The sequence below is a fragment of the Phenylobacterium sp. genome (assembly GCF_013822795.1).
Classification (GTDB): domain Bacteria; phylum Pseudomonadota; class Alphaproteobacteria; order Caulobacterales; family Caulobacteraceae; genus Phenylobacterium.
In genome coordinates, this window is sequence record NZ_PNLB01000013.1 from 54,735 (window position 1) to 144,204 (window position 89,470).

The 89,470-nt window shown below is 69.4% G+C and carries 100 protein-coding genes (1 of these 100 running past the window's edge); 58 read left to right on the forward strand and 42 right to left on the reverse strand.

Annotated features, from left to right (window positions below; genetic code table 11):
* Window positions 1–600 carry the 5' portion of a VIT family protein gene (locus C0481_RS12825; protein WP_293404300.1) on the reverse strand. The gene continues 90 nt to the left of window position 1, outside the view, so the window shows 600 of its 690 coding nt (coding positions 1–600); the start codon lies at window positions 598–600; its stop codon lies beyond the left edge, outside the window.
* Window positions 601–749: 149 nt separating this feature from the next.
* Here C0481_RS12825 and C0481_RS12830 point away from each other — a divergent pair, with 149 nt between their 5' ends.
* Both C0481_RS12830 and C0481_RS12835 read left to right on the forward strand, forming a co-directional pair.
* Entirely contained in the window at window positions 750–1,547 is a 798-nt protein-coding gene (locus C0481_RS12830) for an alpha/beta fold hydrolase (protein WP_293404301.1), read from the forward strand.
* 119 nt (window positions 1,548–1,666) lie between these two features.
* Entirely contained in the window at window positions 1,667–2,641 is a 975-nt protein-coding gene (locus tag C0481_RS12835; protein WP_293404302.1) for a hypothetical protein, read from the forward strand.
* On the opposite strand, the gene C0481_RS12840 is transcribed toward C0481_RS12835, so the two are convergent.
* The gene (locus tag C0481_RS12840; RefSeq protein WP_293404303.1) at window positions 2,638–4,047 is read right to left on the reverse strand and encodes an HWE histidine kinase domain-containing protein; all 1,410 of its coding nucleotides are present in this window, start codon (window positions 4,045–4,047) and stop codon (window positions 2,638–2,640) included. The two genes, C0481_RS12835 and C0481_RS12840, sit on opposite strands and share 4 nt — an antisense overlap.
* Before the next feature lie 173 nt (window positions 4,048–4,220).
* Between C0481_RS12840 and C0481_RS12845 the strand changes: the two genes are divergently transcribed.
* The 4 genes from C0481_RS12845 (at window position 4,221) to C0481_RS12860 (ending at window position 5,873) form a co-directional block, all read left to right on the forward strand.
* Window positions 4,221–4,544 carry a hypothetical protein gene (locus C0481_RS12845; RefSeq protein WP_293404304.1) on the forward strand — a complete coding sequence of 108 codons (324 nt, stop codon included), beginning with the start codon at window positions 4,221–4,223 and terminating at the stop codon, window positions 4,542–4,544.
* Complete coding sequence (locus C0481_RS12850) at window positions 4,541–4,933, forward strand: hypothetical protein (RefSeq protein ID WP_293404305.1); 393 nt, start codon at window positions 4,541–4,543, stop codon at window positions 4,931–4,933. Before C0481_RS12845 ends, C0481_RS12850 begins: the two co-directional genes overlap by 4 nt.
* Before the next feature lie 76 nt (window positions 4,934–5,009).
* On the forward strand, window positions 5,010–5,636 hold the full coding sequence (locus tag C0481_RS12855; protein ID WP_293404306.1) for a superoxide dismutase: 627 nt from the start codon (window positions 5,010–5,012) through the stop codon (window positions 5,634–5,636).
* Between the two features lie 63 nt (window positions 5,637–5,699).
* Complete coding sequence (locus tag C0481_RS12860; protein WP_183771352.1) at window positions 5,700–5,873, forward strand: DUF1328 domain-containing protein; 174 nt, start codon at window positions 5,700–5,702, stop codon at window positions 5,871–5,873.
* Between the two features lie 31 nt (window positions 5,874–5,904).
* Here the strand turns inward: C0481_RS12860 and C0481_RS12865 are convergent, their stop codons facing one another.
* Window positions 5,905–6,705, reverse strand: a complete 801-nt coding sequence (locus C0481_RS12865; RefSeq protein ID WP_363223545.1) for a metallophosphoesterase — start codon at window positions 6,703–6,705, stop codon at window positions 5,905–5,907.
* On the reverse strand, window positions 6,702–7,580 hold the full coding sequence (locus C0481_RS12870) for a diacylglycerol kinase family protein (RefSeq protein WP_293404307.1): 879 nt from the start codon (window positions 7,578–7,580) through the stop codon (window positions 6,702–6,704). The genes C0481_RS12865 and C0481_RS12870 overlap by 4 nt, the downstream gene beginning before the upstream one ends.
* Window positions 7,581–7,722: 142 nt before the next feature.
* Here C0481_RS12870 and C0481_RS12875 point away from each other — a divergent pair, with 142 nt between their 5' ends.
* A complete protein-coding gene (locus C0481_RS12875; protein ID WP_293404485.1) occupies window positions 7,723–8,058 on the forward strand; it encodes a YMGG-like glycine zipper-containing protein in 336 nt (111 codons plus the stop codon).
* Window positions 8,059–8,153: 95 nt separating this feature from the next.
* A complete protein-coding gene (locus tag C0481_RS12880; RefSeq protein WP_293404308.1) occupies window positions 8,154–8,606 on the forward strand; it encodes an OmpA family protein in 453 nt (150 codons plus the stop codon).
* A 202-nt stretch (window positions 8,607–8,808) separates the two neighbouring features.
* On the opposite strand, the gene C0481_RS12885 is transcribed toward C0481_RS12880, so the two are convergent.
* Entirely contained in the window at window positions 8,809–9,132 is a 324-nt protein-coding gene (locus C0481_RS12885; RefSeq protein WP_293404309.1) for a hypothetical protein, read from the reverse strand.
* 132 nt (window positions 9,133–9,264) lie between these two features.
* On the opposite strand from C0481_RS12885, the gene C0481_RS12890 reads away from it, so the two are divergent.
* Together C0481_RS12890 and C0481_RS12895 are read left to right on the forward strand one after the other, a co-directional pair.
* Window positions 9,265–9,465: a hypothetical protein gene (locus tag C0481_RS12890; protein ID WP_293404311.1), complete on the forward strand. Its 201-nt coding sequence runs from the start codon at window positions 9,265–9,267 to the stop codon at window positions 9,463–9,465.
* 18 nt (window positions 9,466–9,483) lie between these two features.
* Window positions 9,484–9,762, forward strand: coding sequence for a hypothetical protein (locus tag C0481_RS12895; RefSeq protein ID WP_293404313.1), 279 nt, complete (start codon window positions 9,484–9,486; stop codon window positions 9,760–9,762).
* A gap of 73 nt (window positions 9,763–9,835) precedes the next feature.
* Here C0481_RS12895 and C0481_RS12900 read toward each other — a convergent pair whose 3' ends face one another.
* Window positions 9,836–10,627, reverse strand: a complete 792-nt coding sequence (locus C0481_RS12900; RefSeq protein ID WP_293404315.1) for a response regulator — start codon at window positions 10,625–10,627, stop codon at window positions 9,836–9,838.
* A 223-nt stretch (window positions 10,628–10,850) separates the two neighbouring features.
* On the opposite strand from C0481_RS12900, the gene C0481_RS12905 reads away from it, so the two are divergent.
* From C0481_RS12905 to C0481_RS12920, 4 genes are read left to right on the forward strand one after another with little or no spacing between them, the layout of a single operon-like run.
* Complete coding sequence (locus tag C0481_RS12905; protein ID WP_269629426.1) at window positions 10,851–11,039, forward strand: NepR family anti-sigma factor; 189 nt, start codon at window positions 10,851–10,853, stop codon at window positions 11,037–11,039.
* The gene (locus tag C0481_RS12910) at window positions 11,036–11,638 is read left to right on the forward strand and encodes a sigma-70 family RNA polymerase sigma factor (RefSeq protein WP_293404490.1); all 603 of its coding nucleotides are present in this window, start codon (window positions 11,036–11,038) and stop codon (window positions 11,636–11,638) included. Before C0481_RS12905 ends, C0481_RS12910 begins: the two co-directional genes overlap by 4 nt.
* Window positions 11,639–11,650: 12 nt before the next feature.
* Window positions 11,651–13,375, forward strand: a complete 1,725-nt coding sequence (locus tag C0481_RS12915) for a sensor histidine kinase (RefSeq protein ID WP_293404317.1) — start codon at window positions 11,651–11,653, stop codon at window positions 13,373–13,375.
* Between the two features lie 46 nt (window positions 13,376–13,421).
* The gene (locus C0481_RS12920) at window positions 13,422–13,559 is read left to right on the forward strand and encodes an entericidin A/B family lipoprotein (RefSeq protein ID WP_056017788.1); all 138 of its coding nucleotides are present in this window, start codon (window positions 13,422–13,424) and stop codon (window positions 13,557–13,559) included.
* Between the two features lie 127 nt (window positions 13,560–13,686).
* Here the strand turns inward: C0481_RS12920 and C0481_RS12925 are convergent, their stop codons facing one another.
* Together C0481_RS12925 and C0481_RS12930 are read right to left on the reverse strand one after the other, a co-directional pair.
* Entirely contained in the window at window positions 13,687–14,514 is an 828-nt protein-coding gene (locus tag C0481_RS12925) for a protein-glutamate O-methyltransferase CheR (protein WP_293404321.1), read from the reverse strand.
* Window positions 14,511–14,876: a response regulator gene (locus C0481_RS12930; protein ID WP_293404323.1), complete on the reverse strand. Its 366-nt coding sequence runs from the start codon at window positions 14,874–14,876 to the stop codon at window positions 14,511–14,513. Before C0481_RS12930 ends, C0481_RS12925 begins: the two co-directional genes overlap by 4 nt.
* A gap of 180 nt (window positions 14,877–15,056) precedes the next feature.
* Between C0481_RS12930 and C0481_RS12935 the strand changes: the two genes are divergently transcribed.
* On the forward strand, window positions 15,057–15,782 hold the full coding sequence (locus C0481_RS12935; protein ID WP_293404325.1) for a glutathione S-transferase N-terminal domain-containing protein: 726 nt from the start codon (window positions 15,057–15,059) through the stop codon (window positions 15,780–15,782).
* Between the two features lie 61 nt (window positions 15,783–15,843).
* Here the strand turns inward: C0481_RS12935 and C0481_RS12940 are convergent, their stop codons facing one another.
* From C0481_RS12940 to C0481_RS12950, 3 genes are all read right to left on the reverse strand, one after another.
* Window positions 15,844–16,656, reverse strand: coding sequence for an SDR family NAD(P)-dependent oxidoreductase (locus C0481_RS12940; RefSeq protein WP_293404327.1), 813 nt, complete (start codon window positions 16,654–16,656; stop codon window positions 15,844–15,846).
* A 65-nt stretch (window positions 16,657–16,721) separates the two neighbouring features.
* Entirely contained in the window at window positions 16,722–17,600 is an 879-nt protein-coding gene (locus tag C0481_RS12945; RefSeq protein WP_293404329.1) for a TauD/TfdA family dioxygenase, read from the reverse strand.
* A 67-nt stretch (window positions 17,601–17,667) separates the two neighbouring features.
* Window positions 17,668–18,054: a VOC family protein gene (locus tag C0481_RS12950; protein WP_293404331.1), complete on the reverse strand. Its 387-nt coding sequence runs from the start codon at window positions 18,052–18,054 to the stop codon at window positions 17,668–17,670.
* A 75-nt stretch (window positions 18,055–18,129) separates the two neighbouring features.
* Here C0481_RS12950 and C0481_RS12955 point away from each other — a divergent pair, with 75 nt between their 5' ends.
* Window positions 18,130–19,482, forward strand: coding sequence for an amidohydrolase family protein (locus C0481_RS12955; protein ID WP_293404333.1), 1,353 nt, complete (start codon window positions 18,130–18,132; stop codon window positions 19,480–19,482).
* Window positions 19,483–19,575: 93 nt separating this feature from the next.
* On the forward strand, window positions 19,576–19,992 hold the full coding sequence (locus C0481_RS12960) for a DUF805 domain-containing protein (protein ID WP_293404335.1): 417 nt from the start codon (window positions 19,576–19,578) through the stop codon (window positions 19,990–19,992).
* A gap of 45 nt (window positions 19,993–20,037) precedes the next feature.
* Here the strand turns inward: C0481_RS12960 and C0481_RS12965 are convergent, their stop codons facing one another.
* Window positions 20,038–20,415 carry a VOC family protein gene (locus C0481_RS12965; protein ID WP_293404337.1) on the reverse strand — a complete coding sequence of 126 codons (378 nt, stop codon included), beginning with the start codon at window positions 20,413–20,415 and terminating at the stop codon, window positions 20,038–20,040.
* Window positions 20,416–20,478: 63 nt separating this feature from the next.
* Window positions 20,479–21,165, reverse strand: a complete 687-nt coding sequence (chpT, locus tag C0481_RS12970) for a histidine phosphotransferase ChpT (RefSeq protein ID WP_293404339.1) — start codon at window positions 21,163–21,165, stop codon at window positions 20,479–20,481.
* A gap of 70 nt (window positions 21,166–21,235) precedes the next feature.
* On the opposite strand from chpT, the gene C0481_RS12975 reads away from it, so the two are divergent.
* Together C0481_RS12975 and cysQ are read left to right on the forward strand one after the other, a co-directional pair.
* Complete coding sequence (locus C0481_RS12975; protein ID WP_293404342.1) at window positions 21,236–21,433, forward strand: DUF3553 domain-containing protein; 198 nt, start codon at window positions 21,236–21,238, stop codon at window positions 21,431–21,433.
* Window positions 21,430–22,194, forward strand: a complete 765-nt coding sequence (gene cysQ / locus C0481_RS12980) for a 3'(2'),5'-bisphosphate nucleotidase CysQ (RefSeq protein WP_293404344.1) — start codon at window positions 21,430–21,432, stop codon at window positions 22,192–22,194. Before C0481_RS12975 ends, cysQ begins: the two co-directional genes overlap by 4 nt.
* On the opposite strand, the gene C0481_RS12985 is transcribed toward cysQ, so the two are convergent.
* Entirely contained in the window at window positions 22,191–22,355 is a 165-nt protein-coding gene (locus C0481_RS12985) for a hypothetical protein (RefSeq protein ID WP_293404346.1), read from the reverse strand. The two genes, cysQ and C0481_RS12985, sit on opposite strands and share 4 nt — an antisense overlap.
* A 227-nt stretch (window positions 22,356–22,582) precedes the next feature.
* Between C0481_RS12985 and C0481_RS12990 the strand changes: the two genes are divergently transcribed.
* From C0481_RS12990 to C0481_RS13015, 6 genes are all read left to right on the forward strand, one after another.
* Window positions 22,583–24,883 (forward strand): TonB-dependent siderophore receptor, encoded by a 2,301-nt coding sequence (locus C0481_RS12990; protein WP_293404348.1) that lies wholly within the window; start codon window positions 22,583–22,585, stop codon window positions 24,881–24,883.
* 95 nt (window positions 24,884–24,978) lie between these two features.
* Window positions 24,979–25,662 (forward strand): Fe2+-dependent dioxygenase, encoded by a 684-nt coding sequence (locus tag C0481_RS12995; protein WP_293404350.1) that lies wholly within the window; start codon window positions 24,979–24,981, stop codon window positions 25,660–25,662.
* 44 nt (window positions 25,663–25,706) lie between these two features.
* Complete coding sequence (locus C0481_RS13000; protein WP_293404352.1) at window positions 25,707–26,504, forward strand: enoyl-CoA hydratase-related protein; 798 nt, start codon at window positions 25,707–25,709, stop codon at window positions 26,502–26,504.
* Between the two features lie 42 nt (window positions 26,505–26,546).
* The gene (locus tag C0481_RS13005) at window positions 26,547–27,737 is read left to right on the forward strand and encodes an acyl-CoA dehydrogenase (protein ID WP_293404354.1); all 1,191 of its coding nucleotides are present in this window, start codon (window positions 26,547–26,549) and stop codon (window positions 27,735–27,737) included.
* A gap of 111 nt (window positions 27,738–27,848) precedes the next feature.
* Window positions 27,849–30,545, forward strand: coding sequence for a PAS domain S-box protein (locus C0481_RS13010; RefSeq protein ID WP_293404356.1), 2,697 nt, complete (start codon window positions 27,849–27,851; stop codon window positions 30,543–30,545).
* Between the two features lie 449 nt (window positions 30,546–30,994).
* On the forward strand, window positions 30,995–32,662 hold the full coding sequence (locus C0481_RS13015) for an MFS transporter (protein WP_293404358.1): 1,668 nt from the start codon (window positions 30,995–30,997) through the stop codon (window positions 32,660–32,662).
* Window positions 32,663–32,852: 190 nt separating this feature from the next.
* Here the strand turns inward: C0481_RS13015 and C0481_RS13020 are convergent, their stop codons facing one another.
* The 4 genes from C0481_RS13020 to C0481_RS13035 all read right to left on the reverse strand — a co-directional run bounded on the left by C0481_RS13020 (window position 32,853) and on the right by C0481_RS13035 (window position 35,806).
* Entirely contained in the window at window positions 32,853–33,848 is a 996-nt protein-coding gene (locus C0481_RS13020) for a phosphotransferase (protein ID WP_293404360.1), read from the reverse strand.
* 67 nt (window positions 33,849–33,915) lie between these two features.
* Window positions 33,916–34,614: a molybdate ABC transporter permease subunit gene (gene modB / locus C0481_RS13025; protein ID WP_293404362.1), complete on the reverse strand. Its 699-nt coding sequence runs from the start codon at window positions 34,612–34,614 to the stop codon at window positions 33,916–33,918.
* Window positions 34,611–35,495 (reverse strand): NAD(P)-dependent oxidoreductase, encoded by an 885-nt coding sequence (locus C0481_RS13030; protein WP_293404364.1) that lies wholly within the window; start codon window positions 35,493–35,495, stop codon window positions 34,611–34,613. Before C0481_RS13030 ends, modB begins: the two co-directional genes overlap by 4 nt.
* Window positions 35,495–35,806 (reverse strand): MliC family protein, encoded by a 312-nt coding sequence (locus C0481_RS13035; protein WP_293404366.1) that lies wholly within the window; start codon window positions 35,804–35,806, stop codon window positions 35,495–35,497. Before C0481_RS13035 ends, C0481_RS13030 begins: the two co-directional genes overlap by 1 nt.
* Before the next feature lie 120 nt (window positions 35,807–35,926).
* Between C0481_RS13035 and C0481_RS13040 the strand changes: the two genes are divergently transcribed.
* On the forward strand, window positions 35,927–36,415 hold the full coding sequence (locus C0481_RS13040) for a (2Fe-2S)-binding protein (RefSeq protein WP_293404368.1): 489 nt from the start codon (window positions 35,927–35,929) through the stop codon (window positions 36,413–36,415).
* A gap of 14 nt (window positions 36,416–36,429) precedes the next feature.
* Entirely contained in the window at window positions 36,430–38,613 is a 2,184-nt protein-coding gene (locus tag C0481_RS13045; RefSeq protein WP_293404370.1) for a xanthine dehydrogenase family protein molybdopterin-binding subunit, read from the forward strand.
* Here the strand turns inward: C0481_RS13045 and C0481_RS13050 are convergent.
* Entirely contained in the window at window positions 38,610–39,218 is a 609-nt protein-coding gene (locus tag C0481_RS13050; RefSeq protein WP_293404372.1) for an NTP transferase domain-containing protein, read from the reverse strand. The two genes, C0481_RS13045 and C0481_RS13050, sit on opposite strands and share 4 nt — an antisense overlap.
* A 20-nt stretch (window positions 39,219–39,238) precedes the next feature.
* Here C0481_RS13050 and moaA point away from each other — a divergent pair, with 20 nt between their 5' ends.
* From moaA to glp, 6 genes are read left to right on the forward strand one after another with little or no spacing between them, the layout of a single operon-like run.
* Window positions 39,239–40,282, forward strand: a complete 1,044-nt coding sequence (moaA, locus tag C0481_RS13055) for a GTP 3',8-cyclase MoaA (protein WP_293404374.1) — start codon at window positions 39,239–39,241, stop codon at window positions 40,280–40,282.
* A gap of 4 nt (window positions 40,283–40,286) precedes the next feature.
* Window positions 40,287–40,526 carry a MoaD/ThiS family protein gene (locus tag C0481_RS13060; protein WP_293404376.1) on the forward strand — a complete coding sequence of 80 codons (240 nt, stop codon included), beginning with the start codon at window positions 40,287–40,289 and terminating at the stop codon, window positions 40,524–40,526.
* On the forward strand, window positions 40,523–40,975 hold the full coding sequence (locus tag C0481_RS13065; protein WP_293404378.1) for a molybdenum cofactor biosynthesis protein MoaE: 453 nt from the start codon (window positions 40,523–40,525) through the stop codon (window positions 40,973–40,975). Before C0481_RS13060 ends, C0481_RS13065 begins: the two co-directional genes overlap by 4 nt.
* Window positions 40,972–41,520 carry a molybdenum cofactor biosynthesis protein B gene (moaB, locus tag C0481_RS13070; protein ID WP_293404380.1) on the forward strand — a complete coding sequence of 183 codons (549 nt, stop codon included), beginning with the start codon at window positions 40,972–40,974 and terminating at the stop codon, window positions 41,518–41,520. The genes C0481_RS13065 and moaB overlap by 4 nt, the downstream gene beginning before the upstream one ends.
* A complete protein-coding gene (gene moaC / locus C0481_RS13075; RefSeq protein ID WP_293404382.1) occupies window positions 41,521–41,991 on the forward strand; it encodes a cyclic pyranopterin monophosphate synthase MoaC in 471 nt (156 codons plus the stop codon). It begins immediately after the preceding gene.
* Window positions 41,988–43,178, forward strand: coding sequence for a gephyrin-like molybdotransferase Glp (gene glp / locus C0481_RS13080; protein ID WP_293404384.1), 1,191 nt, complete (start codon window positions 41,988–41,990; stop codon window positions 43,176–43,178). Before moaC ends, glp begins: the two co-directional genes overlap by 4 nt.
* Window positions 43,179–43,307: 129 nt before the next feature.
* Here glp and C0481_RS13085 read toward each other — a convergent pair whose 3' ends face one another.
* On the reverse strand, window positions 43,308–44,291 hold the full coding sequence (locus C0481_RS13085; protein WP_293404386.1) for an XdhC family protein: 984 nt from the start codon (window positions 44,289–44,291) through the stop codon (window positions 43,308–43,310).
* A 101-nt stretch (window positions 44,292–44,392) separates the two neighbouring features.
* Between C0481_RS13085 and C0481_RS13090 the strand changes: the two genes are divergently transcribed.
* Complete coding sequence (locus C0481_RS13090; protein WP_293404388.1) at window positions 44,393–45,268, forward strand: bifunctional regulator KidO; 876 nt, start codon at window positions 44,393–44,395, stop codon at window positions 45,266–45,268.
* Here the strand turns inward: C0481_RS13090 and ald are convergent.
* Both ald and mtgA read right to left on the reverse strand, forming a co-directional pair.
* Window positions 45,265–46,383, reverse strand: coding sequence for an alanine dehydrogenase (ald, locus tag C0481_RS13095; protein WP_293404390.1), 1,119 nt, complete (start codon window positions 46,381–46,383; stop codon window positions 45,265–45,267). The genes C0481_RS13090 and ald overlap by 4 nt on opposite strands.
* Window positions 46,384–46,444: 61 nt before the next feature.
* A complete protein-coding gene (gene mtgA, locus C0481_RS13100) occupies window positions 46,445–47,149 on the reverse strand; it encodes a monofunctional biosynthetic peptidoglycan transglycosylase (protein ID WP_293404392.1) in 705 nt (234 codons plus the stop codon).
* An 83-nt stretch (window positions 47,150–47,232) separates the two neighbouring features.
* Here mtgA and C0481_RS13105 point away from each other — a divergent pair, with 83 nt between their 5' ends.
* Window positions 47,233–47,898, forward strand: coding sequence for a nitroreductase (locus tag C0481_RS13105; RefSeq protein WP_293404394.1), 666 nt, complete (start codon window positions 47,233–47,235; stop codon window positions 47,896–47,898).
* On the opposite strand, the gene C0481_RS13110 is transcribed toward C0481_RS13105, so the two are convergent.
* A complete protein-coding gene (locus tag C0481_RS13110; RefSeq protein ID WP_293404396.1) occupies window positions 47,895–48,860 on the reverse strand; it encodes a WD40 repeat domain-containing protein in 966 nt (321 codons plus the stop codon). The two genes, C0481_RS13105 and C0481_RS13110, sit on opposite strands and share 4 nt — an antisense overlap.
* A 205-nt stretch (window positions 48,861–49,065) precedes the next feature.
* Between C0481_RS13110 and C0481_RS13115 the strand changes: the two genes are divergently transcribed.
* A complete protein-coding gene (locus C0481_RS13115; protein ID WP_267232763.1) occupies window positions 49,066–49,497 on the forward strand; it encodes a biopolymer transporter ExbD in 432 nt (143 codons plus the stop codon).
* A gap of 204 nt (window positions 49,498–49,701) precedes the next feature.
* Here C0481_RS13115 and C0481_RS13120 read toward each other — a convergent pair whose 3' ends face one another.
* Window positions 49,702–50,769, reverse strand: a complete 1,068-nt coding sequence (locus C0481_RS13120; protein ID WP_293404401.1) for a GTP-binding protein — start codon at window positions 50,767–50,769, stop codon at window positions 49,702–49,704.
* Window positions 50,770–50,893: 124 nt separating this feature from the next.
* On the opposite strand from C0481_RS13120, the gene dmeF reads away from it, so the two are divergent.
* The 15 genes from dmeF to C0481_RS13195 all read left to right on the forward strand — a co-directional run bounded on the left by dmeF (window position 50,894) and on the right by C0481_RS13195 (window position 64,039).
* Window positions 50,894–51,811 (forward strand): CDF family Co(II)/Ni(II) efflux transporter DmeF, encoded by a 918-nt coding sequence (gene dmeF / locus C0481_RS13125; protein ID WP_293404404.1) that lies wholly within the window; start codon window positions 50,894–50,896, stop codon window positions 51,809–51,811.
* A gap of 92 nt (window positions 51,812–51,903) precedes the next feature.
* Entirely contained in the window at window positions 51,904–52,413 is a 510-nt protein-coding gene (rplU, locus tag C0481_RS13130) for a 50S ribosomal protein L21 (protein ID WP_293404406.1), read from the forward strand.
* A gap of 28 nt (window positions 52,414–52,441) precedes the next feature.
* Window positions 52,442–52,708, forward strand: coding sequence for a 50S ribosomal protein L27 (rpmA, locus tag C0481_RS13135; RefSeq protein WP_183771267.1), 267 nt, complete (start codon window positions 52,442–52,444; stop codon window positions 52,706–52,708).
* A 131-nt stretch (window positions 52,709–52,839) separates the two neighbouring features.
* Window positions 52,840–53,376 (forward strand): GNAT family N-acetyltransferase, encoded by a 537-nt coding sequence (locus C0481_RS13140; RefSeq protein WP_293404408.1) that lies wholly within the window; start codon window positions 52,840–52,842, stop codon window positions 53,374–53,376.
* A gap of 78 nt (window positions 53,377–53,454) precedes the next feature.
* Complete coding sequence (gene obgE, locus C0481_RS13145) at window positions 53,455–54,504, forward strand: GTPase ObgE (protein WP_293404492.1); 1,050 nt, start codon at window positions 53,455–53,457, stop codon at window positions 54,502–54,504.
* Window positions 54,492–55,625 carry a glutamate 5-kinase gene (gene proB / locus C0481_RS13150; RefSeq protein ID WP_293404494.1) on the forward strand — a complete coding sequence of 378 codons (1,134 nt, stop codon included), beginning with the start codon at window positions 54,492–54,494 and terminating at the stop codon, window positions 55,623–55,625. Before obgE ends, proB begins: the two co-directional genes overlap by 13 nt.
* Before the next feature lie 71 nt (window positions 55,626–55,696).
* Window positions 55,697–57,262, forward strand: a complete 1,566-nt coding sequence (locus tag C0481_RS13155) for an aldehyde dehydrogenase family protein (protein ID WP_293404410.1) — start codon at window positions 55,697–55,699, stop codon at window positions 57,260–57,262.
* 15 nt (window positions 57,263–57,277) lie between these two features.
* On the forward strand, window positions 57,278–57,928 hold the full coding sequence (locus C0481_RS13160) for a nicotinate-nucleotide adenylyltransferase (protein WP_293404412.1): 651 nt from the start codon (window positions 57,278–57,280) through the stop codon (window positions 57,926–57,928).
* Window positions 57,929–58,060: 132 nt separating this feature from the next.
* Window positions 58,061–58,474 carry a ribosome silencing factor gene (rsfS, locus tag C0481_RS13165; protein WP_293404496.1) on the forward strand — a complete coding sequence of 138 codons (414 nt, stop codon included), beginning with the start codon at window positions 58,061–58,063 and terminating at the stop codon, window positions 58,472–58,474.
* Between the two features lie 160 nt (window positions 58,475–58,634).
* Window positions 58,635–59,099 (forward strand): 23S rRNA (pseudouridine(1915)-N(3))-methyltransferase RlmH, encoded by a 465-nt coding sequence (rlmH, locus tag C0481_RS13170; protein WP_293404414.1) that lies wholly within the window; start codon window positions 58,635–58,637, stop codon window positions 59,097–59,099.
* Between the two features lie 35 nt (window positions 59,100–59,134).
* Window positions 59,135–59,983 carry a peptidoglycan DD-metalloendopeptidase family protein gene (locus C0481_RS13175; protein WP_293404416.1) on the forward strand — a complete coding sequence of 283 codons (849 nt, stop codon included), beginning with the start codon at window positions 59,135–59,137 and terminating at the stop codon, window positions 59,981–59,983.
* Window positions 59,984–60,081: 98 nt separating this feature from the next.
* Window positions 60,082–61,479 (forward strand): S41 family peptidase, encoded by a 1,398-nt coding sequence (locus C0481_RS13180; protein WP_293404418.1) that lies wholly within the window; start codon window positions 60,082–60,084, stop codon window positions 61,477–61,479.
* Between the two features lie 128 nt (window positions 61,480–61,607).
* Window positions 61,608–62,756: a divergent polysaccharide deacetylase family protein gene (locus C0481_RS13185; protein WP_293404420.1), complete on the forward strand. Its 1,149-nt coding sequence runs from the start codon at window positions 61,608–61,610 to the stop codon at window positions 62,754–62,756.
* 10 nt (window positions 62,757–62,766) lie between these two features.
* Entirely contained in the window at window positions 62,767–63,258 is a 492-nt protein-coding gene (locus C0481_RS13190; protein ID WP_293404422.1) for an RNA pyrophosphohydrolase, read from the forward strand.
* Between the two features lie 7 nt (window positions 63,259–63,265).
* A complete protein-coding gene (locus tag C0481_RS13195) occupies window positions 63,266–64,039 on the forward strand; it encodes an alpha/beta hydrolase (protein WP_293404424.1) in 774 nt (257 codons plus the stop codon).
* 3 nt (window positions 64,040–64,042) lie between these two features.
* On the opposite strand, the gene C0481_RS13200 is transcribed toward C0481_RS13195, so the two are convergent.
* The 10 genes from C0481_RS13200 to C0481_RS13245 form a co-directional block, all read right to left on the reverse strand.
* A complete protein-coding gene (locus C0481_RS13200) occupies window positions 64,043–65,974 on the reverse strand; it encodes an alpha/beta fold hydrolase (protein WP_293404426.1) in 1,932 nt (643 codons plus the stop codon).
* Window positions 65,975–66,143: 169 nt separating this feature from the next.
* Window positions 66,144–66,776, reverse strand: a complete 633-nt coding sequence (locus C0481_RS13205) for a hypothetical protein (protein ID WP_293404428.1) — start codon at window positions 66,774–66,776, stop codon at window positions 66,144–66,146.
* Between the two features lie 201 nt (window positions 66,777–66,977).
* Window positions 66,978–67,244 carry an ATP synthase F1 subunit epsilon gene (locus C0481_RS13210; protein ID WP_293404430.1) on the reverse strand — a complete coding sequence of 89 codons (267 nt, stop codon included), beginning with the start codon at window positions 67,242–67,244 and terminating at the stop codon, window positions 66,978–66,980.
* Window positions 67,245–67,249: 5 nt separating this feature from the next.
* Window positions 67,250–68,857: a F0F1 ATP synthase subunit beta gene (atpD, locus tag C0481_RS13215; RefSeq protein WP_293404433.1), complete on the reverse strand. Its 1,608-nt coding sequence runs from the start codon at window positions 68,855–68,857 to the stop codon at window positions 67,250–67,252.
* Between the two features lie 19 nt (window positions 68,858–68,876).
* Window positions 68,877–69,746, reverse strand: a complete 870-nt coding sequence (locus C0481_RS13220) for a F0F1 ATP synthase subunit gamma (RefSeq protein WP_293404435.1) — start codon at window positions 69,744–69,746, stop codon at window positions 68,877–68,879.
* A 19-nt stretch (window positions 69,747–69,765) separates the two neighbouring features.
* Window positions 69,766–71,301 carry a F0F1 ATP synthase subunit alpha gene (gene atpA, locus C0481_RS13225; protein ID WP_293404437.1) on the reverse strand — a complete coding sequence of 512 codons (1,536 nt, stop codon included), beginning with the start codon at window positions 71,299–71,301 and terminating at the stop codon, window positions 69,766–69,768.
* 4 nt (window positions 71,302–71,305) lie between these two features.
* Window positions 71,306–71,860: a F0F1 ATP synthase subunit delta gene (locus C0481_RS13230; protein WP_293404439.1), complete on the reverse strand. Its 555-nt coding sequence runs from the start codon at window positions 71,858–71,860 to the stop codon at window positions 71,306–71,308.
* Between the two features lie 186 nt (window positions 71,861–72,046).
* A complete protein-coding gene (locus tag C0481_RS13235; protein WP_293404441.1) occupies window positions 72,047–72,328 on the reverse strand; it encodes a hypothetical protein in 282 nt (93 codons plus the stop codon).
* Between the two features lie 163 nt (window positions 72,329–72,491).
* Entirely contained in the window at window positions 72,492–72,833 is a 342-nt protein-coding gene (locus C0481_RS13240; RefSeq protein ID WP_293404443.1) for a hypothetical protein, read from the reverse strand.
* A 334-nt stretch (window positions 72,834–73,167) separates the two neighbouring features.
* Window positions 73,168–74,172, reverse strand: coding sequence for a MerR family transcriptional regulator (locus C0481_RS13245; protein ID WP_293404445.1), 1,005 nt, complete (start codon window positions 74,170–74,172; stop codon window positions 73,168–73,170).
* A 187-nt stretch (window positions 74,173–74,359) separates the two neighbouring features.
* Here C0481_RS13245 and C0481_RS13250 point away from each other — a divergent pair, with 187 nt between their 5' ends.
* Window positions 74,360–76,330 carry a penicillin-binding protein 1A gene (locus C0481_RS13250; RefSeq protein WP_293404447.1) on the forward strand — a complete coding sequence of 657 codons (1,971 nt, stop codon included), beginning with the start codon at window positions 74,360–74,362 and terminating at the stop codon, window positions 76,328–76,330.
* On the opposite strand, the gene C0481_RS13255 is transcribed toward C0481_RS13250, so the two are convergent.
* From C0481_RS13255 to phaZ, 3 genes are all read right to left on the reverse strand, one after another.
* Window positions 76,327–78,168 (reverse strand): PBP1A family penicillin-binding protein, encoded by a 1,842-nt coding sequence (locus C0481_RS13255; protein WP_293404449.1) that lies wholly within the window; start codon window positions 78,166–78,168, stop codon window positions 76,327–76,329. The two genes, C0481_RS13250 and C0481_RS13255, sit on opposite strands and share 4 nt — an antisense overlap.
* 110 nt (window positions 78,169–78,278) lie before the next feature.
* Window positions 78,279–79,016: a SprT family zinc-dependent metalloprotease gene (locus C0481_RS13260; protein ID WP_293404451.1), complete on the reverse strand. Its 738-nt coding sequence runs from the start codon at window positions 79,014–79,016 to the stop codon at window positions 78,279–78,281.
* 9 nt (window positions 79,017–79,025) lie between these two features.
* Window positions 79,026–80,297, reverse strand: coding sequence for a polyhydroxyalkanoate depolymerase (phaZ, locus tag C0481_RS13265; RefSeq protein WP_293404453.1), 1,272 nt, complete (start codon window positions 80,295–80,297; stop codon window positions 79,026–79,028).
* Between the two features lie 225 nt (window positions 80,298–80,522).
* Here phaZ and C0481_RS13270 point away from each other — a divergent pair, with 225 nt between their 5' ends.
* The 4 genes from C0481_RS13270 (at window position 80,523) to C0481_RS13285 (ending at window position 84,117) form a co-directional block, all read left to right on the forward strand.
* Window positions 80,523–80,921 carry a YciI family protein gene (locus C0481_RS13270; protein WP_293404455.1) on the forward strand — a complete coding sequence of 133 codons (399 nt, stop codon included), beginning with the start codon at window positions 80,523–80,525 and terminating at the stop codon, window positions 80,919–80,921.
* Between the two features lie 25 nt (window positions 80,922–80,946).
* Window positions 80,947–82,209, forward strand: coding sequence for a sigma-70 family RNA polymerase sigma factor (locus C0481_RS13275; protein WP_293404457.1), 1,263 nt, complete (start codon window positions 80,947–80,949; stop codon window positions 82,207–82,209).
* A gap of 81 nt (window positions 82,210–82,290) precedes the next feature.
* The gene (locus C0481_RS13280) at window positions 82,291–83,454 is read left to right on the forward strand and encodes an amidohydrolase family protein (RefSeq protein WP_293404459.1); all 1,164 of its coding nucleotides are present in this window, start codon (window positions 82,291–82,293) and stop codon (window positions 83,452–83,454) included.
* Window positions 83,455–83,526: 72 nt separating this feature from the next.
* On the forward strand, window positions 83,527–84,117 hold the full coding sequence (locus tag C0481_RS13285) for a TetR/AcrR family transcriptional regulator (protein WP_293404461.1): 591 nt from the start codon (window positions 83,527–83,529) through the stop codon (window positions 84,115–84,117).
* On the opposite strand, the gene C0481_RS13290 is transcribed toward C0481_RS13285, so the two are convergent.
* Entirely contained in the window at window positions 84,096–84,953 is an 858-nt protein-coding gene (locus C0481_RS13290; protein WP_293404463.1) for a TetR/AcrR family transcriptional regulator, read from the reverse strand. The two genes, C0481_RS13285 and C0481_RS13290, sit on opposite strands and share 22 nt — an antisense overlap.
* A 26-nt stretch (window positions 84,954–84,979) precedes the next feature.
* Window positions 84,980–85,585 (reverse strand): SCO family protein, encoded by a 606-nt coding sequence (locus C0481_RS13295; RefSeq protein ID WP_293404465.1) that lies wholly within the window; start codon window positions 85,583–85,585, stop codon window positions 84,980–84,982.
* Window positions 85,586–85,636: 51 nt separating this feature from the next.
* Here C0481_RS13295 and C0481_RS13300 point away from each other — a divergent pair, with 51 nt between their 5' ends.
* Window positions 85,637–87,058 carry an ActS/PrrB/RegB family redox-sensitive histidine kinase gene (locus C0481_RS13300; RefSeq protein ID WP_293404467.1) on the forward strand — a complete coding sequence of 474 codons (1,422 nt, stop codon included), beginning with the start codon at window positions 85,637–85,639 and terminating at the stop codon, window positions 87,056–87,058.
* Window positions 87,059–87,139: 81 nt separating this feature from the next.
* On the forward strand, window positions 87,140–87,697 hold the full coding sequence (locus tag C0481_RS13305) for an ActR/PrrA/RegA family redox response regulator transcription factor (RefSeq protein ID WP_293404469.1): 558 nt from the start codon (window positions 87,140–87,142) through the stop codon (window positions 87,695–87,697).
* Here C0481_RS13305 and mmcB read toward each other — a convergent pair.
* From mmcB to C0481_RS13320, 3 genes are all read right to left on the reverse strand, one after another.
* Window positions 87,694–88,149 carry a DNA repair putative endonuclease MmcB gene (gene mmcB, locus C0481_RS13310; RefSeq protein ID WP_293404471.1) on the reverse strand — a complete coding sequence of 152 codons (456 nt, stop codon included), beginning with the start codon at window positions 88,147–88,149 and terminating at the stop codon, window positions 87,694–87,696. The genes C0481_RS13305 and mmcB overlap by 4 nt on opposite strands.
* A 41-nt stretch (window positions 88,150–88,190) precedes the next feature.
* Window positions 88,191–88,712, reverse strand: a complete 522-nt coding sequence (locus C0481_RS13315) for a lipocalin family protein (protein WP_293404473.1) — start codon at window positions 88,710–88,712, stop codon at window positions 88,191–88,193.
* Window positions 88,713–88,812: 100 nt separating this feature from the next.
* A partial coding sequence (locus tag C0481_RS13320; RefSeq protein ID WP_293404475.1) for a long-chain fatty aldehyde decarbonylase occupies window positions 88,813–89,470 on the reverse strand: 658 nt, incomplete at its 5' end.

The window sequence follows — 89,470 nt, forward strand, 5'->3', positions numbered from 1 at the left end:
CATCGGCGCGCGGCCGGCCCAAGCGCCGAGCGCCCCCAGAACCGCCAGATAGACCAGCGACGCGACCGCCACGGCCGGCACGATCCAGGCCATCGGCGCCATCTGCGAGGCGGCCAGCGGCAGGGCCGCGCCGGCCGAGAAAGTGACCGCCGAGGTGAAGGCCGCCTGGATCGGCCGGGCGGTGGTGATCTCCGACAGGCCAAGTTCGGCCCGGGCGTGAGCGCCCAGGGCGTCGTGGGCGCTGACCTGGCGGGCGACCTGCAGCGCCAGGTCCGGAGCCACGCCGCGCCCCTGATAGATGGCGGCCAGTTCGCGCAGCTGGGCCTCCGGCTCAGCCGCCAGTTGGCGGCGCTCCGCCTCGAGGGCCGCCTCTTCGGTGTCGCGCTGCGAGCTGACCGAGACGTACTCGCCGGCGGCCATCGACATGGCCCCGGCCACCAGCGCCGCGCCCCCGGCTATCAGGATCTCGCTGCGTCCCTGGGCGGCGGCGGCGACGCCGACGATCAGGCTGGCGGTCGAGACGATGCCGTCATTGGCGCCCAGCACCGCAGCCCGCAACCAGCCGATCCGCGCGATCGGTTCGCCCTGCATCTGGCTCATGCGCCGCCCTCCTCGTCCGCCCGGAGGCTGCACCGGTTTGCATGCCGCCGTAAACGCGCCCGTCAAGCGACGCGGGGACAGGAGGACGGTTGACGAAAGCGGCCGCGGCGCCGCCCATGGGGCCAAGTGCAAGCTTAGGGGAGCGCGCCATGTCCATCGCCGCCGTCAATGGCCTGAACCTCTATTTCGAGCGCGCAGGAACCGGCGCGCCCCTGCTGTTCATCTCCGGCACCGGCGGCGACCTGCGGGTGAAGCCGAACCAGTTCGACGGGCCGTTCCCCAAGACGTTCGACATGATCTCGTACGATCAGCGGGGCCTGGGGCGATCGGACAAGCCGGACGTCCGCTACGCCATGGCCGACTACGCCGACGATGCGGCTGCGCTGATGGCGAGCCAGGGCTGGGACAGCGCCCACGTCATCGGGGTCTCGTTCGGCGGCATGGTCGCCCAGGAGCTAGCGCTGCGCCATCCGGGCCGCATCCGCCGGCTGGTGCTGGCCTGCACCTCCCCCGGCGGGGCCGGCGGCGCCTCGTTCGCGTTCCACGAGATCGAGCACCTGAAGGGCGAGGCGCGAGCAAAACACCTGACGCCGATCTCCGACACCCGCCGCGACGACGCCTGGGCCGCGGCCAATCCCGAGACCTACGCCCAGATCATCGCCATGACCGCCGCCGATCCGTACGCGGACGAGCCCGGCCGCGCCCAAGGCGCGCACCGCCAGTTGGAGGCGCGGGCCGACCACGACACCTGGGCGCGGCTGGACCAGATCGCCGCCCCGACCCTGGTCGCCGGCGGCCGCTATGACGGCATCGCCCTGCCCGCGACGCTGGAACGGCTGGCCGGCAGGATTCCCGGCGCGGAGCTGCGCTTCTACGAGGGCGGGCACATGTTCATGATCCAGGACCGCGCCGCGGTGCGCGAGATGATCGCGTTCCTGAACGCCTAGACCTCTTGCGGGAGACCGCAGCGCCGATTACGGCGCCTCCGGTGTCAGATTCGCCGTCAAGTCATCCCCGCCCCGAGCTCCTGTTCCTGGTCAGCGCGCCGGCTGGCGGCGAGGTCCACATGTTGATCGAGAGCGGCTTTGGACGGCCGCGGTTCACGGTCAACGGAACCGCCAGCTACCTCTCCTACATGCCCGAGCTGCGCAGTCGCGGACGCGACCTGTGGCTGGACAACCGGCAGAACGCGTTCCAGGTGAAGCTGCCGCGGGTTCCGCTGGTCAACTACATGGCCGATCCCGATCTCTATGCGAACGCCCTGGGCAAGGCTGAATTGGTCGCGCAGCAGACCGGTCTGCCGATGCTGAACCATCCGACCGCCGTCCTGAGTTCGCGGCGCGACCGCAGCGCCGAGCTGCTGGCCAAAATCCCCGGGGTGCGCACCCCGCGGACCGTACGGCTGAGCGCCCCGACCCGGTCCGAGCTGATCGCCGCGATCCTGGCGGCTGGACTCGGCTTTCCGCTGCTGCTGCGCCCGGCCGGAGGGCACGGCGGCAAGGGGCTGGTGCGGCTGGACAGCCGCGAGCAGCTCGACGCGGCGCACATTCCGCTGGGGATCGACGAGGCGATCTACGCCAGCGAGTTCATCGATTTCGCCGACGCCGACGGCCTCTATCGCAAGCTGCGACTGATCTTCGTCGGCGAGCGCGTCTTCTGGCGCCACCTGATCATCGGCGAGCGCTGGTTGCTGCACTCGGCCAGCCGGATCGCCGGCGCCCAGGCCGAGGAAAGCGCCGCGCGAGACAGGTTCCAGGCCGAGACGCTGCCGCGGATGGCGCCCGTATTGAACGCGATCCGCGCCACAGTCGGGCTCGACCACTTCGGAATCGACGTCTCGCTGCGGCCTGACGGCGAACTGCTTGTGTTCGAAGCCAACGCCTGCATGAACGTGCTGGACAACAGCACGATCCCGCCGCCGAACATGTGGGAGGCGCAGATCGCGGCGGTGCGCGCGGCCCTGGCTGAGCTGCATGATCGGTCCGAGTGCTGGCTGCACCCAGGAAAGGCCCCGGCGCCCGCGTTAGCCGAGGCGATCTAGGAGGCCAGCAGCGCCCCGACGGCGGCGGCGACCTGGGTGACGTCGTAGGGCTTGCGGATGATCGGGGCGTCGAAGCCCATCGGCGCGCCGCTGTCGCCGTAGCCGGTGGCGAACACGAACGGCACCCCGCGGGCGGCGAGCGCCTCGGCCACCGGGGTCACCGCCAGGCCGTTAAGGTTGGCGTCGAGGACAGCCGCGTCGATGTGGCCGGCCAGCAGGCTCATCGCCTCGGCCAGTTCGTAGGCCGGGCCGACCACCTGGGCGCCGGCGTCGGAGAGGCCGGTCTCCAGCTCCAGGGCCAACAGCACGGCGTCCTCGACGATCAGCACGCGCTTGCCGCGCAGATCGACCGGGCCCTGGGCGGCGGGCGTGATCTCGATCTTCCGCGGGGCCGGCGCCTCTGGCACGGTCTCGGGCCGCGAGACGACAGCGGCGGGGCCGGCGCGCAGCCGCACGCTGACGCCGCCGCGGCGGTACTCGACCTCGACCTCGCCGTTGAGTTCGCGGCCGGTGACCTGCCCCAGCAGGGTGGAGCCGAAGCCCTTGTGGGTCGGGACGACCACCGGCGGGCCGCCGGTCTCGGTCCAGAACAACTCGAACCCGCCATCGGCGATCTGCGTCCAGCGGACATCGACGCGGCCGGTCTCCACCGACAGCGCGCCGTACTTCACCGCATTCGTGGCCAGCTCGTGCAGGGCCAGCGACAGGGCGTTGGCCGCGCGCGGGGTCAGGAACAGCTCAGGCCCATCCCAACGCGTCTGGCCCGGCGCGATGCCGCCCAGCTCGGCGGCGGCCAGGTGTGCGATGGCCGCGCCGCGCCACCGCGCGGCGGTCAGCAGTTCGTTGGCCGAGGCCATCGACTTCAGCCGACCCGAGAAGGTCGACAGGAAACTGTCGAGCGACGTAGTGCGCTTGGCGGTCTGCACGGCCAGGGCCTGGACCGCGGCCAGCACGTTCTTCACCCGGTGGTCGAGCTCGGCCATGAGGGCCCGGCGGCGGTCCTCCTCGGCCCGGCGGTCGCCGACGTCCTGGGCGACGCCGACCGCGCGGATCGGCCGGCCTTCGTCGTCGCTGACCAGCAGGCCGGAGGTGCGCATCCAGACGGTGCGGCCGTCATCCTCGCGAATGCGGCGGTACTCGGCTTCGAAGCGGCCCTCGGCGCGCATCGAGGCTTCCATGAACTGACGGGTGCGCTCGCGGTCGTCGGGGTGCACGCCGCGATAAAGAAACTCGCCCTTCTCGGCCGGCCACTCGCCGGCGGGCAGGCCGCTGACCTCGGACATGCGCGGACTGATGCGCACCACGTCCGCGACCATGTCCCATTCGTAGTCGCCCAGGCGCGCTGACTCGAGCGCCAGTTCGAGGCGTTCGTGATCGAGATTGCGTCCAGCGGCGGGCTTCACCATCGCGCGACCATTAAGCGAGGTTCGGGTCCGAGCGACAGGAACCGAAGGTTGTATGCCCCGAATTGCGCGTGGAGTCTTTCAGTCAATTTTCGGAACCGCCTATTGCCTTTGACGTTGTGGCAAGGCTTCCATGCCAACCCTGCGTTACCTGCTGAATACTTGGAGAATCTGACATGGCCACCAACGCCGTCGACCAAGCCAAAGACGAAGCCAAGGCCGCGGCCCAACAGATGGCCGATTCCGCCTCCAAGCTCTCGGCTGAGGCCCAGCGCAGCTTCGGCGAAGCCGCCAAGCGCTTCGAAAAGGTCGTCACCGAAGGGCTCGAGCAGATCCGCGCCCAGAGCCGCACCTACGCCGACAACGCCGGCGAGCACATCGACGACGCCCAGCGCTATGTCGTCGAACGCGTCAAGGAACGCCCGCTGGTGGCGACCGGCGCGGCGCTCGGCGTCGGCCTGCTGATCGGCCTGCTGCTAGCCAGCGGCCGCAAAAATTGATCCTGAAGCGAGCGCTCTATTACGTTGTCGCCGCCGTCGCGCTCGCCGCGACGGCGGTCGTTTGCGTGGTGTTCCTGGCGATGGCCCTGCATGCGGCGCTGATCCCCGCGGTCGGCGAGGCGTGGGCTGGTGTGCTGGTAGCCGCGGCCGCCGCCTTGCTGGCCGGGGCGATCGGGATGGTGCTGCTGATGATGGCCAGCCCGCCTCGCCGCCACCACAAGCGCGATCAGGACAAGGACCTCTCCTCGCGCATGTTCGAACTGGCCCAGGCCAAGCCCTGGGTGGCGCTGGGGATCGTCGGGGCGGTCGCCGCCGTGGCGCTGAAGAACCCGCGGACCACCGCCACCGTCGTTTCGGCGCTGATGGCCGGCCGCGCCTCCAAATCCTAGAGAACCAAACACCACAGTTCGGGTTAGTGTGGGACGTGGGCGCCAGCCCGCGATCCCTCCCCCGTAGGAAATTGCTATGTTTGAACTGCCGAACCTTCCGTACGCCCACAACGCGTTGGAGCCTGTGATCTCAGAGGCGACGATGCACCTGCACCACGGCAAGCATCACAAGCGCTACTTCGACGTCATGAACCCGATGCTGGACGAGGCGGGCGCCAAGCCGGCTTCGCTGGAAGAGGTCGTGCGCGGTGCGGTCGGGCAGGCCAAGCTGTTCAACAATTCGGCCCAGGCCTGGAACCACACCTTCTTCTGGGAATGCATGAGCCCGCCCGGCCAGAAGGTCTCGGGCGATCTGGCCGCCGCCATCGACCGCGACTTCGGCGGGCTGGAGCAGCTGAAGGCCCAGTTCGTGGCCAAGGGCGTCGGCCACTTCGGTTCGGGCTGGGTGTGGCTGGCCGCCAAGGGCGACGCGCTGTCGATCGTCGACACGCACGATGGCGTGAACCTGCTGACCGAAGCCGGCGTCGTGCCGCTGCTGGTCGCCGACCTCTGGGAGCACGCCTACTACCTGGATCACAAGAACGACCGCGAAGGCTTCCTGAAGGCCTGGTTCGACGCGCTGCCGAACTGGACGTTCGCTCAGGCCCAGTACGACGCCGCCCGCAAGGGCGAGGCCGGCTGGACCCACCCGGGTCCGGTCTAGATCCCGGAACGTCAGGCACAGCTGAGCGTTTACCTCTCCGGACACAATAACCGGAGAAACGACATGCTTGGATGGGCCTTGACCTTCCTGGTAGTCGCCCTCATCGCCGGCGTACTCGGATTTACTTCGATCGCCGGCGCCGCGATGGGCGTCGCCAAGATTCTGTTCTTCGTGTTCCTGGTGCTTTTCGTGGTTTCCCTCGTCATGCACCTGGTTCGAGGGCGCGGCGCGCTCTAGCGCGAACGACTGAAATGCTGAACGCCCGCCCCTAGTCGGGGCGGGCGTTTTGCTGTCTGCGGTTCACCGCCCAGCTGCGCAGCGGCTCGAACCGCGAGCCGGTCCACCCCTGGGCGATGATGCGGATTTCGCCGGCGTCGGCCTCAATGATGTTGAAGCTGGGCGCGACGCCGCGCTCGCGCCTCGAGAGGGTGCCGGCCCCGACCGCGTGAGCGCAGCCGCCGGCGAACGGATAGGGCCAGACGAACGGCGCGTGGATGTGCCCCGAGAGCACCAGGTCGACGCCGCCCTCGGCCAGGGCCCGGGCCGCCGCCTCGCCGCCCCAGACCTTGCCGGTCATTGGCCCGCCGATCATCTCGACCAGCGGATGGTGCACGACCGCCACCTTCAGCGCCTCGCGCGGGGCGGCGGCCAGCCAGGCCAGCGCCTCGCGGCTCTGGGCGCGCGAGATCTGCCCCTTGGACCAGTTGGCGCGCGGCTGCACCCCGCGGGCGGTGTTGAGGCCATAGACCGCCAGACCCGCCCCGGCGAAGGTCTGCGCCTCCGCCGCGCCAATGATCCGTGAGAACCGCCCAAACGGGCTGAAGAACCGCTCCCACCAGGCCAGATAGGGCGCGTCGTGATTGCCGGGGCAAACCAGTTGCGGTCCGGGCAGAGAGGCCAGCCAGGCGGCGGCGGCCTCGAACTCGCCCACCGCCCCGAACTGCGTGAGGTCGCCCGACACGATGGTCAGGTCGAAGCCGCCCTGTCTCAGGATCTCGGCCGCGGCGCTCACCGCCGCGACGTTCTCGCCGCCGAAGTGGATGTCCGAGAGGTGGGCGATGCGGATCATCCGGCCGCCCGCGGCGGCGCCAGCAATCGGGCGACCTGGGGCCGCCAGTCGACGGTGGCGCTCGAGGCCAGCCAGACCGGTTCGCCGTCGAGCACGGCCGGCACCCGACTGGCCGCCCAGACGCGAGCCTGATGGCAAGGGCCGGCGCTGACCGCCGGGTCGTTGCGCCAGTCGTCGACCAGCGCCTTGATGCCGATGCGCGCAGCCTCGGTCATGGTCTGCGGGTCGATGACCGCGGCCTCCAGGCTCTGGGCGTCGTCGGAGAGCGCGCTGGAGGCCAGCGGGCAGAGAAAGGCCACCGCCTCGGCCTTGCCGCGCGGCCCGCCGTCGAGCGAGTAGCGCAAACGCCCGGAGAAGGCTCGTCGCCAGGCGCGGCGCACCCGTGCGAAGGCCAGGCGGAACTGGCCTTCGCGCACCGCCTCGCGGGCGGGCGCCCAGAGGGCGGGCGCGCCAAGGATCGCAGCGACCAGGAAGCTGCGGCCTTCGACCAGGCCGCCGCCGATGTCGCGCTCGACGCCGGTCTCCAGCGCCGTGGTCAGCGCCTCGCGCCAGGGGACCGCGCCGTAGACCGCATTCGGCAGCATGTTCATGGTGCCGCCCGGCAACGGGGCGATCAGCGGCCCCTGCGGCCCGGCCATGTCGGCGGCCGAACGGGCGGTGCCGTCGCCGGCCAGGATCACCAGCAGATCGGGCGCAGCATCGACCGCCGAGCGCAGCCGCCGTTCGATCTCCGCGCTGTCGGCAACTTGAACGTTGGCGTGAGCGCCGTGCTCGGCCAGCAGGGCGCGCATCTGCTCGGCGTCCTGGGCCGTGGCGCCGCCGGAGGCGACGTTCACCACCGCCTCGATACGGGAGATCTTCGGTGCTTGAGCCATTTGTCCTCTGCGAGCGCCCCCGTGGGAGCAGCCCCCTAACGGCGGCGGTTGGACGCGGTTCCGTCCGGAACTCTGCCGTAAGGCGCGCGTTGGGGTCGGCGGGATAAGTAAGGAGAGCCATATGCTCAAGGCCAAATCTCTCATGCCGCTCGCGGCCCTGGCCGGCGCCGGCCTGCTGGCGAGCGCTTGCACCACCACCGGCAACGTCGAGCGGAACGCCGCCGGCGGCGCCGCCCTCGGCGCCCTGGCCGGCGCGGTGATCGGCAATAATGTGGGCGGCGGCGACGCCGGAACCGGCGCGGCCATCGGCGCGGCGCTGGGCGGCGGCGCGGGCGCGGTCCGCGGTTGTCGCCAGGACGGCGGCTGCGGAGCCCAAAACCAGAACCGCCGCCAGTACTACGATGAGCGCGCGGGCCGGTATTACTACTACGACAACGGTTCGGGCCGTTATTACTGGGAAGACGGCAGCCCGCGCTGATCGCATCGGCGCAACCTAGACTAGCCTGCGATGGGCGGTCAGCTATGCTGTCCGCCCATCGTCATATTGAGGACTGCAGCATCATGGGTCTGGGAATGAAGACGTGGACGATCGCGGCGCTGAGCGCCGGCGCCGGGCTGGTTCTGGCCGGATGCGCCACCACGCCCCCCGGCGGAGCGCGGGCGAAGATCGAAACTCCCGCCGCCTGCGAGAACCTGACCGTCCACATCTATTTTGAACCCGAAAGCGCCGAGGTCACCGAAGAGGGCCGCGCGGTCCTGGCCCAGGCCGCCAGTTCGGCCAAGGCCTGCAAGGTCGAGCGGGTGAAGGTGCTGGGCCTGGCCGACGCGGTCGGCGCGCCGGCCGCCAATCTGGAGCTGTCCAAGCAGCGCGTCGCCTCGGTGACCCAGGCGCTGATCGCCAACGGCCTGCCGGCGGCCGAGTTCGATCTGGCCGCCGCCGGCCAGCAAGGGGCCGTCACGGCGTCCGGCGACGCCCGGCCGCTGCGTCGGCGCGCCGACGTCACCCTGGAGCTGACCACGCCCTAGGACGAGGCGCATAAGAAAAGGCGGGCTCTAGGCCCGCCTCTTGAGTGCGCATCATCGAGAAAAGGGGTGCGGAGGCGGCAGACCGGCATGTTCGCCGGTCTCAAGTCGGGGGGGGCGTCGCCGCCTCCGCAATCCATAAACCCATGCGCGATGCGTTCGTTCCCGTACCACGCGATTTTTTTCCCGGCCGTCTCGCCCTCGCCTACTTCGGCGCGACGTTGACCGCTGGCATGGCGTTGAATTCCGCCTGACTGAGCGGCGCCGACAGTTCGCCGCCCTCCTTGCGCAGCGCGCCGTAGGACAGGCTGCGCGGACCGGCGCCAGGCGGGCCCTTGGGGCGCACCAGCACCTGGGCGGGGGCGCCATTATCGCGATAGGTCACCCGCTCGACGACCCCAAGCACGACGCCGTTCTGTCCGCGCACGGTCATGCCTTCGAGCCCGGACGGGGCCTGAGCCTGGGCCTGGGCGGCCCCAGCCAGGGTAAGCGCCGCGAACATGGCGGCGGTAAGCTTGGTCCTGTTCATGCCCTTAAGATAAGACGCGGCGCGCACTTGTCGAACCCCACGGCCAAGCAAAAATCGCGTGCGGAACGTCCGCCCCCTGCGGAACGTTAGCCAGACGCGGGCAAGTTCGCTCGCCTGGTCAGGGGAGAGGCCATGATCCACGAGCGGAATGAGCGCTTCGGCGCGGCAGGAACGCAGGAGGATCACGGTCATTCGCTGCGCCGCCGCTGGTGGGCGCTGGCGGTGATCCTGTCGGTGGCCCTGGCCGGGGCCTTGCTCGGCCAGATGTCGGTCGACCGCGGAGACTCCGCGCGCCCGGCGCCGCCCGGCCCCCTCGACCGGCTGCCGTTCTAACCCTGGAGGCGACGACACATGGCCACGACCCGCTACACCTCTCGGCCCGGACTGAACGCGACGCGCGCGCGGCAGGGACGCATCGGCGTGCACATGTTCTGGGTCCTGGCGGTCTCCACGGCGCTGGCGACCCTGGCGCTGTTCGGCGCCTGGTCGTGGCGAGCGAGCGAACAGTCGGCGACGCCGCCAAGCAAGGCCAGCGCCGTCCGCACCGCCCAGTCGTTCGAGCTCGGCGAACCTGCGCACGGCACGCTGCAGACCACCCCGACGCCGGACGGGGCGACGAGCGTCCGCTAGCGCAACGCCGGCAAAAACGCCGCGCCAAGACCCCGGCGCGGCGTGCTTGAACGCGAAGGTGGAGGATCCGCCGCTAGGCCGCCTTGCGGGTGTTGCGCGGATGGAAGAACAGCGCCTGACCGATAGCCGCCTTCACGGTCTCCGGCTGGAACGGCTTGGTGATCAGGAAGGTCGGCTCCGGGCGCTCGCCGGTCAGCAGGCGCTCGGGGAAGGCGGTGATGAAGATCACCGGCACGTCGTGTCGGGCGAGGATGTCCTTCACAGCATCGATGCCGGACGAACCGTCGGCGAGCTGGATGTCGGCCAACACCAGGCCCGGCGTCTTGCGATTGACCGCGTCGACCGCCTCGGTGCGGGTGGCGGCGATGTCGACCACCGTGTGGCCGATCTCGGTGACCAGCGCCTCGATGTCGGCGGCGATGACCGGCTCGTCCTCGATGATCAGCACGTCGGTGGCGAGTTCGGCGTCGATCTCGGCCTGGGCCTCGGCGATCAACCGCTCGACGTCGCCGAACTCCACGCCCAGGATCTGGGCGGCCTCGGAGGGCGTGAAGCCTTCAAGCGCGGTGAGCAGGAACGCCTGACGCGAGCGCGGGGCGATGCGCATCAGCCGCTGGCTGGCGTCGTCGCCGCCCTCGTCGCCCGGCGCCTCGAGCTGAGCGCCGCTGGTCAGCCAGATGGCGTGGAAGACGTGATACAGCGCCACGCGAGGAGTGAGATTGGCCTCCAGCACCCGATCGCCGGCCGCCAGCGCTTCCAGGGCCACTCGAACATAGTGGTCGCCGGTGGTCTGGTCGCCGGTCAAGGCTCGGGCATAGCGCCGTACATACGGAAGATGCGGCGCCAGTCGGGCAAGAAGACTCAAATCAAACTCCTCCCTCTCGAGTTCGATGCAGCCGACCAGGATTGGCTCCCTGGGCAGGTCCATCATGTGCCCGAACGTAGGCCTTGGGAACCGGTTCCGTCAGAACGAGGTTTTCCTCAGCGTTATTATGTCTACAGTTTGGAACCCTGGGTGGGGTGAGGCGTTGACCGGCGACCAGGACGAACCGAGGGGGCGGGCTCAGCGAAAGCCGGGCGCCGAGGCCATGATAGAACAGCGTGCCACAGAGGACCGTCGGCGAGCGCCTGCCGCGCTGGACGAAGCCCGTCTGCGCCAGCAGGCCATCGGCGTGCGTCTTCGCCAGATGTTCGACGAGGTCGTCAGCGAACCAGTACCCGAGGAATTCCTCGCCATTCTTCGACAAGCGGACAAGAAGTCAGCGGAGAACGGCTGATGGCCGAGCACAGCAAGGCCCGGCCAGATCAGGGTGACGACGAGGCCTTCAAGCGCGAGCTGGTGAAGCTCATCCCACATCTGCGCGCGTTCGCCCGCACCCTGGCCGGCGATCCGGCCAGCGCCGACGATCTGGCCCAGGACGCGATGATGAAGGCCTGGGACGCGCGCGCCAGCTTCCAGATGGGCACCAACATGAAGGCCTGGACCTTCATGATCCTGCGCAACCAGTTCTATTCCGAAAAGCGGCGCTCCTGGCGCCAGAGCCAACTGGACCAGGAGGCCGCCGAGCGGACCCTGGTGGCGGTGGACGACCCCGAGGCGCCGGTGGCGCTCGACGAGCTGCGGTTGTCGCTGGCCCAACTGCCAGCCGAACAGCGCGAGGCGCTGATCCTGGTTGGAGCGGGCGGCTTCGCCTACGAGGAAGCGGCCGAGATCTGCGGCTGCGCGGTCGGCACGGTGAAGAGCCGGGTCAGCCGCGCGCGCAAGGCGTTGCACAGCATCCTCGAAGACGGGAGCTATGAGCGAGATGGAAGCGCGGCCGGCGACGCCATGAGCGCCATCCTGGCGGACGCGGAGCGGTTGAGCACCGCTCGCTGATAGGGCGGAAGCATGGACGGCACGCCCTGGGGATCGCTTTCCACCATCCGGGTCCGCCTGACGGCGGCGCTGGCGGCCGCACTGTTGCCGGTCCTCTTGCTCGGCATCCTGCAATCGGCGATCTCGTTCCGGCGTGAGGGCGTGCAACTGCGCGAGGAGCTGGCCGCCGCGTCCGAGCGCAGCGCGGCCACCGCCCGGGCGCGGATGGAGGCGGCCGACATCCTGCTGGAGACGCTGGCTCCCGGTTCGGTGGGCTTCAACTGCGCCCAGCGGCTGGCCGAGGTCACCCATCGCATTCCCGGCTACCACAACCTGATCCGCTTCGATCGCCGAGGCCGGGTCGCCTGCGCGGCGGGCGACGTGCCGGCCGACATGGCGCGGGCCAGCCGCCCCTGGTTCCAGAGCCTGGCCAAGGGCGACAGCCTGGTGATCACCCGCGACCCGGGAGCCAACTACGCGACCGTGCCGGCGCTGCTGGCGGCGGTGCCCGCCCACGACCCGCGTGTCGGCTTCGACGGAGCGCTGGTGGCGGTGATCTCGCTCGAGAGCCTGGCCCCCCGCACGGCCGACCGTTCGCTGCCCGAGCACTCCGAGGTCGCGCTGGCCGACGGCGAGGGGACCTACATCAACGCCACCGACAAGGAGGCCTTCCCGGCCCTGCCGACCGACTGGCGGGCCAAGGCCCTGAAGCAGGGCTCGATGGTCTGGTACGAACGTGACGTCCGCGGCGAGCGACGGGTCTATTCGGCGGCCCCGCTGGTCGGCGACGAGTTGTTCGTGATCCTCTCGGCGCGCTCGGGCGGTCTGTTCTCGTGGGCGACGCTGAACCCGCTGACCAGCATCGTGTTCCCGATCCTGACCTTCATCCTGGCGCTGGTGGCGGTGTCGGTGGTGACCGAACGGGTGGTGATCCGCTGGATCGCCTACCTGCAGCGCATCGCCGCGCTTTACGCCCGCGGGCGACTGAGCGTGCGGCCGGTGCAGGCCGACCAGGCCCCGCCGGAAATCCGCGACCTGGCCGAGACGCTTGAGGACATGGCCGACGCCATCGTCGGACGCGACGCCTCGCTGCGCGATTCCCTCGCGCAGAAGGACGACCTGATGCGCGAGATTCACCACCGGGTGAAGAACAACCTGCAGGTCATCTCCTCGCTGCTGAACATGCAGCAGCGGGCGCTGACCGATCCGGCCGCGCGGGCGGCGATGTCCGACACCCGCCAACGGATCACCGCGCTGGCCCTGATCTACCGCGCGCTCTACCAGGGCCCCGACCTGAAGCGGGTCGACCTGCGCGCATTCCTGGAAGAACTGACCGCCCAGTTGATCGCCGCCGACATCGCGCACGGCGCCGGGGTGAGGACCGAGATCCATGTCGACGACCTGGTGATCGATCCGGACCGGCTGGCCCCGCTGGCGCTGTTCGCGGTGGAGGCGGTGACCAACGCCCAGAAGCACGCCTTCGCCGGGCGTGGCGGCACCTTGCGGGTCAACTTCACCGTCCGCGGCGACGAGGCCGAGCTGGAGATCAGCGACGACGGCGACGCGCCGCCGGACGCCCTGACCACGTCGGGCGTCGGCCGGACGCTGATGACCGCCTTCGGCCGCCAGCTGCGCGGCCGCTCGGAGGTGGTGCGCAACGACAAGGGCGGGATCACCGCCCGCCTGATCTTCCCCACGCCGCTGGACGAACAGGCCGGCCGACGTCCCGCCGCGCGAGGGAACCAGGCCGCGGCTTGACCGTTAATGACGCCTTAGACTTCTACGCCATCAAGGGAATGCTCTCATGCGTAAGCTTGTGATCCTTGCAGTGCTCGCCGCCAGCCTCTCCGTCACCGCCTGCAATACCGTTTCGGGCGCTGGCAAGGACGTGAAGGCCGCCGGCACCGCCGTCACCAACACCGCCGAAGACGCCAAGAGGTAAGGTCTCTCAGCGGCGGCGGGACAGTTCGCCGCCCTGACGATGCAACCCGGACCGTCACCAGGTCGCCGCCCTCAGCGGCAGGCCGAGGTGGCGGTTTTTGCATTTCTGGGGGAGCGCTCGCGCCGCCTCAGGCGGCGACGCGGTAGGCGGGATTGCGGGCGTAGAGGCCAGGCCGGCCGCTGACCGGCTCGAAGGCGTCGGACAGCCCCGCCGCCGATTCCTGATCGCCGAGGAACAGGTAGCCTTCCGGGCTCAGCGCCCGGGCCAGATTGATGAGCAGCCGCCCCTTCATCGGCTCGACCAGGGTCGAGAGCACGTAGCGGCAGAAAATCACGTCGAAGCGGCCGGCCGTCGACAGGTCGGCGACCAGGTTGACCCGCCGCCAGCGGATCATCTGGCGCAGCCGCGGCGAGACCCGCCACATGTCGTCGGACTGTTCGAAGTGGCGGACCAACTGGCGGATCGGCAGGCCGCGCTGGACCTCGAACTGGGTGTAGAGCCCGCTTTGAGCCTTCTCCAGCTGGCGCTCGCCGATGTCGGTGCCGAACAGCTCGACCTTCAGGCCCGGCAGGCGGCCGCGCTCGTCCTCGACGATCATGGCCAGGGAATAGACTTCTTGCCCGGCGGCGCAGGCCGCCGACCAGATGCGCACCGGTTCGCCCCCTCGCACGCGCGCCAGGGCCGGCAGCACCTCGTCACGGAACAAGGCGAACGGCTCGCGGTCGCGGAAAAAGGCGCTTTCCGATTGCGCCATGGCTTCGACGATCGACCAGGCCAGCTTGTCCTCGCGACGCTCGCGCAGCATGGCCAGCATGTCGGCGACGCTGCCGAAGCCTTCGCGGCGAGCCGCCGGCGCCAGCCGGCTCTCGATCAGATACGACTTTTCGGGATCGATCCGCACGCCCGCGCGCGCCGCGCAGAGCTGGGCCACCAGTTCGCGGTCGCCCGGCGTCATGCGAGCCCGACCTCGGCGAACTTCGCCGTGATGATGTCGCCGTCGAACGGCTTCATGATGTACTCGTCGGCCCCGCTATCGAGCGCCTCGCGAATACGCTCGACGCTGTTCTCGACGGTGCAGAAGACCACGGTCGGCCGCTCGCCGCCGGGCTCCTGGCGCAGGATGCGCAGGAACTCAATGCCCGACATGGCCGGCATGTTCCAATCCAGGAGAACGGCGTCGGGCATGGCCGCGCGGCACCAGGCGAGCGCCTCCAGCCCGTCGGCGGCCTCGGCGATCTCGAAGCCGATGTCCTCCAGGATTCGGCGCGCGACCTTCCGGATCACGCGGCTGTCATCGACGACGAGACAGGTCTTCAAGCGGGCGCTCCTCCCTCATGGCGTTTCTGGCGCTGCGTTGGTTAAGGAGCGGTGTGGCGCAGGGCAGTTTTCCCGTCCGCCTGCAGGAGAAGCCGGGGATCCGATCAGAATTTGTCGATTGAGGCGGCACCGGCGGAGCCTAGGCTGGCCGCCCGACATACCCGAGGCAAGAGGACCGCCATGATCGACCTGCACTACTGGCCGACGCCGAACGGCAAGAAGGTGACGATCCTGCTCGAGGAGCTTGGCCTGCCCTACAAGGTCGTCCCCGTGCACATCGGCCGCGGCGACCAGTTCACCGACGGCTTCCTGCAGATCTCGCCGAACAACCGCATGCCGGCCCTGGTCGACCACGAGCCGGCCGACGGCGGGCCGCCGCTGAGCGTGTTCGAGTCCGGCGCGATCATGATCTATCTGGCCGAGAAGGCGGGCCGCTTCCTGCCCGCCGACACGCGCGGCAAGTACGAGGTCATCCAGTGGGTGATCTGGCAGATGGCCAACCAAGGCCCGAAGTTCGGCGAGCGCGGCCACTTCAGCCGCGTCGCTCCCGAGCACGGCGACCAGTCCTACGCCCAGCGGCGCTTCAACGACGAGGTCCACCGGCTGTACGGGGTGCTGAACAACCGGCTCTATGACCGCCGCTTCATCGCCGGCGACGAGTACTCGATCGCCGACATGATCTCCTTCCCCTGGACCGCCAGCTGGGAGCTGCAGGGGATCGACATGGGCGAGTTCAAGTACTTCAAGCGCTGGTTCGACGAGGTCAGCGCCCGCCCCGCCGTGCAGCGCGGCATGGCCGTCGTCGCCGATCCCGGCGAGGACCCGAAGTCGGTGACCCCGGAGGAACAGGAGCGCCGGCGCGGCCTGCTCTACAACCAGCGCGCCCGGCCCGCGCCGGCCGTCTAGTCGGCGGCCGCCCAGGTCTGGCCAGAAGGTCCGCTTGGGACGTCCTGGCCAGACCGTTGGATCAGATCAGGGCGGCGGGCTGGACATCCAGTTCCTTGAGCAGCGGCTCGGCGTAGTCGACCCGGCCGGTGACCGTCTGCGGGTCGCCCGAGGCCAGGCGATAGACCGCCTCGGCGATGTACTCGATCGGCTGCACACGGCTCTTGGTGGCCTCGTTGATCAGGCCGTGGACGGCGACGCCGGGGGTGTCGACCAGGCCCGGCGAGACGACATTGACCGCGATGTTGTCGGCGTAGACCTCTGACGCCAGGCCTGTCGAGAACCGCTCCAGCGCCGCCTTGCACATGCCATAAACGGTGCCGCCGCGGCCCGGGCCGTAGGGCTGCTTGGGATGGATGCCGGCCGGCGAGGAGATGTTGACGATCCAGCCGGCGCCTTTGTCACGCATGCCGGGGATGACCAGCTGCGAGAGGTGGAACGGCGCGTAGACCTGCACCTCCATCATCAGCTTGAAGCGCTTCTCCGGGAATTCCTCGACCGGGATGAAGTAGGTGATGGCGGCGTTGTTGATCAGGATGTCGACCGGGCCGTAGAGCGCCGTGGCTTCCTCGACCAGACGTTCACGCTCGGAGGCTTGCGCCAGGTCGGCCTTGATGAAGGCCGCTTGCCCGCCGGCCTTGCCGATGCGCTCGACGGTGTCCTGCAGGGTGCCGGGCAGACGGCTCTCGCCGCTCTCGGCGGTGCGGGCCGAGGCCACGACCTTGGCGCCTTCCTGCGCCAGGCGCGCGCAGATCGCCTCGCCGATGCCGCGGCTGGCGCCGGTGACCAGGGCGACGCGTCCCTTCAGCGTCCCGTTCGGATTGACGGTGACCATTCTCGAAATCTCCCTAATGAAATGTCTTTGTTTTTATTTGGAAACGAGACCTGCCGCGGCCTCGCCTAGGAAACGCCCTCCGCTGTCTGGAGAGCGGGCTTGCCCACCGGAGCGGGCCAAGCGTCGACCGTGACGCGGCGCATATGCCGCCGCTGCCCCGGATAATCGTTGAGCGCGAAGTGCCAGACCGAGCGGTTGTCCCAGAAGGCCACCGAGCCGGCGGTCCAGGCGAACCGGCAGGTGAAGGCTTCGTAGCGGGAATGCTCGAACAGGAAGTCGAGCAGCGGCTTGCTCTCGCGCTTGCTCCAACCGTCGATCCGCATCGTGAAGGCGGGATTGACGTAGAGCGCCTTGCGGCCGGTCTCGGGGTGGACCTTGACCACCGGGTGGATGAACTCGCCGACCGCACCCTCGGCCTCGACGACCTTCATCGAGGCGCGCTTCTGGGCCGAATGCCCCTGGGCGGAGTACTCGCGGCCTGCGGAGTGGACGGCGTTGAGGCTCTCCAGCGTCGCCTTCAGGCCGGGCGAGAGCGCCTCGTAGGCGGCGGCCTGGCTGGCGAACAGGGTGTCGCCGCCCCACTCCGGGATCTCGACCGCATAGAGGATCGAGCCGATGGAGGGGTTCTCCAGGAAGCTCATGTCGGAGTGCCAGCCGCCCCCAAAGTTCACCTTGTCGCCCGGCTCCTTGACGATCTCCATGACCTCGGGATGGCCCGGCATGCCGGCGACATAGGGATGGATGTTCAGCGGCCCGAAGCGGCGGCCGAAGGCGAGCTGGGCCTGCGGCGTCAGGGTCTGGTCGCGGAAGAACACCACCTGATGCTGGACGAAGGCGGCGCGGATCTGCTCGATCACGGCGTCCGGCAAGTCGCCGGCGAGGTCGACGCCGGAAATCTCGGCGCCCAGGGCGCCGGCCACCTTGCGGATCTTGAGGCCTGACATCGGACCATCTCCCTCTTGGCTGGAGGGATCAAACAACGCCTGGGGCCAGAGCGCGAGTCAGAAGCTCTCACTTGGGCTGCAGCAAATCCCATCGGTTGCCGTAGAGATCCTCGAACACCGCCACGGTGGCGTAGGGTTCATGGCGCGGCGCCTCCAGGAACTTCACGCCGGCCGCCGCCATGCGCGCGTGATCGGCGGCGAAGTCGTCGGTGTGGAGGAAGAAGCCGACGCGGCCGCCGGTCTGGTCGCCGACCCGCGCGGCCTGGGCCTCGCCCGCCGCCTTGGCCAGCAGCAATCCGCCCTGCGATCCGGGCGGCGTGACGACCACCCAACGCTTGCCGCCGCCCATGTCGTCGTCGCGGGTCAGGCCAAAGCCGAGCTGGTTCACGTAGAAGCCGATCGCCTCGTCGTAGTCGCGGACCACGAGGGCGGTAAGGGCGAGGCGTTGGGTCATATAACCTCCAATTGGACTCTAGACCCCGGCGCCACCGGAGCTAGAGTGCGGGCCGTTTTATAGGGGGGAGTATCCATGCGTAGAGTCTCGGCGCCCACCGCCGCAAAAATTCTTGGCGCCGCCATTGTTCTGAGTATGGGCGCGAGCGGCCAAGCCGCCGCCCAGGCCCAGCCGGCCACCGTCATCCACGCCGGCGCGCTGCTCGACAAGCCGGGCCAGGCGCCGCGCGGCGCCTCCACGATCATCATCCGCGGCGGCAAGATCGAAGCCGTGCGCGACGGCTTCGTCGAACCCGAAGCCGGCGCCAAGGTCGTCGACCTGCGCAACCAGTTCGTGCTGCCTGGGCTGATCGACAGCCATGTCCATATCTTCAGCGACGACGACAAGGTCAAGGCGCGGATGGAAGCGGTGAACCGCGACATCGAAGACGACATGGTCATCGGCATCGACAACGCCCGCCGCACCCTTGAAGCCGGTTTCACCACCATCCGCGACCTCGGCAGCGACATCCGCAGCGTCACCGCCCTGCGCGACGGCATCAATAACGGCCTGCTGACCGGCCCGACCATCGTGGCGGCCGGCCGCCCGATCGCCGTCACCGGCGGCCATGGCGACGGCTCCAACAACCTCAACCGCGACATGACCGAGGTCGCCCACCACGAGGGCGACAACGTCTGCAACGGCGCCGAAGACTGCCGGCGTGCGGTGCGCGCCCAGATCAGCCAGGGCGCGGACGTGATCAAGTTCACCGCGACCGGCGGCGTGCTTTCGAACGTGGCCGGCGGCCTGGGCGCCCAGATGTTCGATGACGAGATGAAGGCGATCGTCGACACCGCCCACATGTTCGGCCGCAAGGTCGCCGCCCACGCTCACGGCACCGACGGCATGATCGGCGCTCTCAACGCGGGTGTGGACTCGATCGAACACGGCACCTTCGGCAACGCCCAGACCGACGCCCTGTTCAAGAAGACCGGCGCCTACTTCGTGCCGACCATGCTCGCCCCGAACACCGCCCTGGCTCAGGCCCGCGCCGGCGCCCGCTCGAAGGCCTCGCTCGACAAGGCCGAGATCGCGGCCAAGGTGGCGATGGAGAACCACCGCCGCGCCATCGCCAACGGCGTCAAGATCGCCTTCGGCACCGACACCGGCGTCTCCGCCCACGGCGACAACGGCAAGGAGTTCGCGCTGATGGTCAGCGTCGGCATGAGCCCGGCCGAAGCGATCAAGTCGGCGACCGTCAACGCCGCCGATCTGCTGGGCCGCTCGGCCAGCATCGGCACCCTGGAAGTCGGCAAGGACGCGGACATCATCGCCGTGGCCACCAGCCCGCTCTCCGACGTCACCCAGCTGGAGCATCCGACCTTCGTCATGCACCGCGGCGCGGTGGCCAAGATCGGCGGCCTGCGCGCGCCGTTCCCGCCGAACTAGTCGAAACTAGCGCCCGCACGCGCGGGAGTTGTCACCTTCCGAAGTTAGGCTAGGGTCACGCCTAGCTTAGCTTCGGAGGGCACGATGGACTTGATGTTCCAACCGCTCCGCAAGTACGCGGATTTTACCGGCCGCGCGCGCCGGATGGAATTCTGGCTTTTCTGGCTGTTCCTGATCGGGATCCAGATCGTCTTCTCAATACTGATCGGCATGGTCGGCGGACCGACGGCGGTCGCCGACCCGACCGATCCGTTCGCCGTCCTGAACGGACCGGCCAAGGCGCTCTATGGGGTGTTCGGCCTGGTGATGCTGGGCTTGTTGATCCCCAGCCTGGCGGTGGCCATGCGCCGGCTGCACGACACCAACCGCACAGGCTGGTGGCTGGCGCTCGGGCTGATCCCATTCCTGGGCGCGCTGGTGCTGCTCATCTTCTACGTGCTCGACGGCACGCCTGGCCCCAACAAGTACGGCCCCGACCCCAAGGGTCGGGTCTCCGCCGCGGCCGCCTGATCTGCGATCTGGTGGGGCGCAGGCCGCCCCACCGGACGCTCGCGCCTAGTGCATCGTTCCGGCGACGATCTCGAGCTTGTTGCCGTCCGGATCGAGCAGCACCGCGCCGTAATAGTCCGGCGAAATGTCAGGGTGCAGGCCGGCGGCCCGCACGCTGGTCGCGCCGCCCGCCAGCGCCGCGGCATAGGCCTGATCCACGGCCAGCCGCGTGGGGGCCGTAAAGGCGATGTGCGTCGCTAGGCCCGCGACCTGATCGCCTTGCGCCGGATAGAGCCAGAAGAGGCGGCTCTCGCCGCCCGGACCATAGGCGAGCTCGTGCTCGGCCGCCCAGGCGTTGGCGCAGCCGAGCGGGGCGAAGAAGGCGTCGTAGAACGTCCGTGCTGCGGCCAGATCGCGCACGCCGACAGAGAGATGATCGAACATGGGGTGAGCCCTCCAGTTGGGCTCACTGAGTTGTGGGCGCGCAGCCGCGCCCACAAGCCCCCGTCAGGCCGGAACCGTCGCCGCGAAGGTGACTTTTTCCTCGGACACGTCGGCGAACACCCGGCCGCCGGCGTCGCCCATGAACAGATGGACGTAGTAGGCCTGGACCCAGTGGCCGTGCAGGCCGTCGCCCAGCCCCTCGCCGCGCAGTCCGGCCAGCACCTCGGGGCGCAGGCGCGCGCGCGGGCCGACGGACTCGACCGCGATGGCGATGGTGGCGTCCTGCGCCACGGCGCGGACTTTGGCCACGCCGCCGGTGGGCAGGGCTGCGCCGGCCATCTGGGCCAGGTTCATCAGCGCCCGGGCGGCCGGCTTGTTGACGGCCGGCGCCTCGACTTGCCAGTCGAGCGTCGCACGCATGTGGTTGAAGACGCCCTGGGCCAGCTTTTCCAGCTCGCGCGGGTCGAAGGTCTCGGCCGAGGCCGAGGCGCCGAAGGCCACGCGGGTGAAGGACAGCAGGTCGGCCAGCTTGCGCGCCGAACCCGAGATCAGGTTCATCGCGTCTTCCTTCATGTCCTGGGCGCTGGGATCGTCCAGCAGGTCCAGGCCCGAAACGATGGCGCTGGCCGGGCTGATGAAGTCGTGACACATCCGCGCGGCCAGGTAAGCGGCCACCTCGGCGGTGCGCGGCGGAGCCTTGGCTTCCGGCGCGGTTTCGGGGGTCGATTGGGGGGAGTCTACGCCGTCCATCATTACGCTCGCGAACTTGTCCTGATTTGGCGCTTTGGCAAACGCGCCGCTGCACTCTAGAGAACCGCCCATGGGCGGTCCCGATCCTTTCCTCGAGCCCGGCGTGCTGGTCATGCACCCGACCCGTGAGGACTGGGGCCTGGGCCAGGTGCAATCGATCGCGGGACGCAAGGTGACGGTGAACTTCGAGCATGCGGGTAAACAGGTGATCGACAGCGACGTGATCGCCCTGACGTTCGTGAGCGATGACCCGCGAGGCGCCCGATGAGCGGCGGACGTGACGTCGGCGAAGTGCTGGCCGATATTTGCGAAGAGGCTGCGGCCCTGATCCTGCCGCTGTGGAAGTCGGACCTGACCGTCTTCTCCAAGGCCGACGAGAGCCCGGTGACCGAAGCCGACCGGCGCGGCGAGGCGCTGATCCTGGAGCGGCTATCCGCCGCCTTCCCTGACATCCCGGTGATCTCCGAGGAGGACGCCAGCGAGTTCGGCACCCCCGACGCGATCGGCCCGCGCTTCTTCCTGGTCGACCCGGTGGACGGCACCAAGGCCTTCGTACGCGGCGATCCGAACTTCACCGTCAATATCGGCCTGATCGAGGACGGCCGTCCCGTGGCCGGCGCCGTCAACGCCCCGGCGACCGGCGAGACCTGGTTCACCCAGGGCGGCGCGGCGATGAAGCGCAGCCCTGGCGCGGCGCCGCATGCGGTGCGCACCCGTCCCTGGCCGCAAGGCGCGGCGGTAGCCCTGGTCAGCCACACCATGAAGGACGAGACCGCGCAGAAGCTGGCTGAACAGTACGGCTTCGACCTGCGTGAGCCGATGGATTCGTCGATCAAGTTCTGCCGCATCGCCGAGGGTTCGGCCGACATCTATCCGCGTCACGGGCCGACCATGGAATGGGACATCGCCGCGGGGCACGCGGTGCTGACGGCCGCGGGTGGGCAGGTGAAGACCCCCGAGGGCGAGGACGTGGCCTACGGCAAGGCCGACGCCGGGTTCCGCAACGGCTGGTTCGTCGCCAAGGGCTAGCCGGCCGAGGCGACCGACGCCATCACAGGGGCGTCCGGGCCGTGGGCCAGGCTAGGCTCGCCCGGGCCGATCGCCAGATAGCCGGCGAAGCCCACCGCAAACGCCGTCGCGGCGATCCAGGCGAATGGTCGAACGAGCTGATAGACGCTGACTTCGGTCACTGGATGTTCCTGTCGAGACCCAGGTCAGTGGAACAGCCGAACTGGCCGGCGGTTGCGAGCTTCGTGCGACAAAGTTCGCCGAACCGCCGACCAAGCTGCTCACGCCCGCGCCAGTGCGACCCCGATGACACACCCAGCATGATTTGCGAATAATTCGCATTGCCACGGGCGCCCGCCCTAACTAATAGCGCCTCGCAGTTTCATTCGCACACGAACCGGGGCAATCGGTGAATACTCGACGGACTAGCGGCGTTCGCGCCTATGCGCGCAAGGCGCTCACTCCTGCAGCGGTCGCCGGCGTCGCCGGCCTGGCCCTGGTCCCGCAACTCGCCCTCGCCGACGAAGCCGCAGACAATTCCACCGAAGTGTCCGGCCTGCAGGTCGAGGCTCACCAGACCCTGCAGCCGACCTCGCCCAAGTACACCGCCCAGGTGCTGGACACCCCGCGCAGCGTCACCGTGATCCCGCAGGCGGTGATCACCCAGACCGCGGCCACCTCGCTGACCGACCTGTTGCGCACCTCGCCGGGGATCACCTTCGGCGCCGGCGAAGGCGGCCAGCCGCTCGCCGACCGGCCTTTCATCCGCGGCCAGGCCTCGGGCAACAACATCTTCGTCGACGGTATCCGCGACTCCGGCGGCCAGGTCCGCGAGGTCTTCAACCTCGAGCAGGTGGAAGTCATCAAAGGTCCGGACAGCGCCTACAACGGCCGCGGCTCGGGCGGCGGCTCGATCAACCTGACGACCAAGCGCGCGCGGCTTGAAGAGAGCATCGCCGCCAGCGCCATGGTCGGCACCGACGGCTATCTGCGCGGCGTGGTCGACGCCAACCTGCCGGTCGGCCCGACCAGCGCGGTGCGCTTCAACCTGATGGGCACCCAGGGCGACGTCCCGGGCCGCGACAGCGTCGATTTCGACGCCTGGGGCGCGGCGCTGACCGGTACGATCGGGCTCGGCACCGAAACCCGCATCACCGGCAGCTACTATCACCTGACCCGTAACGACATGCCCGACTACGGCGTGCCGCTGTACACCAAGCTGGGCGGCGCGACCGCTCCGCGCACCACCGCGAGCGGCGTGCTCGATGTGCCGCGGGAGTCGTTCTACGGCCTGAAGGCGCGCGACTTCCAGAAGACGCAGGCTGACATCGTCACCCTGATCGCCGAGCACGACATCAACGAGGCGATCACCTTCCGCAACGCCTTCCGCGTCGGCAAGACGCTGAACGACTACGTCGTGACCAACCCCGGCGATGGCGGCAACGCGCAGTTCGTGGCCGGCGAGTGGTGGATGAAGCGCGGCACCAAGGGCCGCTGGAACGAGGCGGCCACCGTCGCCAACGTCACCGACTTCTACGGCAAGTTCCGCACCGGCGGCATCGAGCACAGCTACGACGTCGGGCTGGAGCTGTCGCGCGAGACCAACCGCAACGCGACCTACGTCGTCTACACCACGGCCGGCTCGGCCTGCCCGACGGGCTTCGCCAACAACGTCACCACGGCCGGCGTCGGCGACTGCACCCGCGTCTACGATCCCAATCCGAGCGATCCGTGGCAGGGCCGCATCACCCGCCCCGACGCGGCGGTGAGCTACACCAACACGCTTGGCGTCTACGCCTTCGACACCATGTCGTTCGGCGACAAGTGGCTGCTGAACGTCGGCGTCCGCTTTGACGACTATTCGGTGAAGGGCCGCGACGTCACCGTGACCAGCGCCCTGGGCCTGGTGACGAGCTCGGTGATCACCCCGCGCAACGGCGACTGGCAGTTCACCAACTATCAGGTCGGCCTGGTCTATAAGCCGGTGGCGAACGGCAGCCTCTATGTCTCGTACGGCACCTCGACGACGCCGCCGACCATCTCGGGCGGCGACCAGAACACCGGCAGCGGCAACGGCTTGGGCAACCTCTCGACCGTGCTGCTCGATCCCGAAGAGATCACGTCGGCCGAAGCCGGCGTGAAGTGGGCCTTCTTCCGCGAGCGCCTGTCGGCCTCGGCGGCGATCTTCCACATGACCCGCGAGAACGCCCAGATCCTGATCGCCAACGGCGTCTACGCCCAGGTCGGCGAGAGCATGGTGCAGGGCGTGGAGCTCGGCGTCACCGGCCGCGTCACCCCGGCCTGGATGGTGTTCGGCGGCTACACCTACATGGACAGCGAACTGGTCCGCGGCGCCTATAACGGCGTCAACCAGGGCGAACAGCTGGCCAACACGCCCGAGCACACCTTCAGCCTGTTCACCACCTACGACCTGAACGAGCGGTTCAGCTTCGGCGGCGGCGCCAACTACGTCTCCGACAGCTACGGCGGCAACCAGGGCGGCGCGGGCGGCGGCGGCAACCGCGTCTATGCGCCGGCCTACTGGAAGTTCGACATCTACGCGGCCTACCGGGTCCGCGAGAACCTGGACCTGCAGCTGAACATCAAGAACGTCGCCGACGAAGAGTACATCGCCTCGACCAACGGCGTGCACCACGCCGACTACGGTCAGGGCCGCCAGGCGATCCTGACGCTCAACTACCGCTTCTAGGTTCAGCCCTGTAATAGATCGGACGCCGAGAGGCCCCGCCCCGTCCGGGGCGGGGCCTTTTGTCTTCCCGCCGCCTCGCCTTAAGGTTCCGCCCGATGATGCTGCATATCCCCGAGGTGCTGACCAAGGCGCAGGTGGCCGAGCTCCGCCGCGTGATCGACGCCGCCGATTGGGTCGATGGCAACGCCACCTCCGGCACGCAGTCGGCGCTGGCCAAGCGCAACGAGCAACTGCCGGAAGGCTCGGAGGCGGCGCTGTTCGCCGGCGAGAAGATCCTGGACGCCCTGTCGCGCAGCCCGCTGTTCGTGACCGCAGCCCTGCCCCAGACGGTGTTTCCGCCGCTGTTCAACCGCTATGGCGGCGGCCAGACCTTCGCCACCCACATCGACAACTCGATCCGCCAAAGCCGTGACGGGAGCGTGCGTATCCGCAGCGACCTGTCGGCCACCCTCTTCCTGACCGAGCCGGAGGACTATGACGGCGGCGAGCTGCTGGTCGAGGACACCTACGGCGTCCACGAGGTGAAATTGCCGGCCGGCGACCTGATCCTCTATCCGGCTTCGAGCCTGCACCAGGTCACCCCGGTCACGCGCGGGGCGCGGACCTCGAGCTTCTTCTGGATCCAGAGCATGATCCGCGACGACGCCCGCCGCGCGCTGCTGTTCCAGATGGACATCGCCATCCAGCAGCTGTCGCTGAAGGTCGGCGCCGGGGCGCCGGAGCTTGTGTCGCTGACCGGGACCTATCACAACCTTCTGCGCATGTGGGCCGAGGTCTAGCCGCGAACAACGACGGCGCAGACTTCCGCGAACGGGAGGGCGTCATGACCTACGAGACCATCACCTACGAGACCCGCGGTCAGGTCGGGGTGCTGACCCTGAATCGCCCCGAGAAGCTGAACGCCATCTCCGCCGAGCTGCGCCGCGACCTTGAGGCCGGGCTGATCGCGGCGCGGGACGACGACGCCGTCCGCGCCCTGGTGTTGACCGGGGCCGGCCGCGGCTTCTGTTCGGGCGCCGACCTGACCGGTCCGGCCCCCGAGCGCGACGCCCCGCCGCCGCAGAGCGAACGCCTGGACGAGGAGGCCTGGATGGGCCGCTGGGCGCGGCTGCTGCACGACTTCGACAAGCCGCTGATCGGCGCGATCAACGGCGTCTGCGCCGGAGCCGGCATGGCCTGGGCGCTGGCCTGCGACGTGCGCATCGGCTCCGAGCACGCCCGCTTCAAGACCACCTTCGCCGAGCGAGCGATCTCGCCGGACTCCGGCCTGTCGTTCCTGCTGCCGCGGATCGTCGGCTACGCCAGCGCCGCCGACCTGATCTTCACCAGCCGCATGGTGCTGGCCGACGAAGCCTTGAAGCTCGGCCTGCTGAACCGCCTTACCGCCCACGAGACCTTGCTGGAGGACGCGCTCGCCTATGGCGAGCAGATGGCCCAATGGCCGCCGCTGGCCATCCGTATGGCCAAGCGCGTGCTGCAGGCCAACATGGAGTCCGACTTCGTCGGCGCGGTGAAGTACGAGTCCGTCGGCCTGGCCCACGCCCGCCGCGCCGTAAACGACGTCAAGGAATCGGCCGCCTCGTTCCGCGAGAAGCGCAAAGGCGTCTACACGGGCACGTAAAATGAGGTCATAAGGCGCGCGTCATCTTTCGGAGAACGCGTCATGGCCCTCGACACTGGCGACCAGCAGAAGACCTTCAACTGGGAAGACCCGCTGGACCTGGCCTCGCGCCTCACCGAGGAAGAGCGGATGGTGTGGGAGAGCGCCCGCGCCTACGCCCGCGAGAAGCTGCTGCCGCGCGTGGTCTCGGCCTTCGCCGACGAGCGCTTCGACCGCGAGATCATGACCGAGATGGGCGCCCTCGGCTTCCTCGGCGCGACCCTGCCCGAGCAGTATGGCGGCGCCGGCGTCAGCCACGTGGCCTATGGCCTGATCGCCCGTGAGATCGAGGCGATCGACAGCGGCTACCGCTCGGCGATGAGCGTGCAGTCCTCGCTGGTCATGTACCCGATCTACGCCTTCGGCTCGGAAGAGCAGAAGATGAAGTACCTGCCCGGCATGGCCCGCGGCGAGATCGTCGGCTGCTTTGGCCTGACCGAGGCCGATGGCGGCTCCGACCCGGCCTCGATGCGCACCGTCGCCAAGAAGGTGGACGGCGGCTACGTGCTCAACGGCGCCAAGATGTGGATCACCAACAGCCCGATCGCCGACGTGGCGCTGGTCTGGGCCAAGCTGGACGGGGTGATCCGCGGCTTCCTGGTCGATCGCGGCTCTGAAGGCTTCGCCACCGCCAAGATCCAGAACAAGCTCTCGCTGCGCGCCTCGGTCACCGGCGACATCTCGCTGACCGACGTGTTCGTGCCCGAGAACCAGATGCTCCCGAACGTGACCGGCCTGCGCGGTCCGTTCTCGTGCCTGAACAAGGCCCGCTACGGCATCAGCTGGGGCGCCATGGGCGCGGCCGAGTTCTGCCTGCACGCCAGCCGCGAGTACACCCTGACCCGCAAGGTGTTCGGCCGCCCGCTGGCCGCCCGCCAGCTGGTCCAGAAGAAGCTGGCCGACATGCAGACCGAGATCGCGCTGGGCTTCGAGGGCGCGCTGGCGCTGGGGCGCCTGCTCGACCAGGGCGCCTGGGTGCCGGAAGCCATCAGCCTGATGAAGCGCAACAACTGCGGCAAGGCCCTGGCCATCGCCCGCGAGGCCCGCGACATCCACGGCGGCAACGGCATTTCGGGCGAGTACCACGTGATGCGGCACGCCGCGAACCTGGAGACCGTGAACACCTATGAAGGCGCGCACGACGTCCATGCGCTGATCCTCGGCCGCGCCATCACCGGCGAGAACGCCTTCTAGGTTTCGCGCCGAAGTTTCGCGCCACAACCATCGCGTTAGAAAATCGCGGGTCCAAACGTTACGTTTACCGACCCGCGTTACCTTGCCTGCCGAACAAAGGGGCGGGGGGCGATGGCCGCGAGGCGGACACCGCAGGAATCGACGGCGATCATCGAGTGGCTGTTCGAGAACAGTCGCGAGGTGATGTTCGTCATCGGCGCGGACAAGAAGTTCAAGCTGGTCAATCCCACCTTCGAGCGGGAGACCGGCTGGACGGAGGCCGAGGTCGTCGGTCAGTTCGCGCGCGACTTCATCCATCCTGGCGAGGAAGCCAGCATCGCGGCGCATTTGCAGCGACTGCAAGAGCATGGCTACAGCGACCACGCCTCGCGCATCAGGGCCAAGGACGGCAGCTGGCGCTGGTTCGAGGGGCGCGCGCAACTGCTGCCCGACGGCGAGCTGATCGGGGTGGTCCGCAACGCCACCCGCGAGCGCGAACTGGACGCCCGCCTGGTCGCCGCCGAGCGCACCGGCCAGCTGCTGTCGCAGGCGGCCGGCATCGGCACCTGGTCCTACGAGCCGGAAAACGACCGGATCGAGTGGTCGCAGGACATCCTGAACCTGACCGGCTATCGCGACGACGAGATCGACGACATCGACAAGGTCGGGGCCGTGCTGCATCCCGACGAAGGCCCGGCGGTCCGCACGGCGGTCATGGAGGGCATCCTCTACGGCAAGGCCGGCTCGTTCGAGCACCGGTTGAAGGACAAGACCGGCGGCTGGTCGCACTGGCGCAACACCTTCCGCACCGAGCCGCGGCCGGGCGGCGAGTACGCTCTGCGGGGGGTGATGCAGAACATCACCGAGCTGGTGCAGGCCCGCGACGGGGCGGTGCGCGGCCAGCAGCAGATGCTGCAGCTGGTGGAAGGCGCGCCCTTTGCGGTGGCGATGTTCGATCGCCGGCTGCGCTATCTGGTGATGAGCGGCGCCTGGCGCGAAATGTTCACCCGCCAGGACAAGGAACAGATCGGCCTGACCCTGGCCCAGACCTTCCCGCGCGCGCCCAAGCGGCTGGTCGGCGCGCTGCAGCGCGCTCTGGACGGCGAGGTGGTCAGCCGCGACGAGGATCGCATCAACGACATCGAGGACGTGCGCCGCTGGGTGCGCTGGCAGGCGCGCCCCTGGCGCGACGCCAAGGGCGCGGTGCAGGGCGTGGTCTGCTATGTCGACGACATCACGCCGCTGGCCCAGGCGCGCCGCGAGGCCGAGGTCAACGCCCGGCGCCTGAAGCTCGCCCTCACCGCCGCCGACGCCGGCGTCTATGAGATCGACCACGTCCAGAAGAGCTTCTGGGCGAGCCCCGAATTCGAGCGGATGCTGGGCAAGGACATCAAGGGCTACGAAGAAGCCCAGACCCTGCAGTTTCCGCGCTTCCACCCCGACGATCTGGACCATGTCCGCCAATCGTTCCGCGACATCCGCGACGGCAAGCGCGCGGCGGGCGCCGCCTTCGAAGCCCGCGCCATCGGGCCGAGCGGGGAGGCCCGCTGGGTCCGCGTCTTCCACCACCTGTCGACCGACCGCCAGGGGCGCTGGCTGAAGGGCGTGGGCCTGGTGCAGGATTTCGACCAGCGCAAGCGCCAGGAGCTGGACCTGATCGCCGCGCAGCGCGCCGCCCAGGCGGCCGGCGAGGCCAAGGCCGCGTTCCTGGCCAATATGAGCCACGAGATCCGCACGCCGATGAACGGCGTCATGGGCGTACTGCACCTGCTGAAGTCCGAGACCCTGTCCGACGAGGGCCGGCGGATGCTGGAGGAGGCGCTGTCCTGCGGCCAAATGCTGGCCGAGCTGCTGAACGACGTCATCGACTTCTCGAAGATCGAGGCCGGGCGGCTGGAGATGGCGCCCGAGGCGATCGACCCGCGCGCCCTGATCGAGGGCGTGGCGCGACTACTGCGCCCCCAGGCCGACGCCAAGCACCTGAAGCTGGTGGTCGATGTCGACCCGGCGATCGGCTGGGTGGTGTCCGATCCGGTGCGGCTGCGCCAGGCGCTGTTCAACCTGGTCGGCAACGCCGTGAAGTTCACGCTGAAGGGCCAGGTCACGATCCGCGCCCGCCTGCGGCCAGGACCGGTGACCCAGATGCTGCGGCTGGAGATCGCCGACACCGGCGTCGGCATCCCAGAAGCCGTGCAGCCGCGGATCTTCCAGCGCTTCGACCAGGGCGACGCCTCGACGACGCGCAAGTTCGGCGGCTCGGGCCTGGGCCTGTCGATCACCCAGAAGCTGGCCCAGATGATGGGCGGCGGGGTCGGCTTCGCCTCGACCGAAGGCGTCGGCTCGGTGTTCTGGCTGGAGGTCTCGGCCGCGCCGTCGGAGGCCGCGGTCGCGCCCGAGGAGTCGACCGACGATTGGCTGAACGGCTTGCGAGTACTGGTGGTCGAGGACAATCCGACCAACCGCATGATCGCCACCAAGCTGCTGGAGAAGCTGGGCGCGGTGGTTGAGACCGCCGCCGACGGCTATCTCGGCGTCGAGGCCGCCGGCCGCGGCGCCTTCGACCTGATCCTGATGGACGTGCAAATGCCGGGCATCGACGGCCTGGAGGCGGCGCGCCGCATCCGGGCCATCGGCGGATCGGTCGCCGCCACGCCTATCGTCGCCCTGACCGCCAATGTGCTGGCCCACCAGCGGACCGCCTATCTGGAAGCCGGCATGGACGGGGTGGTCGGCAAGCCGATTTCGCCCGCCGCGCTGCTTGGCGAAATCGCCCGCCTGGCCGCCGTCGAGCCAGGCGCCGACGACGACGAGGCCGCCGCTGTGGCCTAGCGGCCCCGAGCGCCCGCCCCCGGGCGGCTGGCCCAGGCGTTGAAATGTCGCCCCCAGACTACCCTACTCGCCCGAGATGCGGGCGATCGACGCCTCTTCCCGGCTGACATTTTCGACGGCAAGGCGCGTCGTTGGTTCAAGGCGCCGGCCGCCGCGCAATCGGACGCGCGCCATCATGGCGACTTCGACAACGATCCAAAGACTCTGGCCACCACCTTCAAACGGATCAGCGACCAGCGCAGCGTCATCCCGCCCTCGTCACAGCCATCCGCCCTAGGACGCGCGCGCGTCCGTCAGCGACTGGAACAGAACCTGCGCCTTACCGCGCAATGAGCGAACCGCACCGACGCGGCGCCCGCTGCGTCACGCTCCGTCAGGACAACGATCGTCCCTTCCCACATCGCCGTTCTCCGAGTTAGACCTTCCCCTAGTTTCGGGGGAGACAGTGGATGGCGGACGTCGCCGTGGAAGCGGGCAAGAAGCCGGCGTCTTTGCGCACCGTGGTGGCCGCCTCATCGGCGGGGACCGCCTTCGAGTGGTACGACTTCTTCGTCTTCGGCAGCCTGACCCAGGTCATCTCCAAGACCTTCTTCTCGGGCCTGCCGGAAACCGCCGGCTACATCGCCGCCCTGGCGCTGTTCGGGGCCGGCTTCCTGTTCCGGCCGCTGGGCGCGCTGGTGTTCGGCCGGATCGGCGACAAGGCCGGCCGCAAGGGCGCGTTCCTGGTCACCGTCGTGCTGATGGGCGCGGCCACCTTCGCAATCGGCCTGCTGCCGACCTACCAGCAGGTGGGGCTGCTGGCCCCGGCGCTGCTGGTGCTGATGCGGATCGTCCAGGGCTTCGCGCTGGGCGGCGAGTACGGCGGCGCGGCGATCTATGTCGCCGAGCACGCGCCGGCCGACGGCCGTGGCTGGGCAACCGGCTGGGTGCAGACCTCGGCGGCGCTCGGCCTGTTCGGCGCGCTGATGGTGATCCTGGTCACCCGCCTCGTCCTGGGGAAGTACTTCGGCCCCGAGGCCTTCGACCAATGGGGCTGGCGGATCCCGTTCCTGTTTTCGGCCGGCCTGCTGGCGATCTCGATCTGGATGCGGCTGAAGCTCTCGGAGAGCCCCGCCTTCGCCAAGATGAAAGCCGAAGGGACCGCCTCCAAGGCTCCCTTCGCCGAGGCGTTCGGCCAGTGGCGCAATCTGAAGGTCGTGCTCCTGGCCCTGGTCGGGGTGATGTTTGCGCAAGGGGCGGTCTGGTACACTGGCTTCTTCTACGCCCAGACCTTCATGGAGCGGTTCCTCAAGGTCCCGCCCGAGACCATCAACCTACTGATGCTGTCGGTGACGGCGGTCAGCGCCGTCGGCTACGTCGTCTTCGGCTGGCTGTCGGACAAGATCGGCCGCAAGCCGGTGATGCTGTTCGGCATGGTGCTGATGCTGGCGGCCTACTTCCCCGGCTTCCACATGCTGACCCAGACGCTGAACCCGGCGTTGTCGGAAGCCCAGGCCCGCACGCCGGTGGTGGTGGTCGCCGATCCGAACGACTGCTCGCTGCAGTTCGACCCGGTCGGCAAGGCCGCGTTCCTGTCGTCCTGCGACATCGCCAAAGGCGTGCTGGCCGGGGCCGGCGTCTCCTATGACAACGAGGTCGGGGCCGCGGGCGCGCCGGCGATGGTGCGGATCGGCTCGACCACCGTGCACGCCGCCAGCGCCGCCGGCCTGGTCGGCAACAGCGCCAAGGCCGCCAAGGCCAAGGTCGAAGGCGAGATCAAGGCCGCCCTGGCCTATGCCGGCTATCCGTCGCACGCCGATCCGGAGCGCATGAACCTGCCCGGCGCGTTCGGAGTGCTGCTGGTCTTCGTGATCGCCGCCACCGCGCTCTACGGCCCTATCGCCGCCTGCCTGGTCGAGCTGTTCCCGACCCGCATCCGATACACGGCGATGTCCCTGCCCTACCACATCGGCACCGGCTGGGTCGGCGGCTTCACGCCGTTCACCGCCTTCGCCATCGTGGCGGCGACCGGCCACATCTATGCCGGGCTCTGGTACCCGTTCGTCTTCACCCTGACCTCTGTCGTGGTCTGCCTGTGGCTGCTGCCCGAGACCCGCGGCCGGTCGCTGGATCAGTAGGCTGAGACGCTCGGACAAGGAGACACCTCCCTCGCCCCTGCAAGGGGAGAGGGTTGGGGTGAGGGGTCGGCGGCGCGGAGCGACGCACGACGGAACCGGCAGCTGCTGAGAGGCCCGCCCCTCACCCTACCCTCTCCCCCAGGGGGAGAGGGAAACTGGCTTCGCAGGTCTCCACCAGGTGAGCGACGCGTCAGGCGATCACCGCCAGCGCCGCTTCCAGCTGGGGATCGCGCAGACCGTCCAGCGCCGCGGCCAGCCGCGCCTTCACGTAGGCGAAGCGGCCCGCGTCGGTGTCCAGCACCGGCTCGCCCAGCGACAGCGCCTCGTGCAGCTGCGCCAGCGAGCGGCCGGCGAGGTCCTTCGCCGGCGGTTGCTCGCCGACCGCGTTCGCCATCACCAGCCCGTAGAACAGGTGGTTCACCTGCCGCATGACCTGCAGCCGGGCGCGGCGGGGCGCATCCACGGCCCCGAAGTAGGTCGCCAGCAGCAGGTCCTCGTCCGCCGGCGTGTGGGCGAAGAGGTTGGCGACACACGACAGATCGACATAGCGGTCGGCCAGGAACGCCGACTCCCAGTCCACCAGCCATAGGCGCGAGCCGTCGTAGAGGACGTTGCGCGGATTGAGGTCGTTGTGGCTGGCCACCAGGTCGGCCGGATCGGTCCGGTACCGCGCGCGCAGGTTCCGCCAGCGGTCGAGCAGCTCGGCCATGGCGGCCGGCGCCACCAGGCCGCGCGCCTGAAACTGAGCGACGAGCGCGTCGATCCCGTCGAGATAGTCGACCAACGGCGGGAACGGCGGACCGCCGTGCAGGGCGCGGACCGTCTGGGCGACCTCGACCACCAGCTGGTCGTGCGTGCCGCGATACTCCAGCGACAGCGGCCGCTCGTCGACGAAGTCCATGATCGCCACGCCGTCGTCCGGATCGGCGTAGCGGACCCGCGGGGCCAGCAGCCCGGCCGCGGCGATGCGCATGCACTCATAGGCCTGCTGCGGATCGCGGAAGCCGTCGCGCGCCTGGTCCAGCCGCAGCAGGTAGGCGATGCCGCCGACCCGGATGCGGAACACGCCGGCGCCGGAAAGCCCGCCGCCGAGCGCGACGATCGAGTCCGGCTCGCCGACGCCGAAGGCCGCGGTCAGGCCGCGGGCGACGGCGGTGCGGAGGGCGGGGGGAAAGTCGAGCGCCATGGCGCGTCCTCCAGATTGGAGGATGCTTTTACCCGGCTATAAATCCTCGTCAATATTACCCGGATAATTATTCCCGATCGCCGCGGGCGGCGCGCGCGGCCCAGCGGCCCACCGCATCGGAGACCAGCACCGCGGCCACGGCGATGACCGCGGCGACCAGGCAAAGGGCCGCGGCCCGCGCCTCGTCGCCCGGCGATTGGGTGGCGCCGTAGATCGCCGCCGGCAGGGTCAGGGTCTCGCCCGGGATGGCGGCGACGAAGGTGATGGTCGCCCCGAACTCGCCCAGCGCTTTGGCGAAGCCGAGGATGGCGCCGGCCGCCACGCCGGGCAGCGCCAGCGGCAGGGTGATGCGGAAGAAGCGGACCAACCGCCCGGCCCCCAGCGTGCGGGCGACCTCGTCCACCTCGCGGTCGACCGCCTCGATGGCCAGCCGGATCGGGCGGACCATCAGCGGGAACGCCATGATCCCGGCGGCCAGCGCCGCGCCGGTCCAGTCGAAGGCGAAGACGATCCCGACCTTCTCCAACGCCTGCCCGAACGCGCCGCGCCGGCCGAACAACAGCAGCAGCACATAGCCGGTCGCGACCGGCGGCAGCACCAGCGGCAAGGTCACCGCCGCGTCCAGCACCACCCGCGCAGCATAGCGGCCGCGCGCCTGGGCCAGCGCCACCAGCACCGCGATCGGCAGGGCGACCAGCGTCGCTGCGCCGGCCACCTTCAGCGACAACATCACCGCGGCGAAGTCTTCGGCCGTCAGGGTGCTCACGGCGCCGCCGTCGGCAGGATCTCGACCGCCACGCCGGCCTGCTCGAGTTCGGTCAGCACGATCGGCGCCGTGGCCACGCGCACGACGCTCTGGCCGGACGCGGCCAAGGCGGCGAGCCGCTCAGCGCTCGCCGCGTCCGGCTGCAGGCGTTCGGCGTCCCGGCGCGCCAGCGACAGGATCGCCGGATCGGCGTCCGGGTCGGCGACGATCACGTCGGCGGCGGCCAGCGCGCGCACGGCGCGCAGGGTCAACAGGTCGGCCGGGCCTCGGCCGGTGACGATCCGAATCCGGCCCTGGGCGGCGATGCCCCCGGCCAGCGCCTCGCGCAGCAGCCTCATCGCACCGTCCATGTCGCCGGCCATGGCGGCGGCGGCGGCCGGTCCGGTCAGCGCCTCGCGCAAGAACGTCCGGCGTTCGTGCAGCTGCGGCAGCGCGGCGCGGACCTCGTCCTGCAGCTGGCGGAACAGGGCCGCGACCCGGCCGGCGCCCTCAGGCACGCGCTGCTCGATGTCGGCGCGCAGCATGGTCGCCAGCATCGGCGAGGCGCCGCCGGTGCCGATGGCGGCCACCACCTCGCCGCGGTCGATCACCGCCGGGGTGGTGAAGTCGCAAAGCTGCGGGCGGTCGACGACGTTGACCGGCACGTGGGCCGCGCGGGCGGCGGCGGCGGCGGCTTGCGCAAAGACATCGTCGGCGCTGGCCACGAAGGCGAGCGCAGCGCCGGCATAGGCGGCGGGATCGGCCGCCGCGTCGCCTTGCAGATGCACGATACGGGCCGGCGAGCCTTCCAGCAGCCGCAGCTTGGCCTGCGCCGGCTCGCCCGAGCCGGCGATCACCACCGTGCGGCCGCTGAGCGGGAAGAAGGCGGGAAAGGCGTCCATCAACCGGTCTTGCAGTCGCGGTAGGCCGCGCCGGGCGTCCCGGTCAGCATCGCCTCGTCGCCCTTGCTGAAGAGCTCGACCCCGCCGGCGGCGTACTTGGCGCCGGAGGCCGAGCGTACGTGCGGCAGACGGTAGGTGCGGTCTCCAGCCCGGACGATCGCCCTGTCGCCGGCCAGGTCGTAGGCGGCGGTGAACGAACGGCCGCCGGCGCAGGCATAGGTCTGGGGCGCGTTCGTCGCGTCCATCGGCGCCGTGCTGGCGCAGCCGGCCAGGACCAGCGCCGCCCCGATCGCCAACATCACCTTCCGCATTCAGGTCCCCTGACTGTCAGGCGCACAGCCTAGCCGTGGTCGGCGCCGAACGCAGCCACTTTACCGGCGAGCCTGAACGTCGTTAGGATGAGCGAACGCTCACATGCGGGAGGGATACCCATGGCCATGACTCTGGACGTCAACGGCAAGCCCCTGGCCGTCAAGGCGGCGCCCGACACCCCGCTGCTCTGGGTGCTGCGCGATGAGCTCCAGCTCACCGGCACCAAGTACGGCTGCGGCGTGGCCCAATGCGGCGCCTGCACGGTGATGGTCGACGGCCAGGCCGTCCGCTCCTGCGTGACCCCGATCGAGGCGGTCGCCGCCAGCAAGATCACCACCATCGAGGGCCTGGGCGGGCAGCACCCGCTGCAGCAGGCCTGGGTCAAGCATGACGTGCCGCAGTGCGGCTACTGCCAGTCGGGCCAGATCATGTCGGCGGCCGCCCTGCTGGGCGCCAACGCCAAGCCCACCGACGCCGACATCGACGCGGCGATGGACGGCAATATCTGTCGCTGCGGGACCTATCAGCGGGTCCGCGCGGCGATCAAGGACGCCGCCGCCATGCCCGCGCCCGCAGCCGCTCCGGCCGCCGCGCCGGCCAAGGCCTGAGGGGGGAACCGCAGATGAACGCTCCCGTGAACAAGAAGGCGATCGCCGGCGCAACTCGCCGCGACGTGGTGATCGGCGCCAGCCTGGTCGGCGGCGCCCTGGTGGTCGGGGCCTGCTCGCCCGGCGACCTGCTGTCGATCGGCGCCAAGGAGGACTTCGGCGCCTTCGGCCCCTTCATCAAGATCGCGCCGGACGGCGTGGTCACCGTCGTCTCCAAGCACATCGAATTCGGCCAGGGCAACCACGCCGGGCTAGCCGCCATCGTCGCCGAGGAGCTGGACGCCGACTGGAGCAAGGTCCGCGTCGAACAGGCCCCCGCCATCGCCAAGGTCTACGCCAACACCGGCATGGGCGTGCAGGGCACCGGCGGCTCGTCGGCGATCTCCAATTCCTGGGACCAGCTGCGCAAGGCCGGCGCCTCGGCGCGGGCGATGTTCGTCGAGGCCGCCGCCAACAAGTGGAGCGTGCCGGCCGGCGAGATTGCGGTGAAGGACGGCGTCCTGACCCACGCCTCGGGCAAGAGCGCGGGCTTTGGCGAGCTGGTCGCCGACGCCGCCAAGGCGACGCCGCCCGCCACGCCGACGCTGAAGGACCCCAAGACCTTCACGCTGATCGGCACCGACCGCGTGCGCCGCAAGGACGCCCAGGCCAAGTCGGACGGCACCGCCAAGTTCACCCAGGACGTCCAGCTGCCGAACATGCTGATCGCCATGGTCGCGCACGCGCCGAAGTTCGGGGCCAAGGTCGCCTCGTTCGACGCCGCCGAGGCCAAGAAGGTCCCCGGCGTGGTCGAGGTCTATCAGATCCCCAGCGGCGTGGCCGTGGTCGCCGAGACCACCTGGGCCGCCAAGCAGGGCCGCGAGGCGCTGAAGGTCACCTGGAACGAGGACGAGGCCGAGAAGCGCTCCTCGGACGCCATCCTCGCCCGCTACAAGGAGCTGGCCTCCGGCAAGGCCCAGCCGGCCGACAAGGAGAAGTGGCAGGCTTTTGAGAGCAAGGGCGACATCGCCACGGTGAAGGGCGAGGCGTTCGAGGCGGCCTACGACTTCCCGTTCCTGGCCCACGCGACCATGGAGCCAATGAACTGCGTGGCCCAGGCCGGCGGCGGCAAGGCCAAGCTGACCTTCGGCTCACAGATCCCGACCATCGACCAGCTCAACACCGCCAAGATCGTCGGCATGCTGCCCGGCGCGGTGGAGATCGAGACCCTGTTCGCCGGCGGCTCGTTCGGACGCCGCGCCAACTTCCAGTCCGACTACGTCGCTGAGTGCGTCGAGATCGCCAAGAAGGTCGGCAAGGACCGGCCGGTGAAGCTGGTCTGGACCCGCGAGGACGACATGGCCGCCGGCTACTTCCGGCCGATCGCCCACCACACGGTGCGCGTCACCCTGGACAAGGACGGCTACCCCGCCAGCTGGCGCCAGCGGGTGGTCACCCAGACCCTGATGAAGGGCTCGCCGATGGGCCAGCCCAAGCTCGACGAGACCGCGGTCGAAGGCACGCTAGGCTCGCCCTATCTGAAGGCGACGCCGATCGTCGACGCCCAGCTGATCCAGCCGGATTCGGGCGTGCCGGTGCTGTGGTGGCGCTCCGTCGGCGCGACCCACACCGCCTATGTGATGGAGCACACCATCGACCAGCTGGCCAAGAAGGCCGGCAAGGATCCGGTCGAGTACCGCCGCGCGCTCTACACCAAGGCTGGGGCCAACCGTCACCTGGCGGTGCTGAACCTGGCGGCCGAGAAGGCCGGCTGGACGACCCCGGCGCCGGCGGGCTGGACCCGCGGCGTGGCCGTGCACGAGAGCTTCGGCTCGGTGGTCGCACAGATCGCCGAGGTGAAGCTGGACGGCGGCGTCCCGAAGGTCGGCCGCGTGGTCACCGCCATCGACTGCGGCACCGCGATCTCGCCCGACCAGATCGCCTCGCAGATGGAAGGCGGCACCTGCTACGGGCTGTCGGCGGCGATGTTCGGCCAGATAACCCTGAAGGACGGCGTGGTCGAGCAGGGCAACTTCGACAGCTATCGCGTGCTGCGCAACTCCGAGGCCCCGACCGTCGAGACCTACATCGTGGCGTCCGGCAATGCGCCGAGCGGGGTCGGCGAACCGGGCACCCCGGTGATCGGCCCGGCGGTGGCCAACGCCCTGCTGACCCTCACCGGCCAGCCGACGCTGAGCCAGCCGTTCGTCAAAGCCTAGCGATCGAGGTCGCTGCGCTCGTCGACGTCGAACAGCACGCCGTCGTCGGGCGCCTCGACCAGGGCCAGCGCCTGGCCGAGCCCTTTGAGGATCGCGCGCGCGCCGGCGTCGCCGGACAGCGTGCGCAGTTGCGGCAGCAGGCCTGAGCCGATCAGGGCCGGATGGCCGCGCTGGCCTTCGAACACCGGCGCGGCGGCCGGCGCACCGGCGCGGACCGCCGCGACGAGCTTCCCAAGCACCGCATGGGGCACGCGCGGCATGTCGCCGAGAAAGACAAATGCACCTGCACAGTTCGCGGGCAGCTCGGCGGCGGCCCGGCGCAGCGACGCGCCCATCCCCTCCTCGTGGTCGTCGGCATGAACCACCAGCAGACGCGAGGAGGCGCCCGAACGCGCGGCATGGTCGCGAGCCAACGCCTCGACCTCCGCCGCTGCCGTTCCGGTGACCACGATCACCCGGCGGACGGGCGCGGCGAAGGCGGCCGCCAGGGCGCCGTCCAAAAGGGCGCCGCCTGCCCACGGCGCCAGCAGCTTGCCGCCGCCGAACCGCCGTCCCGCGCCGGCGGCCAAAACCACAGCCTCGAATTCGGGCGCCTCTGTCGCCAAACCGTGTTCCCCTCTATCTTATGCTCAGCATGACGCCCTATGACGCCGCATCGCCGCAAGAGGCCCGCGTCCAACCGTTGATCGATGGATTCGGTCGGACGGTGAGCTATCTGCGTGTCTCGGTCACCGACCGCTGCGACCTGCGCTGCGTCTACTGCATGTCCGAGCACATGACCTTCCTGCCGAAGGCCGAGGTGCTGACGCTCGAGGAGCTGGACCGCATCGCCTCGGCCTTCGTGGCGCTGGGCACGCGCAAGCTGCGCATCACCGGCGGCGAGCCGCTGGTCCGCAAGGGCGTGATGGGCCTGTTCGAGAACCTCTCGCGGCACCTGAAGTCGGGCGCGCTGGACGAGCTGACCCTGACCACCAACGGCACGCGGCTGGAGGAATTCGCCGCCGACCTCGCCCGCCTCGGCGTGCGGCGGGTCAACGTCTCGATGGATACGCTGGACCCGGCCAAGTTCCGCGTCCTGACCCGCGGCGGCCAGCTGCCCAAGGTCATGGCCGGCATCGACGCGGCCCTGGCCGCCGGCCTCTCGGTCAAGATCAACGCCGTGGCGCTGAAGGACGACAACGCCGCCGAACTGCCCGACCTGATCGCCTGGGCCCATGCCCGCGGCTGCGACATGACCCTGATCGAGGCCATGCCGCTGGGCGAAATCGAGGTCGACCGCACCGACCAGTTCCTGTCGCTGAAGGACGTCCGCCGCGGGCTGGAGAGCTTCTGGACGCTGAACGAGATCGCCCACCGCACCGGCGGCCCGGCCCGCTATGTCCGAGTCGAGGAGACCGGCGGGCGACTAGGGTTCATCACCCCGCTCAGCCATAATTTCTGCGAGAGCTGCAACCGCGTGCGGCTGACCTGCACCGGCACCCTCCACACCTGCCTCGGCCGCGAGGACGCCAGCGACCTGCGCGCGGTGATCCGCGCCGGGGCCGACGACGCGGGACTGGTGGACGCCATCCGCCTGGCGATCGACGCCAAGCCGCAGGGCCACGACTTCCACATCGAGCGCGCCGCCGCCCCGGCCGTCGCGCGCCACATGTCGACGACCGGGGGCTGAGGTCATGGCCAGGGTTTTGTTGTTCGGTCGCCTGAGCGACGTCGCCGGCTGGCGCTCGCGCGAGCTGGACGCCGACTCCATCGCCGCCCTCACCGCGCTGTTGTCGGACGAGGACGCCGACCTCGCCGAAGCTCTGGCCCGGCCCGGCGTCCAGGTCGCCCTCGACCAGGAGATCGTGCGTGGCGACGCGGCGCTGACCGCGCGGTCGGAGGTCGCTTACCTGCCGCCGATGAGCGGCGGATGATCAGCCTGACCGACCAGCCGTTCGAGCCCGGCGCGCTGCTGACCGCCTTCAGCCAGGGCCGCGACGAGACCGGCGCCATCGCCACCTTCACGGGCCTGGCCCGCGCCGAGCGCGGCGCCACGACGACGCTGGAACTCGAGGCCTATCCCGGCTTTACGGAAGCCGCGATCGACAAGATCGCGCAGGAGGCCAAGGCCCGCTTCGCGCTCGACGACTTCCAGATCGTCCACCGGGTCGGCGCCATCGCGCCCGGCGAGCCGATCGTCTTCGTGGCCACCGCCGCCACGCACCGCCGCGCGGCCTTCGAGGCCTGCGATTTCCTGATGGACTACTTGAAGAGCCGCGCCCCCTTCTGGAAGAAGGAGACCGGCCCCGACGGCTCGCGCTGGATCGAACCGCGCGACCAGGACCACGCCGACATCGCCCGATGGGAGAGCACCAAGCCATGAACGCCTTCACCCCCGGCGGCCGCATCGACGAGAGCCAGGCGATCAAGCCGGTCCGCATCGCGGTGCTGACCGTCTCCGACACCCGCGACGAGGAAAGCGACACCTCGGGCCACGTGCTGGCCGAGCGGATCAAGGCCGCCGGCCACGAGCTGGCCGACAAGGGCATCGTCAAGGACGACGTCGCCCAGATCCGCGAGCAGATCAAAGCCTGGGTCGCCTCGGGCAGCATCGACGCCATCATCACCACCGGCGGCACCGGCATCACCGGCCGCGACGTGACGCCCGAGGCGGTCGAGCCGCTGTTCGACAAGAAGATCGACGGCTTCTCGGTGATCTTCCATCTGGTCAGCTACCAGTCGGTCGGCCTCTCGACCCTGCAGAGCCGCGCGACCGCCGGCATCGTCGACGGCGTGTTCGTGTTCTGCCTGCCCGGCTCCAACGGCGCGGTGAAGGACGGCTGGGATAAGGTGATCGCGGCCCAGCTCGACAGCCGCCATGGCCCCTGCAACATGGTCGAACTCATGCCGCGCCTGCTCGAGAAGTAGGTGAGTAAGCTCACCCACATCGACGAGACCGGCCGCGCCCACATGGTCGACGTCTCGGATAAGGCGGTCACGTCCCGCGAGGCGACCGCCGAGGGCTTCGTGCGCATGGACGCCGCCACCCTGGCCCTGGCGCTGTCGGGCGACGCCAAGAAGGGCGACGTGCGCGCCACCGCCGAGATCGCCGGGATCATGGCCGCCAAGAAGACCGCCGACCTGATCCCGCTGTGCCATCCGCTGGCGCTGAGCAAGGTCGAGGTGCGCGTCGCCCCGGCCGACGGCGGCCTGGCGGTCACCGCCCGCGTGAAGACCTCGGGCCAGACCGGCGTCGAGATGGAGGCGCTGACCGCCGTCTCGGTCGCCTGCCTGACGATCTACGACATGCTGAAGGCGGCCGACAAAGGCATGACCATCGAAAGCGTGCGGCTGCTGACCAAGAGCGGCGGCAAGTCCGGCGACTGGGCCCGCGCATGAAACTGATGCCCGTCGAGGACGCCCGCGCGGCGATGCTGGCCGAGGTCTCGCCCCTGGCCGGCGAAACCATCGCGCTCAAGACCGCCATAGGCCGGGTGCTGGCCGAGGACGTGACCGCCGTCCGCCACCAGCCGCCGTTCGACGCCTCGGCCATGGACGGCTGGGCGCTGCGCAGCGCCGACGCCCCCGGGACGCTGGCCATCGTTGGGGAGAGCGCCGCCGGCCACGGCTATGAGGGCGAGCTCAAGCCCGGCCAGGCGGTGCGGATCTTCACCGGCGCGGCCATGCCCGCCGGCGCCGACACCATCGTCATCCAGGAGGACGCCACCCGCGAGGGCGACGCCGTCACCGTGCCCGCCTCCGCGCCGGGCGCTAACCTGCGGCCCGCCGGCGGCGACTTCAAAGCCGGCCAGGCGCTGCTGAGCGCCGGAACCCGCATCGATCCCTGGCGGTTGTCCCTGGCGGCCTCCGCCGGGCGCGCCGAAGTCCTCGTCCACGCCCGGCCGCGGGTGGCGATCGTGTCCACCGGCGAGGAGATCGTCGAGGCGCCGGCCGCGCCGGGCCCCTACCAGATCTACGATTCCGGCGCGCCGGCCCTTGCCGCCATGGTTGAGGGCTGGGGCGGCGCGGCCTTCAAATGCAAGCCGGTGCGCGACGAGCTGGACGCCGTGATCGGCGCCCTGCGCGACGCCGACGCCGAGCTGATCGTCACGGTCGGCGGCGCCTCGGTCGGCGACCACGATCTGGTCCGCGCCGCGGCCCAGGCGCTGGGCCTGTCGCTCAAGGTCGCCAGCGTCAATGTCCGCCCCGGCAAGCCGACCTTCTTTGGGGTGCTGGGCGACGGCCGCAAGCTGCTCGGCCTGCCCGGCAATCCGGCCTCAGCCTTCGTCTGCGCCGAACTGTTCCTCAAGCCCATCATCATGAAGATGCAGGGCGGGGCCGAAAACCTGCCGATCGTGAGCGCCAAAACCGCCGTGCCGATGGCCGCCAACGGATCGCGCGAGCACTGGATGCGGGCCAAGCTCAGCTATGCGGACGGCGCGCTGATCGCCGAGCCCTACCGCGACCAGGACTCCTCGCTGGTCAGCGTCTTCGCCGCCGCCGACGCCCTGCTGCGCCGCCCCGCCAACGCTCCGGCCCTGGCCGCCGGCGACTTGGTCGACGTGCTGCCTCTGGCGCGGGCCTAACACCCAATTCCTCCCCCGCTGGGGGAGGTGGCGCGCGCAGCGTGACGGAGGGGGACTGCGGATTCAGAAAGCCCCCTCAGTCGGCCTTGCGGCCGACAGCTCCCCCAGAGGGGGAGCAATTGACGCCTTCTAAGCCGTCGCGCGCTTGGGCGTCGCCTTGCGGGGCTCTTCGGCCAGGCGCGCGTGGCGCAGGGCCGTGATCTCGCCGATCACCGACAGCGCCACCTCCCAGGGAGCCTTGCCGCCGATGTCGAGCCCGATCGGCGCGTGCAATTGCTGCAGCCGCGCCTCCGAGAAGCCGGCGGCGCGGAGCGGCTCCAGCCGCTCGGGCAAACGCTTTCGCGCGCCCAGCAATCCGACATAGCCGGCGTCGGACGGCAGAGCCGCAGCCAGCGCCTCGCGGTCCATCTCGAGGTTGTGGGTGGCGATGGCGATGGACGTCCAGGCGTCGGTCCCGATGGTGGCCAGCGCCTGCGCCGGCTCGTCGCGGCGATAGGCGATCCCGGCGATCGGCGGCGGCGCCTGCGGGCCCTTGGGCCGCACCAGCGTCGTCTCCATGCCTGACTGGACCCCGAGCTGGGCGATGGCCAGCGCGGTCGGGTCGGCCCCGAACACCACCAGCCGCGGAACCGGGTCATAGGCCTGGACGATAGCGCCGTCCCAGGGACCGGGCGCTGGCCCGCACGCGCGCCGAACCCCGTCGCTGACCCAGACCACCGGTCGGCGCGCGTCGTAGGCCGCCAACAGCTCCGTCAGCGCCGGGTCGCCTGGATCCACCCGCTCGACGAAGATCTCGATCCGCGCGCCGCACAGCAGCTGGATGTCGGGCCAGGGGCTGCCCGCGCCGTAAACCAGGCGCCGGGGCGCTGCGTCATCGAGGCACGCGAAGGCGTGATCGGCGACGTCGCTCTCCACGCAGCCGCCGGAAAAGTAACCGGCGACAATTCCCTCGGCGAACACCATCTGGGTCCCAGGAGGACGCGGCCCGCCGCCCTCAACCGAAACCAGCGTCGCCAAGGCGATGGGCAGATTCCGTTGCTGGGCTTGGGCCAGCGCGGGGCGGACGTCGTCGGCCATGCCGAACATCGGCCATTCAGGGAGCGGCTCTCGCATGGCTCGACTTTAACTCCCTGGAAAGGTCCTAGACACCGCTTCTTTAGGCATTGCCGTGAAGATGGCGCTTCCTCGCTTTCGTATCCAGCGTCACCGGCTTCATGATCTCACCGCTCTCCAAGCTCGGCCTCGGCTCCGCACAGTTCGGTCTCGACCAGACCACGCTGGTGCGCGGCCGCGCGCCCAAGGCCGAAGCCCGGGACATCCTGGACATCGCCGCGCGCGCGCAGCTGCCGGTGCTGGACGTGGACGGCCATTCCGGCGTCGCCGAAGCGGCGCTGGGCGAAGTGCTGCCGCGCCCGACGCCGTTCCGGATCTCGATTTCGACCGTGCGCCCCGACCGCGGCCCCGACTATGTCGAGGCCGAGGCCCGCGCCACCCTGCGCCGGCTGGGCGTGGAGCAGGCCGACGCCATCCTGGTGCCCTGCGCCGCCGACCTGTTCGGCCCGCACGGCATGGCCCTGTGGAATCGCCTGCGGGCGATGAAGGACGCCGGCCTGACCCGCAAGATCGGCGTCTCGGTGTTCGCCTCCGACGATCCGCTCGGCGTCGCCCGCCGCTTCCGCCCCGACATCGTCCAGGCCCCGGCCTCGCTGCTCGACCAGCGGCTGCTGATCGACGGCACCCTGGCCGCCCTCGCCGGATTGGGGATCGAGGTGCACCTGCGCTCGATCTTCCTGAACGGCCTGCTGTTCCTGCCGCCGGACCGCGCCCCGACCCACCTGAAGGCCGCCGCCAGCCGCATCTCGCGCGCCCGCCGGCTGATCGCCGAGGGCCGCTCGGACCCGCTGCAGGCCGCGCTGGGCTTTGCGCTTTCGCGCGTCGAAGCCGCCACTGTGCTGGTCGGCGTGACCTCGCCCGCCGAGCTGTCGGCGGTGATCGCCGCGGCCTCCAGCCCGCCGCCGGACCTCGACTGGGACGAGATGGCGATCGACGATCCGATCGCCCTCGACCCGCGCGCCTGGGCCGCCGCCTAGCGCTTCGCCCACACGCCGAACGGATCGACGAAGTCCTTGCCCAGGGCTTCGGCGACGGCCGGGTGGGTCACCACCCCCTTCAGCACGTTCAGCCCCTTGGCCAGGTGCGGGTTCTCCCGCAGCGCCTGCAGCCCACGATCGGCCAGCGCCAGGCCGAACGGCAAGGTCGCGTGGACCAGCGCCTCGGAAGACGTGCGCGGCGCGGCCCCCGGCATATTGGCCACGCAGTAGTGCACGACCCCGTCGACCACGTAGGTCGGCTCGGCGTGGGTGGTCGGGCGCGAGGTCTCGAAACAGCCGCCCTGGTCGATCGAGACGTCGACCAGCACCGACCCGGTCTTCATCTGCTTCAGGTGCTCACGGCGGACCAGTTTGGGCGCCGAGGCCCCCGGCGTCAGCACCGCGCCGATCACCACGTCGGCCTTCAGCACTTCCTCCTCGACCGCATCGAGCGTCGAGTAGCGGGTCAGGATGCGGCCGAGGAACATGTCGTCCAGCTGGCGCATGCGCGGGATCGAGCGCTCGACCACCACCACCTCGGCCCCCAGGCCCGCAGCCATCCGGGCGGCGTTGGCGCCGACCACCCCGCCGCCCAGCACGCAGACCCGCGCTGGCGGCACGCCTGGTACGCCTGAGATCAACAGCCCCATGCCGCCGTTGTGCTTGAGCAGGGTCTCGCCGGCCGAGAACACCGCGATGCGCCCGGCCACTTCCGACATCGGCGCCAGCAGCGGCAGCCCGCCGGCCGCATCGGTGACCGTCTCATAGGCGATCGCCGCGCAGCCCGAGGCCAGCAGCCCGTCGGCCTGGTCCGGGTCCGGGGCCAGGTGCAGATAGGTGAAGAGAATGTGGTCCTGGTTCAGCCGCGCCCACTCGGCGGGCTGCGGCTCCTTGACCTTCACGATCAGCTTGCTGGCGGCGAAGATCGTCTCGGCGTCGGCGGCGATGCTCGCGCCGGCCCGGACATAGGCGTCGTCCGAGTAGCCAGCCCCGGTCCCGGCCCCGGCCTGCACCGCGACCTCGTGGCCGCGCTCGACATACTCGCGGACGGCGGTGGGGGTCAGGCCCACCCGATGCTCGTTCGGCTTGATCTCGCTGGGAACGCCGACCTTCATGCCGTCCGCCTCCGTCAGGGTTGCAGCCCCCACGGCATAGGATGGCCTATCGGCCTTGGGTTCAACCCAGGACGCAGGCGGCCATGCCCTCGCGATTGATGGTCCCGGCCGCCTTGCCGATCTTGCCCGAGCGACGCTTCACATAGGGGCCTGGTTTGGCCGCCTTCCACTTCAGCGGGCTGGGCAGGATCGCCGCCAGCCGCGCGGCCTGGGCCGGAGTCAGCTTGGCGGCGCTGACCCCGAAGTTCTTCTGGGCGGCGGCCTCGGCGCCATAGACGCCAGGGCCCCACTCGATGGAGTTGAGGTAGACCTCCATGATCCGCGGCTTGCCCCAGATCACCTCGATCAGCACCGTGAAGTAGGCCTCCAGGCCTTTGCGGACATAGGAGCGGCCCGGCCAAAGGAAGACGTTCTTGGCGGTCTGCTGGCTGATCGTCGAGCCGCCGCGCAGCTTCTTGCCCTTGGCGTTGGCCTCATAGGCCTTCTCGATAGCGTCGAAGTCGAAGCCGTTGTGCTCGCAGAACTTGGCGTCCTCGGCGGCGATCACCGCGCGCACCAGCCGCGGCGAGATTTCGTCCAGTGGCTTCCAGCGACGATCGAAGCCGCGGCCCTCGGTCACGCGCTGAACCATCAGCCAGGTCACCGGCGGCGGCACGAACCGGTAGATGGCCGTGACCATGACCGGGCCGATCAGGCCGAAGATGAGCACCAGCAAGAACAGGCCGCCGATCAGCCGCCCGAAAAACCCCTTCGACGCCTTAGCCAAGACCCTTGCCCTTACCCCACGGCCAGATGTTAGCGATGCTTTGGCCGGCGTTTCCGGTCAAGCCGCCGCAAGGACGCAATCTGTTGAACGTTTCCGACGCCGTCGCCGCCCGCATGTCCGTTCGCGCCTTCAAGCCGGACGTCCCATCCGGCGCCCTGGTGCGCGAGATTCTGGAAGCGGCCGCCCGCGCCCCCTCAGGCGGCAACCTGCAGCCCTGGCGGGTCTACGCCCTGACCGGCGAGCCGCTGGCCCAGCTGAAGGCGCAGGTCGCCGCCAACCCGATGGGCGAGCCGATGGAATACGACGTCTATCCGCCCGATCTCTGGGAGCCCCTCCGCACCCGCCGGTTCAAGAACGGCGAGGAACTCTACGCCTCGGTCGGCATCCCGCGCGAGGACAAGCCGGCGCGCCTGCGCCAGTTCGCCCGCAACGGCGAGTTCTTCGGCGCCCCGGTCGGGCTGTTCTTCTGTCTCGATCGCAAGGTCGGCCCGCCGCAATGGTCGGACGTCGGCATGTACATGCAGACCGTGATGCTGCTGGCGACCGAGCGCGGCCTGGACACCTGCGCCCAGGAGTACTGGGCGCGCTATCCGCAGACCGTGGCCAAGGCGGTGGGGCTGCCGGACGACCACATGCTGTTCTCGGGCATGGCGCTGGGCTGGCGCGACGAGGCCGCGCCGATCAACAGCTTCCGCTCCACCCGCGACCCCTTCGAGGTCTGGGGCGAGTTGAAAGGCTTCGCGGACTAAACGCTCGCCACGCCGGCCGCGCCGTCCTCGTCGCCCCAGGCGACGCGGGTTCCATCCTTGCTCATGGCCAGGGCGGCGATCGCCGCGCCCTTTTCCGCCTTCAGCGGCACGATCTTCTGGCCGGCGAGATCGCAGGCCCAGACCCGGCCGTCGTCGAGGCCGGCGCAGACCCACTGGCCGCCCGGCATGCCGTCGACCCGCACGACCATGGCGCTCTCATCGAAGCCGACCTCGGCCGCCTGCTTGCCCATCGGGCCTGTGGCGCCCGCGAAGGGCCAGGCTACCAGGCCGTTGGCGCCGGAGGTGATCAGCAGTTGGCCCTTGGCGACGAAGGACATGCTCTTCACCTTCACCGGATAGCCGCCCATCCGCAGGTTCTTCTCGTCGGCGACGCGCCAGCCGTGCAGGGCGTTCTCCTGCATGGCCGACATCAGGAACTTGCCGTCGGGGCTGAAGGCCAGGCCGACATGGCTGCCCGCCCACTTCAGGACATAGGGCTTCTGCTCGGCGATCTTGGCGTACCAGAGCCAAGCGCCGCCGTAGGTCGCCGCGGCGACGCGCCGGCCCTTGGGGTCGAAGACCACGGACGCGACCGACTTCTCGTGCGTGAACGTGCGCGTGAACGCCGGGTCGGCGCTGTCGCGGATATGCAGGTCCTTGCCGGCCGAGAACGCGATCAGCTTGGATTCCGGCGAGGCGTCGACGGCGTCGATCCAGCGGCCGGGGATCTTGGCGATCTCGGTCGCGCCGGAAGCCCGCGACCAGACGACGCGCCCGTCGTCGCCGCCGGTGATCAGACCCTCGCCGCTCGGATGCAGGCAGGCGCAGAGAATCGCCCCGTCGTGGGCTTCGATCTGCTCGCCCGACTCGAATCGGACGGTGCCGTCGCCGAGGGCGAACAGGGCCTTTCCGTCCTTTCCGAAAAGGGCGGCGGTGACATAGGCGTCGAACTGGAAAGTCATGGCGCGGTCTTACCTGCCTAACATTGGTCTTGGCGAGAGGCGGAATCGCACGGATTCACGCTCGGCAAACAGGCGCCGAGCAGAGCAGGCGGTCTGATGGGCGCAAGTTCGCAGGTTCGGGCTTTACAAGCGCATTTTGTTTAGCGAAGGGTGTCGCTGACTGTGCGGCGGCCCCAGTGTAGGGGCCCTAGGGAAGGAAATTCATATGGGTGCGAAGCTGGGAGGCGGAGGCGGCGGCAAGTTCGACCTCGGCCAAAACAGCGACATCAACGTCACGCCCTTCGTGGACGTGATGCTGGTGCTCCTTATCATCTTCATGGTGTCGATCCCGGCTGCGACGGTGTCGATCAAGCTCGACCTGCCGCCGGCGGTTCCGCCGCCCCCGGGTGCGAAGGTCGAAGAGCCGACGCTGATCAACGTTCAGCAAGGCGGCAAGCTGTTCATCGGCGACGTTCCGACGTCGCTGGACACGCTGCCGGCCGACCTGACCCGCATCCTGAACAAGCCGGAACCGACCGAAGAGCGCGTGTACATCCGCGCCGACCGGACCGTTCGCTACGGCGACTTCATGGCGGTGATGAACACCCTGCAGGGCAACGGCTTCTTCCAAGTCGCCCTGATCAACGAAGAGCTCTAAGCAGCACTTCGGACGAAACAGAAAGGCCCGCCCAGGGAAACCCGGGCGGGCCTTTTCTTTTGTTCCAGGTCCTCCCCCGCTGGGGGAGGTGGATCGACGCGAAGCGTCGAGACGGAGGGGGACTGCTCTCAACTAAGAGCATCAAAGTCCCCCTCAGTCAGCCATACGGCTGACAGCTCCCCCAGAGGGGGAGCAACTAGCCCCCTACGCCGCGCAGGCCTCGAAGCCCTCGCGCAGCTTGGCCTCGTCGAGATTGCGGCCGATGAACACCAGGCGGCTGTAGCGCTTGTCGCCGTCCTTCCACTGCCCCTGGAAGTCGCCATCGAGGATCATGTGCACGGCCTGGAACACCAGGCGACGATCCTCGCCCTGGACATCAAGGATGCCCTTGGCGCGCAGGATGTCCGGCCCCTGGTCCTGGAGGACCTGGTTCAGCCAGTTGGTCACCCGTTGCCCGTGGATCGGCTTGTCGAGCGTGAGCGAGATGCCGCGAATGCCCGCTGCCGCCGCATGGTCTTCGTGATCATGATGGTCGTGGTGACCGTGGTCATGATCGCCGTGGTGATGATGATGGTCGTGATCATGGTCGCAGTCCTCGTCGTGAACGTGGCCCGGCTCGCCGTGGGCGGGATTTAGGAATTCCGGCTGCACCTCGGTGATGCGGGCCAGGTCGAAGCTGCCGCGGCCGAGAATCGCCTCGAGCGGCACTTGCGAGCGTTGGGTGCGGTGGATCGGCGCCAGCGGGTTGAGCCGGCGGATCGCCGCCTCGACGCTGCGCAGTTCGTCTTCGGTGACCAGGTCGGTCTTGTTCAACACGATCTGGTCGGCGAACGCGATCTGCTCGACCGCTTCCTTGGAATCGGCCAGCCGCAGCGGCAGGTGCTTGGCGTCGACCACGGTGGTGACGCTGTCAAGCTGGGTCTTGGCCTTCACGTCGTCGTCGACGAAGAAGGTCTGGGCGACCGGACCGGGATCGGCCAGGCCGGTGGTCTCGACCACGATGGCGTCGAACTTGCCCTTGCGCTTCATCAGGCCCGAGAGCACGCGGATCAGGTCGCCGCGCACCGTGCAGCAGACGCAGCCGTTGTTCATTTCGAACACTTCTTCGTCCGCGCCGACGATGAGGTCGTTGTCGATCCCCACCTCGCCGAACTCGTTGACGATGACGGCGTACTTCTTGCCGTGGTCCTCAGTGAGGATGCGGTTCAAGAGCGTGGTCTTGCCGGCGCCGAGATAGCCGGTGAGAACGGTGACGGGGGTCTTGTCGGTCATGGGCGTCATCTAGTCATTGATCGAGGTGAAGGGAACAGGCTGCGGCCTTCGACCGCTTGACCATTATATAGGTGTTATCGAATAACACCGCGCTCTCCGACCGCCGCTATATATAAGGGCCACTGTGACCGCCTCCGCCCCCGAACGCCAAGGACAGATGGACGCCTTCCGGGGCGATCGCGTCTATCTGGGCGCCGACCACGCTCGCAACGAGCGGCGGACCTGGCTGGTGGCGGCGATCTGCGTCCTGACCCTGGCCGCCCAGATCGGCGGCGGCCTGATCTTCAACTCCATGGCCCTGATCGCCAACGGCGTGCACATGGCCGCCCATGTCGCCGCCCTGGTGGTGGCCGCGGCCGCCTATCGGATGGCGCGCCGCTATGCGCAGGACCCGCGCTTCTCGTTCGGCACAGGCAAACTCGGCTACCTGGCCGGGTTCGCCAACGCCGCGGTGCTGGCGGTCAGCGCCGTGCTGGTCGCCATCGAGAGCGGCCATCGCATACTGTCGCCCTCGCCGGTGGCCTATGATGGAGCGCTGGCCCTCGCCGGGGTGGCGCTGGCCGTCAACCTCGTCTGCATGTGGCTGCTGCGCCCGGCGCACGCCCATGCCCACGACCGCGACGGCGACCTCAACCTGTCGGCGGCGCATCTGCACCTGGCGGGCGACGCGGCGGTCTCGGCCCTGGCCATCGCCGGGCTCGGGCTCGGACGCATGTTCGGCTGGGCCTGGGCCGACGCTCTGGCGGGCCTGGCGGGCGCCGTGCTGCTCGCGCATTTCGCCTGGCGGCTGCTGGCCCGCACCGGCGCGGTGCTGCTGGACGTCAACCCCTCGCCCGAACTGACCGCCGAGATCCGCCAACGGATGGAGAGCGGCGGCGAGCGCCTGCTCGACCTGCACCTCTGGCGCCTGGGGCCGGGCCACCACGCGGCCATCGTCGTAGTCGAGGCGCGGGACGTTCAGCCGGCGGAAATCTATCGTGGACGCCTGGCCGGATTGCCAGGATTGAGCCACGTGACAGTAGAAACACGCCAGGCGCGTTGACTCTCCACTGCCCCTCTGTATAAGTCCGCGCCTCTCGCCCGCGGGCCATCTCGCGGGCGCTATCCATTTTGCTATAGTCCAAGGCGCCAACGATGTACGCGGTGATCAAAACCGGCGGAAAGCAGTACCGGGTTCAAGCCGGTGACCTGCTGGTCGTCGAAAAGCTCGACGGTGAACCGGGTGCGGAAGTCGCGTTCGGCGACGTCCTCCTGCTCGGCGATGGTGAAGCCATCACGGTCGGCGCTCCGCTGGTCGACGGCGCGACCGTCTCGGCCACGCTGATCGAGACCCGCCGCGGCGAGAAGATCAAGATCTTCAAGAAGACCCGCCGTCAGGGCTATCGCCGCACCCGCGGTCACCGCCAGTCGGAAACCGTGCTGCGCGTGACCTCGATCGCCGGCGCCGGCAAATCGACCAAGTGGGACGGCGTTGTCGACCTGACCCCGAAGGCCCTGCTGGACGCTCGCGCCCGCAACCTGAAGAACGTGGTCGCCGAACTGGAAGCTGCGGCTCCCGCCGCTCCGGCCAAGGCTGACGCCCCGGCCAAGAAGGCTGCGCCGAAGAAGGCCGCCGCCAAGAAGTCTGACGACGCCGCCGAATAAGCGCGCACTAGAGAGTTAGGAGAGAGCTATGGCTCACAAGAAATCTGGCGGCTCTTCGCGCAACGGTCGCGATTCGGCTGGCCGCCGCCTCGGCGTAAAGAAGTTCGGTGGTGAAGCTGTCGTCGGCGGCAACATCATCGTGCGCCAGCGCGGCACGAAGTTCTTCCCGGGCGACAATGTCGGCATCGGCAAGGACCATACCCTCTTCGCGACCGCCGCCGGCGCCGTGAAATTCGTGACCAAGCGCGACGACCGCACCTACGTGAACGTGGTTGTGGCCCAAGCGGCTGAATAATCAGGCGAACCTCTTGAAACCGGGTTCGCCGTAAGGCGGACCGGGCAGAGTGCTTCCGAGGGGGAGTCCGGACCGCCGGACTCCCCCTCTTTGCGTTCTGGGGCCCCGATAGAGGGCCGGGAGGTAGACCGATGTGTGCGATCGAACTGGAGCCCGTCGTCACGACGCAGCGGCTACGGCTGCGTAAGGCCCGCAAGGCCGACGCAGCCCGCCTGGCGAGCTACGCCAACGACTTCGACGTGGCCCGCATGACCACCGGCATGCCCTACCCCTATGGGGTCGAGCACGCCGAAGGCTTCCTGGAAAAGGCGAGCGAGGCCGATCCCGCCCGCGAAGCGGTGTTCGTCATCGACCATCCGGAACATGGCGCGATCGGCGTCCTGGGCTTCGATACCCGGGACGGCGGCGCGCGCGAGATCGGCTACTGGATCGGTCGCCCGCACTGGGGCCAGGGCTACGCCACCGAAGCGGCCAGCGGCGCCCTGGTCTGGGCGCACCGGACCTGGGGCCGGCGCTACATGCACGCCGGCCACTTCGCCGACAACCCGGCCTCGGGCCAGGTGCTGTGCAACGCCGGCTTCCTCTACACCGGCGATGTCGAGTTGCGCCCGTCGATCGCCCGCGGCGGTCGGGCCACCCCGACCCGGATGATGGTGTGGCTGGCGTAAGGCCACAGGCGCGATGAATCGAAGCGCCCCGCAGCCGCAAGGCTCGACGGGGCGCTTCCCATGCTACAAAAGGCCCCGATGAAGTTTCTCGACCAGTGCAAGATCTACATCCGCTCCGGAAACGGCGGCGGCGGCGCTGTGTCGTTCCGGCGCGAGAAGTACATCGAGTACGGCGGCCCTGACGGCGGCGACGGCGGCAGCGGCGGCGACGTGTGGATCGAGGCGGTCGACGGCCTCAACACCCTGATCGACTATCGCTACACCCAGCACTTCAAGGCCGGCACTGGCGTGCACGGCATGGGCCGCAACCGCCACGGCGGGGCCGGCGAGGACGTGGTGCTGAAGGTTCCGGTGGGGACCGAGGTCCTCGATGAGGACAAGGAAACCCTGATCGCCGACATGAATGTGGCCGGCAAGCGCCTGCTGCTGCTCAAGGGCGGCAACGGCGGCTGGGGCAATGACCGCTTCAAGGGGCCGATAAACCAGGCTCCGCGCCACGCCAATCCCGGCCAAGAGGGCGAGGAACGCTGGATCTGGCTGCGGCTGAAGCTGATCGCCGACGTCGGCCTGGTCGGCCTGCCCAACGCCGGCAAGTCGACCTTCCTGGCCGCGGCCAGCGCCGCCAAGCCGAAGATCGCCGACTATCCGTTCACGACGCTCGCCCCCAACCTCGGCATGGTCGACCTGTCGCCCAGCGAGCGCTTCGTCCTGGCTGACATTCCCGGCCTGATCGAGGGCGCCTCGGAAGGCGCCGGGCTCGGCACCCGCTTCCTCGGCCACGTCGAACGCACCGCCGTGCTGATCCATCTGGTCGACGCCACCCAGACCGACGTCGCCGAGGCCTGGCGCACCGTGCGCGGCGAACTCGAAGCCTATGGCGAAGAGCTGGGCGACAAGACCGAGATCGTCGCCCTCAACAAGATCGACGCCCTCGACGACAGCGTCATCGAGATGCAGCGCGAGGCGCTGGAAGAGGCGACCGGCAACAAGGTCCGGCTGGTGTCCGGCGTCTCGGGCAAGGGTGTGACCGAACTGCTGCGCGAAGCCTACGGCACGGTCCGCGACCACAAGGCGCAGATCGCCCAGGAAGAGGCCGAACAGAGCGGCGGCGCGGGCTGGACGCCGTGAGCGGCCTGGCGCAGGCCAAGCGGGTCGTCGTCAAGGTCGGCTCCGCCCTCGTCGCGGGCGAGTCCGGCCCCGACGCGGCCTGGCTGGCCGCCTTCACCGCCGACCTGGCGCGGCTGCGCGCTCGGGGCCAGCAGGTGCTGGTGGTTTCGTCCGGGGCCGTGGCGCTGGGCCGCCGCCGCCTCGCCATGGGCCGCCGCAAGCTGACCCTGCCGGAAAAGCAGGCCTGCGCCGCAGCCGGCCAGTCCGAGCTGATGCGGGCCTGGGAAGAAGCGCTGGCGCCGCACGGACTGGTCTCCGCCCAGGTGCTGATCACCCGCGACGACACCGAGATCCGCAGCCGCTGGCTGAACGCCCACGCCACGCTCACGACGCTGCTGGGGCTGGGCGTGATCCCAGTGGTCAACGAGAACGACACCGTCGTCACCGAAGAGATCCGCTACGGCGACAACGACCGGCTGGCCGCCCGCGTGGCCCAGATGATCCGCGCCGAGACCCTGGTCCTGCTGTCGGACATCGACGGCCTCTACACCGCCGATCCGCGCAACAACCCGGCCGCCGAGCACCTGCCGCGCATCAGCCAGCTGACGCCGGAGATCGAGGCCATGGCCGGCGGCGCCAACGCCAGCGCCGGGGTCGGCACCGGCGGCATGGCCACCAAGATCATGGCCGCCCGCATCGCCCAGTCGGCCGGCTGCGCCACCATCATCACGCTGGGCCGCCGCCCGGCCCCGCTCGCCGCCATCGAGGCCGGCGAGAAGGCGACCGTGATCGAGCCGTCGGTGTCGGTCGCGGCCGCCTACAAGGCCTGGATCGCCGGCTCGCTGGCGACCTCCGGCGCGGTGATTGTCGACGACGGCGCGGCCCAGGCGCTGGCCACCGGCAAGAGCCTGCTGGCGGCCGGGATGCGCGCGGTCGAGGGCCGCTTCGGCAAGGGCGACGCCGTGGCCGTGGTCGACGAGACTGGGCGCGAGATCGGTCGCGGCCTGGCCCGCTACGACTCCGAGGACGCCGAGCGCATCCGCGGCCTGAAGTCCGACGCCATCGAGAGCGTACTGGGCTTCAGCTACGGCCCGATGATCCACGCCGACGACCTGGCGCTGGCGGCGCGGACGCCGGCCTGACCGACGATTGCGGATTTGCGACGGGCCCTAAAGCGGCCTACTAAACCTCAAACTGAGCATTAGGGCGCGTAATGGACGACGCGGCGGCGAGCACCAAGGCCGAGACAGGAGCCCGGACGGGCAAGCTGGAGACGCTGGTCGCCGGCATGCCGATCCCGTTCGGCGGCGACCGCGTGGCCTATGTCTCCGACAAACTGGCGGCCGCCTTCCGGCCGGGCGACCGGCTGGTGGTGGTCCAGGAGACCGGCGACCTGCTGCACGTGCCGGCCCCCGTCCAGGCGATCGCCGCCGGCGCCGTGGCCCGCGCGCACGCCGCGTTCGGCCAACTCACCCAGGTCAGCGACGAGGCGATCACCGCCTTCTTCGCCGCCTTCGCAGGCAACCTCGCCGACGACGGCGCCTGGGACGCGATCGCCAAGGCCAACGCCGAGGACGTCGCCCGCGCCCAGGCCCGCGGCCGCTCCACCACCCGCCTGGCGGTCAGCGATGCGATGCGCGCCGACATGATCGCCGGCCTGCACGTCTGGCGCGACGCCAAGGTCGGCCGCGGCCGGCTGGTCGAGCGCGTCGAGCATCCCGGCTGGAGCGTCGAGCAGGTCGCCGCCCCGCTGGGCGTGGTCGGCTTCATCTTCGAGGGCCGTCCCAACGTCTTCGCCGACGCCACCGGCGTGCTGCGCACCGGCAACACCGTGGTCTTCCGCATCGGTTCGGACGCGCTGGGCACCGCTCGCGCCATCGTCGAGCACGCGCTGGATCCGGCGCTTGAGGCCGCCGGCCTGCCGCCCGGCTCGGCCGCCCTGGTCGACAGCCCCGAGCATGCCGCCGGCTGGGCGATGTTCTCCGATCCGCGCCTAGCCCTGGCCGTCGCCCGCGGATCCGGCCCCGCCGTGGCCCAGCTGGGCGCCATCGCCCGCCAGGCCGGCGCGCCGGTCAGCCTGCATGGCACTGGCGGCGCCTGGATGGTGGCGGCCGCCGACGCCGCCCCGGCCCGCTTCAAGGCCGCCGTCTACCACTCGCTCGACCGCAAGGTCTGCAACACCCTCAACGTCTGCGCGATCGTCCGCGAGGCCGCCGACACGCTGGTCCCGGCCTTCCTCGCCGCGCTCGACGCGGCCGGCGAGCGTCGCCGCAATGTGAAACTGCACGTGGTCGAGGGCTCGGAAACCGCCCTGCCCGCCGCCTGGCGCGAGGCTCGCGTGGTCGTCGGCCGCGCCGAGGGCGCCGTCGAAGAGCCCAAGGTCGAGCTGCTGGCCGAGGGCGAGCTTGGCCGCGAATGGGAGTGGGAAGAGACCCCGGAGCTGACCCTGGTGCTGGTCGACAGCGTCGAGGCCGCCGCCGAGCTCTTCAACCGCTACAGCCCGCAGTTCGCCGCCAGCCTGATCTCGCAGGACCAGGCGGCGCACGAGCGCTTCTACGGCGCAGTGAACGCGCCGTTCGTCGGCGACGGCTTCACTCGCTGGGTGGACGGGCAGTTCGCGCTCGACCGCCCCGAGCTCGGCCTCTCCAACTGGGAGCATGGCCGGCTGTTCGCCCGTGGCGGCGTCCTCTCGGGCGACGGGGTCTTCACCGTCCGCGCCCGGGTCCGCCAAAGCGACCTCGACCTCGACCGAAATCCGGCTACGGCGAAGACGCTTTGAGTTCCGGGGACGTCCATGTGGTTCGCGGGCGCGGCTAGGCGCCGCCCGATGGCGGGGCGTCCGGCGGCCCTGCGGCTCGGCTTCGACCTGAAGCCGGGGATGCGCGTGGGCCTCTATGGCGGCTCGTTCAATCCGGCCCACGAAGGCCACGCCCACGTGGCCGAAACCGCCCGCAGGCGACTGCAGCTCGATCGGGTGATCTGGCTGGTCTCGCCGCAGAACCCGTTGAAGACCACGCGCGAGACCGCGCCGCTGGCCGAACGCATGGCCGGCGCCCGGGCCGTCGCCCACGGCCGCAGCATGATCGTCAGCGACGCCGAGACCCGGTTCGGCTCGCAATACACCATCGACACCATCCGCGCCCTGAAGGCCCGCTTCCCCGGCGTGGACTTCGTCTGGATCATGGGCGCCGACAGCCTGGCGACGTTCCACCGCTGGCGCGGCTGGACCCAGATCATGGCCGAAGTTCCGGTCGCGGTCGTCTCGCGGCCCTGGATTTCGCTGAAAAGCCGCTCTTCGCCGGCGGCGCGACGTTTCGCCCACACTCGCGTGTCGCTGCTGCAGGCCAAGCTGCTGCCCGGCGCCTCCCCGCCGCGCTGGGTTTTCCTTACCGGGCCTTTGAATTTCCAGTCTTCGACGGCGCTGCGCGCCCGGCAGGCGAAGTAGCTCGATCACGATCGCGGCGGGCCAGGAACGATCGATCGGGCCGCCGGCTTGAAGACTTCGTGACGCTGGGCTGACCAACGCGCCCAATCCGTGCTATGTCTCTCCTAGCGAGGCAACAAAGGAGCGACCCCGCTGAGCCCTGACCCTGCGCCTAGAGCGCACGAAGCCCCGGTTTCCGGCGCTTCTTCCGACCCCGAGGCGAAGATCGTCGCCCTCGGTGAACTGATCTTGCAGCGCCTCGACGATGACAAGGCGCAGGACGTCGTCTTCATCGACCTGAAAGGCAAGAGCGCCGTCGCCGACGCCCTGATTGTGGCGTCCGGGCGTTCGCACCGTCATGTCGGCGCGATGGCCGATCACTTGCTGCGCGCGCTGAAGGAAGAAGGCCTGGGCAAGGCCCGGGTTGAAGGCCTGCCGCACTGCGACTGGGTGCTGATCGACACCGGCGACGTGATCGTCCACCTGTTCCGTCCGGAAGTGCGCCAGTTCTACAACATCGAGAAGATCTGGTCGGTCGACTCGGCGCACCGCACGCCGCAGAGCTGATTGAACCCTCCGCCCCTCCCCCGCTGGGGGAGGTGGATCGGCGCATCGCGCCGAGACGGAGGGGGCCTGCTCTCAAGGCAGCCTGAGTCAAAGTCCCCCTCGGTCGGCCATCTGGCCGGCGGCTCCCCCAGCGGGGGAGCACCTGATCGGCGACGCGCCCATGAAAATCACCATCCTCGCCGTCGGCCGTCTGCCGCGCTCACCCGAAGTCGAGCTGGTGAAGCTCTACGTCGACCGCGCCACCGCGGCCGGCCGCTCGCTCGGCCTGGGCCCGGTAGAGGTGATCGAGGTCGAAGCGCGCAAGCCGGGCAAGGGCCCCGAGGCCGAGGTCCTGCGGCCGCATCTCGAAGGCGCTCACGTCATCGCCTGCGACGAGCACGGAACGGCGAGGGCCTCGCGCGCCTTCGCCGGCGAGATCGCTCGGTTGCGCGACGACGGCGCCCGGAAACTGGTGTTCGTGATCGGCGGGGCCGACGGCCTGGATCCGGCCCTGCTGGCGGCCGCCCACGGCAAGCTGGCCTTCGGGCCGCAGACCTGGCCCCACGCCATGGCCCGGGCCATGCTGGCCGAGCAGGTCTACCGCGCCGTCACCATCCTGGCCGGCAGCCCCTATCATCGTGATTGAGGGCGCGCAGCGCTCAGTCTATCCCTGATGCGATGATGCGCCGCAGCGTCCTCCTGACCACCACCTGCGCCGCCGCCGCCGCGACCCTGGCGGCCGGCGCCATCGCCTATGCCGCCACCGAGGGGCAGATGCGGCTGGAACGGCTCAACGTCCGCGAGACGGAACTGAACGCCGAACAGGGCCGCAACCTCAACCGCATGGCGCGGCTGCTGACCGCGCTGGCCCAGTTCCGTCGCGATCCGCCGCCGGCCCTGCTGGTCAGCCCTGGCGACGCCACCGATGCAGTGCGGGCGGCGATCCTGGTCAAGGCGATCACCCCCGAGTTGCAGAAGCGCGCCAAGGTCTACGCCGCCGAGGCCGGCGAGATCGCCCGCCAGCGCCGGCTGGCCGCGGTGGCCAGCGAGGCGCTGTTCACCTCCGACTCCGAACTGGCCGAACGGAGAGAGCGGCTCGAAGCCACCCCGCCCGGCGCCGCGCCGGTCGAGAGCGGCCCGATCACGCCGCCGATCCGCCTGTTGGCGCCGGTGAAGGGCAAGCTGGTCCAGCGCTATGGCGACGCCCTCAGCGGTGGCGGCGAGGCTTCCGGCGTGACCCTGGCGGCCACGGGCGGCGCCTCGGTCGCAGCGCCCGGCACCGGCCTCGTCCAGTTTGTAGGCCCCGTTAAGGGGTGGGGGACTATTTTGATCTTGCGGCTGGCCGGGGGTTACCATCTGGTGTTGGCTGGCCTTGACCGAACGACGGTCGGGGTCGGTCAATCAGTCGCGGCGGGCGCGCCTGTCGGGTGGATGACGGATGGACGAAACTCCCCATCTGAACTCTATCTGGAGGTCCGCGAACGCGGGGTCCCAGTCGACCCGGCCAGGTGGCTGGACGGGGCAAGCTAGCGTTGCGAACCAATTCCGCCGGATTCCTCGCGGAACGTTGGTTCAGGAAATTCCGGTGCGGCGCCGTCCCGTCGCAAAGGGAGGCTTCAAGGCCTGACATGCGTAAGTATTTTCTGATCGGGGCTTCGGCCTTCGTGCTCGGCGCCGGCTCCATGGCTTATGTGAGCCAGCAGGCTCTCGCCTCGGCTCAAGCGCCCAAGGTGAAGACCTACAAGATGCTCGAGTTGTTCGGCGACGTGCTCGACACCGTCGAGCGCCAGTACGTCACCGAGGTCGACGATCAGAAGCTGATCGAGGCGGCCATCGACGGCATGCTGACCTCGCTCGATCCGCACTCGGGCTATCTGAACCCCGACTCCTTCGACGACATGCGCGATCAGACGCGCGGCGAATACGGCGGCCTCGGGCTCGAGGTCACCAGCGAAGAGGGCGTGGTCAAGGTCATCTCGCCGATGGACGGCACGCCCGCCTTCAAGGCCGGCGTGAAGCCCGGCGACTTCATCACCGCGGTCAACGGCGAGAGCGTGCTCGGCCTGTCGGTCAACGAGGCGGTCAAGCAGATGCGCGGCAAGCCAGGCGAGGCGGTCACCCTGACCATCGCGCGCGAGAAGTCCGATCCCTTCGACGTGAAGATCGTCCGCGAGGTGATCAAGCCCAAGTCGGCCACCGCCAAGATGGAAGGCGACTACGGCTACCTGCGTGTCTCCGGCTTCAACGAGAAGACCACCGACGAGGCCGAGGCCGCCCTGGCCGAGCTGAAGGCCAAGAACCCGAAGATGAAGGGTCTGGTCCTCGACCTGCGCAACAATCCCGGCGGGCTGCTCGACCAGGCGGTCGGCATCTCCGACATGTTCCTGGAAGGCGGCGAGATCGTCTCCCAGCGCGGCCGCGATCCGCGCGACATCGAGCGCTACAACGCCCGCGCCGGCGACGTCACCGGCGGCCTGCCCATGGTCGTGCTTGTGAACTCTGGCTCGGCCTCGGCGGCCGAGATCGTGGCGGGCGCGCTGCAGGACCGCAAGCGGGCCGAAGTGGTCGGCCTGACCACCTTCGGCAAGGGTTCGGTGCAAACCGTGATCCCGCTCCGCGGCGGCATGGACGGCGCGCTGAAGCTGACCACGGCGCGCTACTACACCCCGGCCGGGCGCTCGATTCAGAAGACCGGCATCGAGCCGGACCTGGAAGTCGCCGAGACCCGCGACCAGGCCCAGCGCATCGCCAACCGCGCCTTCCAGTTCTCGGAAGCCTCGTTCCGCAACGCGCTCAACGCTGAAGAAGGCAAGGCGCGCCGTGGCGCCCACATCCCGGCCGAGGCCCCGCCCAGCGGCTTCGACGAGGACAAGGGCGACTTCCAGCTGGCCCGCGCCGTGGATGTCCTGAAATACGGTTCGGTGGCGGCGACTCCGAAGCTTCCAAAGCCCGAACCGAAGATGGCCGCGGTGGTGTCGCCGAAGGGCGCGCCAGCCCTCGAAAAGGCCTCTCCCGACAAGAAGTAAAACGGCCAAAACGGCGGCGCGATTAGTTAATTGAAAGTTAACGGAAATCGCGCCGACGTTCACTGTATAAGTCGTTTGTTAACCATATTCGCGGACGCTCCAATGCCGGAACGTTCCGTGATCATGTGATGTTTTCAAAGAAGCACCTCGCCCCCGCGATCGCCGCCGCTGCGCCGGCCCCGCCGATCTCCGAATCCGCGCTGCGCGCCCTCGCCAATCCTTATGTGGGAGCGAGCGCCGCCGGAGCGCTCTTCGTCCTAGTGTTGTTGACCCTGGTAGCCCTGATCGGCGACCCCAAGGCCAGTTCGCCGGTCGTGCGGCTGTCCCTCGCCAAGATCGGCGGCGAGGCCGCGCCCGATGGCTGGCGCGAAGCCCTGGGCCGCAGCGACGGCCAGCCGGCCGTGACCGAGGACATCTTCCGCCTCTCCGAAACCCCGATCGGCGCTGGCGGCGCGGCGGGCGAGGCGACCATCACCATGCAGGGCGGCGCCTTCCACGCCGCCGATCCGCTGCCCCAGGCACCGCTGGCCGGCTTCCATTCGCAGGGGCCCAGCGGCCCGCTGCCGATCATCGCCGCCAACGGCAAGACCCCGGCCGAGGCCTATGCCCGGCCCTTCGCGCCGAACGGCCGCCCCAAGGTCGCGCTGGTGATCGGGGGCCTGGGCCTCAACGCCGCGGCCACTCGCCAGGCGATCGACACCCTGCCGCCGGAAATCACCCTGTCGTTCGTGCCCTACGCCGAGGGCCTGCAAGGCTGGATCGACCTGGCGCGCGCCGCCGGCCACGAGGTTCTGCTGGAGACCCCGATGGAGCCCAGCGACTATCCGGACAACGATCCGGGCCCCTACACCCTGCTGGCCGACGCGCCGGGCTCGGAAACCGTCAAGAAGCTGGAATGGGTGCTGTCGCGCGCGACCGGCTACTTCGGGGTCACCAACTATCTCGGCTCGCGGTTCATGACTTCGGACGCCGGCATGAACGCCTTCCAGACCGCCCTGCGCGGTCGCGGCCTGGCCTTCATCGACGACGGCCAGGCGGCCCGTCGCACCGGCCCGATGCGCGCCTCGGCCGCCCGCATCATCGACGAGCAACTCTCCGGCGAGGCGATCGACCAGCAGTTGCTGGCGATCGAGGCCGGCGCCCTGCAGCACGGCCAGGCTCTGGGTTCAGGCTTCGCCTATCCGGTGACCCTGTCGCAGGTCGCAAAATGGGCTGAATCGGTCGAATCTAGGGGTTATCAGCTGGCTCCGGCTTCCGCTTTGGCCTCACGTCGCTAAATGGTTTGAGATGACTGACCTGTCCGCCTACCGCCCGAACGTGGGCGTGGTGCTCTTCCACCCCGATGGCCGGGTGTGGCTGGGCCGCCGGTTCCAGACCCCCGAACCCTACAATTGGCAGTTCCCGCAGGGCGGCGTCGACGCCGGCGAGGATCTCTATCTCGCCGCCCGCCGCGAACTGGCCGAGGAGACCGGGGTGGTCACCGCCACCCTGCTCGGCCGCACCGACGGCTGGCTGGCCTACGACTTCCCGCCCGGGCACAACGGCTCGAAGATCGCCAAGGGCTGGAAGGGCCAGCGCCAGGTCTGGTTCGCCCTGCGCTTCGACGGCCAAGAGAGCGAGATCGACCTCAGCGGCCACGGCCACCCCGAATTCGACGCCTGGCGCTGGGGCGGCCTGGACGAGGCCCCCGGCCTGGTCGTGCCGTTCAAGAAGGCGATCTACGAGACCGTGGCCCGCGCCTTCCAGGTGTTCACCGGCCAACCCGGCCGCGCGGCCTGATCGGCCGATGAGCACCGCTCCCGCGCCGATCGTCATGGTGCACGGCGCGTTCTGCGGGGGCTGGGCGTTCGAGCGCCTGCGCGGGCCCTTCGAGGCGGCCGGCCATTTCGTCCTGACCCCCGATCTGCGCGGCCATGGCGAGGGTGAGCCTCCTCACGCCGTCCTCGGCGTCTCGGTCACGGACTACGCCCGCGACATCGCCAAGCTCTGCGCCAGTCTCGACGAGGCCCCGATCCTGGTCGGCCACTCGATGGGCGGGCTGGTCTGTGCCCTGGCCGCCAGCCGCACGCCGGTGCGGGCGATGGTGCTGCTGGCCCCGACGGCCCCATGGGGCGTTGCGGCCTCGTCGATGGAAGAGGCGATCACCGCTTTCGGCCTTCACGCCCTCGGCCCGTTCTGGGCGCAGGCGGTGGCCCCGGACCGCGGGCTGGCGCGACGCTACAGCCTAGACCGCATGGACCGCGCCGAACGCGAGGCCGTCGCGGCCCGTATGCGGCCCGAGAGCGGCCGCGCGCTGTGGGAGACGCTGAACTGGTGGCTCGACCCGTTCATGACCACCAGCGTCGGCCCTCTGCGCGTCCCGACCCTGGTGATCGGCGGCGAGCGGGACGTCATCCATCCCCCCGCCACCGTCCGGCAAACCGCCGCCCGGCTGGGCGGCGAATTCATCGAGGCTCCCGGCATGAGCCACTGGCTGATCGCCGAGCCTGGCTGGCGCGAGATCACCGAGATCGCCCAGGGCTGGCTGGAAGAGGCTTTGGCCTCGGCTCCAGCCAGCTAGCGACTACTTCGTCCCGAGCACCTTCTTCAGGAAGACGATCTCGCTGGCGCGCACCGCTTCGGCGTTGGCCTTCTTGGCCACGCCGTGCCCTTCGTCGAGGGCCAGCACGTACCAGACCTCAGTGCCCTGGGCCCGCAGCGTGGCGACCATCTGCTCGGACTCCGACTGCGGCACCCGCGGGTCATTGGCGCCCTGATAGATCATCATTGGCTTCTTCATCTTGGCGCTCATGTTGAGCGGCGAGATCTTGTCGAACACGGCCGCCATCTTCGGGTCTCGCTCGTCGCCGTACTCGGCCCGGCGCAGGTCGCGGCGATAGCCTTCGGTGTTGGCCAGGAAGGTCTTCCAGTTGGAGATGCCGTAGAGGTCGATCGCCCCGGCGATGCGGTCGTTGTAGTGCGCCGCCACCGCCAGCGACATGTAGCCGCCGTAGGACTGGCCGACGACCGCCACGCGGCTGGCGTCGAGGTCCGGCTGCTTGGCGATCCAGTCGAGCAGCGCGCCGATGTCCTTGACCGAGTCCTCGCGCTTCTCAGCGTTGTCGAGGCCGATATAGGTCTTGCCGTAGCCGCTCGAGCCGCGAACGTTGGGGATGATCACCGCCGCCCCGACTTCATTCACCCACGACTGGCGGCGCGGGTTGAAGTTGGGCTGCTCCTGGCCTTCCGGGCCGCCGTGGATCTGGATGACCACGGGCAGCTTCTCGCCCGCCTTGGCCGCCGGCTTGTAGATGAAGGCCGGGATCGAGCGCTTGTCGAAGGTCGGGTAGCGGAACAGCGTCGGCTCGACCAGCTTGGCAGGATCCAGACCGCCAAGCTCGCTCTGCGTCCAGCGCACCAGCTTCTGGTCCGCCAGGGCGAAGCTCCAGACGTCGCCCGACGAGGTCGAGGTCGAGAGGCTGAAGCCCAGCTGCTTGCCGTCGGGCGAAAAGCCCAGACCGGTCAGAACGCCCATCGGCAGCGCCGGGGTCGGCAGGGTCTTGCCGGTGGCGAGCTCCTTCACGACGATCTTCGAATAGCCTTCCTCGTTGACCAGATAGGCGACCAGCGCGCCGTCGGGCGACAAGTCGAAGCCTTCGGCCGGCCACTTGGCGCCCGGCTCCAGGTCGCGGACCGCGCCGCTCGCAAGGTCGATCACGACCGGCCGGGCCATGTCGGACTTGTCGTCGGAGAGCGTGACCACGTGGCCGCCGTCCGCGGCGAAGGCGCCGCCGACATAGGCGATCGGGCGGCCGGTCGGGCCGACCGGCGTCAGCGCTCCGCTGGCGATGTCGAGCACGAACAGCTCCGTCGAGGCGACGGAGTTGTAGCGGCTGAGCAGCAGCCGCCGGCTGTCTGGCGAGAAGTCGAGCACCGCCATCGCGCCCGTGCCCTCGTGCACGACGCGGCGGCCGTCCGGCTGGGCCGGATCGGCCAGCATGATGTCGTAGTTCGGGTCGCCCGGGGTGACCTGGCTCCAGGCGACCAGCCTGCCGTCGCCCGAGAAGGTGAAGTCCGCATTGCGGGTCTTGGGCGCGGTGAGCTGCACCTCGGCCCCGGTCACGCCGCGGATGTAGCCCTGGTAGTACTCGGCGCCGCCGACGTCGCGCGGATAGACGAAGCGGGCCTGGCCAGGCTGGGCCTTGGCGCTGTTCACGGGCTCAGGGAAGAAGGTCAGCTGCGTGCGCGCCGCGCCGGGCGAGACCACGCGGTGGATCTGGTTCACGTCGCCAAAGCGCGTGGCGATCAGGATCGAGCCGTCGTCCAGCCAGTCTTCGAACACGGCGGAGCGGGCGCTGTAGTAGGGCGCGATGACCGCCTTCAGGGCGGCCGGGGTCTCTGGAACATTGTCGTAGACGATCTGGCCGGACTGGCGCTTGGCCAGATCGGCGGCCGGAGCGGCGGCGGCGCAGGCGAAGGCGAAGACCGTGCCAAGCAGCAGGGCGCGCGTCGTCATCGTGGGGGAACTCCAAACAGTCGAGGTTTGGCGCGACCCTGGCCGCGCTCGGCGCCGCCCGTCAACGCCCGATCGACCGGCGCCCTGCGGCCGAAACGACAAAGGGCGCAGGAGGTGCTCCCGCGCCCTTCGATAGGGTCCGAGCGCCCCGAAGGGCGCTGGCGAAGTCCTAGAACTTGCGTTCCGAGTACAGCACTTCGCCCAGGTCGGCGTTCTTGCCGGCGGAGCTGCCGTCCGGCTTCTTCAGCTGCAGGAACACCAGACCGATCGATTCCTTGTCGGTGAAGTATTCCCACGAGTTGGTGATGCGCTTGTAGTCGGTGGCCGGGACGAAGTCGTTGCGCTGCTGGACCAGCTCGGGCTTGTGCAGGAACGAGAAGATGTTCAGGCCGACGATGATCGGCTTCTCGCCGTTGACCGCATAGCTGAGCGTCAGCCGGCAGACATCCTTGTTGGAGCCCTGCGGCCAGATGGTCAGGGTGTAGGGCTTCTCGACCAGGGTCCCGACATAGGTCCCCTCGCGCTTGTTCAGCTTGTAGCCGGCCATGCCGCCGGCCAGGGTCTTGAAGTCGCCGCCCTTCACGAGCGGTTTGCAGACGCGGTTGATGACGTCGATGATCTGGCCCTCGGGGCCGCTGGTCGGCAGCACGTAGGACTTTTCGTCGGCGGCCGGCGCCGGCGCGGCGGCAGGGGCCGGTTCGGCGGCGGGGGCGGCCGGCGGGGCCGCTTCGGGCGCCGGCTGGGCGTGAGCCGCCGTGGCGAGCCCAGCGAGAGCAATCAGACTGACGAAGGCGGTGCGCATGGCGGGATCCCCTAACTTAAGCGTGCCGCATAACACTCGAAACAGGCGGTCCCTCGCAAGCCCTCTAGCGCAGCAATCGGACCGATCGATGGCGATTGCGCCCGCCGAAGACGGCAAAATCGCGTGACTTACGCTCCAGACACGAAAAGGCCCCGGCGCCTGGGGCGTCGGGGCCTCTGATCGTCTGGCTGCGGCCGGTCGTTAGGCGGCCACTTCCGCCGCCTGTTCGGCGAGGATGGTCAGGCCTTCCGGGGTCACGTCGGCGAATCCGCCTTCGATCGCAAAGACCTTCACGGCGCCGCCGCTATAGACCTTCACCTGCCCGACCTTCAGCGTGGTCATGAACGGCGCATGGTTGGCCAGCACACCGAAGTCGCCTTCCGTGCCCGGCGCGTCGACCTGGTCGACATCGCCCGAGAACAGTTCGCGCTCGGGCGAGACCAGCGAGAAGTGAAGCTTCCCAGCCATGATCCTTAGGCTTCCGTGGCCAGCTTTTCGGCCTTGACCACCGCGTCTTCGATGGTGCCGACGTTGTAGAAGGCCGCTTCCGGCAGGTGGTCGTATTCACCGTCCACGACCGCCTTGAACGAGCGGATCGTGTCTTCCAGGCTCACGAAGATGCCCGGCATGTTGGTGAACTGCTCGGCCACGTGGAACGGCTGCGACAGGAACTTCTGGATCTTCCGGGCGCGGGCCACGGTCAGCTTGTCCTCTTCCGACAGCTCGTCCATGCCCAGGATGGCGATGATGTCCTTCAGGGCCTTGTAGGCCTGCAGGGTTTCCTGGACGCGGCGGGCCACGGCGTAGTGTTCGTCGCCGATCACCAGCGGGTCCATGATCCGCGAGGTCGAGTCCAGCGGGTCCACGGCCGGGAAGATGGCCTGGGCCGCGATGTCACGCGACAGAACGGTGGTGGCGTCCAAGTGGGCGAACGAGGCGGCCGGGGCCGGGTCGGTCAGGTCGTCGGCGGGAACGTAGATGGCCTGGACCGAGGTGATCGAACCCTTGGAGGTCGAGGTGATGCGCTCCTGCAGGTTGCCCATCTCGGTGGCCAGGGTGGGCTGATAGCCCACGGCCGACGGGATGCGGCCCAGCAGCGCGGACACTTCCGAGCCGGCTTGGGTGAAGCGGAAGATGTTGTCGATGAAGAGGAGCACGTCCTTGCCCTCTTGGTCGCGGAAGTACTCGGCCTGGGCCAGGCCGGTCAGCGCGACCCGGGCGCGGGCGCCGGGGGGCTCGTTCATCTGGCCGTAGACCAGGGTGCAACGGCTCTCGCCGCCGCCGCCGGGCTGGTTCACGTTCGACTCGATCATCTCGTGATAGAGGTCGTTGCCTTCGCGGGTGCGTTCACCAACGCCGGCGAGCACGGAGTAACCGCCGTACGCCTTGGCGATGTTGTTGATCAGCTCCTGCATGGTCACGGTCTTGCCCACGCCGGCGCCGCCGAACAGGCCGATCTTGCCGCCCTTGGTGTAGGGGCAGAGCAGGTCGATGACCTTAATGCCGGTGACGAGCACTTCAGCCGACGTCGACTGCTCGGCGAAGCTCGGAGCTTCCCGGTGAATCGGGGCGTAGAACTCGGTGTTGATCGGGCCCGCTTCGTCGATCGGATCGCCGATGACGTTCATGATGCGGCCCAGGGTCGCCGGGCCGACCGGCACGGTGATGCTGCGGCCAGTGTCGGTCACGGGCTGGCCGCGGGTCAGACCCTCGGTGGTGTCCATGGCGATGGTGCGGACGGTGTTTTCGCCCAGGTGCTGAGCGACTTCCAGCACCAGGCGGAACGGCACGCCGGTCCGTTGGTCGGTGTTGGTCGTTTCCAGCGCGTTCATGATCGCCGGCAGGTGGCCGGTGAACTCGACGTCGACGACGGCGCCGATGATCTGCGAGATGCGGCCCGTGGCGACGCCGGCGACGGCGGCCGGAGCGGCGGTCGTCTTCTTGGCGGCGGCGGGAGCCTTCGGGGCAGCAGCCTTCGGGGCAGCAGCCTTCGGCGCGGCCTTGGCGGCGGCGGCCTTCGGCGCGGCGGCCGCCTTCGGGGCGGCGGGCTTCTTGGCGGGAGCCTTGGGGGTCGTAGCCATGAGTTCGGACTCTTTCGGGTTAGAGCGCTTCGGCGCCGGAGATGATCTCGATCAGCTCCTTGGTGATCTGCGCCTGGCGTGAACGATTGTATTGCAGGGTCATGCTGGCGATCATGTCGCCGGCGTTGCGGGTGGCGTTGTCCATCGCCGTCATCTGGGCGGCGTAGAACCCGGCCTGGTTTTCGAGCATCGCCGACAGCACCTGAACGGTCAGGTTCCGCGGCAGCAGGGTTTCGAGGATTTCCTCTTCGCCCGGCTCGTATTCATAGGCCGCACCCTTCAGGTCGATCGTCGCGCCGCCGTCCTGAACTTGGGCGGGGATCAGCTGGGTCAGGGTCGGGGTCTGCGTGACCACCGACTTGAACCGGCTGAACGCCAGAGTGACCACGTCGATCTCACCGGCTTCAAACAGTTCGGTGATCTTGTCGGCCACCGGCTGAGCGCCCGCCATCGACGGATTGCCGGCCTCGAAGAAGGCCACGATATTGTCGCCGTACTGACGCTTCAGCTGGTCACGGGCCTTCTTGCCGACGACGAGGATTTTGACGTCCTTGCCCTGGCCGATCAGCTCGTTGATCTTCTCGCGCGCGGCGCGGATGATCGAGGTGTTGAAGCCGCCGGCCATGCCGCGGTCCGAGGACGTCACGACCACCAGATGGCGATCGTTGCGGCCCGTACCGACCAGCAGCTTGGGGGCGCCGTCGCCCGACACCCCGGCCGCCAGGTTCGCGATGACCGAGGCCATGCGTTCGGCGTAAGGCCGGGCGTTTTGCGCAGCGTCCTGCGAACGGCGAAGTTTCGCCGCCGCCACCATCTGCATCGCCTTCGTGATCTTCTGCGTGGCTTTCACGCTTCCGATCCGATTGCGCATCTCCTTGAGGCTGGCCATCTCCTAAAGCTCCGCTGACTTACGCGAAGCTCTTGGTGAAGGCTTCGAGAGCTTCCTTCAGCTTAGCCTCAGTGTCCGCCTTCAGCTCCTTGCTGGTGCGGATGGTGTCCAGGATGTCCTGGTGCTTGGCGTGCAGGCGGGCCAGCAGCTCGGCCTCGTAACGGCCGACGTCGGCGGTCGCGATGCCGTCGAGGTAGCCGCGGGTGCCGGCGTAGATCACCGCCACCTGCTCTTCGACCTTCAGCGGCGAGTACTGCGGCTGCTTCAGCAGCTCGGTCAGGCGTTCGCCGCGCGCCAGCTGGCGCTGGGTGGTGACGTCGAGGTCCGAACCGAACTTCGCGAAGGCGGCCATTTCCCGATACTGGGCCAGTTCGCCCTTAATCGGACCCGAGGCTTGCTTCATCGCCTTGATCTGGGCCGAGGAGCCCACGCGGCTGACGGAGATGCCGACGTTCACGGCCGGGCGGATGCCCTGGAAGAACAGGTCGGTTTCCAGGAAGATCTGGCCGTCGGTGATCGAGATCACGTTGGTCGGAATGTAAGCCGACACGTCGTTGGCTTGGGTTTCGATGACCGGCAGAGCGGTCAGCGAGCCCGAACCGTTGTCTTCGTTCAGCTTCGCAGCGCGCTCCAGCAGGCGGCTATGCAGATAGAAGACGTCGCCCGGATAGGCTTCGCGGCCCGGCGGACGGCGCAGCAGCAGCGACATTTGGCGATAGGCGACGGCCTGCTTGGAAAGGTCGTCGTAGATGATGACGGCGTGCATGCCGTTGTCACGGAACCACTCGCCCATGGCGCAACCCGCGAACGGAGCCAGGAACTGCAGCGGAGCCGGTTCCGAGGCGGTCGCCGAAACGACGATGGTGTATTCCAGGGCGCCGCGCTCTTCGAGCGTCTTGACGATCTGGGCCACGGTCGAACGCTTTTGGCCGATGGCGACGTAGATGCAGTAGAGCTTGGCGCTCTCGTCATCGCCGGCGTTGATCGACTTCTGGTTCAGGATGGCGTCGATCGCGACGGCGGTCTTGCCGGTCTGACGGTCGCCAATGATCAGTTCGCGCTGGCCGCGGCCGACCGGGATCAGCGAGTCGATGGCCTTCAGGCCGGTCTGCACGGGCTCGTGCACCGACTTGCGCGGGATGATGCCCGGGGCCTTCACGTCCACGCGGCGACGCTCGGCCACGTTCTGGATCGGACCCTTGCCGTCGATCGGCTCGCCCAGCGGGTTGACGACGCGGCCCAGCAGACCCTTGCCGACCGGCACGTCCACGATTTCGGCGAGGCGGCGGACTTCATCGCCCTCGGCGATGGCGCGGTCTTCGCCGAAGATAACGACGCCGACGTTGTCCTTTTCCAGGTTCAGGGCCATGCCCTTCACGCCGGCCTTGGGGAACTCGACCATTTCGCCCGACTGGACGTTGTCGAGGCCGAAGACGCGGGCGATGCCGTCACCGACGGACAGAACCGAACCAACGTCCGAGACGTCGGCTTCTTCGCCGAAATTGGCGATCTGCGACTTGAGGATGGCCGAAATCTCGGCGGCGCGGATGTCCATGGGCTTACGCTCTCTTCAGGGCGAACTTGAGGGAGTCGAGCTTCGAACGCAGCGAAGCATCGAACAGACGGGAACCGACCTGCACCTTGATGCCGCCCAGAAGGGCAGGATCAACGCGGGTCTCGATTTCGGGGTCCTTGCCGAGCGCGGTTCGCAACGCGGCGGCGACACCCTTCGATTGGGATGCAGTCAGCGGCACGGCCGTGGTCACCTGGGCCGAGATCGCGCCGCGCGCGTCCGACGCCAGGGCCTCGAAGGCCGTGATCACCGCCGGGAGCGCCGAGGCGCGGCCGTTAGCGGCCAGCAACCCCAGGAACTTCCTGGTGGTGGGATTGAACTTCGCCTTTGCGCCAAGGGAGGCCAACGCCTTGCCCTTGTCGTCGGCGCTGAACGCCGGCGAAGCCAGCAAGGTCCGCAGATCCTTGCTGTCGGCGCTCATCTTTTTCAGCGCCTTGAGGTCGGCCTCGACGGCCGACAGTTTTTTCTCATCGTTCGCGAGATCAAACAGGGCTTGGGCATATCTGCCGCCCACATTCGAAGTCTTGGAATCGTCCGCCACTTATTTGTTCCGCCCGGTGCGCGCAAAAGGCCGCGGCGAAGAAATCTCCACTGCGACCCTAAAGGCTTGAAAGCGCTTGGAAAAGCACATTGGCCATCGAGACTGGAAAAGCCCCTGGCCCGAAGCCGCGCGCCTGATAGCACGCGATTTTCAGCGTCGCAACCAAACCGGCCGCGACACCTTGTATTATCTGGCGTTCACCTTACGGAAAACAGCCGCCCCGGTGGCCAGCACCGCGCCGTCCGGCGCCAGCACGCGGCCATAGGCGAAGACCAGGGTGCGTGTCGCGCGCTCGACGCCGGCCTCCACGCACACCGCAGCGCCGGGCGCAGCCGCGACTCCATAGTCGATGGTCAAGGAAACGGGCTCGGCCCCATCGCCGGCGACTTCGCTCAAGGCGGGCTCAAGCAGGCCGGCCGCCGGGGCCGGGCTGTCGGGAAAGACGGTCTGTCGGGATACTTGGGTCATCGCGGCCGGTTCATAAGCGGCGCTCGGCCCGAGGCCAAGCCGACCGGGCGCCCCGCACATAGAAAGACGGGCGCCGGAGGGCCCGGCGCCCGAGTTTCAGGCTCGACTAGACTAGCGGCTGGGAGGCGCGCCTAGATTTGCGCGAACCTGGGTCCTTCAGCCTTTAGCGGTTGGCCACTTGCTGAGCCGGCAGAGCAGCGGTGTTGCACTGCTCGAGCTTGGCCGCTTCCAGCTGCTTGCGCGCGCCGCCGAACGAGGCGACCGCACCGACGTTCTTGGCCACTTCTTTACAGGTCGCCGCGCCGTAGGTGCGCGAGGACGGCGCCGCCGCCAGGCAGGTGTCGCCTTCGCAGGTGAAGACAGCGCCGCCGGCGATGAACTTGGTCTTTTCGGCGACCGGGGTCTGCAGCTTGGCGGTGATCGGATCGTCAGCCAGGGCCGCGCCGGCGGCGAAGGAGACGGACATCATGGCGGCGCAGGCGGCCGCGAAGGTACGGAGCTTCATCGAAAGCCCTCCAGCGTTCGGGGAGAATGTGCGAGTCCGGTCAGGACACGGCTCGGGCCAATCCGGGGATCACAGCCGGTATCCCCACCGGCTGTGCGAGTTGAACTAAGCATCGCTAAGATAACGGTGTTAAGATCAGCGGCAACTGCTTTTTTCGCAACGCGGTTATGCGAAAATGTTGGGATTGCGAACCGTTAGCAGGCTTCCCATGTAGGCGGGCTCGCCTTTTGCGGGCGCCGGGGTCGCGTTGCACGCCCTCCTTTCGCCCCTGATTGCGCCACGCGCGGCGGTCCCGATCAAACGATGCTTTCGCCGGATGCTCTGTGAGTTGAGCTCACAACGCGGCGTGGGACGCATCCGGACGCCAGGCGATCATGCCCTGCGTGCGGGCCCGCACCTGCGGCGGCGCCAGGCACATGGCCAGGGCCTCGAAGCCGGCCGCGCCCGGATGCAGCGCCACGCGGATCGGCGGGCTGTGATTGGCGGGGCAATAGATCGCCGCCTCCCCCGGACCGACAGCCGCCAAATCGAGGATCGCGGTCGAGCGGGTCATCAAGACCAGCGGCCGCGCCCGCGGTCCGCGCCGCCGCAGACGGGCGATCAGCGCCGTCTGGGTCGCTTCGTCCAGTCCGTCCTCGACCATGTCGACCACCAGCGCGCCATCCCCGTCCGCCTCCAGCTCGGCCAGCAGCGACAGCAGCGCCGGGCTGCGGGTCGCGCCGTCCTCGACCAGCCAGGCCGCGGCGGCTTCGACGCGCCCGTCCGGGTCCGCCGCCTGCTCCAGCCGGTCGAGACCGACGAAGCGCGCGCCCGGCACTTCCTGCGCCAACCGCATCGCCAACCGCGTCTTGCCGCTGCCCAGCGGCCCGACCAGGTAGGTCAGCGGCGCAAGCTCGCCCAGCTCGAAGCGCTCGCCGCCCCACGGCCAAGGCAGATCGAAGGCGACCACGGGCCCCGCCAGCAGCGCCGCTAGCTCCGCGACGCTCGGCGCCGCGCCGGCCGCCAGCTGCGCCCGCATCCGCCGCACGCGCTCGATGGTCAGCGCCAGGCTGCGCCCCTGAGCCTCCAGCGACGCCTGATGCGCGGCCAGGGCCGGCTCCAGCACGCGCGCGTCGCCGCCGAGCACCCGCTCGACCTGCGCCAGGCTGAGCCCCAGCGCCCGCAGGGTCGCGATCTCTGCGCCCCGCGCCAGCTGATCGGGGCCATAGGCGCGCCAGCCCGCAGAGGTCCGCAACGGCGCGATCAAGCCCCGCTCTTCATAGAGCCGCAGCGCCTTGGCCGAGACCCCCAGCCGCCGGGCGGCCTGCGAAGGGCTCAGGAACTGAATGGAACCGGTCACGAATCACCTCGCTGCGCTGCTGACCGACGCATTGAAAGGAGCGGCCCCAGGGGCCGGGTCAAGTCGCGGGCGACCGCGCTTCAAAGCCAAGCTTGTTCATCGCTCGTCAATCATGTCGCGCGTTTGGTGCGCATCAGCTATCTAGCCGCCCCGGGGCGGGCATTCGGCGAACTCTTTAGGACGACACATGGCCAAGTCAGGACCGGGCCCTCGCCGGCCGGCCCAGCGTACCCCGTTGCAGGCGCTCCTTTACTGGACCGCGGTCCTCGGCGTCTGGGCGCTGATCTTCGTCGTGGCCTTCTTCGCCGTGTTCGCGGTCGACCTGCCCGACACCTCCAAACTCTATGATGTCGAGCGCCAGCCGTCGGTGTCGTATCTCGACCAGTCGGGCGCGCTGGTCGCCGTGCGCGGCAGCCAGAACACCCCGCCGGTCGACCTCGACTCGCTGCCGCCCTACGTGCCCAAGGCGTTCATCGCCATCGAGGATCGTTGGTTCTACTGGCACCCGGGTTTCAACCCGTGGGGCATCCTGCGCTCGCAGATCTACAACATGCGCAACAAGGGCGGCCCGCTGCGCGGCGGCTCGACCATCACCCAGCAGCTGGCCCGCAACCTCTTCCTGACCCCCAGCCAGAACTATCGCCGCAAGGCCCAGGAGCTGATCCTGGCCATGTGGCTGGAGGCGAAATTCTCCAAGAAGGAGATCCTCGCCCTCTATCTGAACCGGGTCTATTTCGGCGGCGGCGCCTATGGCATCGAGGCCGCCTCGCAGCGCTACTTCGGCAAACCCGCCTCGAAACTGACCCTCGGCGAGAGCGCGCTGTTGGCCGGCATGATGAAGGGCCCCAGCCGCTATTCGCCGGTCTCGGCCACCGACCGCGCCGAGCGCCGCGCCACCATCGTGCTGGACGAGATGGTCCGCACCGGCGCGATCACCCCGGCCGAGCGCGACGCGGCCTTCAAGACCCCGGTGCGGGTCAACCCGACCCTGGCCAACCAGCGGGCGCAGTACTTCACCGACTGGGTCGACGACCAGGTCCGCAGCCTGGTCGGCGAACCGACCGAGGACTTGGTGGTCGAGACCACCCTGGACCTGCCGATCCAGACCGCCGCCGAGCAGGCGATCCGCAAGGGCGTGGAGGCCGGCAAGAGCCAGGGCATCGGCCAGGGGGCGCTGGTCGCCATCGACGGCGAGGGCCGTATCCGCGCCTATGTCGGCGGGGCCAACTACACCGACAGCCAGTTCGACCGCGCCACCACCGCCCGCCGCCAGGCGGGTTCTGCGTTCAAGCCGTTCGTCTATCTGGCGGCGATGGAGGCCGGGCGCACCCCGGCCGACATGGTGGTCGATGAGCCGATCAAGATCGGCAATTGGTCGCCGCGCAACTACACGGGCGACTTTCGCGGGCCGATGACGCTGCAGACGGCGCTGGCCCAGTCGATCAACACCGTCGCCGCCCGGCTGGCCAACGAGGTCGGCACCGGCAATGTCGCGGCCGCCGCCCGCCGGCTCGGCATCAATTCGCACATCCAGCTCGATCCCTCGATGGCGCTTGGCGCGGTCGAGGTCAGCCCCATGGAGATGGCCCAGGCCTACGCCCCCTTCGCCAACGGCGGGTTCATGGCCAAGGGCTACGGAATCCAGCGGATCCGCACCGCCAGCGGCAGGATCCTCTACGACCACAGCGTCGAGAAGACCGAGCGCACCCAGGTCATCGGCACCCCCGCCCTGCAGTACATGAACCAGATGATGCGCCAGGTGGTGACCAGCGGCACCGGGACCCGCGCCAAGGTCCCCGGCTACGATCTGGCCGGCAAGACCGGGACCACCAGCGATTATCGCGACGCCTGGTTCGTCGGCTACACCGGCGGCTTCGTAGCCGCCGTCTGGGTCGGCAAGGACGACAACAAGCCGATGAAGCGGGTGACCGGCGGCGGCGCCCCGGCCGGCATCTGGCGCGACTTCATGGGCCAGGCCCTGCCGCGGCTGAAGGTCCAGGCCATTCCCGGCGGAACCTATGAGCCGCCCGCGCCCAGCGATCCGATCGGCGACCTGGTCGACGGCATCGCCGACGCCATCGGAGTCGGCGGCCAGCCGGCGGCGCCGCCGCAGTCGCCGCAGCAGAAAGCCGCCCCCGCCGACGACGTCCCCTACTAGATCGGCGGCTCGTCGATCACCTCGGCGGTGGTCGTGGTCGGCGCCGGCTCGGGCGACGGTTCCAGCAGGGTCTCGATCGTCTCGGGCGGCGGCGGCGGCGGCGCGGCCGCCGGCGGCCCGTAGGGGATGGCCAGCGCCGGGCCGCGCTTCAGCGCCGTCGTCATGAACCCGCGCCACAGCTCGGCCGGGGCCCCGCCGCCGGTCACCCGCTTCATCGGCGCGCCGTTGTCGTTGCCCATCCAGACCACGGTCGTGAAGCCGCCGCTGTAGCCGGCGAACCAGGCGTCCTTGTAGTCGCTGGTGGTGCCGGTCTTGCCGGCGATGTCATAGCCGGGGATCTTCGCCCGCGTCCCGGTGCCGGCCGCGACCACGCCGCGCAGCATGCGGTTGAGATCGCTGAGCGCCGGGTTGCCGATCACGTTCGCCGCCGAGGCCGCCTTGCGCTGATAGAGCACCTGGCCGCCGACCGTGCGGATGCGCTCGATGCCGTAGGCCTGGACCCGGTTGCCGCCGTTCGAGAACGCGCCATAGGCCTGGGCCATCTCCAGCGGCGAGACCAGGCTGGTGCCCAGCGCCATGGCCGGGTCGGTGTTCACGACCGAGACGACGCCCAGTCGCTTGGCCGTGGCTGCGACATTGCCGCGTCCGACCTCGTCGGCCAGCCGCACCGCCACCGTGTTGGTCGACTGCGCCACCGCCTGTTCCAGGGTCAGGGTCCCGGAGAAGCTGTTGCTGTAGTTCTGCGGCGACCAGGTTCCGATGGTGATCGGCTCGTCGACCACCGCCATGTCCGGGGTGCGCCCCGCCTCCAGCGCGGTGAGGTAGACGAACGGCTTCCAGGCCGAGCCCGCCTGCCGCTTGGCGGTGACCGCGCGGTTATAGGGGGCGGCGGCGTAGTCGGTCCCGCCGACCATCGCCCGCACCCGACCCTGGCCGTCGAGCGCCACCAGCGCCGCCTGGCTGACGTCCTGGGCCTTGTAGCGCTCGACCACGGCGCGGGTCGTGCTGGCCGCGGCCGCCTCCAGGCCGGCGTCCAGGGTGGTCTCGACGATGACGTCCTGCTTGGGCGCTCCGACCAATTGGCGACGCTGGCCGTCCAGCCAGTCGATGAAGTAGTTGGCCGAGGCGCTGTAGCTGCCGCCGGCCAGCTTCAGCGGCTGGGCCATGGCCTGTTTGCGCTGGGCCGGCGTGATCGCGCCGGTCTCGACCATCGCGGCAAGCACCAGGTCGGCCCGGGCCGCGGCGTTGGCCGGCTCCTCGATCGGATTGTACTTGGTCGGCGACTTCAGCACCCCGGCCAGGGTCGCGGCTTCGCGCAGGCTCAGCTTGGCCGCGCTCTTGCCGAAATAGCGACGCGAGGCCTGCTCGATCCCATAGGCGCCGGAGCCGAAATAGACCCGGCTCAAATAGAGACCAAGAATCTGCTTCTTGGAATAGGTGCGCTCCAGCTGGACGGAGTACATCACCTCCTTGGCCTTGCGCTCCATGGTCTGGTCGGCGCTCAGGAAGAGGTTGCGGGCCAGCTGCTGGGTGATGGTCGAGGCGCCCTGCGCCGCGCGGCCCTGCTCGGCGTTGGCCACGATGGCGCGGGCGATGCCGATCGCGTCGAACCCGGTGTGCTCGTAGAAGCGCCGGTCCTCGATGGCGATGAAGGCGGCCGGTACGTGGGCGGGCAGCTTGGTGATATCGACCGGCGGTCCATAGCGGCCGCCGCGCACGCCCAGCACCGCCCCGGCGCGGTCGACATAGACCACCTGCGGCTCGCGCTTGATCGGCGGCAGGGGCGGGAGTTCCGGCGCAGTCAGCGACAGCGAAGCGGCGAGCGCGAGGGAGATCAAGTCTTAAGGCTCCAACGGCCGCACGCGCGGCTTACGGCTCCTTCTCCCTCCGGTCCGGGGCGGAACCAAGATAATTCGCGGTAATGGTCGAGGTCGGCGATGTCGCAGATCTAGCGCCCGAAGGCGTGCAGCCGCGCCCCTTCGGCCCGCAACCAGGCGCGGTGCGGCCGCTCGTCGCCGACCAGGGCGCTGACATGGGCCCAGAACTTCGGGCCGTGGTTCAGCTCCAGCAGGTGCGCGCACTCGTGCGCGGCGACGTAATCGGCCACCTCGTACGGGGCCAGCGCCAGGCGCCAAGAATAGCGGATGGCCGCCGGCTTGCCCGGCAGGCCGGGCCGGCACGAGCCCCAGCGGGCGCGCGCGTCCATCATGGTGACGCTGGGCAGCTTGGCCCCGAGCTGGGCGCAGTAGAACGCCGTGCGCTCGGTGAACACGGCGAGCGCGTGGCGCTTGATGATCCGGATCACGGCGTTGGCATAGACCTCGCCCTCGCCGCGGGCGCTGATCCGTAGCGGCGCCTCATCGCTCGCCGGATGCAGACGAGCAGGCTTGTCGCTGGCCTCCAGCCGGCAGGGCGCGCCGAACAGGCTGATGGTCATCCCCGGCGCGATGGCCTGGCTCTGCGGCAGTTCGGCCAGCCGCTCGGCGATCCACGAGGCGCGGTCGCGCGCGAAAGCGGCTGCCTCGGGCAACCGCCGCTGCGACGGCGCGGTGGCGATGATCTCGCGCTTGCTGCGGTCCAGCCGCAGCGAAATGCGCCGCGCGCGCGCGTGAACCTTAAGACGAACCGTAGCGCCGGCCACCTCCAGCCGATCGCCGTCCGCCAGCGAGCGGCCGAAGATACTCATGCCGCCAACTTAGGCTGCGTCGCGGGCCTTTTCGAGAGCGCCTTCCATGCGGCGGATGAACGCCCGCACCCGCGGATAGATCTCCTCGCGGAAGCGGCGGCCGTTGAACACCCCGTAGTGGCCGACGTGCGGCTGCACGTAGTCCTCCTTGAAGTCGTCCGAGAGCCCGGTGCACAGCGCGTGCGCCGCCTGGGTCTGGCCGATGCCGGAGATGTCGTCGTTCTCGCCCTCGACCGTCAGCAGGCCGATGTCGTTTATCGACCCCGGCTGGATCGGCCGGCCGCGATGGATCAGCTCGCCCTTCGGCAGCAGGTACTGCTGGAACACGTAGTCGATGGTCTGCAGATAGAATTCTTCCGGCAGGTCGAGCACCGACAGGTACTCGTCGTAGAACTCCAGATGCTTCTCGGCGGCGTCGCCGTCGCCCTTCATCAGGTCCTCCAGGTAGCGCAGGTGCGCGTCCTGGTGCTTTTCGGCGTTCATCGACATGAACGAGTAGAGCTGCACGAAGCCCGGATAGACGCGGCGGCCCATGCCCGGATAGGGCGCCGGCACGGTGTCGATCATCGTCGACTTGAACCAGGCGAAGGGCTTTTCCTCGGCCAGCTTGTTGGTCACCGTCGGCGACAGCCGCGCGTCGATCGGCGAGCCCATGATGGTCATGGTCCCGGGGCGGCAGTCCTCGCCGTCCTCGGCCATCAGCGCGGCGGCGGCCAGCACCGCCGGACCCGGCTGGCAGACAGCGACCACATGCGGGCGCGGCCCCAGCTGGCGCAGCATGTCGCGGACATGGTCGACATAGTCGTGGAAGTCGAAGCGGCCTTCCATCACCGGCACGTCGCGGGCGTTCGACCAGTCGGTGATGAACACCTCGTGGTCCTGCAGGAAGGCCTCGACCGTGCCGCGCAGCAGCGTGGCGTAGTGGCCCGACAGCGGCGCGACGATCAGCACAGCCGGCTCCAGCTCGCGGCGGCCGGCCTTGCGCATGTCGGCCATATCGCGGGTGAAGTGAACGAGCTTCACCCAAGGGGTCGACCAGACCTCGGTCGGGCGCACGCGCACGCTCTCGCCCTCGATCTCGACGGAATCGATATTCCAGGCCGGCCGCCCGTAGCGGCGCGTCAGGTTTGCGAACAGGTCCGAGCCGGCGAACAACCGCCGCCCAAGCTCGCTGTCCTTGGCCGGGTTCAGTGGCGACGACCAGAAGTCGCGCGTGGCCCGCGCGGCCCAGCGCAGCGGTGTGGAGGCGTAATAGCCGGCCTCATAGAGCGTGTAGAGCATCGCCGAGTCCTCTTTGCTGCGGCGCAACATAACATGGCGGTGGTTAAGCGAGTCCAGCGCTGATGCCGCAGCCAGGCAGGGAATTCGCGCTGCTGCTCGCCTCTCCGCCCCAAATTTGCGAATTTTTCGAGCTCGCCTGTCGGTCTGGCGGCGCCTGGTTCGTCGATCCATGTAGCGGGAGGACTCGCGGGCGCCCTTCGCCCCGGCCCGCCGAGGAGGAATTCCATGCGTTTCATGTTCTTCATCACGTCCGCGCACACCAGCCCGCCGACGCCCGAACTGATCGAGGCGATGGACAAGCTGGCCAACGAGGAGATCAAGGCCGGCCGCATGATCGACACCGGCGGGCTGATGCCGCTGGTCACTGGCGCCCGCGTCACCCTCAAGCAAGGCAAGGTCGCCTTGATCGACGGGCCGTTCATCGAGGCCAAGGAGATGGTCGGCGGCTACGCCATCTTCGAGATGCAGAACAAGGAAGAGGCCGTCGCCTCGGCCATGAACTTCATGCAGTTGCACGCCGACCACATGCCCGGCTGGGAAGGCACGTGCGAGGTCCGGGCCATGGCCGGCGAGGACTTCGAGGCCGGTTGCCCGGTGTCGGTCGCCACCGCGGCCGACGCTTGACGCGGCCCCCGCTCGCCTGGCGGCGATGAGCCTCGCCGAAACCCATCGCGCGATCCTCGCCGCCTGGCGGGTCGAACAGCCACGCCTGATCACCGGGCTGGCGAGGATGCTGCGCGACGTGCCGCTGGCCGAGGAACTGACCCAGGAGGCGCTGGTCGCCGCCCTCGAACGCTGGCCGCACACCGGAGTGCCCGAGCGCCCTGGCGCCTGGCTGATGGCGACCGCCAAGCGGCGCGCGCTCGATCAGCTGCGCCGAAAGCCGATGCTGGCGCGCAAGCACGCCATGGTCGCCCACGAGCTGGAGAGCGAACAGCAGGCCATGCCCGACCTCGACGCCCCGCTCGACGACGACATCGGTGATGAGATGCTGCGGCTGGTGTTCACCGCCTGTCATCCACGGCTGGCGCGCGAGGCGCGGGCGGCGCTGGCGCTGCGCATGGTCTGCGGGCTGACCACCGGCGAGATCGCCCGCGCCTTCCTGCTGCCGGAAGCGACCATCGGCCAGCGGATCTTGCGCGCCAAGCGCACCCTCGCCGAGTCGGGCCTGAGCTACGAAACCCCGCGCGGCGAGGAGCTGTCGGCGCGGCTCTCCTCGGTGCTGGAGGTGGTCTACCTGATCTTCAACGAGGGCTTCACAGCCGCCCGCGGCGACGACTGGATGCGGCCGCAGCTCTGCAACGAGGCGCTGCGCCTGGCCCGGGTACTGATCGCTGTCGCCCCACAGGAACCCGAGGCCTACGGCTTGCTGGCGCTGATGGAGCTCAACGCCTCGCGCGCCAGCGCCCGCGTCGACGCCGAGGGGGCCCCGGTCCTGCTGCTCGACCAGGACCGCCGCCGTTGGGACCAGCTGCAGATCCGCCGCGGCCTGCGGGCCCTGGCCCGCGCCCACGAACTCGATCCCGTCGGCGGCCCCTACGCGCTGCAGGCCGCGATCGCCGCCGGCCACGCGCAGGCCGAGGCGGCGAGCGACACCGACTGGCCGGTGATCGCCGCGCTCTACGGCCGGCTGGCCGAGGTGTCGCCCTCGCCGATCGTCGAGCTGAACCGCGCCATCGCCGTCGGGATGGCCCAGGGGCCTGCCGCGGGCCTCGCCCTTGTCGAGAAGCTGTCGGGCGAGCCGGCGTTGGCCGCCTATCACCTGCTGCCCAGCGTCCGCGGCGACCTGCTGCTCAAGCTCGGCCGCCGGGACGAAGCCCGCGCCGCCTTCGAGGCGGCCCTGGCCCTGGCCGAGAACCGCCGCGAACGCGACCTGCTGCGCCGCCGCGCCGACGAAGCCGCCAGCTCCTGACCCGGTCCTTGCCCGGCCACGCTTGCAGCCGTTCGGCTGGCGCCTTATTAGTGTAATAGTCAAAACATTGGGGAGATGGTGATGACCTACGCCGCCGGGCGCGTGATTCACGACGCCGACAGCCATGTCATGGAGACCCGTGAGTGGCTTGAGCCGTTCATTGAGGACGCCGTACGCGGAGCGCTGAAGCCGCTCTACGGCCGTGAGCGCAACCGCATCGACGACCTGCTCGACGGCGCCAAGGCCCGCCAGGGCGACGCCGCGGCGATGCAGAAGGCCATGGAAAACCCGATCGCCGGGCCGAAGGGCTGGGTTGCAGCCGGCGCCTTTGATCCGGCCGAACGCACCCAAGTGCTCGACCAGTTCGGCTTCTCCAGCCAGCTGGTGTTCGCCACCTCTTCGCTGCGCCCGGCGCTGTCGGCCGGCACGGCGGACGGCCTCTACGCCGGCGCCCGCGCCCACAACCTGGCCATGGCCTCGTTCTGCAAGACCGATCCGCGGCTGGTGGGCGTGGCCTATGTGCCTCTGGACGACGCCGAGCGGGCGCTCGAGGAAACCCGCATCGCCCTGGAGGTCGGCAACGGCGCGGTCTGGGTCTCAGCCGGACCGGCCGGCGAGAAGTCGCCCGGCCATCCGGACCATGACCCGATCTGGGCGCTGCTCGAGCGCGAGCGCATCCCCTTCGTGCTGCACATCGGACCCGGCACCAAGACCCAGCCCAAGGCCTTCCAGAACAACGGCCGTGAGCGCGCGCCGGACCTGCATGGCGGCGGCGAGAACCTGCGCTTCGCCGACTATGTGATGCTGTCCTTCGCGCCGCAGGTGTTCCTGACGGCCATGGTCTATGACGGGGTGTTCGAGCGCTTCCCGAACCTGAAGGGCGGGGTCATCGAGTCGGGCGCCGGCTGGGCGCCGGAATTCCTGCGCCAGCTCGACCTGGCCCATCGCAGCTTCCAGCGCACCGATCCGCACCTGAAGGCCATGAGCCTCAAGCCCTCGGAGTACCTGCGCCGGGCGGTGAAGTTCACGCCGTTCCCGGGCGAGGACATCGGCCGGATGATCGCCGACGGCGGCGCCGAGCTCTTCCTGTTCTCCAGCGACTACCCGCACCCGGAGGGCACCAACGATCCGCTCGGCCGCTTCGAGCGGACCATGGAAGGCGTCGACGAGGCGGCCAAGGACCGCTTCTACCGCCGCAACTACGAAGAGATGATGGGCATGGAGGCGCTGGTCGCCGCCGAATAGGGGCGCTACGGGGGCCTCGCCTTGAGGCCCCCTTGGTCCTATGACCTCCCCGGCGGGAGGCGCGATTTGGCGATGGGCGGACGACTATCGGCGGAGGCGCGGCGAGGCCAGATCCTGCAGGCCGCGCGCGCCGCGCTCGTCGCCCAGGGCCACCTGCCGCTGGCGCCGGAACGGCTGGCCGCCGAGATCGGGGTCAGCAAGGCGCTGATCTACACCTACTTCCCCGACCAGGCCGACCTCGCCAACGCCATCGCGGCCGAGGACTTTGCCCGCCTGACCGCCGATGGGCTCGATGCAGCGGCCCGTCTGGACGAGCTTGAGACGGCCGCCGTCGCCAGCGCCGAAATCTACTTCCGGGATGTCTGCGCGCAGGGCCCGGCCCTGCACGTCATCCTGCGCGATCCGTACATGCGCGGCCGCCTGGCCCCTGCCGTCGCCATCGCCCGCGACCGTTCCGCTCGCCCTCTCGTCCGACGCGCGGCCAAGGCGCTGGCCCTCTCGCCCGCCGAGGCGGTTGGCGCCTTCAGCCTCGTCGTGGCGATCCCTGAGGAGGCCGGCCGTCTGGTCTGCCACGGAGAGTTGTCTCCTGACGCCGGGCTGGAGCTCTGCCGCCGGCTGACCGCTGCGGCCGTGCAAAGCCTTCAGTCGCCGGACGGGCGGTAGGCGCGCACCAGCGCCCGGTTGCCGGCCTCGACCATGGCCAGGGTCAGCCGCTCGGCGCTCGCCAGCGACAGCCGTCCGCTCGCCACCAGCCGCCCGGCCCGCAGCGTCACCGCCGTCAGCACCCGCGTCGCCCCGACCGCCAACTCCGGCGGCAGGCCGTAGGCGGCCTCCAACCCGTCCGACACCCGGCGGCTCTCGCTGGCCCGGGTCGCCTCGCGCTCCGCCCGCAATCCCTCGCGCACCTCGGCGCTGCTGGTCAGCATCTGGATCAAAGCGCCGCGCTGAGCCACCTCGCGCAGATAGGCCAGCGTCGAGCGCCGCACCCGGTCCTGGCGGTCCCGGCCCTGGTCCAGCTCGGCGCGGCGGCGCGTCTCCATCGCCTCCAGCTCACGCCGGGCCAGAGCGACCAGCAGGTCGGCGCGGCGGGGAAAGTGGTTGTGGGCCTGCGCCTCGCTCAGGCCAATCCGGCGTGCGGCCGCCTTCAAGGTGGCGGCCGGCAAGCCCTCCGCGACGATGATCTGCGCCGCCGCATCGAGCAGCTCTGCGCGGCGCACCTCGGCAGGCGCGCGGGTCTGCCGCCGCCGGGTCCGCGAGCGTTCGCCAGCGGTCAGCGCCGGCGCGTCGGCGGGCTCGGCGCTGACCGGCAGCGGCGGGCGTTCGGCGACATGGCCGGCTCTGGCCCGCGCCCAGTAGCCGCGGCGCGGATAGGGGATCAGCAGGCGGTCGCAGATCTTGGCCAGCCCGCCGCCGGACAGGCCGAACTCGGCCGCCACCTGGCTCATCGGCGCGGCCCAGACGCGGTCGTAGAGTTGCTGGCGGGTCAGCGCGGCGCTCATCGCCCCACCCTAGCCCGCGTCGCCCCCTACCGCATCGCGTCGGCGATCTGGCGCGTGGTTTCCTCGGGCGAGATGCCGTAGGGCAGCACGCGGTCGAACTGGCCCTTGGGATTCATCAGGTAGGCCGGGGTCGAGTGGTCGACCAGGTAGTCCGAGCCCTCGCCGTTCTTCTTGTAATAGACCCGATAGGCCTTGGCCGCGGCGGCCACCTGCTCGGGCGTGCCGGTCAGGCCGATGGTCCCCTTCGGAAACACCTCGTTGGAGAGGTAGGTCTTGATCTGCTCAGGGGTGTCGCGCTCGGGATCGACCGAGATGAACACCACCTGGAACTTGTCGGCCTTGGGGCCCAGATCCCGCTGGGCCGCGCCCAGCACCTGCATGGTCGTCGGGCAGACGTCGGGGCAGTAGGTGAAGCCGAAGAACACCGCCGTCCACTTGCCCTTCAGGATCTTCTCGTCCACCGGCTTGCCGTTCTGGTCGACAAGTTGGAACGGGCCGCCGACCAGGGCCGTTCCAGAAGCCGAGGTCCCTGCGCGCTGGCCATCGAACACGCCCGCCCGCCAGGCGAGCGCGCCCATCAGGACCAGGCCGACCAGGCAGGCGGCGACAAGGATGAGATTGCGGCGGGACATGGTTGACCTTTGGGGCTCGTCAGGCGCGGCGTTAGGGGCGATGCTCGCGGCATGATGGCGTCCATTCGGAACCCGTCGCCGTCGCAGCCGTCGCCCGGTCTCGATAGGCAAAGCACCGACCCTGCGCAAGGCGTCGCCGATCTCGGCGTGGCCGGCTGGGGCAGCGAGGGCTGGAACCCGGCCGGCGCCCACGGCGGGCGGCTGCGGATGCGGACGCTGGTCACCCTTCGCTGGATGATCATCGCCGGCGAGCTGCTGATCTTCGCCCTGGTCGCATTGCTGCTCGGCTTCGACGCGCCCTACACGCTCTGCTTCACCGTCATCGGTGCCTCGGCCTGGGTGAACCTGCTGACCGGCGTTGCCTCCCCCGGGCAGCGGCTGATCGGCGGCTGGGAAGCGGTGGCCCAGCTCGGCTTCGACATCGGCCAGATCTCGCTGCTGCTGTTCCTGACCGGCGGGACGGCCAATCCCTTCATCCTGATGCTGCTGGCGCCGGTCACGCTAGGCGCGGCGACGCTGGCCCCGCGCTGGGTCAATCTGCTGGCCGGGCTGGCGATCGCCGCCTCGCTGCTGCTGGCCTTCGTGCACGCGCCGCTGCCGTCGCTGAACGGCGCCTTCACCGAGCTGCCGACCGCCTTCATGATCGGCTGCGCCATCGCCAACATCTGCGGCGTCGTGGTCATCGCCGGCACCGTGCGCCAGGCGGCCGAGGAATCCTCGCGCATGGCCCTGGCGCTCGACGTCACCCAGGCAGTGCTGGCCCGCGAGCAGCGGCTCTCGGCCCTCGGGGCCCTGGCCGCCGCCGCCGCCCATGAGCTGGGCACGCCGCTGGCCACCATCTCGATCGTCTCCAAGGAGCTGGCCCGCGAGGCGCCGACACCCAGCGTCAAGGAAGACGCCGAGCTGCTGATGGCCCAGGCCGAGCGCTGCGGCGAGATCCTCCGCCGGCTCACCGACGCCCCCGCCGCCGCCTCCGACGAGGTGCACGAGCGGATGAGCCTGCTGCAGCTGGTCCACGAGGTGATCGAACCCCACGCCGAGGTGAAGGGCGTGCGGGTCGAGGCGATCGTCACCGGCGCGCCGGGCGTCGCGGCCCCCGACATCTGGCGCATGCCCGAGGTGCTGCACGCCATGACCTCGTTCGTCGAGAACGCCGTCGACTTCGCCGCCTCGGAGGTGCTGGTCACCGTCCGCTTCGACGCCGACACCATCAGCGTCCAGGTCCGCGACGATGGTCCCGGCTTCCCGCCCGAGGTCCTCGCCAAGCTCGGCGAGCCCTATGTCACCAGCCGCCCCGGCGTCGCCGGCGGCCGCACCGGCCATGTCGGCATGGGGCTCGGCTTCTTCATCGCCAAGACGCTGCTGGAACGAACCGGGGCCACAGTGACTTTCCAGAACGGAAGACCGCGCGGGGCCGTTGTTGCGGCCAAGTGGCCTCGTGCGCGCATCGAAGTGAAGCCGCCATCCGCGTGAAGACACTTGCGAAGCTGCGACAAGCAGCGACATGATGCCGCAGGCGGCGTGTGACCAGAACGCCCCTATCGGAGGTTGCGCATGACCGATCTCTCCGCCGATATCGCCGCCCTGCCGGACAGGAGCCTGCTTGTCCTGGACGATGATGCGCCGCTGCGCACACGCCTCGGCCGGGCGCTCGAACAACGCGGATTCGAGATCGTGCTGGTCGGCAGCGTCGCCGAGGCGCTGGCCGCGGTGAAAACCAGCCCGCCCGCCTACGCCGTGCTCGACATGCGGCTGGAAGACGGCACCGGGCTGAAGGTCGTCGAAGCGGTCCGCGAGGCGCGCCCCGACGCCAAGGTCGTCATGCTGACCGGTTACGGCAACATCGCCACCGCGGTCGCCGCGGTGAAGTCCGGAGCCATCGACTATCTCTCCAAGCCGGCCGACGCCGACGACGTCGCCCGCGCCCTGCTGGCCCGCAAGGACGAGTCGCCCGCGCCGCCTGAAAATCCGATGAGCGCCGATCGCGTGCGCTGGGAGCACATCCAGCGGGTCTACGAGCTCTGCGGCCACAACGTCTCGGAAACCGCCCGGCGGCTGAACATGCACCGGCGCACCCTGCAGCGGATTCTCGCCAAGCGCGCTCCGCGCTAGCCCTCCAGCTGCACCGCCGCCACCCCCATCGCCCGCATCGCCGCCAGCCGCGCGAAGGCGATGGTCAGCGCCTTGCGGCGGGCCGGAGCCAGCGGCGTGGCCGGCGCCTCACGCAGCACCGCCCCGCCGAACCCGTCGCAGACGATCAGGCCCGGCTCCTCCGGTAGGATATGCTGCGGAAACTCCGGGGCCACGGCGAAGGCGAAACGGTCGCAATAAGGCAGGTACTCATGCCATTTGCGGTCGACGCGATAGTCCTCCAGGCCGGACTTCACCTCGATGATCGCCAACTCGCCCTTGCGCGAGACCGCCATCAGGTCGGCCCGCCGACCGTTGGGCAGGGTCACCTCCGCCAGCGGCGCATAGCCGAGGTCGACCAGCAGCCGCGCGGCTCCTCGGGTGACGTTGGCGGTGATCTCCGGCCGCGTGACGGTGACGATTGTGACGTCCATGCCGAAACCATGTTCCGGTTTCGTTCGGGGCGCAAGACCCGTCAGTTGCGGGCCGGCTGCGGGAATTCCAGCCGCCCGGTGTCGTAGCCGAGCTGCTTGAGGCGGGCGACCGCCTGGCTCTTCACCCCGGCCGGCAGGGTCGGACGTTGCGACATCAGCCACACAGAACGGCCGCCCGGCGTGCCGAGGATCAGCCAACCCTGGTCGGCGCGGTGATCCAGCACCCAGTACTCCTGGCGCACCAGGCCGTTGAAGAAGGTCATCTGCAGCCTGGCGTTGGTCGAGGTGTCGAGCACCTTGGCCTTGGCTTTCCACTCGGTGACCGGGGCCGACAGCGAGCCTTTGTGACAGGCCTGCACCACAGCAAAGCCGTCGGGAACCCGCTGCCAGTCGGAGGTGCCGCCCTGGCAACCGGTCTGGATCTTGTTGGGCAGCCGCGCGACCTCGTACCAGCGGCCCATCATTTTGCTCAGCTCGATCTTCTGGGTCGGCGCCGACGGCGCCGCCACGGCGGCCCCCCCGATGAGGGCGAAGGCGAGGGCCAGGGTGGCGAGTGCGCGCATGGCAGACGTGGGTCTCGGTTGAATCGGCAAGGCCCGCGGAATTTCCCGCGGGCCTCCATGCAATATCAACGCAGAATTTGGCGCTTCCGCGGCGCCGCGTCTACTCGGCCGCCAGGGTCACGTTGGCGGCGATGCGATCCTTGAAGTTGATCTTCTGGAGGTACTTGATCCCCTCCTCGGCGATGTCGTCGCCGACCATCCGATCGCCCTCGGCCTTCAGCTCCTCCATGTCGACATACATGCCGTAGAAGGCCCGCGTGCGGTCGGTGATGATCCCGGCGTTCAGCAAGGTCTTGATCAACACCCGGAAGATGTTGGTGCTTTCCTTCATGTCCTCGCGCCGCACCTCGTCGGTGGCGATCAGCTGGATCTCCTCGAGCACCTTGGCCGGGTCGAGCCCGAACTCCTCGTAGAGCGCGGTCTGCTCGCTGGGCGAGACCAGATTGAACAGCAGGATCTGGAAGCAGTGCGCCGCCCAGTCCTCGACGATCTGATGCTCGGCCTCCGACAGCTTCGGGATCGTGCGGTCCGCCCAGATCTTCCCGAACTTGTGGTGGAAGGCCTCGTCGGTCATCACCAACTGCATTAGCTGGCGGCCGAGCGGGTCGTTGAGCTTCTGGTAGAAGGTGGCGAAGGCGCCCATCGCGAGCCCTTCCACCAGCATCTGCATGCCGATGATCTTCTTGTAGACTTCCGGGCTGGCGATGATGTCGACCAGCAGGTCCTGCAGCACCTTGCTGCACTGGATCGGCCGGCCC

Bases quoted from the DNA above. Each gene is read 5' to 3' on its own strand.
- C0481_RS12830 (WP_293404301.1), top strand. From the start codon at position 750: ATGTCCATCGCCGCCGTCAATGGCCTGAACCTCTATTTCGAGCGCGCA.
- C0481_RS12835 (WP_293404302.1), top strand. From the start codon at position 1,667: ATGTTGATCGAGAGCGGCTTTGGACGGCCGCGGTTCACGGTCAACGGA.
- C0481_RS12840 (WP_293404303.1), bottom strand. From the start codon at position 4,047: ATGGTGAAGCCCGCCGCTGGACGCAATCTCGATCACGAACGCCTCGAA.
- C0481_RS12845 (WP_293404304.1), top strand. From the start codon at position 4,221: ATGGCCACCAACGCCGTCGACCAAGCCAAAGACGAAGCCAAGGCCGCG.
- C0481_RS12855 (WP_293404306.1), top strand. From the start codon at position 5,010: ATGTTTGAACTGCCGAACCTTCCGTACGCCCACAACGCGTTGGAGCCT.
- C0481_RS12860 (WP_183771352.1), top strand. From the start codon at position 5,700: ATGCTTGGATGGGCCTTGACCTTCCTGGTAGTCGCCCTCATCGCCGGC.
- C0481_RS12865 (WP_363223545.1), bottom strand. From the start codon at position 6,705: ATGATCCGCATCGCCCACCTCTCGGACATCCACTTCGGCGGCGAGAAC.
- C0481_RS12870 (WP_293404307.1), bottom strand. From the start codon at position 7,580: ATGGCTCAAGCACCGAAGATCTCCCGTATCGAGGCGGTGGTGAACGTC.
- C0481_RS12875 (WP_293404485.1), top strand. From the start codon at position 7,723: ATGCCGCTCGCGGCCCTGGCCGGCGCCGGCCTGCTGGCGAGCGCTTGC.
- C0481_RS12880 (WP_293404308.1), top strand. From the start codon at position 8,154: ATGAAGACGTGGACGATCGCGGCGCTGAGCGCCGGCGCCGGGCTGGTT.
- C0481_RS12885 (WP_293404309.1), bottom strand. From the start codon at position 9,132: ATGAACAGGACCAAGCTTACCGCCGCCATGTTCGCGGCGCTTACCCTG.
- C0481_RS12890 (WP_293404311.1), top strand. From the start codon at position 9,265: ATGATCCACGAGCGGAATGAGCGCTTCGGCGCGGCAGGAACGCAGGAG.
- C0481_RS12895 (WP_293404313.1), top strand. From the start codon at position 9,484: ATGGCCACGACCCGCTACACCTCTCGGCCCGGACTGAACGCGACGCGC.
- C0481_RS12905 (WP_269629426.1), top strand. From the start codon at position 10,851: ATGATAGAACAGCGTGCCACAGAGGACCGTCGGCGAGCGCCTGCCGCG.
- C0481_RS12915 (WP_293404317.1), top strand. From the start codon at position 11,651: ATGGACGGCACGCCCTGGGGATCGCTTTCCACCATCCGGGTCCGCCTG.
- C0481_RS12920 (WP_056017788.1), top strand. From the start codon at position 13,422: ATGCGTAAGCTTGTGATCCTTGCAGTGCTCGCCGCCAGCCTCTCCGTC.
- C0481_RS12925 (WP_293404321.1), bottom strand. From the start codon at position 14,514: ATGACGCCGGGCGACCGCGAACTGGTGGCCCAGCTCTGCGCGGCGCGC.
- C0481_RS12935 (WP_293404325.1), top strand. From the start codon at position 15,057: ATGATCGACCTGCACTACTGGCCGACGCCGAACGGCAAGAAGGTGACG.
- C0481_RS12940 (WP_293404327.1), bottom strand. From the start codon at position 16,656: ATGGTCACCGTCAATCCGAACGGGACGCTGAAGGGACGCGTCGCCCTG.
- C0481_RS12945 (WP_293404329.1), bottom strand. From the start codon at position 17,600: ATGTCAGGCCTCAAGATCCGCAAGGTGGCCGGCGCCCTGGGCGCCGAG.
- C0481_RS12950 (WP_293404331.1), bottom strand. From the start codon at position 18,054: ATGACCCAACGCCTCGCCCTTACCGCCCTCGTGGTCCGCGACTACGAC.
- C0481_RS12955 (WP_293404333.1), top strand. From the start codon at position 18,130: ATGCGTAGAGTCTCGGCGCCCACCGCCGCAAAAATTCTTGGCGCCGCC.
- C0481_RS12960 (WP_293404335.1), top strand. From the start codon at position 19,576: ATGTTCCAACCGCTCCGCAAGTACGCGGATTTTACCGGCCGCGCGCGC.
- C0481_RS12965 (WP_293404337.1), bottom strand. From the start codon at position 20,415: ATGTTCGATCATCTCTCTGTCGGCGTGCGCGATCTGGCCGCAGCACGG.
- chpT (WP_293404339.1), bottom strand. From the start codon at position 21,165: ATGGACGGCGTAGACTCCCCCCAATCGACCCCCGAAACCGCGCCGGAA.
- C0481_RS12975 (WP_293404342.1), top strand. From the start codon at position 21,236: ATGGGCGGTCCCGATCCTTTCCTCGAGCCCGGCGTGCTGGTCATGCAC.
- cysQ (WP_293404344.1), top strand. From the start codon at position 21,430: ATGAGCGGCGGACGTGACGTCGGCGAAGTGCTGGCCGATATTTGCGAA.
- C0481_RS12995 (WP_293404350.1), top strand. From the start codon at position 24,979: ATGATGCTGCATATCCCCGAGGTGCTGACCAAGGCGCAGGTGGCCGAG.
- C0481_RS13000 (WP_293404352.1), top strand. From the start codon at position 25,707: ATGACCTACGAGACCATCACCTACGAGACCCGCGGTCAGGTCGGGGTG.
- C0481_RS13005 (WP_293404354.1), top strand. From the start codon at position 26,547: ATGGCCCTCGACACTGGCGACCAGCAGAAGACCTTCAACTGGGAAGAC.
- C0481_RS13010 (WP_293404356.1), top strand. From the start codon at position 27,849: ATGGCCGCGAGGCGGACACCGCAGGAATCGACGGCGATCATCGAGTGG.
- C0481_RS13015 (WP_293404358.1), top strand. From the start codon at position 30,995: ATGGCGGACGTCGCCGTGGAAGCGGGCAAGAAGCCGGCGTCTTTGCGC.
- C0481_RS13020 (WP_293404360.1), bottom strand. From the start codon at position 33,848: ATGGCGCTCGACTTTCCCCCCGCCCTCCGCACCGCCGTCGCCCGCGGC.
- C0481_RS13030 (WP_293404364.1), bottom strand. From the start codon at position 35,495: ATGGACGCCTTTCCCGCCTTCTTCCCGCTCAGCGGCCGCACGGTGGTG.
- C0481_RS13035 (WP_293404366.1), bottom strand. From the start codon at position 35,806: ATGCGGAAGGTGATGTTGGCGATCGGGGCGGCGCTGGTCCTGGCCGGC.
- C0481_RS13040 (WP_293404368.1), top strand. From the start codon at position 35,927: ATGGCCATGACTCTGGACGTCAACGGCAAGCCCCTGGCCGTCAAGGCG.
- C0481_RS13045 (WP_293404370.1), top strand. From the start codon at position 36,430: ATGAACGCTCCCGTGAACAAGAAGGCGATCGCCGGCGCAACTCGCCGC.
- moaA (WP_293404374.1), top strand. From the start codon at position 39,239: ATGCTCAGCATGACGCCCTATGACGCCGCATCGCCGCAAGAGGCCCGC.
- C0481_RS13060 (WP_293404376.1), top strand. From the start codon at position 40,287: ATGGCCAGGGTTTTGTTGTTCGGTCGCCTGAGCGACGTCGCCGGCTGG.
- C0481_RS13065 (WP_293404378.1), top strand. From the start codon at position 40,523: ATGATCAGCCTGACCGACCAGCCGTTCGAGCCCGGCGCGCTGCTGACC.
- moaB (WP_293404380.1), top strand. From the start codon at position 40,972: ATGAACGCCTTCACCCCCGGCGGCCGCATCGACGAGAGCCAGGCGATC.
- glp (WP_293404384.1), top strand. From the start codon at position 41,988: ATGAAACTGATGCCCGTCGAGGACGCCCGCGCGGCGATGCTGGCCGAG.
- C0481_RS13085 (WP_293404386.1), bottom strand. From the start codon at position 44,291: ATGCGAGAGCCGCTCCCTGAATGGCCGATGTTCGGCATGGCCGACGAC.
- C0481_RS13090 (WP_293404388.1), top strand. From the start codon at position 44,393: ATGATCTCACCGCTCTCCAAGCTCGGCCTCGGCTCCGCACAGTTCGGT.
- ald (WP_293404390.1), bottom strand. From the start codon at position 46,383: ATGAAGGTCGGCGTTCCCAGCGAGATCAAGCCGAACGAGCATCGGGTG.
- C0481_RS13110 (WP_293404396.1), bottom strand. From the start codon at position 48,860: ATGACTTTCCAGTTCGACGCCTATGTCACCGCCGCCCTTTTCGGAAAG.
- C0481_RS13115 (WP_267232763.1), top strand. From the start codon at position 49,066: ATGGGTGCGAAGCTGGGAGGCGGAGGCGGCGGCAAGTTCGACCTCGGC.
- C0481_RS13120 (WP_293404401.1), bottom strand. From the start codon at position 50,769: ATGACCGACAAGACCCCCGTCACCGTTCTCACCGGCTATCTCGGCGCC.
- rplU (WP_293404406.1), top strand. From the start codon at position 51,904: ATGTACGCGGTGATCAAAACCGGCGGAAAGCAGTACCGGGTTCAAGCC.
- rpmA (WP_183771267.1), top strand. From the start codon at position 52,442: ATGGCTCACAAGAAATCTGGCGGCTCTTCGCGCAACGGTCGCGATTCG.
- C0481_RS13140 (WP_293404408.1), top strand. From the start codon at position 52,840: ATGTGTGCGATCGAACTGGAGCCCGTCGTCACGACGCAGCGGCTACGG.
- obgE (WP_293404492.1), top strand. From the start codon at position 53,455: ATGAAGTTTCTCGACCAGTGCAAGATCTACATCCGCTCCGGAAACGGC.
- C0481_RS13155 (WP_293404410.1), top strand. From the start codon at position 55,697: ATGGACGACGCGGCGGCGAGCACCAAGGCCGAGACAGGAGCCCGGACG.
- C0481_RS13160 (WP_293404412.1), top strand. From the start codon at position 57,278: ATGTGGTTCGCGGGCGCGGCTAGGCGCCGCCCGATGGCGGGGCGTCCG.
- rlmH (WP_293404414.1), top strand. From the start codon at position 58,635: ATGAAAATCACCATCCTCGCCGTCGGCCGTCTGCCGCGCTCACCCGAA.
- C0481_RS13175 (WP_293404416.1), top strand. From the start codon at position 59,135: ATGCGCCGCAGCGTCCTCCTGACCACCACCTGCGCCGCCGCCGCCGCG.
- C0481_RS13180 (WP_293404418.1), top strand. From the start codon at position 60,082: ATGCGTAAGTATTTTCTGATCGGGGCTTCGGCCTTCGTGCTCGGCGCC.
- C0481_RS13185 (WP_293404420.1), top strand. From the start codon at position 61,608: ATGTTTTCAAAGAAGCACCTCGCCCCCGCGATCGCCGCCGCTGCGCCG.
- C0481_RS13190 (WP_293404422.1), top strand. From the start codon at position 62,767: ATGACTGACCTGTCCGCCTACCGCCCGAACGTGGGCGTGGTGCTCTTC.
- C0481_RS13195 (WP_293404424.1), top strand. From the start codon at position 63,266: ATGAGCACCGCTCCCGCGCCGATCGTCATGGTGCACGGCGCGTTCTGC.
- C0481_RS13200 (WP_293404426.1), bottom strand. From the start codon at position 65,974: ATGACGACGCGCGCCCTGCTGCTTGGCACGGTCTTCGCCTTCGCCTGC.
- C0481_RS13205 (WP_293404428.1), bottom strand. From the start codon at position 66,776: ATGCGCACCGCCTTCGTCAGTCTGATTGCTCTCGCTGGGCTCGCCACG.
- C0481_RS13210 (WP_293404430.1), bottom strand. From the start codon at position 67,244: ATGGCTGGGAAGCTTCACTTCTCGCTGGTCTCGCCCGAGCGCGAACTG.
- atpD (WP_293404433.1), bottom strand. From the start codon at position 68,857: ATGGCTACGACCCCCAAGGCTCCCGCCAAGAAGCCCGCCGCCCCGAAG.
- C0481_RS13220 (WP_293404435.1), bottom strand. From the start codon at position 69,746: ATGGCCAGCCTCAAGGAGATGCGCAATCGGATCGGAAGCGTGAAAGCC.
- atpA (WP_293404437.1), bottom strand. From the start codon at position 71,301: ATGGACATCCGCGCCGCCGAGATTTCGGCCATCCTCAAGTCGCAGATC.
- C0481_RS13235 (WP_293404441.1), bottom strand. From the start codon at position 72,328: ATGACCCAAGTATCCCGACAGACCGTCTTTCCCGACAGCCCGGCCCCG.
- C0481_RS13240 (WP_293404443.1), bottom strand. From the start codon at position 72,833: ATGAAGCTCCGTACCTTCGCGGCCGCCTGCGCCGCCATGATGTCCGTC.
- C0481_RS13250 (WP_293404447.1), top strand. From the start codon at position 74,360: ATGGCCAAGTCAGGACCGGGCCCTCGCCGGCCGGCCCAGCGTACCCCG.
- C0481_RS13260 (WP_293404451.1), bottom strand. From the start codon at position 79,016: ATGAGTATCTTCGGCCGCTCGCTGGCGGACGGCGATCGGCTGGAGGTG.
- phaZ (WP_293404453.1), bottom strand. From the start codon at position 80,297: ATGCTCTACACGCTCTATGAGGCCGGCTATTACGCCTCCACACCGCTG.
- C0481_RS13270 (WP_293404455.1), top strand. From the start codon at position 80,523: ATGCGTTTCATGTTCTTCATCACGTCCGCGCACACCAGCCCGCCGACG.
- C0481_RS13275 (WP_293404457.1), top strand. From the start codon at position 80,947: ATGAGCCTCGCCGAAACCCATCGCGCGATCCTCGCCGCCTGGCGGGTC.
- C0481_RS13280 (WP_293404459.1), top strand. From the start codon at position 82,291: ATGACCTACGCCGCCGGGCGCGTGATTCACGACGCCGACAGCCATGTC.
- C0481_RS13285 (WP_293404461.1), top strand. From the start codon at position 83,527: ATGGGCGGACGACTATCGGCGGAGGCGCGGCGAGGCCAGATCCTGCAG.
- C0481_RS13290 (WP_293404463.1), bottom strand. From the start codon at position 84,953: ATGAGCGCCGCGCTGACCCGCCAGCAACTCTACGACCGCGTCTGGGCC.
- C0481_RS13295 (WP_293404465.1), bottom strand. From the start codon at position 85,585: ATGTCCCGCCGCAATCTCATCCTTGTCGCCGCCTGCCTGGTCGGCCTG.
- C0481_RS13300 (WP_293404467.1), top strand. From the start codon at position 85,637: ATGATGGCGTCCATTCGGAACCCGTCGCCGTCGCAGCCGTCGCCCGGT.
- C0481_RS13305 (WP_293404469.1), top strand. From the start codon at position 87,140: ATGACCGATCTCTCCGCCGATATCGCCGCCCTGCCGGACAGGAGCCTG.
- mmcB (WP_293404471.1), bottom strand. From the start codon at position 88,149: ATGGACGTCACAATCGTCACCGTCACGCGGCCGGAGATCACCGCCAAC.
- C0481_RS13315 (WP_293404473.1), bottom strand. From the start codon at position 88,712: ATGCGCGCACTCGCCACCCTGGCCCTCGCCTTCGCCCTCATCGGGGGG.